A 115,343-nucleotide genomic window follows, 5' to 3' on the forward strand; every position below is an offset into this window, starting at 1 on the left:
GTAAAAATAGTAAAGCTAAACAATTCATCGATCTTTGGTATTCTCCTCAACTCAGTAAACAGCAAGCATATATTAAGGGTAACTTTTACTATAGTGCTGCTGAGCTAACTAAAAATAACCACCTTGGTGTTATGTATCGTTTAGCCAAAAAAGCGAAAAAAAAAGTTATTTCGGCCAGTAATCCCTTACTGAGTCAGACCCCTTTAGTACCGTTTCAACATCCTGATTACATAAATCATTTTGAAAGTGCTGAAGTTAGTTATAAACAGTTAATTGACTCTCACAATGTAGGTGCAAATAGAAATGCGAATGGCGTTTTTATTGATAATATCGATCAGTTAATACTTCAGCAAATTTCTACTGAAAAGCAGCAGCCACAAGCAAAACTAATAAACCATGAGTTTGAATTAATAAAAAGCTGGGTTGATTATCAAAAACAATTTACTGCTTTTCCAAACATCAAAGATAAAAATCAAGATGGCATAAACGATACTTGGGCATTATCACCCCAAAAAAATGCAAAAAACATTTACAGATATTTAAATTCATTAACCAAATAAAATCTATAAATGCCAAAAAGATAGACGTTCTTCGCCTGTTACTCTAGCTCAAAAAAACTAATGAATTAACGTAGAAATATAGTTTAGCCTCTGAATAGGATTTTTAATTTCAGATAGTGTATTCACTAAATTTAGCAGCACTAGTAGTCAATGAATTTTAGGGTTACAAAACTCTAGTATTAATAATAAAACAGTGAAAGAATAAAGATTGATTTACTTGCTATGCATTGAAATAAGCCTATAGCTAAATGTTTATAAACGATTAAATAAAAAGGAATAACATTGTTAAAAAGAAGTATTTTTTTCCCGATTTTACTTTTGTTACTTATGTCTTGCGGTGAGTCATCTACATCTAAAGATTTACCTTTAGCTGAACTAATCTCGCATAGAGGACTTAATGAAAATAAACTCGACGGCTTTGACGCTGCTATAGTTTATGGTTATCGTTTACTAGAGGCTGATGTACGGATAAGGAACGGTATCCCTGTATTACTTCATGATGATATTGAATGTTTAGATTGTACAGCTTTAGTTGATTTGCTTGAACTAGCAGAACAAGAAGAGGTAACTTTATTTTTAGAGTTCAAAGAATTTAAAGCAATTGACGCATCACTCGCTTTGATAAGTCAATTTAATGTTGATGTGGTACTTATTTCAAATAATGCTAACGATCTTATTTATATTAACTCTGTTTCAAATTATAGTTTAGGGTACATAACATTAAGTGATTATGATTTAGCCAGTTTACCAAGTATTGATTATCTATTAATTGACCACCAAAAGGTAAATAAATGCATAGACGGAATTCAATGTGTTGCATGGACGGTAACGAAAAGGAAGCAATTCGATAAAATAAAGCACAAAGTAGATTATGTTATAGCAGACCTATTTTAACGCTAATTATAATTAGGTTTTACTCTACTCGTATCATATTTCTCAGTTTGCTCTGACTTGTAGCCTTATTATCTTGCTTTGGCTAAGTAGAATATTCGCGAGTAACCGCTTCATTGCGGTTTTTTATTGCCTAAAACCTTTAAATTCTGACTACTGTATAAGGTTCCGGATAGGTTCCGTGATTTTAAAAATACGGAAAACAAAAAAGGCCAGTATCGCTACAGGCCTTATTCTATATAGTTGGTGCAGATGGAGAGACTCGAACTCTCACGCCCTAAGGCACCACCCCCTCAAGGTGGCGCGTCTACCAATTCCGCCACATCTGCATTTTAAAATTGTTTATTAATCTGGGATATCGCTGTTATCAGCTGTTTTCTTTTCAGCGGCAGCAGGCACGTCAGCATTTTCAGAAGTAACAGGTTCTGCACTTTCTTGAATAGGTGCATCATTACCAGGAATGGTTTGTTCTACTGGTGCTGCTAACTCGTTCCACTCATCGCTTGACTTCACGCGGTTTGCAGTTAAGTTACCCAATACTAAACTGATAACAAAAAATGCAATGGCTAACCAAGTCGTCGCCTTAGTTAAAAAGTTACCTGAGCCACTTGAGCCAAATATAGTTGCTGAAGAGCCAGCACCAAATGAAGCGCCCATATCAGCACCTTTACCTTGCTGAATTAACACTAAACCTATTAAGCAAACTGCTACAATAAGGTAAATTACTATTAAACTTTGATACAACATATTTTACTATCCTTTCGCAGCCGAACAAATAACTTTAAATTCGTCGACTTTTAAACTAGCACCGCCAATCAACCCACCATCGATATCTGGTTGCGCAAATAATGTTTCGCAGTTAGAAGCATTAACACTTCCACCGTAAAGTAATGGCACTTTGTTCGCGACTTCAGCATTACTCAGAGCAAGAAACTCTCGAATAAACTGATGCGTTTGTTGTGCCATTTCAGGTGATGCTGTTTTTCCTGTACCTATTGCCCAAACAGGCTCGTACGCAATAACAACATCATCAAATTTTTCAATACCAATATTGTCAATCACCGACTGTAATTGTGCCGATAATACAACATTAGTTTGCTCGTTTTCTCGCTCTGACTCACTTTCACCGATACATAATATAGGTGTTAAGCCCGCATTAAGTACACAAGCCACTTTTTCAGCAACTAACGTGGATGATTCTTGATAAATATCACGTCTTTCTGAATGCCCTACAATAACATATTGTACAGCGCATTCCTTCAACATATCGACAGATATTTCACCCGTATATGCACCACTTTGATGTTCACTGACATTTTGACTACCTAAGTGAATACTTTTTTGTAAGCTTTCACGTCGCGCTATATCAGTAAATGAAGCAAGGTAAGGAAAGCTTGGACATACTACCACATCGACATTTTCAGCCAATTCTATTGCATTCAATCCTGTAATCATTTCATTGATTAGCGATAAGTTGCCATTCATTTTCCAGTTGGCAGCAACAATTGAGCGTCTTTTCATTTGTCTTTCCTAAATCAAAGCGGCGAGATATTAACGAACCTACTCACAAGATACAAGTATTTCACATAATAACTTGTTCATTTGCTCAATATTCAACCGGTTAACAAGCTTTTTTAACAGCTTCAGCAATTTCGTTCGCCAATGCAGTCACTTCATTAAGTTCTGGCCCTTCAACCATAACGCGAATTAATGGCTCTGTTCCTGACTTTCTTAATAACACTCGACCACGCCCAGTAAGCTTTTCATTGACTTTATGAACCGAAGAAACCACTGAGTCTGCTTGTAATGGATCGTTATCACCAGAGAAGCGAACATTCACTAGCACTTGCGGGAGTTTGGTCATACCTTGACGTAACTCAAATAAACTTTGTCCAGACGAGCAAACGGCCGTTAAAACATTTAACGCGGCAATAATACCATCGCCTGTTGAGGTATGTCTTAAGTTTATAACATGACCTGAGTTTTCAGCGCCTAATTGCCAACCATTTTGCTTAAGCATTTCCATCACATAACGATCGCCTACTTTACTTCGCGCAAAAGGTACTCCCATGTCCGCTAACGCTAATTCAAGTCCCATATTACTCATTAGCGTGCCAACAACCCCGCGAATACTACCAGACTTTAAATCATGACTGGCTATGACATAAACACATTCATCACCATCAACAACATAACCTGTGTGATCAACCATCATTAAACGGTCACCATCACCGTCTAAGGCAATACCTAAATCAGCTTGATGCTCAACTACCGCAGCACTTATGGCATCCATTGAGGTTGCACCACAACCATCATTGATATTTTTACCATTGGGTGAAGTACCAATTTCAATGACCTCAGCCCCTAATTCTCTAAAAACGTTAGGTGCAATATGATAAGTTGCGCCATGGGCACAATCGACAACTATTTTCATACCCGACAAAGAATATTCACTTGGGAAGTTACTCTTACAAAATTCGATGTAGCGCCCAGCTGCATCATCAATTCTGTTGGCGCGACCCAAATTTGCGGAATCAACACATCCCATGTCTTTATCTAGTTCAGCTTCAATGGCAAGTTCTACTTCATCAGGTAACTTTTGACCATCTTGTGAGAAAAACTTGATACCGTTATCGTAAAATGGGTTATGAGAGGCACTGATCACAATTCCTGCTTCAGCACGAAATGTTTTAGTTAAATAAGCTATAGCAGGAGTTGGCATTGGACCTAATAAGCCGATATCGATACCTGCGGCAGAAAAACCAGCTTCAAGCGCTGACTCAAACATGTAGCCAGAAATACGCGTGTCTTTGCCAATTAATACCTTTTTGGTGCCTTTAGCGGCTAAAACTTTGCCCGCGGCATAACCAAGTTTCATCACAAATTGAGGAGTAATAGGATACTGCCCTACTAATCCTCTCACGCCATCAGTACCGAAATATCTTCTTTCAGACATTTTTATTCCTTAATTTCAAAGTGTCACGCGCAGGTGGTTTTATGCGTAATTGCTAATATTTTTATTGCATCCATGGTTTCTTTAACATCATGAACTCGTACTATAGTTGCGCCATTTTGAATGGCTAATAGAGCCGTAGTGATACTACCCACTAAACGCTCTGATACTTCTCTATTTAATAAATTGCCTATCATAGATTTACGAGAAGTTCCTGACAAGAGGGGTAAACCTAATGATTTAAATGCAGCTAATTGAGACAACAATTGATAATTTTGCTCAAGTGTTTTACCAAAACCAAAACCTGGGTCTAAAATTATCCGATTTCTGTTTATACCAGCGTCTTCACATACTGCAATACGTTGTTTAAAAAAGGCAGAAATATCGTCAATTAAATCGTCGTAATGAGGATTCTGTTGCATGGTTCTAGGTTTGCCTTGCATATGCATTAAACAAACCGGCACAGAAGATTGTGCAACAACCTCTACACAATGAGCATTTTGTAATGCACGCACATCATTAATCAAATCTGCGCCATATTCTATCGCCTGAGCCATTACGTTTGATTTACTGGTATCAATTGATACCGCAACATCAAAACGCGCTTTAATCGCTTTTAATACAGGAATAATTCGAGAGATTTCATCAGATTCCGCAACATCAACAGCGCCCGGTCTTGTTGACTCACCACCTATATCGATGATACTTGCGCCCTCGTTGATCATAATCTCAACTTGGTGAAGAGCATTATCTATTTGAGTAAATTGGCCACCATCAGAAAAAGAATCAGGGGTAACGTTTAAAATGCCCATAATTTGAATATCGTTTTGATTAAAAGATATGGCTGCGGGGCTAGTTAAAATATTCAAACAAGTCTCTTATTTTTATAAATATCAAAATTAAATAAAATAAAGCCCCGATTCACTAAGTTTAAATCGAGGCTTATATTCAATAGAACAGCGAATTTATTTTGCCGGAATATCGGACGGCTTATCTAAATCAGCTTCAACTTTTTTTTCTTCATCTTTCACGTCAGTTTTAGCCGCGCCAGATTTTGGTGGTTCATTTTTATCAATGTTATCACCATGAAAGTCTGATGGTGGACGCACTTCTCTGCGCGCCATTAAATCATCAATTTGTAACGCATCTATCGTTTCATAATGCATTAACGCATCTTTCATCGAGTGCAAGATATCGATATTATCTTTTAATATTTTCTCTGCACGTTGATAGTTACGACTAACAAACTCTTTAATTTCAGCATCAATGGCTTGTGCGGTTTCATCCGACATATTTAACGATTTTGCAGAAGTACGGCCTAAAAACACTTCACCTTCTTCTTCAGCAAATAGCATAGGGCCCATTTTTTCCGATAAACCCCATTGGGTAACCATTTTACGTGCTAGTTGTGTAGCACGCTCAATATCGTTAGAAGCACCGGTTGAAACTTTATCAGCTCCATAAATCATTTCTTCGGCAATTCGACCACCGTAAAGCGATGAAATATTGCTTTCTAAATGCTGTTTAGAGTGACTAAATCTGTCTTGCTCTGGTAAGTACATAGTGACACCTAGGGCACGACCACGTGGAATAATACTCACTTTATAAACCGGGTCATGATCAGGAACTAAACGACCAACAATAGCGTGACCAGCTTCATGGTATGCAGTCATCTCTTTTTCAGACTCAGTCATTACCATTGATTTACGCTCTGAACCCATCAAGATTTTATCTTTCGCTTTTTCAAACTCTTCCATTGAAACAACACGACGAGTACAACGCGCAGCAAATAATGCCGCTTCATTCACTAAGTTCGCTAAATCAGCACCAGAAAAACCTGGCGTACCACGGGCAATTACTGATGCTTTAACATCATCACCAAGTGGCACTTTACGCATATGCACTTTTAAAATTTGTTCACGACCACGAATATCAGGTAAGCCAACAGTTACTTGACGGTCAAAACGACCAGGACGTAATAATGCAGGATCTAACACATCTGGACGGTTTGTTGCGGCAATGACAATAACGCCTTCATTACCTTCAAAACCATCCATTTCAACTAGCATTTGGTTTAGTGTTTGTTCACGTTCATCGTGACCACCACCCATACCTGCGCCACGTTGGCGACCAACGGCATCAATCTCATCAATAAAGATAATACAAGGTGCTGACTTTTTCGCTTGTTCAAACATGTCGCGTACACGTGATGCACCAACACCGACAAACATTTCAACAAAGTCTGAGCCAGAGATAGTAAAGAAAGGCACTTTTGCTTCACCAGCAATCGCTTTGGCTAATAAGGTTTTACCTGTACCAGGTTGACCAACCATAAGAACACCTGATGGGATTCTGCCACCAAGTTTTTGGAATTTTGAAGGGTCCTTTAAATAATCGACTAATTCAGAAACTTCTTCTTTCGCTTCATCACAACCGGCAACGTCAGCAAACGTTGTTTTAATTTGGTCTTCGCTCAGTAAACGAGCTTTTGATTTACCAAAAGACATGGCACCTTTTCCGCCACCGCCTTGCATTTGACGCATGAAGAAAATCCATACACCAATCAATAAAATCATTGGAAACCAAGAAACAAATATAGTCGTTAAAAAGCTTGTTTCTTCAGGTAATTCACCCGAAGCATTGACGCCTTGCTTAACAAGATCATTAATTAAGTCGCGATCGTAACCGCCAGGGATAACAGCAACAAAAGTTTCACCGCTACGTTTTACACCTTTAATGACACCATTTCGATCAACATTTGCTTCTCTAACTTGTCCTTGACGAACATCTTGAATAAAGCGCGTATAATCGACTTGCTGTTCATTAGCATTATTTGGCGTAAAACTCTGAAATACTGACATCAACACAACAGCTATTACTAACCACAAAATAAGATTTTTTGCCATATCGCTCAACTTAATGACCTCTTGATAAATTTAACACCCAACAAATATTGTTCAAAAAACAAACTCGATAAAGTGTCTTAAAATAATTATGTTTAATTTACTACAATTTAAAGCCTGTCGCTACTAGATAAACCTCTCTTGATCTCGCACGAGACGATTGAGGCTTTCGAGTTTTAACCGTTTTAAATACTTGTCGGGTTTCTTTCATAAATTGTTCAAAGCCCTCGCCTTGAAAAACTTTCACTACAAATGCACCATTTTTTTTCAAAACCTGATGACACATATCTAATGCTAACTCTACTAAATACATGCTTCGTGCAGAATCTGCGCTGTCATTGCCGGTAAAATTTGCTGCCATATCCGACATCACTACATCAATATTTTTACCATTAATGCGAGTAAGTAAGGCATCAAGAACGGCTTCTTCTCTAAAATCACCTTGCAAAAAATCGACCCCCGCAATCGGATCCATTCCTAAAATATCACAGGCAACCACTTGACCACTATCACCCACAGCTTTTACGGCATATTCAGACCAGCCACCCGGCGCAGCGCCTAAATCAACGACCTTCATTCCAGGTTTGATCAGCTTGTCTTTTTTATTGATTTCTTCAATTTTAAAAACTGCTCGAGAACGTAAGCCTAACTTCTTGGCTTTTTTTACATACTCGTCTTCAAAATGTTCCTGCATCCATTTTTGGCTGCTATTTGATAATTTACTTTTACTCATTTAGCTAACTTTTCACTTCGGTCGAATAAAAATCAAACAAAGCTTTACACGTTTTATTAGTATTACAAACAAGATGAGGGTAAAATAGCGTTAATTCAAGCTAACTTGTAACGAAAATTGTTAATGAGCCTAAATAAAAAACAAATCCAGCATTTAAAAGGGCTGGCACATTCATTAAAACCGGTTGTTTTACTAGGAAATAATGGATTAACTGAAGCGGTAGTTGCCGAAATCGATTTCGCTTTAAATCATCATGAGTTAATTAAAGTAAAAATCCCTACCGATGATAGAGAAACCAAAGGATTGATTGTTGACGCTATTTGTCGTGAAACACAATCAACGAAAGTACAAGTGATAGGTAAAACATTAGTGATTTACCGCCAATCACCTGAACAAAAAATTCGTATACCTAAATTATAACGTTTAATTTAAGCCGTTATACATTAGGGGCCGTTTAAAAATTAACAAAAAAGCCAAGTAGTTTAATCACTACTTGGCTTTTTCATTATTAGTCACTTAATTCAAAGTTATTTATTAATTATTGAGTATTGTAACAAGCGGATTAACGAGAAATGTTTCTTGAAAAATCACCACCTTGGCCGGTTTCTACAAGTTCACCATTAACAAAATACAGATAAGTACACTCATCACGTGTTGTTAAACCATCTTTATGAATGCGATTAGTACGATAAAATAAAACGCGAACAGTATCGCCCTCTTTTTCATAGGTTTCATTAAAATCTGCAACACCTAAACGGTTTGTGACATCGACAATGCTAGATTTTAAAGCAATACGACTAATTTTTTTTCTATTAGTGTATTCACGATTTTCAAAATCACTTGTCATATTATGACCATCGTCACCACCCACTGAAACAACACAACCAGTCAATGATAAGGCTAACGGAGCTGCAATAATTAACGCTAAAATAGATTTTTTCATGTTTTTTACTCTTGTGATCAAATTGTTATTTTAAATAACACTTAGCAAAACTCTCTCCAAAACTTACAACTTATTGATTCAAAATAGTTTTATCAAAATAGTTAGTAAATTAGCTAACACCTAAGCTAATATTTTCGCTAAAATATAGTTTTTTTCACGAAGACAAAGTTATCAATATGACCATCAATGATGAGATTTTAGCCATTGCTAATCGGCTTGCAAACCAAGGTAAGAAACCAACGGTGGCTTTAATAAAAACAAAGCTCTCTCAACCCGTTCCTTTACCTCAATTAATTTCTACGTTAAAAACTTGGCAACATGAGCCAAGTTTTACTGAAGTTAGCCCTGTAGAAATCGAAGAAACAAGTGAAGTTCCTATGAATAATGAAGCAATAAATGAAATCGTTAATCAAGCTATTGCTCCGTTAAAAGATGAAATTAAGACGTTAAAATTACAGATTGAACAATTAATGAATAAAAGTTAATCCGTTTCAGCAGCAATATAAATATCAGGTTGTAAAGTCGCCATAAATTCAGTTAATGAGTCCGCGATTTTTTTGTGGGGTTTGCAACCAACCCTTTCTGCCCATACTTCTCCAGTGTCATTTTCAACAGTAAGCATAATATTTTCATCATCGGTTACCGCAAAAAATAACGTGACAGCTTGTTTTAGTTTTTGCTTCATTAGTACGTGGCCGATGAGATTTTCTTGCAATCGAGCAAAGTCATCTTCACTCCAAGCAAATAATAATTGCAAATGTCCTTCTGAGCAGCTTGCTGGAATATTTTCACTAAAAATAGTGGTGAAATAGGTAATAATCGAAGGGTGAATCACTAAGTCTAGGGCACTTTCTAAATTTTCAAACGACAAAGCGGGTTTCATTTCAACCGGTCGCCAACACATTAAGTCTTGATCAAACTTGTTTTGTAAACATGGCGATGGCCACTGTTCATCATCTTCAACCAAAGGTAAATGCTGTAGTTTTTCTTGATATTGTTCAACATAGCGCTGACTAAAGGTAAGTATATTCGCTGTTAATTGTGTGTCAGTTGTTTTCATCTAACAAATAATTCCTATAAAATAATATAATGCAGCGAAAATTACTTAGCGAACCATCACTACCATGAGCCATTATAACAACGCATCAGAGTTAGATAAATTAACTTTAGGCAAAACTACACAGTACATTAGTGAATATCAACCGTCATTATTACAAAGTGTTCCTAGAAGCCTAAATAGAACAGAATTAAATCTAACCGCTGAAAATTTACCTTTTAAGGGTGAAGATATTTGGTACGGCTATGAATTATCTTGGCTTAATAATAAAGGTAAACCGGTTGTCGCGGTTGCAGAATTTTCATTTCCTTGCACTAGCCCTAATATCGTTGAATCAAAATCTTTCAAACTGTATTTAAACAGTTTTAATCAAACAAAGTTTACCGATATACATGCTGTACAAACAATACTTTGCCAAGATTTAACGAAAACTTGTGGTGCGCAAGCAAAGGTTACGCTATTTAACGTTGAGGAGTGCCCAGCGTTAAATATCAAGCAAATACCGTCTACTTGTATTGATGAACTAGATATTGAAGTTGAAGAGTATCACTTACAACCAGAGCTCTTATCTTTAGAAAATGACGAAGAAAACACCGATGAATTACTGGTATCACATTTATTAAAGTCAAATTGTTTGATCACCAATCAACCAGATTGGGCAAGTATTTATATCGATTATTCTGGAAATAAAATCAATCATAAATCGTTGTTAAAATATCTAATTTCTTTTAGGCAACATAATGAATTTCATGAACAATGTGTCGAACGCATTTTTTGCGATATTCAGCGTTATTGCCAACCAGAAAAATTAACTGTCTATGCCAGATATACACGCCGTGGTGGTTTAGATATTAACCCCTTTAGAACGACAGAAAACAATAAGCCGTTTTTCGCGCGAACAATAAGACAATAATATTCTTGTTTATAGTAATGAATTAACTAAAATTTATAATTAATTCACAGTTATTCATATACTAATGCTGACTTTTATTAAATCAGCGTATAATATTAATAAATAATTGATTATTTTATCACTTATCTATTTTACATTTTCATTAATGAATACCAACAGATAAATAATTTATTCAAGAAAACACAAGGAATTTGACTTTTCATGAGCGGTAATTCAACAGTCGATAGAGAAATAGCAGCACTAAAACGAAAGCTTGATATAGCTATTGAATCACGTAGTGCTATCGATGATGAATTTAAATTTCAAACAACGTTATTTACCGAGTTTATTATTAAGCTCAGTCAAGCGAGTAAAGGCACAGATTTATCTTTAGATAATAAATTAGCGAAATTGCGATTACTATTCACTAAATCAGCTCCAATTGCTGAAGTGCAAAAGTTAGTGAAAGAAATCACCTTGCTGCTACAAAAATTTTCCCTTAAAAAAGAACAAGAAATCATTAATTTACAAAGTGAATTCAATTTAGCCGGACAAGCACTCCAAAAAATTAAAGGTTTACCTGAAGACTTAAGACGACAATTGCGCACACTGTTAAAGGATAATGAAGAAACAAAAGAAGCGTTGGCGCAATATATTCCTTTATTGACTCAATTAGTGAATTTTTATCAAATTGCATTAAAAAAAGATAATGTAGCAAGCAGTACTGGGGGCTTATTAAACCAACCAAAAACGCCAACTGCCGCAAATATAGTGTCAGTGCCAGATCAAAAAATCATTAAGCGTTTTACGGAATTTTTAACCAAAATTAATGTTTCACGTCAGTATCAAAATCAACTACTAAAAATAAAAGCTGAACTGAATGAAAATATGCCCAATGAGAAACTACTCAATAGTTTTTTAGCGGCCTTCGATGTGATTAGTCATGATTTAGTTCATGAAAGAAATACCGCAAAAGTGTTTTTATCGACATTAAGTGAAACACTCTCGACCATTCAAACAGCGGTAAAAAGCACAATTACCACCCAAGAAAAGTGTCATAAGAAAAATCAAAAATTAAACACTCAGCTACAAAACCAAATAAACAATATGGCACATGGCTTAGATCAGGCAAATTCACTTGTTGATATTAAAGTCGATATTAGCGGTAAATTAGAAGCAATAGTTAACACCCTTGATGAAAAGGCATTATTAGAGAACACCCTACAGTTAGAATTAGAAAAAAAGCTTGTCGACATGCAAGCGAAAATAGAAAAACTTGAAGAACAAAGCATAACATTTGAAAAACGAATTCAAGAACAACAAGCAAAAAGCTTACAAGATGCACTTACCAAGCTAAATAACAGAGCCGCTTTCGATGAGTATTTCGCTAAAGAAACCGTTAGATACCAACACAATGGCGGTTTATTATCAATTGCAATTGCTGATCTAGATAACTTTAAAAGAATTAATGATACTTATGGACACACCGCCGGAGACAAAACGCTACAAGTGCTAGCAAGTACATTCAAAAAGCATTTAGAAAACGATGCTTTTATTGCACGATACGGCGGCGAAGAATTTATCTTTATTTTCAGAGATAAAAGTAAGAGTGAAGTCAACGAAATACTAAACTCTTTAAGAGCTAACATAGCTAAACTGCCTTTTAAATTTAAAGATAATAAAGTATCAATGACGCTATCAATTGGTGTTACTCATATAAAAACCGATGACAATGTCCACATAGCTTTTGAAAGAGCGGATACTGCACTTTATAAAGCCAAAGAAGAAGGAAAAAATAGAGTTATCTATATTGAATAAATCAATTTGGAAACCATCAATTTGATTAGTTAAAAGGAGCAATACATGCATACACACTTAGACCCTGTTGGGAATATGAAGTTACTTTCTCCTATTGAAGTTGCTCAACTACAACAATCTGCCTCAAGTAAGTTATATAACCTTTATCGAAATTGTTCATTAGCGGTATTAAATTCTGGTAGCCATACTGATAATGCAGAAGCTATTTACCAAAAATTTCAAGACTTTAACATTCAAGTATTACGTCGCGAACGCGGTGCAAAAATCTCCCTCGAAAACCCTCCTGAACATGCTTTTGTCGATGGAAAAGTCATTCTTGGTATTCAAGAACATTTGTCCGCGGTGTTAAGAGATATTTTATTTACCAGTCAACGTTACAAAAACATTTCAGGTGAAAATGAAAATATCACTCATATCACCTTTGATATTCTAAGAAATGCCAATGTCATCATTCCCGATAGTGAGCCGAATATGATCACTTGTTGGGGAGGACATTCAATTAACCAACAAGAATATCAATATACCAAAGAAGTTGGTTATCAATTAGGGCTACGTGGTTTTAATATCTGCACCGGCTGTGGCCCTGGAGCCATGAAAGGCCCGATGAAAGGCGCTACAATTGGTCATGCAAAACAACGAAACAACCATGGTAGGTATATTGGCTTAACTGAACCAAGCATTATTGCTGCTGAGCCACCAAACCCTATCGTTAATGAATTAGTGATAATGCCTGATATTGAAAAACGCCTCGAAGCTTTTGTGCGTGTTTCTCACGGCATTATTATATTTCCTGGCGGTGCAGGAACGGCTGAAGAGTTACTTTATATTTTAGGTATTATGCTAAATCCTAAAAACCAAGAACAAAAATTACCGATTATTTTAACCGGACCTGCATCAAGTGCCGCCTACTTTGAAAAAATAGACGCATTTATTGGTGCTACCTTAGGGGAAAAAGCACAAAATCTGTATCAAATTATTGTTGATGACGCAGAAAGTGTCGCCAAAAGCATGAAATCAGGTTTAGCTGAGGTATTATCCTATCGTAAACAAACCGGTGACGCTTATCACTTTAACTGGTCTTTGGTGATAGAACATGATTTTCAGCAACCTTTTGAGCCAACACATCAGAATATGGCTAAAAATAAAATCAGTTTTGATTTAGACATTGCAACGTTGGCGGCAAATTTACGACGAGTTTTCTCAGGAATTGTTGCCGGCAACGTAAAGTCAGAAGGTATTAAAGAAATTCGAGATCATGGTCCTTTCCAAATTACCGGAGATAGTCGTATTATGTCGCTGATGGATGAGCTCCTCACTTCCTTTGTAGAACAGCAACGTATGAAACTGCCCGGTACTGAATATATACCGTGCTACCAAGTCATTAGGGAAAAATAGATGTCAGTGCATGTAGTATTAATTGACGCTTTAAATTTAATTCGACGTATTTACGCAGTTCAAGAACGACCTTTTTTATTGAATAATGAATTAGCAGACAATACCAAAAAACAAGTGTTGTTTAATACTCAGCAAGCCTGTAGCCAAGCTTTACAAAAGATAATTGACTTACAACAACCCACCCATGCTCTTGCAATATTTGACAGTATAAAGCCCTGTTGGCGATATGCTATTTACCCTGATTATAAAAAGGGTAGAAAAAAAATGCCTGAGCACTTAGCTGACAAATTAATTGATATACAAGATGCCTTTATGGAACAAAACGTTGATTCGTTGATTTCTGAAGAAGATGAAGCTGATGATTTAATTGCAACTTTAGCAATTAAAGTTGCGTTACGCGGTCAAAAAGTCACGATTATCTCAACAGATAAATGCTTTCTTTCGTTATTAAATCAAAATATAGAAGTATACGATTACTTTAATCGTCGATACTTAGATCATCACTACGTAAAAGAAAAGTTTGATGTTAAAGCGGATCAATTACTAGATTTATGGACGCTAACGGGAGATTCAACGAATAAAATCCCAGGTGTTGCGGGGATAGGTCAAGTCACTGCATCTACGTTATTAAATCAATATGGTTCATTGAATGCCCTTTTAGTTGCCAACGACTTAAAAAGCAGCATCAATGAAAAACTTAAACAACATACCGAACAAATTGAATTAAGCAAAAAGCTGCTGCAATTAAAGCAAGATATCCCGCTTGGGTTTAATTTAAAGGATATTAGATTAATAGATACCACTCATAATTAACTTTAGTTAATAAATAAGTACAAAATAATACGAGTAATTATCAGGTTTAGTCGTTAAAAACTTCCAATCATTTTCGCATATCGTTATGCTATACAAAAATTTTACATTAAATCCTCTCGTTTAAAGGTTAACATGAACAAAAAAGTCATTTCGCGTATCTTATTAGCTTTAGCTGCATACGGCATTTTCGTTGTACTTGTAGTGAGTTTTTATGATGACAGCCCAGCGAACATGCAATGGGAAGATAGAGAAGCCTACAATAGACAGTTTATTAGCACACTAAAATTAGGTGAATTCACCTTTGATCAAGCCATTGAAAAACTTGGCAGCCCTGATATTACTGAAGCTAAGAAGTCGAAAGATACAAACTATCAAGTGCTATTTTATCGAACACAACATGTAAAGTCTGATGGCATTACAACTCAAGATGAATGTACGTACCTTTTATTTGTTAATGATCAACTTGCAGAATATGCCAAAGCAGAACATTACAAAGGTTTAGACGACGTTATTACTGAATACTCAATTAAGCACTCGTTAGAAAGCCAAGTAAAACACTTAGACAGTATTGCAAACTAGTGTATTTAACATTGGCTGTGTTTTAAGCTAACTTAACAAAGCAAAAAAGAGCAATTGATTGCTCTTTTTTTATTGGCTGAAATCACCAAAAATCTGAGTAATTTGCTTACCTTTGATTATCTCGGTGCACTTTATATTTCACTAACACAGTAATTTCATCGCGATCATAATACAAATGTTTGGCTTCGTAATAACAATTAGGCAAAGCTGCTTTTAATTTTTCCAGTAGTTCTTTGACGGTATCGTATTTTTTCGCCATCGGTAGTTTTAAATTAACAATAGCTTCGCGACAATAGCCCTCTGTAAACCAACGAATAATCAAATCAACCACGCGCTGTGGTTTTTCAATCATATCGCAAACCAACCAATCAACGGGTGTTTGATCGGGAATATTCACTTTTTCGCGCTTTTTAGTTTCACGTACTAACCAATAAATCTCATGTTTAATCGGCTCATATTTAAAACCGTCCACCATGCGATGTTTCACTTGTCCGGTTTCCATCAATGATTCTGCCATCGGGCCATTATCAATAGACGTTACCATCATGCCTCGGCGCACAAGTTGATATGTCCAACCACCAGGTGCAGCTCCTAAATCAACAGCTTTCATACCAGAGCTTAATCGATTCTCTCTTTCTTCTTTAGGAATGAAATACAAAAATGCTTCATCTAATTTTAATGTTGAGCGACTTGGCGAAGCGCTCGGGAATTTCAATCTAGGGATCCCCATCACATGAGGAGAAGTATTATTGCCTAACGAATACCCTAATATTACTTCAGTACCGCTGAAAAAAAGTGCATGTAAAACAGCACCTTCATGTTGATTTTTTTCCGTGAGAATCTTTTTCTTTCTAAGCGCTTGTCTTAACGGAACGGCTAATTTTCGACAAAATTTTGATAAGGCTTTACCGTCATTCGTATCAGGCGTTTCCATTCTTAAATCAGCATACTGCCATTCGCTACCTAGCTCCTCAACTATAGCTTCAACCCGATTATAATCAGGAAGCTCAATTTTATCTGTTAAGGTAACAAACCACTGACGCGTAAAAACAAGGCGCTTTAGTGGTAACTTTTCCATGATTTTTTCACCATCTTCTGGATTATTAAGATGATAAAAAACAATACCTTCGTTTTTAGTTATCTGTAAATAACCAAAGGCTTCAAGCCAAGCCGCTTTTTCTTGAATTTCAGCACCACATTCTTTTTCAAAGCCGGGTCTGCAATATAAAACTATTGATGTCATGATTTTTCTTTACCTAAAAAAGCTAAACTTAACCAACCTAGCGCTAATGTTATACCGCCAAGGGGAGCAAACCCACCGAGACTTAACATGCCAGTATAGGTTTTCAAATATAAACTGCCACTAAAGAGTATTATCCCTACAATAAATAAAATCGCCGAAATACATAAAGTCCGTAATTGACTATGTCGATAAGCTAAACTGACAACCAGTAATGCAAGTGTATGAATAACTTGATATTGATGTGCAGTTATTAAACGAACCTTATCTATTTCATTGATATGTTGGCCAGCATGGGCTAACCAAGCGCCGAATAATACAGAAAAACATCCACTAAGGGCAGTAAATACTATAAATACTTTGACAAAGACCTGCTTGCTTTTCATTTGATTAACTCTTTTTCATTTTTGATCAACGTTAATAAATTAACGCCTTGCTAAAACTAGCTGTGGTGACTGATATATTCTGTTATTAATTGTACAGCGGATTGCATATGTTGTTGATGCGTGAAGCCTGACTTTACTCGTGGCTTTAAATCATGATCACCGTCGGCTAAAAAAGCAACCTGACAAAGTGAAGATAAGCGATACTGCTCTATTTCCTGTTTATTACCTAATGCATCTCTCTCACCTTGCACAATTAAAATGGGTGTAGTGGTATTTTGTAATGGTGTTAAACGTAAATTTTCCGTTTTTTTTTGTGGGTGAAAAGGGTAACCTAAACAAACTACCCCTTTTACTTTCGCTATTTTATTTTCGACTAAGGTTGCAGCAACCCTGCCTCCCATAGACTTTCCGGCAAGAAATAGCGGCAAAGAGGTTTCAAGATTAGATAACACCGTTTTAAAGCAATTTAACAATGTTGGCATTCTCTCTGGTGGATAACGTTTGTTATCTTTAATGCGCTTATCCATATAGCCAAAATTAAACCGCAGCACATTAATTTTTTGGGCATTTAATAATTCAGCTATGGTTTGCATAAAATCAGAGGACTTATCAGCACCAGCGCCATGAGCAAAAACAAGCAAGGCAATAGCATCGTCTACGGTATTTTCAATCATTGAAATATCCGGTAAGTTTTCTGCCGATAAATTTACCAAGCTTTTTTCTATATTATTCATCATTTAATTGTTCTTCTGCAGCAACCGTTTCAAGCACCCATTCTCTAAAGGCAGCTATTTTTCCTACATCAACCTGATGTTCACGGCAAACAAGATAAAACGAATCTTTGCTAATTAGTGTGTGCGAAACGGGCTTAACTAGTCGTCCAGCATCAAGGTCAGGTTTCGCTAAAACACTTTGCGCTAATGCTATACCTTGCCCATAAACAGCTGCTTGCACCACCATCGCTGAATGACTAAAAATAGGGCCATGGTTTACATTGGTACCTTTTACGCCCACATCTTTAAACCACCGCTTCCAATCTCGCCGAGAGGTATCATGTAATAATGTATGATTGGTCAAATCATGAACAGTATTTAATGGTTTAGTCCCTTCTAATAATAACGGCGAACAAACCGGCACTAAATATTCAGTATGGAGTTTATCAATGTGAACGCCTTGCCAGCGTCCTCGCCCATGAAATATAGCTATATCAACATCTTCTGTTAATGAATTCTCTGCTTGGTCAACGGCTTTGATCCTCACATCGACATCAGGGTTTAATAAATTAAAAGCATTTAATCGAGGAACTAACCATTGAATCGCGAAACTTGGTTGCAAACTTACCGTAATTGCACCTTTTGCTCCACGCGCTAATAGTTTTTCAGTCGCTTCATGTAGTAAATTGAAAACATTTTTTATATCAGAATAATACGATTGACCTTCTTCTGTTAGCAAAAGCGCACGATTTTTTCGCATAAATAACTTTAAGGCTAAATGTTCTTCTAAAGATTTTATTTGATGACTTATTGCTGCTTGAGTAACAAACAATTCTTCTGCAGCACGAGTAAAACTCAAATGTCTAGCAGACGCCTCAAATGCTCTTAATGCATTAAGTGGTGGTAAACGTACAGCCAATGTAACACCTATTATATTATTTAATTATGACAGTTTTTTGAATAAAAACTCTAATCAAAAACCCAAAAACAAATCGCATTAGTTTTTCTAATGAAAAGCATTATAAAATGTCATTTTATTTATTACCAGTATTACCTTATGATTTACCCATAGATGAAGGACACCATCTTTACCCTACCATGACATATCAAGTAGATGTGCAAAAGTAGCTGGGCAAGAATGTTTACCTAAAGAAAACATTAGACCACGAGAGAAAAGGTCCTAAAACATCTATAAGGATATTTGACGTTTTATACAGGTGACTATAATGAAATTACTTACACAACTCTCTACCGTTTTAACCCTAGCATTAGTCAGCACACTTGCTAATGCAAACACAACCAAAGTAACTACTACTGAATTAGCTAAAGCACAGCCAATAAATGCTGCCGAATTAGTTAACGCCGTAGAGTTAAATCTTGTTCAATCTATGGAACAATTAAAAGTTACTTTTGTGAATGAGGCAATTAATAATCAAAAGTTCTTAATTACTCAAACAAACTCTGCTCGCACTAATAAAGATTTTTCAATCAAGCTTTCATTAGCGGCAGAATAAAGCCAGATTAATAATTTTAGGTATAAATTCATTCCCAACTGAATTTAACCTTAGTTAAGCGTTAAAAGCTTCTCTAGGGCGATTGACGTGATAAACCACATAAGGTTCTTTGGTTTGATGGCTTAATAATCTTTTATGGTTAAAATAAATGCTCGCGCATAAATATTTAAGGGTGCTGATGCACCCTTTTCTTTAACTGAATCTTGATAACAAAACGCTATTCGGTGATCAAAGCAGGAAAGCTTTTAACCAGTTCGTCTACCGCTTTCATTTGCTCTAAATACGGGGCTAATTTATCTAAGGGTAACGCACAAGGACCGTCGCATTTTGCAACACTAGGGTCTGGATGAGCTTCTATAAACAAACCGGCAATGCCTAATGCCATACCGCTTCTTGCCAATTGCGCTGCTTGTGCACGACGACCATCAGCAGAATCTGCACGACCGCCAGGTTTTTGCAACGCATGCGTGGCATCAAAAATTACCGGTGCATATGATTTCATCTCTTCCATGGCTAACATATCAACCACTAAGTTGTTGTAACCAAAACAGCTGCCTCGTTCACATAAAATAATTTTTTCATTACCCGCTTCAGCAAACTTTTTAATAATATGACGCATTTCATGAGCCGCTAAAAACTGAGGTTTTTTCACATTAATAATGGCATTGGTTTTCGCCATTGCGACAACTAAATCAGTTTGACGAGCAAGAAATGCGGGCAATTGAATAACATCAACAACATCGGCAACTGGCTGAGCTTGATACGGTTCATGTACATCCGTTATTACAGGCACATTAAAAGTTGCTTTTATTTCTTCAAAAATCTTTAAACCTTCATCTAGCCCAGGGCCTCGATACGAATGAACAGAAGATCGATTCGCCTTATCAAAAGAGGCTTTAAAAACATAAGGAATGTTTAACTTTTCAGTGACTTCAACATAATGCTCAGCAATTTTCATCGCTAAATCACGAGATTCTAAAACATTCATGCCACCAAAAAGTGTAAAAGGTTGCTCATTGCCAATGGCAATATCACCTAACTTGATCTGAGAAATACTCATTGTCTTTCCTAACTATTAGTTCTTTAAATTGATTAGCCAATCGCCTGTAAAATTTGACCACATAACCATGCCATATAAGTACCAATGGTATAGCCTAACACCGCTAACAACACACCTACTGGCGCTAAAGATGGATGGAACGCAGATGCAACGATTGGCGCAGAGGCGGCACCACCGACGTTCGCTTGGCTTCCAACCGCCATATAAAATAAAGGAGCTTTAATTATTTTAGCGACAATTAACATTAATGAAGCATGAATAATCATCCAGATGGCGCCAATGATAAAATATATCGGTGCATCAAGGATCATAGTGACATCCATTTTCATTCCGATTGTTGCAATAAGAATATATAAAAATGCCGAACCTACTTTAGATGCGCCTACCCCTTCAAGTTCACGCGCTTTAGTAAATGACAATGCAATACCAACAGTACTAGCAAAGACGATCATCCAAAAGAACTTACTATGAAAACTAAATTTCGCTAACCCTGGAAAGTTTTCAATAAAATACGGCGTAATATTATCGGCAAACAAATGAGCAAAGCCGGTAACACCTAAACCCACAGCCACAATAATCATGATGTCAGAAAGTGTTGCAATTCGACCATGTTTGGCGTGAAACTGTTCAACTTTTTCTTTTAAGTCAACGATCGCACTTGTGTCTGCACCGGTTTTCTTATCAATATTACTGGCATTCGCCGACATAACCAGTAACACAGCCATCCATAAGTTAGCGACAATCACATCAACGGTTACCATGGCAGAGAAAATTTGATCACCTGCGCCATAAATTTCTTTCATTGCTGCTTGGTTCGCACTGCCGCCAATCCAACTTCCTGCAACCGTTGTCATACCGCGCCAAACCGCTTCGGGCCCAGAAACACCTAATAATTCAGGAGCAATACTTGAGACGATTAATAAAGCGATAGGCCCCCCAACAACAATACCTATGGTACCGGTTAAAAAGAGAATAACGGCTTTATTGCCTAATCGGGCTATCGCTTTTAAATCAACACTAATGGTTAATAAAACCAGACAAGCCGGTAGTAAGTAACGTGAAGCGACATAATAAAGTTGAGAGGATTCTCCATCAATAACACCAAAAGTATTTAATAATGAAGGAAGGAAATAACATAATAAAACGGCAGGGACAAAACGATAAAAATTCTTCCAAAAAGTTACTTTACTTTGAGCGGTATAAAAAACCAAACCAAGCATAATAGCGATAATACCGAGCACGGTAGCATCATTTGTTAAAAGTGGCGTTTGTTCAACCACTTCTGGTGTTGTCGATAATGCAAACATACTTTCTCCCAAAACTGTTTGTCTAATTATTATATGATTGTTTTAATTATAATTTTTATAAATCTAAAGGTAATAATTTAAATTTTTTAGCCTCTGTATTGACAATATCGTTAGTGTAACACGGTATCAGCAATAGTAATTTTATCTAATTGCAACTTCAATAATTGCGCTGCGGGATCTTGTGGACATTCTTTAACAAAAAATTGGTAGTCATCATACGCCACTTTGAAACAATCTAATTGATGAAGTAAAAAGCCACGGTCTCTTCGTTCAAATGGATCATCCGGTCTAAGTGCTAACAACAAATCTACACACTTTAACGCTTTATCAAATTGCACTTCTCTTATTAATGAGTTTTTTAGTGAGGTTAAATACTCCACTAAAATACTTTTCACTTCCATTGGAGCTAAAAATGCTTGCGTTGGATCTCCGTCTAAATCACCTAAGCGAGCATCTAACTGTTGCCAATTTAACGATTCACCACTGACAGGTTCAAAAATAATTGAATAAATATCATCACAAATAATGCGAACCATCACTTTTTCTGGAACAAAGACGATCTCAGCTTCCATATCACAAGCATTAACAATTGTTTGCACTATCGCCGCTTTAAGCACAGGCGCCATCAACTTATATTCAACTGCCGATGCAATTTTTTGCGAAACAACCGGCCAAACCTGACGCTCGTTATCAAGAAAAAGTTGGCTAACATAAAGCTCATTGATTAAACATTCAGCTTTTTCCATGGGTTCTTCAATATCGATAATCGCTAAGCGACAAGCTTCGATAACCTCATGTAACCTATTCTCAAAGCTTGGTGTTTCTGAAAAAATATATTCTTCAACCAAGGCAAATGACGATAATAAATTTCTTTGTTCTGAGTTGATCTCAGACATCAACAAATCATTCATTTATAACTACTAAAACCTTATTGCTCTGTTTATTCTAAGATATGGGGTAAAAATAATTTTTAAAGTCAGCTTTTTTAAAACTGACTCAATCATATGCTTAGAAGAATACTGTTTCTTTTGACATGGCAAGTCTTGCCACCAATAAAATCCACCCCATCGCTCCTAAATATCCAACAACTTGCATCATTTTATTTCTAGCAAGTTTTAACGTGTAATACCCAGTAAATATATAGGCGATAACGGCAATTAGTTTTTCGCCAAGCCATAATTGCTCAAATGGGTTTAATGCTAATTTTATCATCATTGCAACGCCTAAACCTAATAGCACAGTGTCAATAATGTGCGGCGCTATTTTTACCCATTTTTTATCTAACTGCGCAGAGCCAGCTAATGTCCAATAAAAGCGTAATGTAAATAACAGCACACTTATTAAAGCAATTGTCATATGTAAATGTTTCATGTTTTATCCTTTTATTTATTATTATTGTTTAGTTTATTAATGATGACGTTTATAACATGCGTATGTCACGCGATCGTTACCGTTATAATCTTTTACCGTTTGTATTTCACTAAAACCATGTTGCGAAAATAATGCGTGTATTTTCTTCGCTTGCTCAAAGCCATGCTCAAAATACAACCATGCATTATCGTTTAAATATGCAGTTGAAGTTTTGATGATATGTTCAATATCAGCAAAGCCTTGCTGTTTAGCAACAAGCGCACTTTTTGGTTCAAATCTTACATCACCTTGCTCAAGATGTTCATCTAATTCGTCAATATAAGGTGGATTACTAACGACAATATCAAAGGTTTTACCACTACTTATGCTATTAAACCAATCACTTCGATAAATTGAAACTTTGGAAAATCCTAAGCGTTGTGCGTTAGATTGAGCTAATTCTACCGCTTCAAGTTGAAAATCTACCGCATCTATTTGCCAATTTGACTGTTCTGATGCTAAAGCAAGTGCTATTGCACCAGTTCCTGTGCCTAAATCTAAACAGTTAACCATCGAATTGGTGTGATTATTTAGGACAGTCTCTACTATAACTTCAGTATCAGGACGAGGAATGAGTGTTGATGAAGAAACCTGTAATTTGAGTGACCAAAATTCTTTGTAACCCAAGATATAAGCAATAGGCTTACCTGCTTTACGCTGCTTGAATAACATGACGAATTGTTGAAATTCTTGCTGTGTTAATTGTTTTTCCGGCCAAGTAAGTAAATAACTTAATGGTTTATCAATAACAAAACTTATCAACAATCTAACATCCAGTTTGGCACTATCAGATAATGGCGCTAAAACTTTAGCGCCATTATTGATTAAAACAGCAACGGGATCGGAAGCAGAAAAAGGCATATCCATAAAATTAATTAAACTAAATTAATTTTGTTCAGCTAATGCCGCTAATAAATCAGCCTGATTTTCTTGTAAAATTGGCTCTAAAACCAGCTGTAAATTACCTTCCACTACTTCGTTTAAACGGTATAGTGTTAAATTAATACGATGATCTGTCATACGACCTTGCGGATAATTATATGTTCGAATACGTTCTGAACGATCACCACTTGCCACTAAGTTACGACGAGAAGACTCTTCTTCACTACGGCGTTTTTCATCTTCAGCTTGTTGTAAACGTGCTTGTAAAACTGACATCGCTTGAGCACGGTTTTTATGCTGTGAACGCTGATCTTGACACTCAACAACCACACCCGTAGGAATATGGGTAATACGAATAGCAGAGTCGGTTTTGTTAACATGCTGTCCACCAGCACCTGAGGCGCGGAAGGTATCTACTTTAAGATCGGCTTTGTTAATTTCAATCGCTTCTGATTCTGGAATTTCAGGCATAACAACCACAGTACATGCTGAGGTATGCACACGTCCTTGAGACTCAGTTTCTGGCACACGTTGTACACGATGACCACCAGATTCAAATTTCATTTGGCCGTAAACCCCTTCACCGATAATTTTAAAGATAACTTCTTTAAAGCCACCTTGTTCACTATCGCTTAAGTTCATTACTTCAATTTTCCAGCCTTGTTTTTCACAATAACGAGTATACATGCGATACAAATCACCGGTAAAAATAGCCGCTTCATCACCACCTGCTCCAGCACGTATTTCAACGAAACAGTTATTATCATCATTGGGATCACGAGGTAATAAAAGAATTTGTAATTGGTCTGATATTTCTTCAACCGCCTTTTTCGCTTCTTTAAACTCTTCTTGCGCCATTTCACGCATATCAGGATCGTCATCTTTAAGCATTTCTTCTGCCGTGGCAAAATCATTTTCTGCTTCTTGATATTGATTAAAAACACTTGTCACTTCTTCTAAGCGTTTAAATTCTTTAGAAAGCGCTAAGAATTTTTCTTGATTGGCAATAGTTTCTGGATCTGATAACAACGCTTGAACCTCTTCAAAGCGTTCAACTAAACCTTCAAGCTTTTGATAAACTGATTTATTCATTAAATATTCTTTTATTTGCTATAAATGAGTGAAATTCCATTCGAAAGTATAACTGATAGTAATCGATAAGAGTTAACAAGAATGATTTATTTTAGATTGCGGGCAGTGTAAAGATTTCAACAACGACTTTCAATAATTGCTACTTATCTATTTGTAAAACGTCTCTTAAATAAACAATTTTATCTAATTCTCCCCCTTGGGCTGCCGTTTGAATGGCATTGGTAGGGGCATGCATTAATTTATTGGTTAATTTTGTCGCTAATTCAGCAATGACGGCTTCTGGTGCTTTATCACTTTGTAATTGTTGCAGTGCTTTTTCGAGGAGTACATCTCGCTCTGATAAACACTGCTTACGATAACTAACCACCGTATCTTGTGTGTTTAACCCTCTTAACCAAGACATAAAACCACTGGTTTGATGATTAACAATCGCTTCTGCTTCAACGGCAGCTTTACGGCGGTTTTCCATATTTTGTGCAATAATGCTTTGTAGATCGTCAACGGTATATAGAAACACATCTTCTAGATCAGAGACTTGTTCTTCAATATCACGAGGTACAGCTAAATCAACCATAAACACAGGACGGTGTTTACGCTTCGCTAAAGCTTGCTCAACCATTCCTTTGCCTATTAAAGGTAACGTACTACCTGTAGAGCTTATCACAATATCAGCATCTGCCATATGCTGTGGAATTTGCGCCAAAGTGATCACATCAGCACCCACTTGTTTCGCCATATCCTCTGCACGATTTAACGTTCTATTCGCTACCGTAATATGGCCAACTTTATTTTCATAAAGATGTTTCGCCACAAGTTCTATTGTTTCACCCGCACCAACTAGCAACACTTTCGCTTTTTCTAAACTCGCAAAAATATGCTTCGCTAAATTAACCGCTGCAAAAGCTACGGATACAGCACTTGAGCCAATTTCAGTTTCTGTTCTTACTTGTTTTGCCACACCAAAAGTACGCTGAAACAAGCGATCCATCACTAATGCCATAGAACCTGCAGCTTTCGCTTGACTATATGCTTGCTTCATTTGACCTAAAATTTGTGGTTCACCTAAAACAAGGGAATCAAGCCCACAAGCAACTCGCATCATATGATTTACTGCTTGTTGGTCACTGTGCCAATATAAGCTTGGAATAATAGTAGACGCAGGTACGTTATGATGATGTTCAAGCCAAGCAATCACTTTTTCTTGAGTAATATCGTATTTTTCAGAAGCAACTAAATATAATTCTGTTCTATTACACGTGGATAGTATCGCCGCTTCTTTACATTGTACGAGTGAAAGCATCTCTTGCAGCGCCACAGACAATTTATCGGGATTGAAAGAAATTTTCTCCCTGACAGCGACGGGCGCAGTTATATGATTGATACCAACGGCAACTATGGACATACGTTAACTATTAAACCTGCTTAAAAGTAATTTATTAAAAACTTACTTTTATTTAGAAAGAATTAAATTAAATATCTATGATAATAAGGTATTATGCCTGTAGGTTTTCACATACAACCTGATCTATCACAAACTATTGTGTTAATTTTACGAAAGATTGGCGGTGATTGAAAGCAATCACCTCGATAAAACTTAAAAGTATCATTAAAAGAATGTTCATGACTAAAAACATCATCGCGCTACTTTGTCTATTACTTCTCCTACATGGTTGCGCCAGCAATAAAATTATTGAGCGTTCATCAACGAGCTTGCATGATACAAAAGAAGCTCGACTTGAAAAACTAAAGCACATTCAACAATGGCAAATAAAAGGTAAAATTGCTTTCCTTCAGAAAAACAAACGAGAAAGCGCTTCATTGTTTTGGCAATACCATCAAGATACCGGACAACAAACGCTCAAACTCACGACATATTTAGGTATCAATGTTTTAACGCTTCACACGGATAATGGTCAACACAGAGTTGAAATAGATGGCGAAAACTATCAAAGTGACAATTTAGAACAATTAATATATTCACTAACCGGTTTAATACTACCAACAAACGCGCTAAATTATTGGCTAAAAGGTCAAGTATATTCGGCTGCCGATACAATTTCTTATGATAAACAGTCTGAATTACCCAATAAACTTACTAGTTATTATCAGGGAAACATTTGGCAGATCAGCTATAAAAAGTATCAACAAGTTAATGATGTTTCACTCGCTCATCAATTATCCATTAAGCAAAATGACTTAACCATCAAAATTATGATCAATCAATGGAAGCTATAACTATGCCTGTTAGTTTACCTACAACTGACTCCCCTTTTTACCAATTTCCATCACCCGCGAAACTAAATCTATTTCTCCATATTGTGGGCAGAAGAGCGGATGGTTACCATGAACTTGAAACTGTTTTTCAGTTTTTAACATTGGGCGATAGCATCTCAATAAAGCGTACAATAACCCCAAGCATTACCTTATTAACTCCGATAGATGGCGTTCACAATGACGACAATTTAATTGTCAAAGCCGCGAAATTATTACAAGAAAAAGCACCTTCTCCCTTTGGTGCTGAAATAAAAATAACTAAATTACTGCCCATGGGCGGTGGTTTAGGGGGTGGTTCTTCAAATGCCGCTACCGTATTATTAGCACTAAATCTGTTATGGCAATGTAAGTTAACTTTTCAACAACTTGCTGAGTTAGGGTTACAACTAGGAGCCGATGTTCCGATATTTATTCATGGATTTGCTGCATTTGCACAAGGCATTGGCGAAAAATTGTCGCCCGTTTATCCTGAAGAGTCTTTTTATTTAATTAGTAAACCTAATTGTAGTATTTCTACGCAACAAGTGTTCACGGCAAAAGATCTGACTCGTAACACCCCAAAGCTTGATAGCAAAGCATTTGATAATAAAACATACACCGAAGGCTATTATAATGATTGTCAAAATTTAGTAATAAATCACTATCCTGAGGTTGCCAAGTTGCTTGCTTGGTTGATAGAATACGCGCCGTCTCGAATGACAGGTACAGGCGCTTGTATTTTCTCTCGCTTTAGTTCTGAACAAGAAGCTAAACGAGTACAAAAATTACTTCCTAATACCGTTACTTCATTTGTTACTAAAGGTATTAATACCTCTTCTCTACATAGTGTTTTGCAGCAATTAGAGTCTGAGATTTGTACTTAATTTTTTTGAAAAAAAGCCTTAAAAATTGGCTTTTTTAAAATAATGTGCTGATAATTAACACCATGTTTTATTCAGCATTCTACTTATAATGTCAAAAGTTTCTGAGGAACTGCTAGTGCCTGACATGAAGATCTTTGCGGGTAATGCCACCCCTGAATTGGCCAAACAAATTGCTAACCGTCTTTACATTACGCCAGGTGAGGCCAAAGTAGGAAGCTTTAGTGATGGCGAAATTAGCGTTGAAATTACTGAAAATGTTCGCGGTGCTGACGTTTTTATCATCCAATCAACGTGTGCCCCAACTAACGATAATTTAATGGAACTTATCGTAATGATTGACGCGCTTCGTCGTGCATCTGCTGGTCGTATTACTGCTGTTATGCCTTACTTTGGTTACGCTCGTCAAGACCGTCGTGTACGCAGTGCTCGTGTACCTATTACCGCGAAAGTAGTGGCAGACTTTTTATCAAGCGTTGGTGTTGATCGTGTTTTAACGGTTGATTTACACGCTGAGCAAATTCAAGGTTTCTTCGATGTACCAGTTGATAACGTTTTCGGTACTCCGATTCTTTTAGATGATATGAAAGAAAAGAATTTAGAAAACCCAGTCGTTGTTTCTCCTGATATTGGCGGTGTAGTTCGTGCACGTGCAGTGGCCAAATTATTAGATGATGCTGATCTTGCCATTATTGATAAACGTCGTCCTAAAGCAAATGTTGCTCAAGTTATGCATATCATTGGTGACGTTGCAGGACGTGATTGTATTATCGTTGATGATATGATTGATACAGGTGGCACATTAGCTAAAGCGGCTGAAGCGTTAAAAGATCATGGAGCAAAACGTGTATTTGCTTACGCAACACACCCAGTATTATCTGGTAATGCTGCTGAAAACCTTAAAAACTCTGTGATAGATGAAGTTATTGTTACTGACTCTATTCCGTTGTCGCCAGCAATTAAAAAGCTTGGTAATGTTCGCCAATTAACGTTAAGTGGCATGTTATCTGAAGCCATTCGTCGCGTTTGTAATGAAGAATCAATTTCTGCGATGTTTGATAGCTAAGCAACTCAGAAAATACTTTATTTTTCAAAAGCACCTTAGGGTGCTTTTTTTGTGGCGGAAATATTCTACTTTTTTGTCTACACTTAACCTATGTTCAACAGCACCAGCTAAGGCGTCGATGAAGGTATTTAATAAAACAATAACGTTTGTTGTTCTTTTATTTTCGATAAGTGCGTCTGCCTCTATTCAAAAAACACTGTTCATTAATGATATAAACTGGCCACCCTTTTTCTTCCAAGAAATAACAGGTAACAATATTGGTATTGGCAAAGAAATTATTGATCACTGTTTAAGTCAACAAGACTTTAAGTGGCAATACAAAAATCTTCCCATCAAAAGAACGCATCAACATATGGCATCAGGTGAACTTGATATCAGCGTCTATTCTTATCAAAAAGCAAGAGAGGATTTTATTATTTATGGCACTGAGCCTATTTTCTATTCACAATATGGTTTCGCATCAAATCGCCAAGACAATGTCAAAATCAATAATTTAGATGACATAAAACAATATCAAATAGGACATTTAGCTGGCTTAGCGCATACACAAGATTTGATGAAAATAATTGAAGAAAAAAAACAACTTGATCAAGTCACCATTGGTTATAGTATTGATGCTATGCTCAAACAACTAATTGCTAGCCCACAGAGATTTCAAATACTGCCTAATTCCATAGAAACACTGTCATGGCGGGCAAAACAATTACACATTGAAAACAATATACGTATTCATAATTTTATTTTGAAACAAAAAGCTTATTACGTCACGGTATCGAAAGCGAGTGAAAAGATAACTGAGCCGAGTATATTTTTAAATAAAATGGACTCATGTATTAAAACGTTAAAGGCATCTGGTAACTACCTCAAAATAATCGAAAAGTATGGCCTTACAACACAATAAAGTTCTTCTTTATTAATAATAAATATAGTAAACATTTAACCGATTAAAAATCTTACCCTTTACAGTAAAACATGTGAGTTACTCATTTAACGAGCCACTGAACCTATAATTCCTTTACTTAATTTTAGGACGTGTTGATCTTTCGCGATGATTTTTGCAACAGTATTTTTAATCAATCATAGATAAATTACAGTAATCATTTGGTTTTCAAGTCATCCAATGTTATTATGCCGCGCCTTTTTTATCTGTTGATAAATAATTCTTAAGGTAAAAAGTGGCAATGCGTTATTTTTGGTCGCAAAAAATAACAAAATTTAATTTAAAATTAAGGTATTAAACCATGACTGATTTATTTACTTTGGATGCTGAAGTACGTACAGACTTAGGGAAAGGTGCGAGCCGCCGCCTACGTCACGCGAACAAAGTTCCAGCTATCCTTTACGGTGAAGGCAAAGAGCCTGTTTCTTTAACATTGGCGCACAACAAAGTATTTCGTGCACAACAAGAAGAAGCTTTCTACTCTCACGTTTTAACATTAAACGTTGATGGTAAGCCTGTTGAATGTTTAATTAAAGACATGCAACGTCACCCTTTCAAGCAAATCATTATGCACATGGATTTCATGCGTATTGATGCTACTCATGCTGTTCACGTTAATGCTCCTGTTCACTTCATCAATGAAGATGTTGCAGAGAAAAAAGGTGGCAAAATTGCTCATCACATTAACGAGATCGCAGTTAGCTGTTTACCTGCTAACATTCCAGAATTCATCGAAGTTGATGTTGCTGGTTTAGAAGTTGGTCAAACGTTACATTTATCAGACATCACTTTACCTAAAGGTGTAACTTCTGATGAATTAGCTAAAGGTGAAAGCCATGACCAAGCTGTTGCTTCATTAAATGCACCGAAAGGTTCAAGCGATGAAGAAGCTGGCGATGAAGCTGCAGAAGAAACAGCTACTGAAGAATAATCCAAAGGACACTATCCTTTAGATGACTATTCAACTAGTTGTGGGCCTGGGTAATCCAGGCCCTGAATATACAAAAACCCGCCACAATGCTGGAGTTTGGTTCGTAGAAGAACTCGCTTCACGCTATAACATTTCGTTAAGACCCGAAAAAAAATACTTTGGATTATACGGCAAAGGCCAAATTGGAAATGAAGTCATTCATTTACTTATTCCAACAACGTTTATGAATAAAAGTGGTCAATCGGTTGCCCCACTGGCAAATTTTTTTCGCATCCATGTAGAAAATATTTTAGTCGCACATGATGAACTAGATATGGAACCAGGCGTTTGTAAAATTAAAAAAGGTGGTGGTCATGGCGGACATAATGGCTTGCGTGACATTATTGCACGTATGGCAAATAACAAAGAATTTTATAGGTTACGCATAGGTATTGGCCACCCAGGCCATCGAGATCGCGTGACTGGCCATGTACTTGGCAAAGCTCCAGCAATTGAGCAAGAAAAAATAGATCAAGCCATTGATGAAGCATCTCGCTGCATGGATATTTGGCTTAAGGATGATTTAAAAAAAGCACAAAATCGTCTGCATTCATTTAAAGCGTTATAATACAAATCGTTAATCGCTTAACATATTAAGGTAATATCATGGGATTCAAATGCGGTATTGTTGGCTTGCCCAACGTTGGTAAATCTACACTTTTCAATGCATTAACAAAAGCAGGCATTGAAGCAGCAAACTTTCCTTTTTGTACGATAGAGCCAAATACTGGCGTAGTACCTGTGCCTGATCCTCGTTTAGATGCATTAGCAAAAATTGTCAATCCTGAAAGAGTCTTAGCGACTACCATGGAGTTTGTCGATATTGCAGGTTTAGTTGCTGGCGCTTCAAAAGGTGAAGGCTTAGGAAATAAATTTCTGGCCAATATTCGTGAAACAGATGCCATCGGCCATGTAGTACGTTGTTTTGAAAACGATAACATCATCCATGTTGCTAATAAAATTGACCCTGCCGCAGATATTGACGTGATCAACACTGAATTAGCTTTAGCTGATATGGATACTGCTGAACGTGCCATTACCCGTCAAGCAAAACGTGCCAAAGGTGGCGATAAAGACGCAAAATTTGAAATTCCTGTTTTAGAAAAAATATTAAAACATGTAGAAGAAGGTGAAATGGTTCGCTCTTTAGAATTAACTAAGGAAGAAAAAGCAGCCGTTGCCTATCTTAACTTTTTAACGATTAAACCAACCATGTATATTGCCAATGTCAATGACGATGGTTTTGAAAACAACCCTTATTTAGATGTTGTTCAAGCAATAGCTGACAAAGAAGGCGCGGTAGTCGTTGCAGTTTGTGCTGAAATTGAAGGTGAATTGTCTGAAATGGACGATGAAGACCGTAAAGAATTTATGGCAGAAATGGGCTTAGAAGAGCCGGGCCTAAATCGTGTGATCAACTCAGGTTATGGTTTATTGCATTTACAAACTTATTTCACGGCCGGAGTCAAAGAAGTGCGAGCATGGACAGTTAAACAAAATGCCACAGCCCCACAAGCAGCGGGTGTTATTCATACCGATTTTGAAAAAGGCTTTATTCGTGCCGAAGTGGTTGCCTATGATGACTTTATTGAATTTAACGGTGAGTCTGGTGCTAAAGAAGCCGGAAAATGGCGCTTAGAAGGGAAAGACTACCTCGTTAAAGATGGTGATGTTGTTCACTTTAGATTCAATGTGTAATAGTTAGCTATTTTTACTATTTACTTTTTATTTTAAGCGAGCGAAAGCTCGCTTTTTTATTGTAAATTATTTATCAAAGCGCGATCAACTCAGCAAAATACTATCTAATTAATCTAGCTTTATAGAAAATACACCAAAATTAACCGCCAATAAACTAACGTTTCCTTTCACGGTTCGACGCTAATTATCTCATTTCGAATATTTTCATTTCAAAACATGTCTCATATGCATACTAGGGGCTGTTGAACTTTCGAGATTGTTTTTGCCGCATTTTCTTGGGTATTTATACAAGGCAGAGCCTTTGTAAGAGGGTTGTTCCACATAAAAAGGCGATAAAGACTTTATGCTCCTGCAAAGTCACCTTACCCCACATCCTTGTGGGGCAACGCCATTAAAAATGACCAACAAACGCTGTCCGAAGGATTCGGCTAAAATCGTTTTACGCTTTGTTGACTAGTATTTGCTTAGAATGACTAGGCTACACACTACTTGCCGCGATTAAAACGATTTTATCTCGAACAAAATTTAACCGCGAAAGATCAACAGCCCCTAATTCAAACATTTAAATATTTTTCTTTACATATGAAATTTTACATATACACTATTTCACATGTTAAAAAATAGTGAAACTATATGAACACGTCAACTGAATTTCAAGCAAGTCAACAAGTATCAATAACAAAGCAGAAAGTGCTTTTTTTATGTACGGGGAATTCTGCGAGATCACAGATGGCAGAAGCACTGTTAAAGCATAAAGCAAGCGATAAATTTGACGTGTTTAGCGCAGGTACTTCACCAGAAGCAGTTGATGTACGCGCTATTGAAGCGTTAAGTAAATTTGGAGTAAACGCGCAAAACCTTAAATCTAAAAATATTAAAGAATTTGACGGTGTAAATTTTGATTATGTGATCACTCTTTGCGACAAAGCGAATACTGAATGTCGAAACTACCCTCAAGCAGAAACGCAATTAGCATGGGATTTTCCTGATCCTAAAACTCGTACTGGTAATAATCCTTTTTCAGCCACACTGAGCGAGCTGAACAATCGCCTATCAATGTTTTTATTAGTAGAAGAAAAAAAATGCCATGCGGTTCACGAGGAAGAAAATAACAATTCATTAAAAAATGTTGACCCTATCACATTTTATAAAAGTCTTACTGACGATATTCGTTTAAAAACATTAATGTTAACTCACTACCATGGCGAACTGTGTGTATGTGAATTAATGGCAGCATTAGACGAAGACAGCCAACCAAAAGTTTCTCGCAATTTAGCGGTACTAAAAAAAGCAAACATACTCACCGATAGAAAGCATGGCCAATGGGTATTCTACCGTATTACACCTGAGTTACCGCTTTGGGCAAAGTCTGTAATAGCGCAAACAACCGAAAATAACGTGTCATTAATCGCGGCTGAATTACAACGTTTAAACGCAATGAATAACAGACCCAATAAAACTAATTTTTGCCAATAACAGTTTGTGAACTGAAAAATATTAAAGGATCATAATGGGAATTTTTGAACGCTATTTATCACTTTGGGTTGCCTTATGTATTGCTCTAGGGGTAATACTGGGTTTATGGCAACCGGAAATTTTTCAGGCTATCGCTACCTTTGAAATAGCTCATGTGAACATTGCCGTTGCAATATTTATTTGGGTAATGATTTATCCAATGATGGTGCAAATTGATTTTTCATCCATCAAAGATGTTAGTAAAAACCCAAAAGGCTTGATACTTACAATTGTTATTAATTGGCTTATCAAACCATTTTCAATGGCGGCATTAGGTTGGTTATTTTTCAATGGTTTATTTGCCGATTTAGTCGAGCCTGCTTCTGCACAAGAATATATTGCTGGTATGATTTTACTCGGTGTAGCCCCTTGTACGGCGATGGTATTTGTTTGGTCACAGTTAACAAAAGGCGATGCTAATTACACCTTAGTACAAGTATCTGTCAATGATGTGATCATGGTATTCGCGTTTGCGCCCATTTCCGCATTATTACTCGGCGTCAGTGATATACAGGTGCCATGGCAAACATTACTTATTTCGGTAGTGTTATACGTTTTATTACCTTTAATTGCCGGTATTATCACTCGAAAAATATTAAATAACCGTCAAGGCGAAGCCTCACTTAATCAGTTATTAACGACCTTAAAACCTTGGTCGATTATGGGCTTACTCGCTACCGTCATTTTACTATTCGGCTTTCAAGCGAACACGATTATTTCAGAGCCCCAAACTATCGGTTTAATTGCCATACCATTAATGATCCAAACCTATGGTATTTTCATTATCGCCTATCTTGCAGCGAAATGGTTAAAACTGCCGCATAATATCGCTGCACCAGCCTGTTTAATTGGTACTTCAAACTTTTTTGAATTAGCGGTTGCTGTCGCCATATCACTTTTTGGCCTTCACTCTGGCGCAGCACTAGCGACTGTAGTTGGTGTGCTCGTTGAAGTACCTGTGATGTTGTCATTGGTTTACATCATTAACCGTACGCAACATTGGTTTAAGTAATATTCGCTCAAATAATATGAATAATTGGAAAACTCAATATGCTCACTCACCCTTTTGATATTTTGACGCTAGAAAATGGCGCAAAGCTTATTTTTACGCCATGTCCAGGCACCAAAGAAGCAAAGTTAGTTGATGCTGTTAGTACATTAAAACAAGCTGGCACAACGATGTTACTAACCCTTATGTTTGATGAAGAAATGGAAAAACTTTCGGCCACAACATTACCGGAAGTATGTAAAAGCAATGACATTATTTGGCTGCAACTGCCTATATCAGATGATGCAGCGCCAAATCAAGCATTTGAAGACCAATGGCAAGCACATAAAGAAAGCATCTTAGCGAACATTCAAAATAAAGGCACAATTGCAGTGCATTGCAAAGGCGGCTCTGGTCGCACCGGTTTAGTGATTGGTCTGATCTTATTAGCGTTTGGTTACCCGAGTAATAAGATTATAGAAATCGTACAAAAAATTAGACCAAACTCGCTAAAAAATCCCACTCAGTTAGATTATTTTAACGCAAAACTTTAAGGCAATACTATGACAATTAAAATAGGAATCAATGGCTTTGGCCGTATGGGACGTTTAACAATGCGAGCGGCATTTGATTGGGATAATATTGAAATTGTTCACATTAATGATCCTGCTGGCGGTGCTGAAACATTAGCTCATCTATTAAATTTCGACTCTGTACAAGGTCGTTGGCATCATGAAGCACAAGCCAGCAGTACAAGTGATGGCGAGGTTATGCTGATCAACAATCACAGTATCACTTGCACGCAAAATATTGCAACGCAAGATACTGATTGGTCACAATGTGATCTAGTTATTGAAGCCTCAGGAAAAATAAAAACCAAAGCCTTGTTGCAAGCATACTTAGACCAAGGGGTTAAACGTGTGGTGGTTACAGCTCCGGTGAAAGAAGACGGTATTTTAAATGTTGTGATGGGCGTCAACGATGATTTATACGATAAATCGCTTCACCCTATTGTCACTGCAGCCTCATGTACAACTAACTGTATAGCGCCTGTAGTAAAAGTTATTCATGAAAACATTGGTATTAAGCATGGTTCAATCACCACCATTCATAACATTACCAACACGCAAACCATTATTGATGCTCCGCATAAAGATCTGCGTCGTGCTCGTTCATGTGGTACCAGTTTAATTCCAACCACAACAGGCTCGGCTACGGCTATCACACATATCTTTCCAGAATTAAAAGGTAAGTTAAATGGTCATGCGATTCGAGTGCCACTAACAAATGCATCAATTACTGATTGCGTTTTTGAAGTAGAAAAAAACACCACGGTTGAAGAAGTAAATCAGTTACTTAAAGCTGCTGCTGATAATGAATTGAAAGGCATTCTAGGTTATGAAGAGCGTCCACTTGTCTCGATAGATTATAAAGGTGACCCACGATCGAGCATTGTTGATTCGCTTTCAACTATGGTAGTGAATGATACTCAAGTGAAGCTATACGTTTGGTACGACAATGAATGGGGTTACGCCAATAGAACGGCAGAATTAGCCCTTAAAGTCGGCTTATCTGTTGTATAAAAATGTTACATACATGAGGAATAACCTTCTATGAGTCTTTTAACCTTAAAGACATTATCACCACAAATTAAACAATACTTGGTGATCACAGGTAATTATTGGGCTTTTACGTTAACTGACGGTGCCTTACGCATGTTAGTTGTGCTGTACTTTCATCAATTAGGCTACAGCCCGTTAAACATAGCAATGTTATTTCTATTTTATGAGATTTTTGGCGTGATCACTAATCTTGTCGGCGGTTGGCTTGGCGCGCGCCTTGGCTTGAATAAAACCATGAATATCGGCTTGGCGTTTCAGATTATTGCACTTGCTATGCTAGCGGTACCTGCTGAAATGCTGACAGTTATATATGTCATGGCCGCGCAAGCATTATCTGGCATCGCTAAAGATTTAAATAAAATGAGTGCGAAAAGCTCGATAAAATTATTAGTGCCTCAAAATACGAATCATAATGATAAACAGGAGCTAAAACACGAAAGCGAAGCAACACTATATAAATGGATAGCTATTTTAACTGGCTCTAAAAATGCTTTAAAAGGCGTCGGCTTTTTTCTTGGTGGACTGTTGCTTACCTTACTTGAATTCAAAGGTGCGGTAATATTAATGGCGACTGTGTTAACTATCGTTTGGCTATTAAGTTTACTCATGTTGAAAGCTGATTTAGGTAAAGCGAAGAACAAACCTAAATTTAATGAGATTTTCTCAAAGAGTGCAGATATTAATATTCTATCCACTGCTCGCATGTTTTTATTTGGCGCTCGTGACGTATGGTTTGTTGTCGCATTACCAGTATTTTTAGCAGTAACATTTAACTGGGATCATTGGTGGGTTGGTGGTTTTATGGCAAGTTGGGTGATTGGTTACGGTATCGTTCAATCATTTGCGCCACTGATTACGGGAAAAAAATCAGGGAAACCTCCTTCGGGTAAAGCAGCTTTCATTTGGGCAAGTTACCTAACAATAATTCCCGCAATTATCGCACTAACGCTACAATTCAACTTTTATATACAAGTATCACTTATTGCTGGTTTATTGATTTTTGGTGCTGTATTTGCGGTAAATTCTTCATTACACAGCTATTTAATTGTTAGTTATGCAGGCAAAGACGGTGTGTCTCTCGACGTTGGTTTTTACTATATGGCTAATGCTATGGGCAGGTTAATTGGTACGCTACTATCCGGCTGGGTTTACCAAGAGCATGGTTTACAAGCCTGTTTATGGATATCAACGCTGTTTTTAGCAACCGCAAGCTTATTATCTATCAAACTAAAACGAGATTAATATCATCTTTATTTGAACTTTTATTTTTTAAATTCAAGGTATTTTGATAAATTCTTCCATCGCTAATGTTCTCTAGCATGGCTGCTGTAGGTAAGCAGTCATCGTCAACATAATCAACAAAGTCACCAGCGGGATCAAACACTAAAATATCTAATGCTAATCGATCTAAACCATATAACCCTCTATGAATCATATCCGCAGAAAATACCAATAAATCCCCGGCTGATAGCTTAATTTTTTTGCCCAACGACAATGGCTCGTTACTTGTTCGACCATTTTCTTCTTGCCGTACATTATGCTCTTCTTCATTGTCCCAGCGTTTATGCGTTTCAGGCACAAGTTCCATACCTAATTCATCAAATAATGGCACCCGTAAATGCACTACTTGAGTTTCTTGAATCGCCAGTTTTTGTCCTTCAATATCATGATCATATTGGCAATCACGATGCCAAAAGTCTTTTAGCTGTGGATTAACTGGATTAAAAAATAACTGAGTATTCATAAACGATGGCGAATCTGGAATGAGCAAATCGATAATTTTCATTAACTTTTTTGAGCTAATAAAGTTAAACAACTTAAGTCGATCAGTGGTTGATAAGTATTGACTGCCGGTAATTAACGAAGAGTTAAAGGCTTCTTCTCGATAAAAAGTCGCGTGATCTTTTTTCCAAGCGTGATGAAAGGTTAAAATGACTTTCCTTAATGCGGCGATTTCATTTTCTGAAAAGTAATCTCGAATAACGAAATAGCCCTGTTCATCATATTGCTGAGCTAACTTTTCATGGAACTGATGATTTTCGTTTAACATTTACGCCTATTTACCCTCAACTAACTGTTCGCTCATTATCGCTTATTAATGAAGGTTTCAACATAACTATTCACTTTCTATGGACGATATTTAATGTCTTCATTGTGACAATTGAAACTGCCAAATATTACTAGTGTTCACCTCTACTTTATCACAAGCAAATTCTTGGTGGTTAAATGACATATCACAGCTAAACGGTACTTTTTTATCAAAATTATGTACGGTTTCTTCTACTCTTAAGTTCACATCGAAGACACGATATTCCTTATTCAATAAATAATAAATCTTGTCATCTCTTAATTGCCAGTGACGCCAGCCAGAAATTGGTAAAGATTGAATAACCCGTGATTCTTGCTGAGTTTCTAAATTTATTTGAAATAAACCAGGTTGGGTAAATTTAGTGAAATAAACAAACTTATCATTGCCTTGTACACTATAGCCACCTTTGCTCGTTATTTGTTTGGTGTGAAAATCAACTAAACTTAATTGCCAGATATTCCACATATTATTGATTTCAGCACTAAACATAATGGTTTTGTTAACAAAAGCAACATGATGAATTTTATTAAATGAAACTGCTAGTTGTTGCCAAGTTTTCTCTGTCACAGAATAAAGATATAAGCCATTGTTCATGCTAACAATTAATTGCTGATCATTGGCTGACCATGACATTGCGCTAACATATTCAATCGTGTCATCAAATTCGAGTGCATAAGGCTCTTGCTCCTCTTGTTTGATGTAAATAGACAACTGACCATTTCTGTCGGATACAAAAGCGAAAATATTCGATTGATTACCAAACTTAGCGCGTTGGCTAATACCACTGCTTTGGGTTAACGCTTGAGGCGGCACATCATTTTTTGAATAGTTAAAGATATTTACCGTTGATTGACCACGTTCACTAAAAATATATCCACTTTCTTCATCCTGCATCAAACGACTAAAACGGTCACTTTTTTCTACTGATGTTAATGCGAGGTTTTCATGATCAAATCGATATAAACCGGTATTATTTGACACCAAAAATTGATTATCATCCTGCCAAATCAAACCATACACATTATTAATAAAAGGGTCATTGGCTCGTACTTTATTGCTGTTAAGATCAAGCAACTTCAGTTTGTCAGTGCCTTCCCCATCATACTCCACCACTGCTAAAGTCAAACTATCTTTAGAGAGTGCAAATACGTAATCGCCTAAATTATTGCCTAATTGAGTAGGATGAGTCAGTTGTGTTTTTCTTCCTGTATCTATTTGATAGGAATACACGGCATAAGGTTCAGAAATACTATTTCTAAATCGATATATTAAGCGGTTTTTTCGGTCATCATGTTCGATAGGGGTGAAGACGTTTTTTCCGCAATCAATCAGTTGACGAAACTGCTGACTGTTTTCATCAAACACAACAATTTCACAAGACCTTTCTTCAAGGTTATTCAATCGTGTAGCATAAATGCTGCCATCGTTCGCAACAATCACATCGGTATAATAAAAATTATCCTGAGTGAGTCGTTGCGCTGTCATATTCGCTTGTTGAAAATACACTTGAGCGTTAGTTAATTGCTCCGAGCGATGCAAGTAATACAACGTTTTAGTAGCACTTGCGTAGAATGGATTAAAGGCACTGCCCATGGTTGAAGTAACAGGTTGACGTTCAATAATTTTTACATGAGAAACCGTTTTAACACCATTAAAAGCAAAATAAAAAATTATCGCTAATATCAGGATAAAACTAAGCAGCCAATAGCTTTTGATGCTCGGCAATTGAACCCATTGTTTTATCTTGAGATCAGGGTATTCATTATTACTACCGTTATCAGAAGTGGCGATTAAACTTGGCTTTACGGTGAATCGATAGCCAACTTTACTGACGGTTTTTATCCATTGTGGCTTAGCGGGTTCATCTTCAATTAATTTTCTTAATTCTCCAACCGCTCTATTCACTGCCGCATCACTAACAATTCGTCCATGCCACACTTCGTTTACTAAAACATCTCGAGGAATAGCATCTAAGGGATGTTGGCAAAAAAAGATTAATAGTTCAAAAACACGCGGCTCACACTCTATTGCCTCACCGTGCTTTGTGACGATTATTTGTTCAGAGTCTACAACAATATTGCCAAAAGCAAAGTGCATTCAGTAACCTATTTGTTAATCATTATCATTTCATTATCTATTCATTGTCACCTCTTTATTGAGTTGAATCAATAAGCTGACAAACTAAAGCGCATAAAAACAAACTGGTTAAACTAACATCAAGGAATAAAAAATGCGTTTAATTATTTACACCTTATCCGTGCTTCTACTTTTGTCTGCCTGTTCAAGTGACTCAAAAAGCGCTAAAAATTCAACGGTAAAAAAAGATGAAACAGTGGTTGAAGTTGAGTTATCTTCGTCAAACTTACCTATACCTGATCATCGCTTTTCGAATCATTATCAAATTTTAATTTTTGGCAATAGTCATACTGCGGGGCTAGATCCACTGATAAAACTACTTATCAGCTCTGGTAATGAAAATCTAACCGTTGAGGTTGTTAATGCCGGTGGAGGCTTTCTTGATAATTCAAGCAGTAAGCAAAGAAGGTTAACACTCTTAGAAAGCCAACCATGGACACATGTTATTTTACAAGGTCAAAAATATTCACAATCTGGAGCATATGATTACTCAACCGCGGCAACTAAGGCGTGGATACATACGGCGAAGTCATTAAATATTACGCCAATTTTGTTTCCTGAACATCCTCAAAGAGGTAACTCAGAAGAAGGAAAACGTATTCATACACTTCATTCAAGCATTGCCGCCACACAAAAAGCCTGTGTAGCACCTGTAGGACTAACTTGGGATAAGGTGATAATGACTGAGCCAACCATTAGTTTGCATCATGACGATGGCAACCATGCCTCATTCACAGGAAGATTATTAACCGCATATATTTTCTATGAAGTGATCACCGGCCAACCGGCAGATTTGCTACCGTTACTTAATTCAACGAAGGTCGACGACGCAACTCAGCAATTTTTAAAGCAACTTGCTTCAGCAACCATTCAAGTCAATCTTCCTTGTAAATTTAAGGACGAATAAATCTCTTATCCATTTTTTCGTCATTTACTGTCACTAATTAGCTGTTGATAGCGAATAGTTAGAAACAATAAATGGCGATTAAATACGAAGATTCAGTCATTTTCTCATGAGATAATGTAGTGAAAAAGTTTAATTAAGGTATAGTTAAATTAACCATGATAAATAGCCATAGAAAAGAGTTAAAAAATTAATCCTCCTACCTCATTGTTAGTCCCCAAAATTAGTCACACTGAATTAAAAGTCGCGACTTTCAATTTATTTAATTACCTTGAACCGCCGAACGCTTACTATGAATTTGAGCGAATTTATAGCCTTGAACAATGGCAAAAAAAGCAACACTGGATAGTTAGCTATCTCAATAAATATCAACCAGACATTATTGGTTTTCAAGAAGTATTTAGTATTGAATCATTAAAAACATTAGTCAGAAAACAAGGTTATTGCCACTTTGCTGTGGTGGACGAACCGCAAATTGAAGGTGACTTTATTTATTCTAAACCTGTAGTCGCCATTGCCTCTAAATACCCAATCATTAAAACCATATCAGTAAAGGTGAATAGGGAATTAGCGGCTCTTATAGGTTTAACGGATCAATTTTCTTTCAGCCGCAACATATTAAGAGCGACTATTGATATTCCTCATTTAGGTCATACCGACTGCTATGTTGTTCATCTCAAATCTAAACGTTCGATGATCGAATTTGAAGAGAAAAGTGCAAAGCATTCACCAGAAAAAACCATCATTGAGTCTCTAAAAGCACAAATTGCCGGCAGTTGGGGTTCAACAATACAACGTGGTAGTGAAGCCACATTATTAATGATAGAAATGATCAGTCGTCGTGAACACTCAAACCATCCCATTATATTAATGGGCGATTTTAATAACACCTTAGACGATGGAGTATTAAGTCAATTATTAACGAATACTTTACGATTTGCTTCAACAACAGATATCGATAATTACCTAACAAAATATTGTTTAAATGATGCTTGGCAGTTAAGTCAAAATGTTGCACTCAATAATAGCCTTTCCCAAGATGAAATTAATGAAAAAGCACGTACCCCTACTCATTATTTTGCAGGTAAAGGCTCAGTGTTAGATTACATATTATTATCGTGTGAATTTGATGCCAGTTACCACGACAGTCTTTATCAAGTAAGTGACCATCACACTTATGATAAGCATTTGATCAACCCTATCTTTGACTACGATGGTGAAAGTACTGACCATGGCATTGTTTTAATCACGTTAACATTAAGGTCATAATGTTAACGTCTTAATGCTAACGCTTAAACCATATTAACACTTACTTAATTTCACTTTCAGTGCTACTGTTAAGGTAAAGGCGAAAAGGATTGAGTCAGACCTATTAGCCATTCCTGCTAATGATTTACTCTTCGAATATTACCAAATATCAACAAAGTAAGAGTGAATATGAAACTTAACATAAAGCAGTTTTTCATTAGCTTAGTGACTTTAGTGGTTATGAGTTTGTCACCTCTTAGCCATGCCAATCAACTCACTTTTGTTGCGGAAGATCTACCTCCTTTCCACTTTAAAGACCAAAATAATAAACCAACTGGCGCTTTGGTTGACATGATTGATGCCGTGATGCAGCATGCAAAACTCCCTTATAAAATTGAATTAATGCCATTTGCTCGTATTTATAATTCAACGATTAAGCAAGAAAATATAGTGATGCTTTCATTAATGAAAAGTGATGACAGAGCAGAAAAATTTAAATGGATAGGTAAAAGTTATAAAAGCCAAGCCTTTTTAGTTGGTTTAAAAAGTCGTGCCGATATAAATATAAAAAATCTCGAACAAGCAAAGCAATATGTAGTTGGCACTATTCGTGGTTATCATTCCGCTCAATACTTACAAGATGCGGGGTTTACTGTGAAAAAAAACCTGCACTTATCTGTAAACTATAAGCATATGTGGCGCATGCTATTTGAGAAACATATTGATTTTATTTTAACTAACTTTGTGGCTATTGAACGTGAAATGAACAGTGTTGGCTTTGATCAAAATAAAATTAAGCCGGTTATTGAATTAACGGATTTTCCCGGTGATTTATTTCTTGCCACCGGTTTATCTACACCCGACGATACCGTTATCAAACTTTCAAAAGCATTAGTTCACATTAAAGAAAACGGGACTTATGATAAAATAATGACTAAGTGGGGATTATAAAATAAATAACCTGAACTCGGTTTTAGAGATTCTTAATTCATTGAAATATATAACTTATATTTCTAGTTTATCTCTAGCTTGATAGTTTTTGCTCAATTCAAGGAAAATACACGCGTCAATAGCTAGTCTATTGCAAGTGTATTTAACGCTGAAGTTAGTAAAAATAGCTGCTAGAGAAGGATTTATTAAGCCGAGCTCGTGTTAAATAGCATTGCTGCTATGCCACTTGAACTTATAGCTAACTTAAAACGTTAACTTCTACGCCATTTTAACTTTATCTGCTTTTATCAGCATATCGCCATAACCTTCTACCTTGCAATCTAAAGGATGATCGCCCGCTAATAACCGCTTTATTGTGGCTTTACTGCCAATTTTAAGCACGATAGAACTTCCCTTTACTCTTAAATCTTTTACTAAGGTTAACTTATCGCCAACCGATAATTGATTTCCATGGATATCTTTCACAATTATTTCGTCTTCATCTGGCTCAGATGGATCCCATTCATAATGACATTCAGGACAAATTAAAAGAGATTGATCTTGATAAATATACTCTGAAGAGCAATTTGGGCAATTAGGCAAAGTTTCGCTCATGGTTCACGGTAAAAGGCTGATTTAACACTACTATTATTTTATCAAGGTAACGTCATTTTTGAAAAGTAAAAATGAGGACAATTAATTGGTTTTAACGTGTAACTTTTTCTTATTATCGTTAAAATAAATAAAATACTTCTGTCGATTTTACTTAAGGTACACCTGTGTTCAAAAATATATTATTTAGTATGGTTTTGGTTTTCATATTTTTTACAACAATGCCATTAAATGCCGCCAATACCAAAGGACAATATATTCAACCAGATAATTTATCACCAAAAGTGCGAATTGATACCTCTATGGGCAGCATAGTAATAGAGCTAGATAGATTAAGAGCAAAAATTACCGTAGATAACTTTTTAGGTTATGTGATCCGAGGCCAATATGACCAAACACTTATTCATCGCGTAGAAGAAGGTTATTTAATTCAAGGTGGCGGCTTTATGACAAACTACGCAGAAGTAGAACCGGATGAGCCCATCTTTAATGAATCAGGCAATGGATTAAAAAATAAGGAAGGCACCATTGCTATGGCAAAACAATTGAGTGACGCTCATTCTGCCACTAATCAATTCTTTATAAATTTAAACGACAACTCTAACTTAGATCCAGGAAATTCATGGGGTTATGCGGTATTCGGCGAAGTTATTGAAGGTTACGAAGTTTTAGAAGCCATATCTGCAGTAGAAGTGGGTTACAGCGAGCACTTAGGCTACCCGACAGTGCCTAAGAAAATGATCAAAATTTTAAGAGTAGTTGTACTTGAAGAAGAGGAAATTGATTGAGCATTTATTCGCTAGCTAAAGTTAATTGAATTTGCTTCATTTTATTTTCCTTTCTCCTGCTTCAATAGCTGATATTGGTAATTAAAGAGGTCTTATACGATCTTTAATACAATACGTCCGAAAATAAACATCAGGCATATTAATTCAAAAGTATCATCACATAATAGGATCGTTCAACTTTCTAATGTTTATCTATACTTGGCAGCCAGCGCATTTGATATTCTAATTGTGTTTCGTTCTCTATTTGAAATCCTTGTCGTTGATACAGTTTTAACGCTGGATTTGCCAAGAGCACATTTAAAGTAATAGCAAGATTTCTCTCTTGAGCTTTTTTCTTTAATAAAGATAAAACTCGCGTACCTATGCCACAATTATGAAACGCTGGCAGTATCTGAAATTGCCGTATATGTAACCTATCATCCAATAAGGCAAATTTTACTAGTCCTATCTGCTCATTATCTTTATAAATGATATGAGAATCAGTAAAAAACTCATCGATACGTTGAAAATGCTGTTCATCATTCAGCACAAGGCCAGCTTTTTCCAAGTGTTCTGTCATTGATGCTTTTCTTAGGACAAGCAAAAACGGCTTATCAATTTGACTCGCTCTTTTAAAAGAAATAGTTGTTTTCATAACAGCAGTTTTTCAAATAAATAATAGTAAATTATACCTTTCTCATCACTATAGACGAGCTTTGTTTTTTGAGAATTTGATCCGTTTTACCATAGTTGAACTGACTTTAGTGCTCCATTGAAAGCAACTCAAACCTGCTACAACGAAGGCGGCACCTATCACCAAGTTGAATGATACATGCTCATTGTTTAATAACGCACCCAGCGACAAAGCCAAAACAGGTGTGATCATAGTAATCAACGCAACTGTACTAGCCGTTAATTTTTGTAGTACGTAAAAATAGGCAATAAAGCCAATCAAAGAACCAAATACTCCTAAGTAAATAATGGCAAGAATCGAACGTAGATGCCATTGCTGATAATTTAACGAACCATCAAAAATTAACCAAACAATTAGAAATAAAGGTGTACAAAACAATAACGCTCCTATGGTCGTTGATAACGGATGAATGGTAATTGTAATACTTTTAACTAACACACCGCTTAAGCTAAAAAATAACACGGCAAAAAGCACCAAAATAATGCCAATATAGCCGTCTTGCGATAGCAACAAATTATCTATACATACGATGAACAACCCCGTTAAGGCAACCACTAAGGCTATTTTTTTCGTTAAAGTAAATTTAGGCTCATTGATTAATTTTTGTGCCAACACCCCTGATAAAATAGGGGCTAAGCCAAAAATGAGCGAAATCAAACCTGAAGAAATATATTGAGCGGCATAATACGAAAGTAACATGCCACCGAAAATACCAAGAGCAGAGAACAGATATAATTTAACGGCATCGCGATGCCACGGTAACTTAATACGATTAATTTTTAATAACACTAATCCTAATATTAACGCGATCAACATACGTAATAATACTGCTAACGTTGGATGAACGGATTCACTACTCCAAACAATCCCCAATGGTGTTGTCGACCAAATTAATACCACGGCAATATAGGCTGTGGAAACATTCATTGCATTCTCCTTGTTCTCATTGCTGAGTTAACGTAATACCAAGGTTAAAAACTTTGGTAAAAGTGCAATTGATACTGAAGTATTCGCCTAAAAAACAAAAACCGCAGTATACAAACTGCGGTTTTAAAATGTTTAACGTAATAGTTACACTTTAGCCCACAGTAAATTCCCACCAGCGCATGACATTATTCGTCATACCTTTTTGGCGACAATTGACTGAAATGAGGGTTAAAATATTGTTCATTTAAATTAATTCAATTTAGCTAAAATTTGTTTTATTTCAAAATTGAGCAAAGAAGTGAAGCTCAATACGTTATATTTTGATAATGACTGCCATCAAGTTTTAAGTCAATATTTATAAAGTGTTTTTCAAGTAAGTTTAGCTAATTTACGCTTTTTTCAAATAAGCAGCAACCAACACAATACGAGTACCATTTACTTTACCTTCAATATGCTCAGGGTTATCCGTTAAAGTAATACCACGTACTAAAGTGCCTTGTTTTGCCGTAAAGTTTGCGCCTTTTACTTTTAAGTCTTTAATCAGAGTTACATCATCACCGTCATTAAGCTCTGCACCATTACTATCGCGTGTTGGTCCTTCTCGCTCTGCTGCTGCAATCCCCTGCTCGGCCCAGGTTTTTACGTCATCTTCCATATAAATCATATCTAAGGCATCTTGCGCCCAACTTTCCGCAGAAAGTTTATGTAGCATGCGATATGACATTACTTGTACCGCAGGCTCTTGATTCCACATACTATCGTTTAAACAACGCCAATGATTGATATCTAATTCGCTTTTACCATCGATTTGGCTAATACAGTTTTCACACAAATATACACTTTGTTGAGCGCTCAAATCACTCGTAGGAGGTACAGGATACACAGATAAGTTATTGGTTGATGTGCAAAACTCACAACTACTATTACTACGATTTTTTAATGCTTGCTCAGTAGGCATAATAAGGCTCCTATAAAATTTGCCGCTATTATGCCTTTTATGATGATCTTCTGCGATCACTTTATAGCGTATACGGTAATTAAATATGCAAAATGCAATTTTTGTAAAATCAATAATAATAAAAAGGCCGCAAAAGCGACCTTATTCATTAGGGTGATATAGTTAATATAAGTTAACTGTTTATTTCTTTTGCAGGCTTTGTTACTTCCAGGCCGTCTTCACCGGCAAACTTATCAACCCATAATGCGATAGCGCCATCGCCAGTAACATTACAAGCAGTACCAAAACTATCTTGCGCTAAATAAAGAGCAATCATTAATGCTAAAGCAGCATCGGTAAAACCTAGCATGCTCCCTAATAATCCTAAAGCTGACATTACCGCTCCACCAGGTGCTCCAGGTGCGGCAATCATAGTAACGCCAAGCATTAAAATAAAGCCCATCATAGTAGCAATACTCGGAACAGATAATTCAGGCGTCATTAACATTACAGCGGTTGCACAGGTGATAATAGTAATCGTAGATCCACTTAAATGAATAGAGGCACATAAAGGCACAGTAAAGTTAGCAACGCCATCGCTAACATCATTAGACTTATTCGCTTTTAAAGAAACGGGAATCGTCGCAGCACTCGACATCGTTCCTAAAGCGGTAAAATAAGCTGGCATCATATTTTTCAATAATTTAACTGGTGATTTACCTGTTGCTGCGCCCGTGGCCACATATAAAACCGTGATCCAAACCCAATGCATAATAAGCGCTAATACCAATACTACGCCAAAAGTTTTTAGTGTACTAAACACGGTACCGTCTACTGTCATTTCGGCAAAAACACCGGCAATATAAAACGGTAACGCCGGAATAATCACTTTACTTAAAAGCATTTCGATAATGTCTTTTGCTTCATTTAAAGTGGTACGTAACGAGTTTGCATTGGTTGCACTGATACCGATACCAAATATAAAGGCGATGGCAAGTGCCGTCATTACATCAAATAAAGGTGTAATAGAAATATCAATAAAACCTTTTAGTTTTTCACCTTCTACCGCTTCCACAAGGTGTCCGGCAGTTAACCCCGGTAATACATTACTGGCAACGATAAATGCTAAGAATCCTGCAATTATCGTTGAACCATAAGCAAGACCGACCGTTTTTCCTAACAATGATCCCGAACCTTGTGGCAATGAAGCAATGCCGCTTGCGATATAAAACAAGATGATCAAAGGAATAGTGAATTTAATTAACTGACCAATGAGGTTTTGAATCGTAAAAGTAAATTGAACGAGCACATCTGGCGCGTATAAACCAATTAACATACCAGCAACAATACCAGCAATTAACTTTAAAACTAAATTCATAAAATCTCCGATTATTATAATAATTGTACGGTTATAGAGTAGGAACACTCTGATAGTTTCATTCTAACCTGACTCTTTCTGCCAGTGAACCATAATTTTCTGTTGATGTTTATTTTCACTAAATGGCTGACAAACAAAATAGCCCACCACGGCAGCTAATTCATTATTGATAAATAACAACGGAAGACGTTTGCGCTGCCAAGGCGGAATGGTTAATTCTTGTAGCACTTTTTTTAATGGTCGACTTTGTTGCCGATAATCAGGTAAGCACTTAGGATTGTCATGCTCAAAGGCAATTGACAAGGAATGAATTGTTTCAGGTAATGATAGGGTTAATGCCTTTTCTTGCTTTTCATTAATATGTTTTTCATTCGAAGTAACAAAAACACAGCCTAAATTGTCTGGCATTGTTATCACATAATCGCCATCAATAAGGGCGAGATCACAATCATATCGCCAATCTGTAACAGAGTGGTAATCTTGGGTTAAATACAGTTTATCTTGAAAGCGCCTTAACCAAATATCCCCCAACTTCACGGCAGGATTTTTATCTTTTCCTGCTTCAGTTAATTGTTGATAAAGTTGTAGCAATTGTTGCTGACTTGGCATTAAGGCTTGATGTTGTTGAATAAAATACCGAATTACCTGATTAAATCTAGCTTGTGATAACAATAATAACGCGGCAATCGATAACACGCGTTGCTCAACTAAACACTGAGTTAAATCTTGCGCGGCAACTTCATCTAGAATACGTTGCGCCTCTTGGCAGTGTTGTGCGCTTCGCGTCACAGTGTCATTAAAATTAGGCCAGCGTGCTTTTAACTGCGGCAATATCTCTTTGCGTAAAAAATTACGATCAAAACGAGTATCAGCATTGGATTCATCTTCAAGCCATGCTAACTGATGTTCTTGAGCATATTGAACAATGTTTTCTCTAGAAATTGGTAATAGCGGTCTTAATAGTTTCTGCTCTGAATTGGCAAGTTTCGATTCACTAGCCATCGCTGACAACCCTTTTAAACCAGAGCCTCGTTTTAAAGCGAGAAAAAAGGTTTCCACTTGATCGTCTTGATGATGTCCCGTCACAATCACGGCATTATTTGGGCTCAAGTCAGCTAAGGCTTGATAACGTTCATCCCGTGCTTGGGCTTCTAAGCTTGTTCGTGGTTTGTCAATAATATTGACGTTTATGGTTTTGAAATCAATTTTGAATAACTGACATTGCTGTTTCGCGAATTGCTGCCAAAGCTCTGCCGACTGACTTAAGCCATGGTTCACGTGAATAGCTATGACCTTTTGTTTCAGCACATTATTTTGTTTTAACTGAGCAACGGCGTGTAACAATACTTGCGAGTCAACACCACCGCTATAGGCGATAACTATAGGAGCATCAGGGTATTGATTAAAAAAGGCTGTCAGTGTAGATAAAATCATAACGTTGCAGGTCAAGTAACCATTCGAGAAGATGTTGCTAATCGAACATTTGCTTGACCTACATTTAAACGGTTAATAATGCAAAAATTAACAATAGCCAAACGACATTAAACGTTCATAACGTTTTTCAATTAATTCGTCTTTTGATAAACCTTCAAGCTCCGATAAGTCTTTTTTGATCGCTTGCTTTAAAAAGGCTGCCATTTCATCCATATCACGATGAGCGCCACCTAACGGTTCTTCAACGATATTGTTAATAAGATCTAACTCTTTAATACGAGCAGCAGTAATACCCATCGCTTCAGCAGCAGTTGATGCTTTTTCAGCTGTTTTCCATAAAATGGATGCACAACCTTCAGGAGAAATAACCGAATAAGTCGAGTATTGTAGCATATTCACGCGATCACCTACGCCAATGGCTAAGGCACCACCAGAACCACCTTCACCAATGACCGTACAAATAATCGGTACATTCAAACGCGCCATCACTTTTAAATTAGTCGCGATCGCTTCACTTTGACCACGCTCTTCTGCTCCAATACCTGGATATGCACCTGGCGTGTCAATAAAGGTAATGATTGGCATATTAAAACGTTCGGCCATTTCCATTAAACGAAGCGCTTTACGATAACCTTCAGGGCGAGGCATACCAAAATTACGTTTTACTTTTTCAGACGTAGAACGACCTTTTTGATGACCAATAACCATGACCGGTTTGCCATCTAATCGCGCTGTACCACCAATAATGGCATTATCATTTGCATAAGCACGATCACCACATAATTCGTCAAAGTCGGTAAAAATTCGCGGTAAATAATCAAGTGTATAAGGACGCTGAGGATGACGAGCCACGCGCGCTGTTTGCCACGGATCTAAACTCGCAAAGATTTTTTGTGTTTGAATTTTATTTTTTTCACGTAATTGCGTAATTTGTTCTTCAAGATCAAGGTTTAACTCCTGACCATTGTTCACCAATTGCAATTCTTCAATTTTGGCTTCAAGTTCCGCAATTGGTTGCTCAAAGTCTAAAAAATTTAATGACATATGTTTTACTTACCTATGTTCTGTTGTACTTATATTTTACGCTAACAATGCTAAATTTTTAAAAGCTTAGCACTATCTATTTAAATTTTAAGGCAATATTATCTTCACCCAACAAAATATTTAATTGATGCAATAAGGCATCTGCTGGGGTAACTCGCCATTGTACGCCCAATTCTAGCATAGCTTGTGCTTCATCTCTTTGATAAAAAACACGTACCGGACAAGTTCCATCTTTATAAGGCGTTAGCACTTGCGTTAATGCTTCAATAAAGTTGTCTGAAATAGCATTTCGATCAACCTGTAAATCTAACGAAGTTACATAATTTTCACGGGCATCGGCAATTGTCATGATATCTCGGCCGGTCATTGTAAGGCCTCCGGAGTAATCATCAAAGCTGACCTGTCCACTACAGACTAAAATTGCATCAGAAACGAGTAAATCTGCAAAAGTATCATAATCATCAGGGAACAACCTAACGTCCATGCGAGCACTTTTATCATCAAGCGTTACTAAGGCCCAACGACGCCCTCGTTTGTTTACTAATACTCTAACGCCAAGTACTAAACCAACCGCTGTAGCCGTTCTATCCTTGCCCGTTGGTTGCATGCCAACCAATCTGGCAGAAGCATATTTTTTAATTTCAGTTAAATAACGATTTATCGGATGACCTGTTAGATATAAACCGAGGGTTTCTTTTTCGCCATCAAGCCACACTTCTTCTTGCCACATAGGCACATCTTTAAAGGCTTGTCGTGTATCTTCTGGCTCTTCATTAATCAAGCCAAATAAATCGTCTTGCCCTAACGATTGTGCTTTAGCGTGTTGTTCAGCAGCTTTAATGGCGTCAGGTAAAGTTTCAAATAACGCCGCACGATGCGGGCCTTCTTTACCATTTGGGTTCACTTTAGGGCCTAGCGCGTCCATCGCTCCTGATTTAATTAATCGTTCTAACACGCGCTTATTGGTTTTCTTTAAATCAAGTCGCGCACAAAAATCAAATAAATCAACAAAATCACCACCGGCTTCTCGTGCAGCAATAATGGCTTCAATAGGACCTTCACCAACCCCTTTTACCGCACCAATCCCATAAACGATTTGATTATCATCATTGACAGTAAATTTATACTGACCGCTATTCACATCTGGCGGCAGTAAATCAATGCCCATGTTTTTACATTCATCAACCAAAGTGACAATTTTATCGGTATTATCCATATCGGCAGACATAACCGCCGCCATAAATGGTGCAGGATAATGCGCTTTCATCCACAATGTTTGATATGACACTAAAGCATATGCGGCTGAGTGAGATTTGTTAAAACCGTAACCTGCAAACTTTTCTACTAAATCGAAAATTTTCATTGCAAGTTCGCCATCAACACCACGATTGATAGCACCTTGTTCAAAACCCGCACGCTGCTTAGCCATTTCTTCGGGTTTTTTCTTACCCATGGCACGACGTAACATATCTGCACCGCCAAGCGTATAACCAGCGAGTACCTGAGCAATTTGCATGACTTGCTCTTGATATAAAATAATGCCGTAAGTGGGTTCTAATATGGGTTTTAAATCTTCGTGTTGCCAGGTTGAATCAGGATAACTCACCTCTTCACGACCATGTTTACGTTCGATAAAGTTATCAACCATCCCTGATTGTAATGGACCAGGGCGAAACAGTGCTACTAAGGCGATAATATCTTCAAAACAATCGGGTTTAAGCTTATCAATGAGTGACTTCATGCCACTTGATTCAAGCTGGAAAACGGCTGTAGTTTCCGATTTTAATAACAATGAAAATGACTTTTTATCATCAAGTGGAATAGAGGCAATATCGATTGGCTCTTTGCCGGCTTTTAACAGTTTGCTATCAGCCATTTCGATGGCCCATTGCAAAATAGTTAAGGTACGTAAACCTAGAAAATCGAATTTAACTAAGCCGGCATCTTCAACATCATTTTTATCAAATTGAGTAACGGGGTTTTTGCCTTCATCGTCACAATATAAAGGCGCAAAATCAGTAATTGTGGTTGGAGAAATGACCACACCACCAGCATGTTTACCGGCATTTCTGGTTGTGCCTTCAAGAATGCGGCACATATCAATTAAATCTTTTACTTCGCTGTCTTGTGCATATGCTTCAGGCAGTTTTGGCTCTGCTTCAAAAGCCTTCGCTAATGTCATACCGGGATCAGGCGGTACTAATTTTGAAATACGATCGACAAAACCATAAGGATGACCTAACACACGACCCACATCTCGAATAACCGCTTTTGCAGCCATGGTGCCAAAAGTGATGATTTGAGATACCGCATCTCGGCCATAAAGCTCGGCGGTATGATCGATAACTTCATCTCGTCGATCCATACAAAAGTCAACGTCGAAATCAGGCATTGATACCCGTTCAGGATTCAAAAAGCGTTCGAAAAGTAAGTCATATTCAAGTGGATCTAAATCGGTAATTTTTTGCGCGTAAGCAACTAAAGATCCAGCACCTGAACCACGGCCTGGGCCTACTGGAATATTATTGTCTTTACTCCATTGGATAAATTCCATTACGATCAAGAAATATCCCGGAAACCCCATATTATTGATAACATCTAATTCTATTTTTAAACGTTCATCATAAGGTTTTCTTTTTTCTGCAAAATCAGGTGAATCTTTATCAAATAAAAACTCAAGGCGCTCTTGTAAACCTTCTTCAGAAACTTTAACTAAGTAATCTTCTATCGATAAGCCTTCGGTTGGAAAGTCAGGTAAAACATATTCGCCAAGCGTGACTGTAACGTTGCAGCGTTTAGCAATTTCAATGGTGTTTTCAATAGCTTCTGGAATATCTTGAAACTGCTCAATCATTTCCTCTTCTGTGCGAAGGTATTGCTCAGGACTATATTTTTTAGGTCGGCGTTTATCATCTAAAGTGAAACCATCATGAATGGCAACTCGGATCTCATGGGCGTCAAATAAATCAGCAGAAAGAAACACTACTTCATTCGTTGCCACCACAGGTAATTGTTTATTCTGTGCAAGTTCAACCGCTAAATGCAGGTAATTTTCTTCATTTTCGCGCCCGGTTCTAATTAATTCTAAATAAAAATGATCCGGAAAGTATTGCTGATAAAAAGCGACCATTTTATTAACCAGATCATGATTACCTTTCAATAGCGCAAGACCGATATCCCCTTCTCGGCCGCCAGATAATAAAATTAAGCCTTCGGCGTATTCAATTAACCAGTTTTTGTCAATGACCGCTTTACCTTGGATATGTCCTCGTAAATACGCTTTCGACATGATTTCTGTTAAATTTTTATAGCCTTTATTATTGGTAGCTATTAGCACTAAACGGGATAATTCATCGCCAAGTTCGTCACTTTTCACCCAAAAATCACTACCAATAATTGGTTTCAAACCGGCGCCATGTGCAGCATGGTAAAACTTAACCAGACCACACATATTCGTTTGATCAGTTAATGCGATGGCTGGCATTTTATGTTCTGCCGCTTTTGCAACGATTGGCTTAACTTTATTTAGCCCATCACACATCGAAAAATCGCTGTGCACACGAAGATGAACAAACTTAGGAGCTTGCTCGATGATAGTTTCTTCGGACTCTACAGACTGGTTTTCTAATTCGGACATTTTATGATTCTACGGCGCTATATTTTTATTAGGAATTATTAGCGATAACGGCAGCTACGGGTTTAAAACTTTTTCGATAACAGTCTAACACACCAAATTCAATAATCTTCTCTAAATGTGCTTTTGTTGGGTAACCTTTATGTTGGGCAAACCCATACTGGGGATAACACTTATCTAGCGCTATCATTTCGTCATCTCGGGCAACTTTCGCGATAATCGATGCGGCACTGATCTCTGCTACTCTCGCATCGCCTTTGATCACAGACTGACTAGCAATTTGGCCATTGTCATGATGAAAACTTGGCGAACGATTACCATCAACTAACACATAATCAGGTTCTATTGATAATCCTTGTACCGCACGTTGCATCGCTAACATAGTGGCATGTAAAATATTTAAGGTATCAATTTCTTCAGGTGTTGCTCGTGCAATAGACCAAGCAAGGGCTTTTTCTTTGATTTCTGTTGATAACGCTTGGCGTTTTTTTTCTGACAGTTTCTTAGAATCCATTAAGCCATCAATAGGATTATCGGGATCGAGAATAACCGCAGCCGTTACAACATCCCCCACTAACGGCCCTCTACCTACTTCATCTACACCAGCAATGCAGTAGGCAATTGGATATTCAAAAGGTGCAAATTCAGTTTTTACTTTAGTCATTGACCGTTACTCGGTAACTTTTTGTATAACAGGAGAGAAATTTTCAGGTAGCAAGCGAATAACAGCATCAGCAGATTCTTCACTGGCATTTTGCTTTAAGCTTTGATGAATAGTCATAAAAGCTTGATCAAGGGCTGATTGATCTTGATATAACCTTTCTTTCACTAAAGGTAAGATTTTTTCAACACAAACATCTTGTTGTAATAACTCAGGAACAAGCGTTTTATTCGCTAACAAATTAGGTAATGAGAACCACTGTAGCTTGACCATTAATTTGGCAATGATATAGGTGATAACGTTAAATTTATAACAGATAATCATCGGCCGTTTTATTAATGCCGCTTCAAGAGTAACCGTTCCAGAAGCAGTTAATAAACAATCACTCGCCGCCATGACTTGTTGGGTTTTATTTATGATCACTTGGACAGGTAAATCTGGAGCAATTTCACGTTTAAGTTGATTAAACTGCGCGGCTCTTTTATCACTGATCATAGGTGCCACGAAAATCAGTGAATCATCTTCAGTAAATAATTGCTGCGCCGTTTGTAAAAAAGGGGCGACTAATCGCGATAGTTCACCACCTCGACTTCCCGGCATCAAAGCAAGTATTTTACTTTTTTGTGGAAGTGACAGTTCAGTTCTTGCAGTAGTTTTATCGGATATTAGTGGAATATCATCCGCTAACGGATGCCCAACAAACGTACAAGGTACCTTGTGCTGATCATAAAAGCTTTTTTCAAACGGTAGTAACGACAGCACCATATTCGTGGCTTTGGCTATATTGAAGATGCGTTTTTGTCGCCATGCCCAAACGCTTGGACTGACATAATGAACGGTTTTGATCCCTTGCACTTTTAATGGTAACTCTACACGTAAATTAAAATCGGGTGCATCAATACCAATAAAGACATCAGGCCGGTTGGCAGAGAAATGTTCTACAAGAGTATCTTTAACATGAAAGAGGCGTCTTAAACGTCCTAATACTTCAAAGATCCCCATCACGGAGAGCTCTTCCATATCAAACAAACTTTCAAAACCAAGTGCCAACATTTTCGGTCCGCCAATGCCAATAAACTTAGCATCAGGGAATCTTTTTAAAAGGGAGGTCATCAGACCTGCGCCTAAGGTATCACCAGAGTGTTCGCCTACAACAATGGCAAACACAGGTGATTGAGCAACAGGTGCTTTTTTTGCAATGTCTGAATTCATCATTCAGACGCTTAACGGATTATTCCGCGCTGCGAAGATGCAATGAAGTCGGTGAATAATTGCAGCTCTTGACTAGTTTCCAGCCCTTCTTTTATCTCTTTCAGTGCTGCTTCAACCGTTAAACCTTGACGATAAACTTTACGATAGGCTTGTTTAATACTGCGAATAGTTTCAGGGGTAAAGCCTCTGCGTTTTAAACCTTCAGCATTTAAGCCAAAAGGTTTTGCTGCATTACCAGAAGCCATAACGTAGGGTGGCACATCTTTTAATATCAATGAGGTAGCAGCAACAAAGCTGTGAGCTCCAATATGACAAAACTGATGTACACCAGACATACCACCTAATATTGCAAAATCACCAACATGGACATGTCCTGCGATAGAAGCATTATTGGCTAAGATACAATTATTACCCACCATACAATCATGAGCTACATGCGTGTATGCCATGAACAAATTATTATTGCCTATTTGGGTAATACCTTGATCTTGTATTGTGCCTCGGTGAATCGTACAAGATTCACGAAAAACATTATTATCACCAATAATTAATTCTGTAGGTTCACCTGCATATTTTAAATCTTGGCAATCTTCACCAATAGAAGCGAACTGAAAAATGCGATTACCTTTGCCTATTCGAGTCGGGCCGTTAATTACCACATTAGCGCTAATATGGCAGTCGTCACCTATCACCACATTTTTACTAATATATGTCCAAGGCCCGATAGTTGCATTGTTGCCAATGACCGCACCTTCTTCAATGATTGCTTGTTCATGAATCAAATGAATTTGCTCCTATAAAGCGATTACAACTTACGACGCGCGCACATTAAATCAGCTGAGCAAACAACTTTGCCATCAACTTTTGCTTCACCGTAAAATTTCCACATGCCTCGACGTTCTTTAATAAATTCAACATGTAAATGCATGGTGTCACCCGGTACAACAGGCTGTTTAAACTTGGCATTATCGATTGACGCAAATAAATACATTTCATCTTCTTCACGGCCTTCAGTAGTTTTAAAGCCGAGAACACCCGTTGCTTGCGCTAACGCTTCAAGAATTAAAACACCTGGAAAAATAGCGAGCTCAGGGAAGTGCCCCGTAAAAACAGGTTCGTTAAATGTGACATTTTTAATCGCGTGTAACCATTTACCGGCTTCGTAATCTAATACACGATCGACAAGTAACATCGGATAACGATGAGGGATTAATGTTTGAATTTCTTGTACATCAATAACGTTTTTTTGCGATTCCAAATCACTGTCCTTCTTATTGACTAAGTAGTAACGAAAGTTAACTGCGTATTCAATTTACGACTAACTTTCGCCTTTTAATTGAGATATTTCTTTTTCTAATGCTTTTATTTTTTTATTAGTGGAGTCTAGTTTACGAATTCTCGCGTTAGTTTTTTGCCACTCTTTATTAGGTTGTGCTGGTAAACCAGATGAGTATACCCCACTTTCGGTAATATTTTTAGTCACCATTGCAAAGCCAGTGAAAACACAACCATCCGTAATATTAATATGGCCATTTACGCCAACCATTCCTGCTAAAGTACAATTTTTTCCAACCACTGTACTGCCGGCAATCACACTACATGCGGCCATAGCAGTATTTTCACCAATAACGACATTATGGGCAATTTGTATTTGGTTATCTAGAATCACACCATCTTTAATAATGGTATCGTCAAGTGCACCCCGATCAATTGTGGTACTTGCGCCTATTTCAACGTTATTACCAATAATAACTGAGCCTAACTGCGGTATTTTAACCCAATTACCTTGATGATTAGCATAACCAAAACCGTCAGAGCCAATAACCGTATTCGCTTGAATTAAGCAGTTATCACCTATTTCAACGCGGTGATAAACAGAGACATTCGCCCAAAGCGAGGTTTGTTTACCTATTTTCGCCGCTTTGCCAATAAAACAACCAGCACCTATCGATACACCTTCGGCTAATTCAACATCAGATTCAATCACTGCATTTGCGCCAATTGAAACATTCGATCCTATAATTGCACTTGCATCGACTACCGCTGTTGGATGAATATTATTAGCGGTTGGTGGCGTTGTATCTAATAATTGCGCGAGTAAGGCATACCCCATATAGGGATTTTTCATCACTAAGGCATTGGTTTGACAATCAGCTAAGCAATCTTCGGTAATGATAACTGCGCTAGCTTTCGTTTGACTTAATTGCTGTTGATATTTCACATTCGACAAAAAGGCGATTTGCCCATCTTTAGCATTCAATAACGTAGCAATACTTTCAATTAAGCAATTTTCATTACCGTGAACACTAGCGCCTATTTTATCGGCGAGTTCTTTAAGTGTATAACTCATCTATAGCGTATTCTTCATTAAGGGATAGGGGCGAACTATAACTAGTTTAAGCTATTAATTATTGAAAAAGAAATAAAAAGATACGTTACCTTAGAAAAGTAACGTATCTCTATCAAATAAACTTTTAGCTTAAATAATCAACCTAACATTGAGTAGATTAATTGTTATTTAATTTTGCTTACTTGCTCAACAACTTGCTCAGTAATACTCGTATCAGGTTTTGCAAATACCACTGCTTTTTGCTCAAGAACTAAATCATAGTTACCTTTTGCTGCAATACCATCAATCGCTTGACGAACTAAAGCAACAATTTTGTTTGTTTCTTCATTTTGACGCGCGCCAGCTTTTTGCTGTAAATCTTTACCTTTAATTTGGTAGTCTTGGTAAAAAGTCGCAATTTTTTTATCTAACTCTTCAATTTCTTTTGCGCTCATCAAAGAAGAATCACGTGTTTTCTTTTCTTGATAATATTTAATATCTTTTTCAAGTTGAGCAAGTTCAGCTTTAGCATCTTTAAACTCTGCTTCTAAGCTTTGCATAACTGCAGCAGTTTGTGGGATTTTCCCCATCACTTCTTGGAAATTAACTACAGCAATTTTTTGATCCGCTGCCATTGCTGCACTTGATAATAACGCCCCTGATGCCACTGTTGCTAGCGCAATTGATTTAAATAGTTTTTTCAATTTCTTCTCCTAACTTAAAGATATTCTTTACACATTTTTAATTATATTGGGATCGATTTTCCGTTTAAAAGGTTTGACCGATATTAAAGTTAAAGAATTTGGTGTCATCACCCTCTTCTTCTTTTAGCGTCTTAGCAAAACTAAAGATCATTGGTCCCATAGGGGATAACCACTGTACCGATAAACCGGCAGAAGCACGATATCGACCTACGTCAGAATAATCATCAATTTTAGCAAATTCTTTTGGTGCTAAGTCGCGATAATCGTCCATATTAAATTCAGTGTCCCAGACATTACCCGCATCAACAAAGAAACTCGTACGAACACTATTTGAGAACCCTTCATCTAAGAATGGCGTTGGTACAATTAATTCAATACCCGCTAACGCAATTGCATTCCCCCCTACTGAACGTTGAGAGCTATTCACAACATCATGATCAGGTCCTAAACAACAACCGCCGCTGCCAAGAGCATCTGGTGTTCCAGGAATTGATGTCGGGTAACGGTAAATAGCACGAGGGCCGACAATATTGGTTTCAAAGCCACGTAAGGTGTCTGAACCACCACCGGCTCTAAAGTTTTCCCAAAATGGTAAGACTTGATCATTACCATTGATACTATCATAACCATTACCATAACCTAATTGTAAGCTTGTTTTAAAGCTCCAACCTCTCGCGATAGGGAAATACCATTTAGTATCTAAATTAATTTTAAAGTAATTGGTATCTGAATTAGGTGTCGTCATCTTATAAGATAAGCTTTGCTGCGAACCTGCCGTTGGGAAAGTACCACGGTTTAAGGTACTACGTGAAATAGCGGCAGTAATATCAAAGTTATCAAATTTTAAGCCTGCATCAGGATCATTCGGATCTGAATACAATTCATAAAAGCTTTGAATTTGCTCATAAGTTTGTAAACGAGTAATACCATTACTCTTATAACCTACGCCAAAATTCAAGCGTACATATTCATTGATAGGAAAACCAAAGTTTAAGCCAATACCATAAGTTTTATTATTATATTCAACTAAGTTTGCACTACCCGCGTCAAACTCATTGTAGAAAATAGACCCACCTAAAGAAATCGCATCAACCGTAAAGTAAGGGTCGGTATAAGACATATTAATACTACGAGAATAACTTACTGTATTAATATTTACCGCTAAGCGATTACCTGTACCTAAAAAGTTATTCTGTTGAATACCTGCATTCAAACTTAATTTAGTCGTAGAACCGTAACCAATACCCGCGGTAAAAGAACCAGAAGGCTGCTCTTTTACTGTATATTCGATATCAACTAGATCATCTTCTTCTGGTAATTGAATCGTCTCAAATTCAACTTCTTCCATATAAGGTAAACGTTGTAACCAAGCTTTTGAGCCTTCAACTAAGCTATTTGATAACCAAGCGCCTTCCATTTGTCGCATTTCACGGCGAAGTACGCGATCGGCTGTTACATGGTTACCCTTGAAATTAATACGGTTAACATAAATGCGTTTACCAGGATCAACCGAAATACTTAATTTTACTGTTTTGTCTTCTTCATTGATTTCAGGAATAGTTGTCACTTTTGGATAAGCATAACCAAATCTTCCTAAAAATTTACTGATGGTTTCTTCGGTATAAGTGACTTCTGCACCGTTATATAACTTATCAGCACGTAATGGGTTAATCGCTCTAATAGTACGTTCAAAGCCCGCCATATCACCAACAAAGTCAACTTCGCTAACCGTGTATTGTTCACCCTCAGTAACGTTTAACGTAATGTAAACCGCTTTTTTATCCGGTGTCATTGAAACTTGTGTCGAATCAACTTTATATTGTAAATAACCACGATCTAAATAGTAACTCTCGATCGTTTCCATATCACCTTGCAACGTTTGCTTTTGATAGCGATCTTGCGCCATAAAATCCCACCAAGGAGAATCAAACGTTAATTCGGCTTTATCTAATAATGTTTCATCGGAAAAAATTTCATTGCCAACAATGTTAATTTGTTGAATAGAGGCTGCATCACCTTCTGTAAAAACAAACTTAAGATTGACACGGTTACGAGGAAGATGAGTGATTTCAGCTTTTACATCAGCATTGTATTTACCAACGCTGTGATAAAAATCTTCAAGGCCTACTTCTAAGCCAGTGATAACAGTTTTATCTAAGGTTTCACCAACACGAATATCTGAACCATCAAGACTTTCAATTAACTGCTCATCTTTAAGATCACTATTACCTTCAAAGGTAATTTCACTGATAGTTTCACGTTCTCTTACTTTAAAAATTACACGCTGACCATCTCTAAAAACGGCTATATCGTTAAAGTGACCTGATTTATATAAAGCTTTAATTGACTGAGAAATACGAAAATCGTTAAGTGTATCTCCGACATTAAAAGGTATATGAGTTAATGCGGCACCTAATGCGACACGTTGGAGACCTTTAACTTGAATATCTTCTACTTGAAATTCTTCTGCAGCTTGAGCTGTTGTACCTAAAGTACCTAACAGAACCGCTAGGGCAATTTTTTTAATCATCATAAAATATAAACTTAACTACTTCTTCTTATTTATAATCGCGATAAATCGTTAAACAATGCGATACTCATTAACCCTAATAACGCTAGTGTACCAAATTTAAATCCAATTTCTTGAATTTTTTCTGGTACGGGTCTACCGGTAAAAAGCTCTATAAAGTAATAAACTAAATGCCCGCCATCAAGTACTGGCACAGGTAAAAGGTTTATTATCCCTAAATTAATACTAATTAAGGCTAAAAAGCCCAAAAAATATACCAAACCGTAACCCGCATGATCACCAGCACCTTGCGCTATTGATATCGGGCCACTTAAATTTTTCACTGAAACATCGCCTGTGATCAGCTTACCAATCATTTGAAAACTCAAGGTAATTAATTGCCATGTTTTATCTAAACTTTGAGAAAAAGCTTCAAGTGGTCCATAAGACAATTCAAACTGATACTCTTTAGGGTAAGGGTCAGACTTTGACGCTAAACCTAAATAACCAACCACTTGCTCATTTCTTTCGATACTATCTGGAATAGCCGTTAACGTATTAATTCGACCATCGCGTTCAACATCAATTACAACTTCTTGATTCGGAAATTGCTTAATTTGCTCAGAAAATTTCTGCCATTGATTATTTACAAGCACTCCGTTTACCGATACTGGCTTATCTCCAACTTTTAATCCAGCACGTTCTGCAGGGCTATCTTTGGCAATCACTACAATTTCATTGTGAACTTTTGGTCGAAAAGGCGTTAAACCAATACTTTCGATAGCGGAAGTTTTTTCCGGTGAAAACTGCCATTCTCTCGTATCAAGTTGATAACTTATTGCTGATACACTGCCTTTGTTTACCGTTTTAATCACTAAACTTGGTTCACCAATATTGGCGACTAAGGCTAAATTTACATCTTGCCAATCTCGTGTTGATTGTCCTGCAATTTCGATAATTTCACTATTCTCTGGCAGATTAGCATTTGCCGCAATCGATTGTGGTGCTACTTCACCAACAATTGGTTTTACGCTTGGCATACCTAAAAGAAACATTAAGTAAAAAGCAAAAATAGCAAAAATAAAGTTTGCTAATGGTCCCGCAGCAACGATAGCAATACGCTGATAAACAGTTTTGCAGTTAAAGGTTTTATCTTTATCTTCATCAGCAACATCGTCAACTCGCTCATCGAGCATTTTAACGTAACCACCCAAGGGGATTAAGGCAACCACAAATTCTGTGCCGTGCTTATCTGTTCTGCGCCAAATGGCTTTACCAAAACCGATTGAGAAACGTTCAACTTTAACTTTATTTCGTCGAGCCACCCAAAAGTGGCCATATTCATGCACGGTTATTAGGATACCTAATGCAATGACAAATGAAGATAAATTCCAAATAAAATCAATCACTAAACTATATTACCTTATCTTCATTTTTACGGTTTTTATCCGTTAATTGTTTGACAACTTCTTGAGCAAACTCTCTTGCAGACATATCTAAAGAAAACACTTCATCAATATTTACTACCCTTTCTGAGACAAATTTTTTCACAGAAGTTTCATTTATTTTATAAATATCGGTAAATTTAATCTGATTGTTCAAAAAGGCATCAACCGCAACTTCATTAGCCGCATTTAACGCAGTACATGCACCTTGCCCCTGCTTACAGGCTTCGATGGCAAGCTTTAAATTAGGATAACGTTCAAAATCTGGTTGCTCAAAATCAAAGGAAGGCGTATTAAAAAAATCTAATGGTTCCACACCTGCTTCAATACGTTCAGGAAAAGCCAGTGCATGAGCTATGGGGGTTCGCATATCAGGATTGCCCATTTGTGCGATAACCGAGCCATCTTTATATTGCACCATTGAATGAATGGTACTTTGGGGATGAAGTACTACTTGAATATCATCAGCTTCAACATTAAAAAGCCATTTCGCTTCAATAAACTCCAAGCCTTTATTCATCATAGTGGCAGAATCAACTGAAATTTTTCGGCCCATTTCCCAGTTCGGATGTGCACAAGCTTGATCAGGTGTAACAGCAGCTAATTCACTCAGTGCTTTGGTTCTAAAAGGTCCACCTGAACCTGTTAATAAAATTTTACTAACGCCATTATCAGTTAATTGACAGGTACCTACATTTTGCTGCGCCATACTTGGCAAACTTTGAAAAATAGCATTATGCTCACTGTCGATAGGTAATAACTCAGCGCCTGACACCTTAACCGCATCAATAAATATTTGCCCTGAAGTCACTAACGCTTCTTTATTGGCCAACAGAACTCGTTTGCCTTTTTTTACCGCAGCAAGGGTTGGCATTAAGCCCGAAGCACCTACAATAGCAGCCATTACTGTATCAACCTTGCCAGACTCGGCAATACTCGTTAAGGCATCAGCCCCCGAGAGAACTTGTATTTTTTCAAGCCCTGCAGCTAATAACCCTTGAGCTAGTTTTTCTGCCGATGCTTCACACACCATAACGGCAATTGTCGGTTGAAACTCACGACACTGTGCCAAAAGCAATTCAACATTTTTGTTGGCAGAAAGAGAATAAATAGAAAATTTTTCAGGGTGAAGTCTAACGACATCTAAGGTATTAACACCAATAGAGCCTGTCGAGCCTAAAATACAAAGATTACGCATTGTCATGAATAATAAAACCTACCAACCAAGGTATGCATAACATAACGCATAAACAGGGGCTGTAGCGGTTAAACTGTCAATTCTATCTAATATACCACCATGACCAGGTAATATAGTACCACTGTCTTTAATGCCGGCTTGGCGTTTAAACATACTTTCATTTAAATCGCCTAAAACAGAAATGGTGGTGATAACAACGGTGACGCCAAGCACTAAAATAAACTGTTGTTGCGTCCAACCTAAATTAGCACCTGCTACCGCGACTAAAATACACGCAAAAATGACTCCACCAATAAAACCTTCCATTGTTTTACCTGGGCTGACATTAGGCATTAATTTATGTTTACCAATTGATTTACCAACAAAATAAGCGCCAACATCAGCACTCCAAACCATGAGAAATAAAAACATGATCAGTTGTGCACCTTGGTAGGGGTCAACGTCATAATCATTCGCACGTAACACAACAAACGCTAACCAGGTTGGTACGAGTGTTAACCAACCGAAAACGCCACGAATAGAACGATGACTCGCCCAAAACGAACTGTAGCGAGGGTATAAAAACGTTAAAGCTGCTGATAACAGCCACCATGCTACGGCTAGCCATAAAATAGATTGAATCGTTACTTGAAGCTGAGCTTGCTCGTTCCAAAATGACATTAAGGGAAAGTAATACCATATACCACTGATCAAAATAATAGTGGTAAGCACAAACGCTATCCGACGGCGTTTATTTTCAAAGCCCATTAATGGCCCCCATTCCCATGCCCCAATTGCCATTACGGCGGCAATAAAGATAGAAAAGTTTTCAAGCGACATATAAAAAATTGCCGCAATAGCCAATGGGGCTAATAATAATGCTGTAATAATACGTTGTTTTAACAAACGAAACCCTTTTATAAATTTTAGTTATTAGATTTTATTTTTATTTTTGCTCTTTTACTTGCTCGCCTGTTTGACCAAAACGTCTTTCTCGTTGGTCAAAACAGCCCATCGCTTTCAGAAATTCTTCTTCTTTAAAGTCAGGCCATAATACTTCGGTAAAGTAAAACTCGGCATAAGCCGCTTGCCAAAGTAAAAAATTGCTAATGCGGTAATCACCACCCGTTCTGATCAATAAATCAAGCTCAGGTAACCCCGCTAAACTTGTGTGTTGATCAAATGATTGCTCAGTAATATCATCAACTGACAATTCGCCTTCGCTTACTTTTTGTGCAAGTTGCTTAGCTGCATGGGTAATATCCCAACGGCCACCATAGTTAGCAGCGATAGACAGTACCATATCATTGTTGTTTTTTGTTAATTTTTCTGCGTCGTTAATTTTTTTAATCAGCTTATCGGAAAATCGACTGATATCACCAATCACTTGAAATCGAATATTGTTTTTATGTAGTTTTTTGACTTCACGAGTCAAGACAAACATAAAAAGATCCATTAAAACACTGACTTCTTGCTCTGGTCTTTGCCAATTTTCGCTGCTAAACGCAAACAAAGTTAAAGCTTTTACACCTTGCTTTCTTGCGGTAGAAACTACAGCTCTAACAGATTCAACACCATTTTTATGACCCACTACGCGTGTCTTGCCGCGTTGTTGTGCCCAACGCCCATTACCATCCATAATAATGGCAACATGTTGTGGAATAACTGTGTTATTCGTTTCTTTTAGTTGTTGCTCAATCACGTAAACTCCACTCAACAATCTCTATTTTTGTGTGAAATAAAAACGTCGTATTAATGTTGAACTTAATACGACGTTATCAAATGATGTGGAGAATTAAATTTCCATTAATTCAGCTTCTTTATCCGCTAAAATAGCATCAACTTGTTTGATATAAGTATCGGTGATCTTTTGAATTTCATCTTCTACTTGATGCATTTCATCATCACTGATTTCTTTTTCTTTATTCAATGACTTCACATCTGAATTCGCGTCACGACGAATATTACGAATGGCAATTTTACTGTTTTCGCCTTCACCTTTTACCACTTTCACTAAATCGCGACGACGCTCTTCCGTCAATGGAGGTAAAGGAATACGAATCAATGTACCTTGCGACATAGGGTTTAATCCTAAATCAGAAGACATAATGGCTTTTTCTACCGCACTAATCATCGATTTATCAAACACGGTTACAGCAATTGTACGAGCATCAGGAATAGATATGTTGCCCACTTGGTTTAACGGAGTATCAGAGCCGTAATATTCAATGGTAATATTATCAAGTAATGACGCATGCGCTCGACCCGTTCTTACTTTATTTAAATTGGTTTTAAACGCTTCAATACTTTTACCCATTCTTTCTTGAGCATCTTGTTTTATTTCATTTAACACTTTGATAATCCTTAAAACTAATTACTTAAAAATATTAGGAACTGTTGACCATTCAGTTTAACTAAAATGAAAAGTCTTCATTCCTTAATCTAAATTTTTAGCATGATCGATGATTGTGCCTTCATCTTCACCCATAATAACGGCTTTTAAAGCACCAGGCTTATTCATATTAAAAACACGAATCGGCATATTGTGATCACGTGCTAAAGTAAAGGCTGCTAAGTCCATTACTTTCAATTCTTTTTCTAACACTTCTTGATAAGTTAGATGACTGTATAATTCCGCGCTTGGGTCTTTTACTGGATCTGCTGAATAAATGCCATCAACTTTTGTCGCTTTTAAAACAACATCAGCTTCAATTTCAATGCCACGTAAACAAGCGGCAGAGTCGGTAGTAAAAAACGGGTTACCCGTACCGGCGCTGAAAATTACGACACGACCAGATTTTAATAAACTGATACCTTCAGCCCAGTTATATCTATCACAAACGCCAGCTAAATCAATGGCCGACATTAAACGAGCATTCACAAAAGCACGATGTAATGCATCACGCATAGCCAAGCCATTCATCACAGTAGCTAACATGCCCATTTGGTCACCAACCACTCGGTTCATGCCCGCTTCAGCAAGTCCTGCACCTCTGAATAAGTTACCACCACCTATCACTAAACCAACTTGAATACCCATTTCAATAAGCTCTTTAATTTCTTGAGCCATACGGTCTAAGATTTTCGGATCGATACCGAAACCTTCATCACCCATCAGGGCTTCACCACTAAGTTTTAAAAGAATTCGACGATAAGTAGGTTTTGGGTTGATGCTCATAGAGTATACATTCCTGATCTGAATTATAGATATAAAAAAGCCGCGGTCGAAATTAACCGCGGCTATTTTAATACGTTTATCGCACTATCGAAAGTCAAAAGTGCAAAAACTCGCTTTTATTATTCTTTACCAACAAAAAACGCCTACTTAGTAGACGTTTTTTATTCAAGATGTACGGTGCAATATTATTGATACTGCTCGCAAATCAAATAAGAAAGGCTTAAGCTTTAGCAGCTGCAATTTGCGCTTCTACTTCAGCAGCAAAATCTTCTTCTTTCTTCTCGATACCTTCACCAACTTCTAAACGAACGAAGCTAGAAACAGTTACGCCTTTCTCTTTTAATACATCACCAACAGTACGCTTAGGTTCCATAATGAAAGCTTGACCCGTTAAAGAAACTTCACCTGTGAATTTCTTCATACGACCAGTAACCATTTTCTCAGCGATTTCAGCAGGTTTACCTTCATTCATCGCCATTTCAATTTGGATACGCTTTTCATTAGCAACAACATCAGCAGGTACGTCATCTGGCGTTAAAAATTCTGGCTTGCTTGCAGCAACGTGCATTGCAATGTGCTTAAGTGACTCAGCATCACCTTCACCAGCAACAACCACACCGATAGTAGCACCGTGTTTGTATGAAGCTAAAGTAGTACCTTCAACATAAGCTACACGACGAACATTGATGTTTTCACCAATTTTTGTCACTAACGCAATACGCTCTTCTTCGAACTGTGCTTGAAGTTCTTCGATTGTTGCTTTTGAAGCAGCTGCAGCATCAGCAACTTTGTTAGCAAACGCTAAAAAGTTAGCATCTTTTGCTACGAAGTCTGTTTGACAGTTAACTTCAACTAATGCGCCATCTTTAATGATGATTTGACCTTCAGCAGCGATGTTACCTGCTTTTTTAGCCGCTTTCGCTTGGCCAGACTTACGCATGTTTTCAATCGCAAGTTCCATATCGCCGTCAGCTTCTTGTAATGCTTTTTTACAATCCATCATGCCCGCAGCTGTGCGTTCACGAAGTTCTTTAACCATTGCAGCAGTAATTGCCATGAGTTAATTCCTCAATTCTGTTACCCCTAATCTTTTATTTAAAAAGTTTAGGCATAAGTATTAAATAAGTTGCCACAAAAGCAGAAAGCGAAAAACGCGTGCTTAAGTGGCAAATGCAAAATAAAACGATGTTTTACGTATTAACTGAAATTATTCAGCTTCAACAAAACCGTCTTTTTCAGCTTGTACAACGATGTCTTTTTCACGACCTTCGATTACAGCATTTGCTGCAGAGTCAGTGTATAAAGTAATTGCGCGGATCGCATCATCATTACCAGGAACGATGTAATCAACACCATCTGGGTTTGAGTTTGTATCAACTACAGATATTACTGGAATACCTAAGTTGTTAGCTTCTTTAATAGAAATGTGCTCGTGATCAGCATCAATGATAAATAAAGCATCAGGTAAACCACCCATGTTTTTAATACCACCAAGACTTTTATCAAGCTTTTCCATTTCGCGAGTACGCATTAACGCTTCTTTTTTAGTAAGCGCTTCAAAAGTACCGTCAGAGCTTTGAGCTTCTAAATCTTTTAAACGTTTGATTGATTGACGAACTGTTTTCCAGTTAGTCAACATACCACCTAACCAACGGTGATTAACGTAGAATTGATCACATTTGATTGCAGCATCTTTGATTGCGTCGCTAGCAGCACGTTTAGTACCTACGAATAAAACTTTACCTTTTTTAGATGAAACACCTGATAAAAAGGCTAAAGCATCATTAAACATAGGAACAGTTTGCTCTAAGTTAATGATATGAACTTTGTCACGAGCACCAAAAATGTAAGTTTTCATTTTTGGATTCCAGTAACGAGTTTTGTGACCGAAGTGAACACCTGCTTTAAGCATGTCGCGCATTGAAACGTTTGGCATAATATTTTCCTTTGGGGTTAAGCGTTCATATACCCAATATATTCGACCCAAAGCACTGTAATATAACAGTAAACCAGAGCACCCCGATATATCTTCTACAGGTATATGTGAATTTATAGTACGTACCAATATTTGGCACAGTTAGTCGTTCAACTTAAGCAGCGAAATAAATAATTCTTTAAAATAAGAAATATAGATCCCTCTAACTTAAATTTAGCGGCGCACTTTATATCATAAAGCACAAGAATTAACCACAGTTTTTACTAAAATTTTGAAATATAAGGCTAGGTTTATTGCGAGAGAGGCGTTAAAATTCACTGGTCTTTTATTTTTACAGGTTTATATATATGTCTAGTGAGTTATTTTTCATTTACGATTCTCATTGTCCGTGGAGTTATGCGGCTACGCCTTTAGTGAAAAATATCGCATCTGCTTATCCTAAAATGCCTATTCATTTAATGCACTGCGCTTACTATGATGGTGACAATAAAGTAGATTTATCAACCGTAAAGGCAGTAAAAGAATTAAGCGGCGTTCCTTTTGGGCAAGATTATCTAAACTCTTTATCTGATAATAAAGATTCTACATTAGCCGCTAATTTATTAACTTGGGTTCAACATAAATCAAATAAGCACGCTTTAGATTTATTGATAGCAATGCAAAAAGCCCATTTTGAATCAGCAAACGATTTAACTGACAAAGATGATGTGCAACCACTGATAGATAGTTTAAAACTTTCACCACCAGCAAAAGCACTAAAAATTGAAAAACTCACCAAAGACGCTGAGTTTACTTTTCATGATATTAGTGAATTACAAGAAGTCATAGGAACGAATGCAATTCCAGCTTTGTTATTAGCCCATAATGACACGTTAATTTTGCTTAACCACAATTTATATTTAGAAAACCCTGAAAAAATTGTCGAAGCCATTAATACTGAACTTAAGTCACACTAAATAATTAGCATGGCTTAAGCTCAGCCATTCACTCATTGTCTCATATGGGAATTAATGGTTACTGAAACACTAATTCCCCATTTTCAACAATTAAGTGAATTGTTGAATTTGTTGAAAACTCATTTGACAGTATTTTATTAGCCAATGGGTTTTCAATGAGTTGTTGAATAGAACGTTTTAACGGTCTAGCACCAAATAATGGATCAAACCCCGCCTCTGAAACTAGCGCGAGCGCTTCTTCAGAAACTTTCAACTCAAGTCCTTTATCGGCAATACGTTTCGCCAAGGATGAAATTTGAATACCAGCAATTTCTTGTATTTGCTCTGATAGTAAGGGATGAAATACCACCGACTCATCAATACGATTAATAAATTCTGGTTTAAAATGATTACTCACTTCTAACATAACTTGTGCTTTCATCGCTTGATATTGGCTATCATCAGTAAAACTTTGAATGATTTCCGAGCCAATGTTTGATGTCATAATGACAACGGTATTTCTAAAGTCTACGGTTCGACCTTGACCATCCGTTAATCGACCATCATCAAGCACTTGCAGCAATATATTAAAAACATCAGAATGTGCTTTTTCAATTTCATCTAATAAGATCACAGAATAAGGTTTACGTCTAACCGCTTCAGTTAAATACCCTCCTTCTTCATAACCTACATAGCCTGGAGGCGCACCAACTAAACGAGCAACAGAATGTTTTTCCATAAATTCTGACATATCAACACGAATCAAAGCGTCTTCACTATCAAACATAAAATGGGCTAACGCTTTGGTTAATTCAGTTTTACCAACCCCAGTTGGTCCTAAAAATAAAAAGGAACCTATCGGCTGATTTGGATCAGAAAGTCCAGCTCGAGAACGTCTTATCGCATTTGAAATAGACACTACAGCTTCGGATTGTCCGATAACTCGTTTGTGTAAGTCTTCTTCCATTCTAAGCAACTTATCGCGCTCACCTTCCAGCATTTTTGACACAGGAATACCAGTGGAACGACTTAATACATCAGCAATTTCGACATCGGTAACTTTATTTCTTAGTAAGCTCATCTCATGCATTTCGGCTTGAGTGGCTAAGTCGAGTTGCTTTTCTAACTCAGGAATACGACTATATTGCAATTCCGCCATTCGATTTAAATCACCGTTTCGACGTGCTGCATCTAGCTCTAACCGAGCGTGTTCAAGATCGGTTTTGATCGCTTGCGTACCATGTATCGCCGCCTTTTCTGACGTCCAAACTTCATCGAGCTCATGATACTCTTTTTCTAACTCAGATAATTGATTTGTGATCAGTGCAGAGCGCTGTAACGACGAATCATCGGCATCATCTTCTAACGATTTTTGTTCTAATTTTAACTGAATTATTTTCCTGTCGAGTTTGTCTAATACTTCAGGTTTAGAGTCCATTTGCAAACGAATACTTGAGGCAGACTCGTCAATTAAATCAATTGCTTTATCAGGAAGTTGACGATCGCTGATATAACGATGAGACAAAGTAGCAGCGGCGACAATAGCCGGATCGGTAATCTCTACTTTATGGTGCAGCTCATAACGCTCTTTTAAGCCACGTAAAATTGCGATGGTATCTTCAACACTTGGCTCATCTACTAATACTTTTTGAAAGCGACGCTCAAGAGCAGCATCTTTTTCAATGTATTGACGATATTCATCTAAGGTAGTAGCACCCACGCAATGTAAATCACCTCGAGCTAAGGCTGGTTTTAACATATTACCGGCATCCATAGCGCCATCGGTTTTACCCGCGCCAACCATGGTATGTAATTCATCGATAAATAAAATGACTCGGCCTTCTTCCTTAGCAAGTTCATTAAGCACCGCTTTTAAACGCTCTTCAAATTCACCTCGGTATTTTGCCCCCGCAACTAATGCGCCCATATCGAGCGACAATACGCGTTTGTTTTTCAAACCTTCTGGTACTTCATGATCAACAATTCGCTGTGCTAATCCTTCTGCAATAGCGGTTTTCCCAACCCCAGGTTGACCAATTAACACCGGATTATTTTTAGTGCGACGTTGTAACACTTGAATAGTTCGACGAATTTCATCATCGCGACCGATCACAGGGTCTAATTTCCCCTGCTCAGCACGTTCGGTTAAATCAACCGTGAATTTATCTAAAGCTTGGCGAACATCTTCAGCATTTTGATCGTCAACCTTTTGCCCGCCACGCACATGCTCAATGGCATCTTTAATGCGTTGTTCGGAGGCGCCGAGTGTTTTTAAAATTTGTCCAAGCTTGCCTTTATCTTCTAGTGCCGCTAATAAAAATATTTCAGAAGATATATATTTATCACCTAGCTTTTGCGCAAATTTATCGCAAAGATTCAGTAAATTTCCCATGGCAGCAGATAACTGAACATCTCCACCTGCACCTGATACTTGAGCTAAATCATTGATCACTTTTTCAACTTGGCTTCTTAATGAAAAAACATCAACACCTGCACTTTTTAAAAGCGGAAGTGTACTGCCATTATTTTGATTTAAAAGCGCTAACATTAAATGTACAGGCTCAATAAATTGATGGTCTTTACCTAATGCAATCGATTGCGCATCAGAAATTGCCACTTGAAAAGTTTGAGTAAAACGGTCTAAACGCATAAATATTCCTTACAGCCATATCACTGGACTTACGATTAATCTTAATTAAAATTTATGGGCGTTTAATAATATTTCAAGCACTTAACTACGTTTAAAATTACGCCTTTGATTTAAATCAAGTTATCAAGGTTAGGTATAAAATAATGATGATGGGTTATTTTATACAAATAATTGCAGCCATTCTGCCGGTCTTTTGTTCTTTACGATATGAATAATAGCGCTCATTTTCAGCATAAGTACAATGAGAATTAACAGAAAACTGGTTAACCCCTAATTCAATAAATTGTATTTGCGCTATTTTTGATAAATCAGCAAGCCACTTATTCGCTTCAAGGCTGTGGCTATTTTCAATAAATGCCGATGAAAATTGAGTATTCATCTGTTCAAATTGTTTTTTTACCTCAACACCCACTTCGAAATTTTTTTGGCTGATGCAAGGACCAAACCACGCGTATATATCACGATTATCGCTGTGCATTTTAGCTAAAGTTTGCTGAATGATCCCACTGGCTAAAGACCGCCAACCTGCATGTATGGCAGCAATTTCTGTACCTTGTTTATTTGCTAATAAAATAGGTAAACAATCAGCAGTCATAATGGCTAACGCCAGTTTTGGCGTACGCGTGATCACAGCATCAGCTTCAATAAACGAACTAAGTTTTTCTACAGTGAACACATGATTACCATGCACTTGATCTAGCCACTGAATTTCTGTATTTTTCGGTAAATAAGCGAGTAATGCTTGTCTATTTTCTTCTACCTTTTTGGCATTATCAGCAACATGTAAACCTAAATTAAATTGCTCAAACGCCGTAGGAGCCATTTTTTCAACGGAAGATGACAATGACGCGTGATCAAAGCTTGTTTGTAAATGACCAGTTGGTTTTATAAAAGGTGTTGGGTGTAAACGTGTCGTTTGAAATGCCTGAATATGTTCAACAGGCATTTCAACGTTATCAAAGGCGATATTATTTTTAGGGTTTAGATTAAAAATCGGGGGTTTCATTCAACTGCGTATCTTCACGAAGAATATTGGTTAAAGCGACCATATCATGCGGAATTTCTGCATGCCATGTCATTTGTTCCCCTGTAATAGGATGAAATAACGATAGCATTGCCGCATGTAAGGCTTGGCGTTTGAATCCTTTTAATACTTCTCTTAATTCAGGCGTCGCATTTTTAGGAGGACGAGGACGACCACCATAAACCGGATCCCCCACCAAAGGATGAGTAATATGCGCCATATGCACACGAATTTGGTGAGTTCGGCCTGTTTCGAGGCGTAAGCGTAAACGAGTATGCAAACGAAATTTTTCCATTACACGATAATGTGTAACGGAAGGACGACCTGAAATAGTCACCGCCATATGGGTACGTTTAGTTGAATGACGACCAATAGGTTCATCAACAATACCTCCAGCGGTCATAATACCACTGGCAATAGCTTCATACTCACGGGTAATTTCTCTGGCTTGAAGTGATTCAACTAAATTAGTTTGCGCAGCAATCGTTTTAGCCACCACCATTAAACCGGTAGTGTCTTTATCGAGTCGGTGAACAATACCTGCTCGTGGCACAACATCAACCTGTGGACAATGATGCAATAACGCATTTAAAACAGTACCGTCTGGATTACCCGCTCCAGGGTGAACAACTAAACCTGCAGGTTTATTGATCACTAAAATATCATCATCTTCGTAAACAATATTTAAGGGAATGTTCTGTGATTTAAAACGTTCTTCAGCTTCAACCTGAGTTTCAATACTGATCGTTTCACCACCATACATTTTTTCTCGCGCTTTGGTTAATACTTCACCATTAACTTGAACGTGACCGGCTAAGATCCATTCTTTTAATCGTGAACGCGAATATTCAGGGAACATTTCCGCAATGGTTTGGTCGAATCGTTTACCTAAACATGATTCAGGAACGATATCTTTGTGTTGAATTATTTCAGCCATTAAAATCTCTATTAATTAGCACTGTGCAAGGTTTGATTGCTAGGTTAGAATGCCAGTGCTTATTTTACCTGTTTGATAAATCAATTACACCAAATAATTACGTTGGGTAACTGAAACAAGTAAACATTTTATTTTAACGAACATACTAACGAGTAAGTGAAGTTAGTATTTTAACGTAGTGATACCAAGGTCTATGGACAAACTGATAATTAAAACAATTTTTTTAGTACTAATTTTAACTTTAGTGGGCTGTTCTTCATCTGAAGATACTGAAATCGATAAAGTACCAGACAAATCAGCACAAGCATTATTTACTGATGCACGGGAAGCTTTAGATAGCGGCTTATACAAAAAAGCAATACAAATACTGTCAGCCATTGATTCACGTTTTCCTTATGGACCAATTTCTCATCAAGTTCAGTTAGATTTGATTTACGGTTACTATAAAAGTGGCGATTCGGCCCAAGGTATTGCATTGGCTGAACGTTTTCTTAAACTAAATCCAAACCATGCGAATGTTGACTATGTCTATTACATGCGTGCGTTAATCAACCTTTCTACCGAAGACAATTTATTTCAAGACTTAGCTGGGATTGATCGCTCTGATCGAGATCCTACCGCGGCACGTGAAGCGTTTAATGACTTTAAAACGATTTTAACTGACTTCCCGCAAAGTAAATACGCGACAGATGCAAGACAACGTATGATTGCGATTAAATCACGCTTAGCTAAATATGAACTTTCAGTAGCTCGTTTTTACTTGAAACGTGAAGCTTATGCATCTGCGGCCAATAGAGGACGTTTTATCGTTGAGCATTATTCAACAAGCCCTGAAGTGGAAGCAGCCTTAGAAATTATGATCGAGTGCTATCAAGCAATGGGGTTAAGTGATTTAGAAAGCAATGCAAAACAAGTGTTAGCAGCGAATTATCCAAGTAATCAAAACGCTGATGAATCAAATGATTAACCTTTAATTTAAAATTGAAAATAAAAATGGCGACTATAATTAGTCGCCATTTTTTTAATTATTGCTAGAAGCATAGATTACAAGAGATAACTTATCTAAAAATGCAATTAAATCGCTTCACCATCTTCTTCACCGGTTCGAATGCGGATCACTCGTTCAACATCAGTGACAAATATTTTACCGTCACCAATTTTTCCTGTTTGTGCAGAATCCATAATTGCTTTAATGCATCGCTCAACAGAATCATCTTGAACCACAATATCAACTTTCGCTTTAGGTAAAAAATCAACCATATATTCTGCGCCTCGATAAAGCTCAGTATGACCTTTTTGACGGCCAAAACCTTTGACTTCAGAAACTGTCATACCTGTTACGCCAATTTCACCTAAGGCTTCGCGTACATCATCTAATTTAAATGGTTTAATAATCGCTTCAATTTTTTTCATAGATTAACTCGTTGATAATAAATAAACGGCAGATATTACTATTGTACACAATTGATTATAGAAATAAATTTTAAGTTCTAACAATAAAACCCATCACATATTTTTTAGAGTTTGGTACACTAAGTATTAAGCGCTTTTTGACTTTATTCACGCACATAGGAAAACAGATGAACCCGCAAGATATCATTGACGAAATGAAAGTTTTACCCTCAATTGATGTAGATTTTGAAATTGAACGCCGTATTCAGTTTATCAAGTCACAGTTAAAAAGTTCTGGTTTAACCAATCTTGTCTTAGGTATTAGTGGCGGTGTGGACTCTTCAACCTGTGGCAAACTTGCACAACTTGCCATCGATGAATTAAACCAAGAAGCAGCGGAAAATTCTGATAAGCATTATCAATTTATTGCCGTTCGTTTACCTTATAACGTACAAGCCGATGAAGTTGACGCACAATTAGCTGTCGATTTTATTCAACCTTCTCATTGCTTAACCACTAACGTACTTGCTGGCGTAGAAGGAGTACATAACGAAGCGGTTCAAGCGCTAGAAAACAACAATCTCCTAACTATGGGAGACGCTCAAATTGATTTTTCAAAAGGCAATGTAAAAGCAAGAACAAGAATGGTGATGCAATACCATATCGCAGGAATGATAGGCGGGCTCGTTATTGGCACGGATCATTCGGCCGAAAACATCACTGGTTTTTTCACAAAGTGGGGAGACGGTGCATGTGATTTAGCGCCTTTATTTGGTTTATCTAAACGTCAAGTAAAGCAAGTTGCTAAAAAATTAGGTGCACCAAGTATACTAATTGATAAAGCGCCAACGGCAGATTTAGAAGAATTATCGCCCAGTAAAAAAGATGAAGATGCTTTAGGCATGAGTTACGATCAACTTGATGACTTTTTAGAAGGTAAACAAGTTGATAGCCAAACCTTAGCAACCATTCTTGCTATTTATCAACGTACTCAACACAAACGTTCTCCTATTCCAACAATTTATGATGTTTAATCACTAAAAAATCGATAACCTGACTGGAAAATAATTAGTTTACCCTCTATACCTATTTTACGTTTAATTCTTCATGGATGATGAATAAAATGAATAGGTATATTGGTTTTACGTTAATTGAAGTGTTAGTTGCATTAGCTATATTAGTTTCACTCACGGCCATAGGTGTGCCCAGTCTTATCGATTTCACCGTCAAGTTAAAAGTAGATAATGAAATATCACACCTTTATCGCTTATTGCTCTCTGCCAGAAATGCAGCAATAAATACCGGAAAATCCACCACAGTTTGTCCATTAAATGATGCCAATTATTGTACTAACGATTGGGCTCGATCTATTTATGTGTTTACCGACAGTAACGATAATAAACGCTTTGAACCTAACAACAATGAGCACATTATTGTAATGAAAGGTGCAATTGATGAACAAGATAAACTGCAATACGGTAAAAATAGAGTCGGAGTAACTTACGCTGCTACCGGTTATTTATCGAAATGGGGACAAAATGGCACATTTAAGTACTGCCCTAAAAACCATGCAAATCACTCTAGAGGCATCATAGTAGCAACGTCCGGTAGGCTATATAAATCTTACCAAAGCCAAACAGGTAAGCATCAAGGTAAAGACAAAAACAGAAGTGGAAAAATAATCCTTTGTGATTAATTCACTGTATCACTAAACAGTAAGCAATCAAGTTTGAGGAATTAATCTGCTGACGAATTTACATTGGCTGAAAAAGTCATTAAATGATATAACTTACTTAGACGGTTTAAAGTTTAAGTTGTATTTATCATGAAAAGTCGTAGAAAAACGATAAAATTAGCTTCGATGCAACAAGGTTTTACGCTAATAGAACTATTGGTTAGTGTTTCTATTCTTGGTGTATTAATGATGATTGCCTTACCTAATTTAAATAGTTATTTAGTTGAGTCGCGAGTTGATAATGAAATTTCAGAGTTACATCGTCTTATCTTAACTGCCCGAAATGCGGCGATAAATAGTGGCAAGAATGTAACTTTATGTCCGCTGTCAGCCTCAAACGTTTGCGGAACTGATTGGAAAAAAGAGTTAACTGTTTTTAATAATACCGCTGATAACACAAAGTTTAATTCAGCAAACGAACAAGTGATTAAAGTTAAATCACAAATAAAAACTAACGATTCTTTAACGCTCAATCAAACATCTTTAGTGTACGCCCCAACAGGTCGACTAATTAGTGGCAACAACAGTGTTTTCACTTATTGCCCAAAAGATTATCCTGAACTTGCAAGAGGCATCAATATTTCATTATCAGGGCGAGTTTACGCTAGCCAAGACACCGATAACGATGATAAAGATGAAGATAGAAGCGGCAATGAATTTACTTGTAGTTAACTAACTAAGTAACTAAGTAACTAAGTAACTCACGATAAGTAAAGTTGATAAAAAATTATTGGTAATAGCTAAAGTGCTATTGCTTTATTATCGCTTAAAAGTCGTCATGTTATATAACGATGACGACTTAGTACAAAGTATTAATCTTCGACCAATACGCCCCACACGTCATGTTCATCGGCGTGGATAATTTGCACCCAAACTTGATCGCCAGGCTCCACATCATATTCATCAGATAAATACACTTTACCATCAACTTCTGGCGCATCCATGTATGAACGCCCAACTGCACCAAGCTCGGTTACTTCATCAATTAAAATTAAATATTCTTGTCCAATACGAGCTTGTAATTTTTCACTACTAATTTTCGCTTGCACCGCCATAAAACGTTGTAAACGATCTTCCATCACTTCTTCTGAAACATGATCAGGTAAGTCGTTTGCGGTAGCACCTTCTACTGGCGAATATTTAAAACATCCCACCCGGTCTAATTGTGCTTCTTCTAAAAAGGCTAATAGTTCTTCAAATTCTTCTTCTGTTTCCCCTGGAAAACCGACAATGAAAGTAGAACGAATCACGAGTTCAGGACAAATTTCTCGCCATTTTTTAATGCGTTCTAATACACGATCTGAGCTACCAGGGCGTTTCATCAATTTCAAAATGCGTTTATTAGCGTGTTGAAAGGGAATATCTAAATATGGGAGAATTTTACCTTCGGCCATTAATGGGATGATGTTATCTACATGCGGATAAGGATAAACATAATGTAATCGCACCCAAACGCCCTGCTTGGCTAATTCTTCACAAAGCTGTTGCATATGCGTTTTTACCGGCATGCCTTCGTAAAAATCAAGTTTATGTTTTACATCTACGCCGTACGCTGAAGTGTCTTGCGAAATCACCAATAACTCTTTTACACCGGCATTCACTAAACGTTTGGCTTCACCTATAACATCACCAACAGGACGTGAGTCTAAATCACCACGCATTGAAGGAATAATGCAGAAAGTACAACGGTGATTACAGCCTTCAGATATTTTTAAATAAGCGTAATGTTTCGGGGTAAGCTTCACACCGTGATCAGGTACTAAATCAATTAACGGATTGTGTTTTGGCTTTTCAACATGCTCATGAACTTGTGCTAACACTTCATCGTAAGCATGAGGACCTGTAACACCAAGCACGTTAGGATGAAGCTCAACAATTTCATCTTTTTTTGCTCCTAAGCACCCAGTTACAAGTACTTTTCCGTTTTCTTTAAGCGCTTCGCCAATAGTATCAAGTGACTCCTGCACCGCAGAATCGATAAAACCACAGGTATTTACTATCACCATTTCTGCATCGTCATATGAATTGACAACGTCATAACCTTCGGTGCGTAGTTGAGTCAAGATTCGCTCAGAATCTACTAAGTTTTTCGGGCAGCCGAGACTCACAAAGCCTACTTTTGCAGCGCGTTCTGATTCTTTCTTGGAGCTAACAACTTCGTTATGTTGCTCTTCAATCATTTTTGAAGGAATGTCTAACGTGGTTGTTTGACTTTCGTTCGAATTACTGCTGCTTGGATCAAATTGTTTTACGGTCATAGGTTTCTCAACAGACTCTTTTCGTATAACTGGTGTTTTTACTAATTTCTTATAAAGAGAAGAGTAACGTCATTAATATTTGTTTAGCTGCCAATATTACAAATTAAATCCATAAATTATGGCAGTTGTTTAATGAGCGAGATTATACAGGAATGTTTAATTGGGTGGTAATAATTGCAGTTGTTTAATAAATGTAAGGAAAACGGGTGGTTATGATTGTATATGTGTCTAATAAATTTACACTTTTGAGCATAAAAACCCACCCAACACTCCTACACCATTGAAAATAAATAGGTTTTATATCTTGGTGCAGTTTGTGCTTTTTAACAATAAACAATTAATATCACTCTACAACTAGGAATGTAGAACAAGGGAAAATATGATTAATATAAAAATGTTAAAAGCTACTTTGGCTGGTTTAATTTTATCTTTAAGTGGTTATGCTAGTGCAGGAATAATTACATTTAATGATAGAATTACTTTCGAAAACTATCTTTCATCTTTTCAAACTGATGGTTTTGACAACTTTGTAACTGGCACCACGCAAATTTCTTTAGTTCGTAACGATTTCACGATCAATAGCTCAAACACTACGTATCAAGCGGATGAAAACTATTGTAATGGATATAATGATTCTCTTTCATTTACATGTAACAACGATTATTTGTGGAATTATGCTACAAGTTCAAGCTCTACAATTTTATTAAATAATTCATTCAACGCTATAGGGTTTGACTTCACCCAAGTTCATTATTCAAGTACTATTCAAAATTTGAACGTAATATACGAAGGGGTAACATACTTAAATACCGCCGCTTCAGAGCAATGGGGATTTTTTGGAATTGTTGATACATCAAAAGACATTGCTAGCTTACAGTTTAACCATAACCCAACTTATATGGGGATGGATAATGTAACTACAGGCGCTTATTCACAAGTTCCAGAGCCCTCTACCCTTGCTATTTTCGCATTAGGTATTATCGGCTTAGCATCAAGAAGGTTTAAGAAACAGTAAACTAATCTGTTCATAGTTAAACAAAGCACCACTTTTCTTTCATAAGAAGCTGGTGCTTTTTTATTGCCTGTATTTATCAATACGTTTAAATGTTGAGATGAAATTTAACAATTAAAACAAATGAAGGGACAGACTCGTTACTGTCGATTACAACTTAATTATGTTGCTCTTCAATCATCTTAGAAGGTATATTTAACGTGGTGGTTTGGCTTTCGTTCAAATTACTCCTGCTTAGATCAAATTGTTTTACGGTCATAGGTTTCGCAATATTCATTAATGTAACTCAATTAAGTTGCTATTAACTTTATTAAAACGATCAAATATCACCGACACAGATTTATCTAAAACAATGTCAGTAACAAAAATATCGCTTGGTAATACTAAGTGAACTTGCAACGTTTTATCTTTAAATGAATAGTATTTTAATTGTGACGTTCGACCTTCTGACGAAAAATAATAAAATCCCTCATCACTCACTTTTAGTCTATGGGGCATAATACTTTTTAAATCACTAGCAGGTATTTTAAACATAACGTCTACTTCACCTAAAGGCGATTTTCGCATCAATTGTCCATTTAACATATCACCATAATATAAATGACTACCATCTTGGCTTTCTTGCGCAATAGCGCCGGCATTGAGTAGAATTTTTTCTGATGCTGAGGTTTGTAGATTCAATTTATAAATATTGTATTGCCCTGCTTCAAAAGCACTGAAATAAATAAACTGCTGATCGTTTGACCAAGAAAGCAAAAAAACTTTTTTAGGTAAGATAATTTTTGATATTTCAGAGTTATCTTTAAGATCGAACACCGTCATTTCTGTATTAGTTTTTGCTCTCGTAACAAATGCTATTTTATTTTCTTGCAAATTAATAATCGGTCGTTCAATCATACTAGCTTGAATATTGGTTACTTTCTCAAGACCATGGTTGCTATATCGCCAAAGTTCATATAAACCACTACGATTTGATGAAAAATATAATGTCTTAGTGTTAGGCGCAAAAGCAGCGTTCATATCGATCATCGAGCTATTTGCTTTTGATAAATTGTTTAATGCAAACTCCCCTGCGCTTTCTATATTGATTGTTTTAGTTCTATTTTCATAAATTAGATTGTCAGTCTGCACATGACTAGAAATTTGTGATGGCGTATGACCAGGAAGAGAGTTAAACGCAGGGGTTATTTTTTTATTGATTGTATTAAAGTACCAAATACCTAGTTGCCCAGCCAATTGGCCAGATAACCATAGTGTTTTATCATCTTTCAGTGAAAGTCCTCTAATGCGACTAAATTGATCATTGATGAGAGTAGATGCTTGACTCGCTATGTCATATTGATAAAGGTGAGATGAGCCACCTATTACGGTGGAAACATAATATAATGATTTATTGTCATGGCTAAACGTCGGGAATGAATTATTCTCTTCAGGAGTATTGATAAAGCGTACTTCTCTATTAATTTCTCCTCTATTAAATTCTCCTCTGTTAACTCCCCCTAAGTTAACTTCTGCTAATTGTTGACGATTATCAGCCAATAAAGCCAAAAAAAGTCGCTTACTGTTATCTGAAAGAGCGAAGTCAACTAGCGGATATTTTACTTGATGGAGGCTTACTTCTTTAGCTGAACTAATTTCATGCTGAATAACTTCGCAAGTGGTTTTCGTCTGACACTTAATGTAATACCAAAAATTATTATCTTTTGACCATTTAGGTTTTCTGTAGTCTAAGCCGTCATCAATGACTGTTCGTTTTTGTGTTGCTATATCAAGAAGTACTAATTGGTTATTAGTTGCTTTAAAATTATTTTTTTTAATAAATAGAACTTGTGAGCCGTCAGGTGAAATAGCAGGCGAATTTGCGTAAATTTCAGTATCAGTTAATAACCTGATCTCTAAATGGGAGGGAGATCCTTGGTTAGATTCATTGATGAACCATAGAATTATGCTAACAAATAAAAACCCAGCAATTAAAACTAAAATCAAATGGTTACGACTTTTCGATTGGCTTATTTTATTTTTTAAATTAGGCATATCTTCAAGAGTATGCTCTCCGATTTGAGGCATTTCATAAATAAAGCAATAGCCTTTTCTGGCAATAGTTTCAATATAAACTGGCTTTTTAGGATCGTCTTTTAAAATTTTTCTCAGCTCGAAAATAGCACGGGTAACAACTTCTAGACCAATCACAGAATCGGGCCATATCTCCTCAGCAATTTTATCTCTGCTGACAACCTCTTTTTTATGTGAGATTAAGTAGCATAAAACCTGCATAATTTTAGGCTCAACTTTGTACTCTTCACCATTCAAAACCAATTTATTATGTTGAGGAAGCACTAAATACTCACCTAAACGAAAACTATTACCGCCTAATCCACCCATGTAACCAACTGATTTTAAATGTGAATAAATACATAATAATTAAATTATAACAATTATATCGTTTGAAATCTCAAACATATTATAAAGAAATTAATTTTAATCACTGAAGAATATTTTATGAAAAAATTGAATGTTTTATTTTCAATGGCAACGTCATTATTGTTATCAATGCCTCAAGCAGCAAAAGCAACAAATATTACTATTACGCTTGAAGGAAAAGGCGAAGTAAACGCCAAAGAAGCGGATATAAAATGTAGTCAAAACTGTACTATAACCAATACATTATCTAAGAATACTTTAGTACCAACAGCAAACTCTGGTTGGTTATTTGACGGTTGGTCAGGTCAACAATGTGATTCAGGTTCACAAGTATTAACCAGCGAAATTTACACCCGAATAGGAGGAGATTCAGGTGGTGCGAAAACATTAAGAACCGCTGATCTCAATGGTGACCATTTAGATGATTTAGTCTCTATTGGCTTATTTACAGGAAATATTTCTTTTCGGAGTAATGAAGGTGATGGCAAATTTAATGCAACTTTAATTGACTCTGATTTACATTACCCAACAGCACTTGATTTATTTGATTGGGACGGTGATAGCGACTTAGACTTATTTGTTGCAGAATTTGGTCAAAGTAAAATAAAAATTTATTTAAATGATGGACTTGGAAATTTTAGTTTTTCTCAACATATAAAAATAGCAGGGATTAGCCCTTACTCATTTAAAATAATCGATAAAAATAACGATGGACAACATGACATCGTAATATCCTCATTTTCAGCCGATATCTCAGGTGATTTATTAGTATTAGTCGATAGTATCACCAAGGCTAAAACACAGTGGTATATTAATGATAACGGCAGTTTTATTGCAGAAGAGCTGTTATCTTCATCAGCATCAATGACGATAGATGCCTATCAAAAAGATGACATTGTTTCCGTCGTTACCGCGGAGATAATTAATGGTGAGGTCGCACAATATCGTTCAGGTTCAAGAACCATTGTCGATACTGGTATTGGAACATACGGCGCGGCTTATGGTGATATTGACAAAGACGGTATCATGGATGTATTGACAGCCCATTATAGACCTTCAAAATTAAATTTAGTTTATGGTACAGGGCATAGCAGTTTTAGTGCTGCACAATTAATTGCAGAGCCTGACGAAGGTGTTACTGCAACATCATTTGGTGATTATAACGATGACGGTTACTTAGATGTCGCTACGGGAGAGTTTAATAGAAAAATGTTTTACTACTTTACAACAGAAAGTTATAAAGACTGTGTGGTATCAACAGAAGCTGATATTTCTCTAACAGCAACTTTTATGGAATCAGCTGATGAAAATGTCAATAACCCAGAGAATCCCCCAACAACACAAGCTAAAAGTGAGAGTTCAGGCGGCAGTTTTTATTACTCACTTTTATTACTGAGTTTATTGTTACGACTGAAAAGAAAGTAACGCTAGTACAGCTTATGTCTTTATCATGAAGTGAATATAACTGCCTATCATTAATGCACATAAAGGTTTTAGGGTAGGCAGACTATAAAGAAGTAAGCACTTGAAACATATGCAAAACAAGTCACTATTTCAATTTAAATAAAATTTCACATATACCTTGCATGAACAATCCAACAGCATTAATTACCGCTTAGATTTTAACCTTACCCTTTTTCCAGAACAAGACGGCTTTAAAACTCTTCATTTATATTAAACGTTCAAATTTGCTCGTATGAAATTAATTTTTTGTACTTTTCGCTTTCTCATCAAAATTTTGAATGGCTTTCATCGGTTCAATATTGATAATTTTAGAGCGGTTAATGGTTATTTTGAAACGCTGAATATACTCTTCACTTTTCTTATTACCTTGTACTAACACCAATGTCATTTGGTAGCGGCGTTCAACCCCTTGGTTTGAGATTTTACTGCCGTCAAAAGAATATAAACGCCCTTCACCTTTTTTAAGGTAGCGAACAAATGGGGTTAAATTAAACAGTATTTGATTCTGTATTTCATCAAAGCCCGGCAAAAACTCTTTGGATAAAACTTTTGAAACACAACGAAAATGCAGCAGTTGCGCAGATTGTTTATTTTGCTGCCGTCGCTTTTGTAACTGTTGTAAAACCTTTTTAGGTAAATGTTTTTTGCTAATGTATTCAAGCCAAATTGTTTGCGAACACACTTTAGTTTGGCTTACGCTATTACTGAATATATGCTGCCATTTGGCTCGTCCCTGTTGGATCTTACGCCAGATAATACGTGTTATGTCTTCTTTAAAGGTTTCTCTTAACCCGTAAATAAAACCAAGTAACGCGATTAATACAACCGATACCTCGGTAAATGCCGAACGAGCGTTCAAAATAATGGTCATAACAAACGCCATAATTATCGCCGTAACCGTACCACGTACAACCCGTTTTAAATTTGTGTTTAAATGATACGTTTTCTTTTGAAAAACAACGCCATATTCACTTAAACGCTGTAATAAACGCATTTTATTCGTGATGCGGTTTGGATCATCCATTGTCACTTGTGAGTTATATTTGAGTTCAATACGATAAGCGTTTTCTTGTCGGCACAATTCAAATAAACTTTCACGTTCTTTAGATTTTTCACTACTTTTAGGGCCATTTGCCAACAAAGTTAAAAATGACTGTTCAACATACCAACTTAAATAGTTATCAACATTATCAAAATATGAACTGAGTTTAGGATCAGACGGGGTGTAGCGGCGCAATTTTTTCAACAAGGATTGAGTTTGCTCGGCTAATTCGATGGCGCTTTGATAAAAATCATCAGCCGACTCAATTTGTAATGTCTGCTTTAAATCCGTATCTAAGGCCATTCTTAATTGGTAAGAAAATAAATTTAAATTGCTACGGTAATCACTTTGCTCACCTTTTTGTTTACTGATAAAACGACTTCGCACCAAGGGCAAGTGTATTTGATCTGAATAATAAGCACTATGCGCTTTAATACTGCTATAAAAGTAACTTTCTTCAGTCAGCGTACTGGCATTTATGCCCATTTCATCAGGAATTGAAAAGTAGAGATCTAAGCATTGATATTCTTGCGGTAATAACTGATAGCTTAATTTAAATGATAAGTTTTCATCTTGTAATAATGATGTTTTTTTCAACGTAAAAATATTCTCCTTTAATGTTGAGTTGCCCTGTCTAATTGATGAATTATCAATTTATTAAAAGTGATTTTCAGGTAGTGAAATTTCAATAGTAATTAAAATAAAAACTACCTTTAATGTTACTTAAGTATCTGTCAATTTTAGCAATTTTGCTAATTTAATTTAAGTTTTTATTGCTGTAGTAGTGTTATTTTTACCGGTATTAATTAATCTAAAGGATTTCACCACTATTACACTATTCCCCAAGTAGCATCATTTACTAAACAGTTTCCATTAATGATGAATATCTCAATTATTCATAAGCTTTCGCCACCTTTGTCAAATAGTGGTAATGTATCGCTTGTTCACTACAAATCTCTTATCTTATCAATGACCTAACCTTTGGTGATGACACAAAAAAATATAACTATAAATAACTCTGACCATAAATACTTATGAAGTAATTTTAGGATTATTGTCTAATATTTTTACACAATAAATACATTCAAATAAAAAAAGCTTAACTTTCATAAACTTAAATACTGGCACTAGTATTGCTTTGAGCATATTGCTCTATTGTGCAATTTCAAAGGAAAATAAAGGAATAATTATGAAATATAGTTTAAAACAATTAATGGCCGTGGTTGTGTGCTCTGCTGCATTTATCTCGACTAATGCCTCAGCCACATTAGTTTCAGCTGGTGAATGTACTACCGACAGCGTGACATTAGATCATGTTTCTGTTGTTGGAGATAATACGAATACCAATTTACTTGCTAATGGTCATGATGCTACTAGCTGTATCGGTACTTATTGGGGTCAAGATTTTATTGGAGGGGGTTCTTATACTGAAAATAACATCGGTGAATTAAATGATGGATTTTTAAACGGCCAATGGGGCGTTTTAACCGGTAACGAATTTCTTGATGGCCCAGAAGATTTACAAGATTTAGACGGTGACGGTAACGCAACGGATCCCGGGTGGATTCATTTAGGTGATGTTTGGAAAAAACAAAGAACTCAAGGATTTAACAACTTTTACGATGAAGTAGGAAGTCAAGAAAGTATCACTTTACAAGTGAATGATTTATTAACCTTAACATTTGGTTGTCGTGAATATAATGCTGGCTTTTTTACTACTAATTATAACTGTCACAATAATTCTGGCTATTGGGAATTAAGTACTAAATTAAATGTTATTGAAGATGTGCAAAGTTTATTAGGTAAGGCTACTTTTGATCACTTAGCTTTCTCAATTAACTCAGCGACACGCTTTGCTGTTTATGACTTTAATTTCAAAGATATTTTTGCAGCAGAAAACAATGCTGCTTTAAACTTTAGTACGCCTTATATGTTAAGCGGTAGTTTTAATATGAATGATTTCCCTGTATTTAATAATGATGCACAACCATTACATATCAATGTATGGGCTAGAGATCCTGCTGAAGTACCTGAGCCTTCAACTATTTTCCTTGCTAGTTTAGGTTTAGTAGGTTTAATGTTAAACCGCAGAAAAGTTAATCGTTAATCGTTTAACGTTTGAAAAATTACAAAAGCTAGGCATTTGCCTAGCTTTTTTTATGCCTAATTTAATTCATGAAAATATAATAATTACAGAGTATTGAGCCTGCTTTAACTCTTATCTTATTTATATTGTGAATAATGTCTATTTCAGGTTCGCTTCTAAATAATTTTGATATTGTGCAACATGAGGCTTTTCAAACAACAATTTACTTTGAGGATCAATAATTATTAGATCAGTAGCTAAAACTTTAAGTGTATGGGGTTGATCCATTGTAAAAATTCTAGTTTCGCCGTTTATTGATACTTCTAAAGGCATAGGAAACGCCATATCGTTAGGTGTTTTCCATTGTATGGTTAAGCTGTTTTCTGTTCTCTTTTGAATGACTTTAGGTAAATCTGCTTGATAAAAGTAAATATCAAAAAACCATTGATAATTCTCACCTGTTAATCGATTAACGATACGAAGGAAGTCATCTGTATCTGCTAACACGGGATCGAATGTCCCAGGTTTCGGATCTTGTATGCCATACACAAGTTCAGTCGTGGCATTAAAAAAGGTTTTATCTCCTATGAGGTAACGTAAGGTATGTAATACCCAAGGTGCTTTAGCGTAAATATCAGCACCTGGGCCACCTTTTTCTTCTTGATAAACTCCTTCAACGGTTAACAACTCTTTGCTAACAATAGGAGCTTTGTTACGAATTTTTAAACGCATATCGTACATATGTGACATATAGCCAGCTTGGCCATGCAAGTATTGCTCATATAGCGGATGCATATAGGCACCAAAACCTTCATGAAGCCACATCGCATTGGCATTTTTATTCGTCAATTGATTAGCAAACCATTCATGAGCAAATTCATGAAACATTAACCAATCGAACCCATATTTGTCGGCTTTATATTGGTTTCCATAAGCATTAATTGTTTGGTGCTCCATACCTAAATGTGGGGTTTCAACGATACCAATTTTATCTTGAGCAAACGGGTATGGCCCAATTAAGCGTTCAAAAAATTGAGTAATGTCTATTAATTCTTGCGTTAATTTTTCAGCTTTTGCTTTATTTTCGGGTAAATGATAAAACTCAACCGGAATCGCATTACCATATTGGCTGTTAAAGGTGGTTTTAATCACATCATAAGGCCCGACATTTATTGCTACACCGTAGGTATTAAGTTGCGATAAACTTTGCCAATGATAAGTGCTAGTAGTGTCATTTTCGGTTACGGAAGTTAATGTTCCATTAGCTGCCGCCACTAAGCCTTTAGGCACTGTGATGTGAAGATTGGTGGTTTTCGGCTCACCTATTGGATTATCAATACAAGGCCAAAATAAATCGCAACCTTCACCTTGAACGGCAGTGGCAATCCAGTCTTGATTATCATTCGTTTTAGACCAAACAAAACCGCCATCCCAAGGAGCTTTCACGGCTTCTCTGGGTTTACCATGATAATGAATATCAAGGGTAAACCGCCCTTTGATAGGTTTAGATAAATTAATTAACAACAAGCCTTCAGGGTTACTATAATGTGTTTTGTCTATCACAGTCCCATTTACACTAACTTGTTCAATAGTAAACAAATTATCTAAATTAATCCCTACTTGATTTCTAGCATTTTTACTAATGAATGTTAAAACTCCTCGTCCATCAATAGCCTTATTTTGAGGAAAAATACTAAAATGTAGATCAGCGTGATCCAGTCGTAAACCTTGTTGTGATAATTGTAATGGGCCATCACTATCCATCGTATATTGACTACGTTTGACTGATTTTGCATCAACCGTAATAATTAACATGCATAATAAAAAACACGTTACTATTCGCTTCATGGCTATTTCCTCATGAGAAAGTTAAAAAGACATTATAAATATCAGGTTAGCGATTAAAGTATGATAATAAAAGTTAAATGCGGTTAACGCAGTATACGGCACCACGAATAACCTAAATGATAACTTACCGAGAAAGGTAAAATTATTTTGATGACTTGTTTGCTATTACCAAATTTTACTTAGCGCGGACTTGAGACGATCCATTTTGTTAATTTTTCTAAAACTTTATGAGGCTCTATCGGTTTTGTTAGATAATCATCCATGCCTGCATCTAGACATTTTTGCTTATCGCCTTGCATTGCATTCGCTGTCATCGCGATTATCGGTATAGCAATATTTTCAGAACCAGCTTCTCCTGCTCTTATTTTACGCGTTGCTTGATAACCGTCCATTTCAGGCATTTGACAATCCATAATAATCACAGAATACGGTTTTTCTTTGGTAGCTTCTTGAATACGTTTTAAGGCGTCAATACCATTTACGGCGACATCGGCTTGTAAACCAATGTTTTTTAATACACTTAAAGCAACCATTTGATTAACACGGTTGTCTTCTACCAGTAAAAGTCGAGTGTCTTCAGGCCATTGTTTATTCGCTTCAACGGGGTTTTCGTGCTCGTTTGATAGGTCAAGAGCATTTTCACCTTGTTGCTTACTAAACGGGCTGAGTATTGGATAATCATCATCTTGAATAACCGTTAATGCATGCATTAAATCATTAATGGTCATTGGCTTTGAAAACCAAGTATTAATACCTATTTTCGCATAATAGCTTTCATCTACTTGCTCATCTATCGAGGTCATCATGACCAGTTTCATTGAGCGATACTTTGCTTCTGCTCTAATATACTTAGCTAAATGCTCTCCTTTCATCGTTGGCATATCACAATCAAGAAAAGCAATATCAAAACATTGTCCTTGAGTAGTAGAAAACCTTTCTTGGCATAGACTTAGTGCTTCTTCGTTATCAGCTGCAACAGAAACCGTTATTCCCCAAGCGTGCAATTGTCGTCTTAATGCTTCACGTGATGATTGATTATCATCTACTATTAACGCGTGTAATGAGGTATTAGCAAATGACGGTGAACTTAACGGTGCTTGTTCACTTTTCTCCACTAAACAACTGATTTCAAAACAACTTCCAAGCCCATGCTCACTTGAAACTTTTACATCACCTTTTAGTAAGTTACATAGCTCTTTGGTGATACTAAGCCCTAAACCTGTGCCGCCATATTTTCTTGTGGTAGAAGCATCAGCTTGATTAAAAGCGTCAAATAAGTATGGTATTTTTTCAGTGGGTATGCCTATACCCGTGTCTTTAATCTTACAATTAAACTGAAGTTCATCAATAGTTTCAGTCGGTGATAACGTCGCTGTTATGACTATTTCACCTTGCTCTGTAAACTTAATTGCATTACTTAAAAGGTTAGTAATTATTTGTCGAATTCTGTTCGGATCCGATTTAATTAAACTTATTTGAACTTCGCTCAAATCAAGTACGATTTCGATATTTTTTTTCTGAGCGGCAAGTGCAATAGATTCGGCAAGCTTTCCGAGTAAATTTCGAACATCAAAATCAATTATTTCTAATTCTAACTTCCCTGCTTCAATTTTTGAAAAATCAAGAATATCGTTGATAAGTACCAATAATGATTTTGCACTAGAGTGGGCAATACTCAACCGATGAGCTTGTTCTTGGGTAAGTTGGCTATCTTTTAATAAACCAAGCATACCTAACACGCCATTCATCGGAGTTCTAATTTCATGACTCATATTCGCTAAAAATTCAGATTTAAGCTTAGTTGCCTCTTCGGCTTTGTTTAGTGCTTCCGTTAAATCTTGCGCTTGCGCTTCTAGTGAAGCTGTTTTATCACTCACTTGTTCTTCAAGCTTTTGAACAAAATATTTTTGCCTTGAAATTTCAGCATATTGAATGCGTGTTCTTAAATAAATAATGATAAAAATAGTTAATAACAACACAGATAAATAAATCAAATAGGCCCACCAAGTCGTCCAAGGTGGTTGAGATATCGTTAAATTTATTGATAATAAGTTCTCGCTCCATTTACCTTCTTTGTTCGCGGCTTTCACTAAAAAGGTATATTTACCGCCGTCAAGATTGGTAAATGCGGCAATATTTCTATTTTCTATGTTAATCCAATTATCATCATAACCTTCTAGCTTATAAGCGTACTGGTTTTGATTAGGTGAAATAAAATCTAATGCTGCAAATTCAAATGAAAAAAAGTAATCACGATAAGATAGATTGATATCAGTAACATAAGAATAAGGAGTTGCTAGTTGAAAAGCTTTGCCCATTTTACTAAAGCCGGTTAAGACAATATTAAATTCACTGTTTTTTGTATCTATAGAAGCAGTACTAAAAAATTCAATGCCTCTTTGACTACTGGTGAATAACGTTTCATTTCTTCCTTTTTCAAGACTATTAGGATAATAATTACTACCGATTAAACCATTATTACTATCATAATTTGTAACTTGTTCCGTGACGGGATCTAACTTCGAAATACCTTTATTGGTGGTCAACCATATATGATTGTTTTCATCATCAGCCACTCCACGAATTAAAGAAGTAGGTAAGCCATTTTTGCGACTAAAATGCTTAAAATCATTCGTTTCAGGTCTAAATAAGTTCAGCCCGGCTTGAGTAGCAACCCAAATCCCCCCATTTCGGCACTGATGCACATCTTGAATAATACTGCCAAGTAAACTGTTTTCTTGTTCAGGATTTTCATTAAATGAAGTAAACCCTTGATTGACTTCATCCCATAAGTTCAAGCCATCTCCTGTACCAACCCAAATATTCTGATCTTTATCTTTAAAAATCTCTGATATTTCTGGGTGCGACAAACCTGAAGCATCATCCATATGGTGAAAACTTTGCATCACAGGATCATATTGATAAATGCCGCTTTTATATGTCCCAATCCAAAGTATGCCATTTTTGTCCATATTTAATGCACGTAATTCTCTGAATTCTTTATGTTTAGCATGAGTATTGGGGATAGTAATTAATGCTAATTGTTTGGTCGTTAAATTAAATTTAGCTAACCCTTCATCTTGGGCAATCCAAATATTTTTATTTTCGTCTTGAAAGACAATAGGTTTTTCTATCAACCTATCCCCTTGATAACCATTTTCATCACTAAAAATAGCAGAAGTTAACTTTTCTAATTTCTGCGTTTCGACATGCCATTTAAATAATTGAGAAGTTGACGATACAATGAATAAATCTCCCTTTGAATCAACTGTTATTCCATTTGGAGGAACTAAGCCTGAATTATTAATAGGCTTAAATTTTTGATGAGGAACTAATTTATATATACCTTGGGTTTCGTTGGTAACCCATATTGTTCTACTGCTATCTTCAAAAACAATACGAAGCCCACTGTTCGTATCAAGTTCAAACTGTTCTATTTCATTGCTTATATTTGATTGCCGAAATAATCCTTTACTGGTAACAAACCAAATGTATCCGTTTTGATCTTCAATCATAGAATTAACTTGATCGAGTATGTTTCTTTGTTGAAATTTCAATCGAGTAAAAACATGACTTTTGGGATCAAAAAGAAAAGGCCCTTTTTGAGTGCCTATATAAATTTTGTTAGTAGATGTTTTCAGGATGTTACGAATTTCGTTAGCGCCAGTTGGGCTGTTATTATCCGGTTCGGGTAAATAATTACGAAAAGAGTGAGTAGTTTTATCGAATAGGTTTAATCCGAAACTCGTTGCAACCCACAAACTATTTTTATCATTATCTTCAATGTCCCAAATTCTATTATGAGACAGACTCTTATTATCGCCCTTTATTTTTTGAATATGCTCAAAACGATTGTTGCCTAAATATTTGTTCAGGCCTTTATCATAAGTACCAAACCAAAAAGTATTTTCTTGATCATGAAAAAGCGATTGCACACGAGTAGATGAAATAGAGTCGATACTTTGGGGGTTATGCAAAAAGTTTTCGAAAATTCCTATTTGCGGATCATAACGATTTGCCCCTCCTCCCCAGGTTCCTATCCATATTTTTCCCTGATGATCTAGCATAAGATTACCGGCGTCATTATGCGATAAACTATTTTCACTCGTGCTATCGTATTCGAATAACGTAACTTTGCGGCCATCGTAGCGCATCACACCATTTTCAGCGGTACCAAACCACAGAAAACCTTGATGATCTTGGATAATTGAATAAATTTCTGAGGAAACAAAACCATCTTCAGCGGTGAGTTTTTCAACAGAATACTCGTTTACAAGTTTCGTTGATTGCTGATAACTATTTGCTGATACATTAATTGTTACTATCAAAATAATTGAAAAGAGTAAGCGATGAATCAATTGTTTATAAATCATAGGCTTCTTAGTTTTATCATTTCAACCAAATAGATAGTAAGGCTCAAATATGACATTAGTTCATTAGATGAATAATTTCTCATAAATAGCCATGTAAATTAAGCATTAGATGGCTATCTTTGAAAAGTAATCTTGCTCGCTAAAAGAGCGTTGATACTTTCAACATAGCAATACAGAAAAATTTCTTATCAAATTAATAAATTAAGCAATATTTATGGTGTTAAGTTAAAACTAGAATATACTAAAATTATCATCAAATAACAGAGTCATTATGATAAAAGTATTTTTTATTTTGTATTACATAATACTTATTGCTTGTAGTTATCCATTTCTAGTGAACGGGCAAGACATCGATTCCCTTGAAATCATTGAGGTAACTGCACAAAAACGTACGCAATCGGTACAAGATGTCCCAATTTCAATTGCGGCTATTTCCTATCAATCATTATCTTCAGCCAAAATAAATCAAGCAATGGAAGTTACCACGTTAGTTCCTAACGTGAATGCGACACGTTCTATCAGTGGTTTAAGTAATTACTACATTCGTGGCGTAGGTATGGATGGTTTTAACTTATCTTCAATTCCGGCTGTTGGACTGTATGTTGACGATGTTGCTATTCAAAGCCCTGCCCTAGCAAATTTTGCGCTATTTGATTTGAATAAAGTGGAAGTTTTAAAAGGGCCACAAAATACCCTCTTTGGTAAAAATACGACAGGTGGCGCACTCAATTTTTTTACCAATGAAGCTAATAACGAAGACGAAATAACTGGCTTTGCTGAAATAAGTATAGGCAACTATCATCTTATTAAAACTGAAGGAGCACTTAGTTTTCCGCTTTCCGATAAAGCCAGTGTAAGGCTGTCTGGTTATTCACACCAACGAGATGGCACAGTTACCAGTAATATTACCAACAACCCTACTGAGTATAACGATGTAAATCGTTTTGGAGCCCGCTTAAAACTGTTATATAGTTTTGACGAAGATAGACAATTATCAATCAGTTTATACGGTGGTCAACAAGCTCAAATTGCTGAAGTAAAAACAGCAATGAGCCCCGTTAATGATGAGTTATTGATTAACATTAATGATCAAGACCTAACAAGTAATCACTCTTCCATGATTAACCCTCCTAATGATGTAGAGGCATTTGGTGGTTACTTAAAGTTTACAACAACCCACAATAATTTTATTTTTAATGCCATTTCTTCTTTTGAAAATGTGTTATCTAAACGCATGGATGATTGGGGAGGACAACATTTAGCATCTAGTGTTTATCAATCAGCAATTTATAACTCAACAAATACCGAAGCTATCTCACAAGAATTTCAATGGCAATCAAAATCAGAAAGTAACATTCATTGGATAATTGGTTTGCTTTATAACCTTGAATACGGCGATATCTTTCAAGCGGCATTAATTGATCCTGGCGGACCTGGTAGACCTGACGACAGTATTGATGATGCAGGTATCGGCCCTATGTTTGATAGAGGCGCTTGGCTTGATCATAAAAGCCAAACACTATCAGCATATGGGCAATTTACATATCCGATAACGCCAAAACTTAATATTACTACGGGTTATCGTTGGACGACTCAAAAGCTTCAACCAACAGTTCATTCTGCCGGTATGATGATGGATCTACCAGGACAAGAGTATCCATTAGGGAGTTTAGGTTGGTATAGTTTAGGGAACAATGATTTTGATCGTTTTTCTGATTTTATGGGTTTTAAAAGAGCTGAGCGATTTATTAACGCCAACGGTGGATTTCCCGCTTCTGAAAAAATAGATGAAAAGTTCAATGAGTGGGGAGGGAAAATTTCATTAGATTACCACCTCCATAAAAACATGATGCTTTACGGTGCTGTATCTCGTGGTTTTAAAATGGGAGCGGTAAACTCTAATCCTACCGTTACCGCATATAACAGCTTACTCAATAAAACGGTAAAACCTGAAAGTTTAGTGACAACAGAATTAGGCTTCAAAACAGATTTATACGATAACACGCTGCGTTTTAATGGTGCGATTTTTAAGAATACATGGCGTGATTATCAATTTTTTCTCGTCTATAACCCCGGTAATCCCGCCAATTTATTTGCTTCATTGGTTAATTTACCAACAGCAGAATCAACAGGGGCTGAAATTGAATTGAATTGGAAAGCCTCTGCTAGTCTTCGTTTTAACATCGGCATGGGATGGTTAAATTCTAAAGTTACGGATGGTCAATTGAACACTTCAGGTATTTCACCACTTATTGTCGACGGTTTTCAAAACCAAGTAGTTACTGGTAATGAGCTCACCAATGCTCCTAAGTTTAGTTATAGTATTTCTGCACTAAAAACGGTTGAGTTTAATGACAGTGATCTTGAACTAAGTCTGCATTATACTTTTTTAGACAAACATACTCATCAATTAGCCGGTACACATAATAATATTTGGCGTGAAAACTTTTCTGAAGGTATGTTAGGCTTATTAACATTAAATAGTAGCTTTTATTTTGGCTTAAATAGAGAATATCTAGTATCACTATGGGTAAAAAACACAACCAATGAAAAGTATTGCACAGAGCGGGCTATAGCACCTGGTACCTCTCCTGATACAGCAAGATTATGTGCACAAGGTGATCCAAGATCAGTGGGACTAACATTTAAAAGGACTTTTTAGTTTAGTATGATGACATTCTCTACCAAGAAATTATTTGAAAAACCGGCTCTATATGCTTTATCCGTGCTCATGATTGGCATGACTGGATTGATCGTTTTATTTAATTTTTCGTTAGAAAATGAAAAAAAAGCAGCGTATGACAAATATCAACAACGTGCTGAATTAAAATCGAAAGATATTGAAGCTGAAATTAAACGGTCATTTTTTCAAGTGGCTTCCATTGCTAACCTGTATTCATCGTCGGGCTGGGTAAGTCACTCAGAATATGCTCAATTTGTCACACGAGTTTTTCCAAACTTTCCAAAAGGAAGAAGGATCAGTGTCATTCATCATGTCCCTTCATCCTCACTAGAAAGCTATTTAAATAATATTTCTCAAAATGTTGAGTCTGTTTTTTCACAGTTTGAGGTATTTAATTTTACTTCGCCAAACATACGGAGCAAAGCAACGACCACTGATAATTTTTATAATATTGTTAGTTATACTTACCCTGAAATAAATAGAGCTGACTTTATTGGCCGTTCCATTATTAAATCATCACCTATTGCGCCTTTGATTTTTCCCGCGATAGAAAATAAAACCCCTATCATTTCTGATTTATCACCAAAACTAAGAAATATAAGAAAAGAGCCTTTTCTTATTTACGTCTACCCTTTTTTCTCAACTGATTCTATTCATAATGATGCAAGCGAAGTCAGTGGCCTAATTGTTTCAAGCCAATATATTTCTGATTTTTTCATCAATAATTTAATCAATACACCAATGGATAATTTTAGTTATATTTTAATTGATAGTAAAAATAACGAATTTCATTTTCCAAATAATAAGGTAGTTTCGAACTCAGAAGGAGCAACGAGCAAACTACCAAAAATAACGTTTAATTTTTCCATCAACTTAGTTAACAACCGTTTCGACTTGATTGTTATCCCTAATGTTCAACAATTAACTCAACCTAATCGTTTACTTGTTACTTTATTCATTGTCGGCAGTATTTTAATTGTAGCGATAGCCTTTATTACTTATTCATTGCTTTCTCGCCAAGGTCTGTTAACTCGAGAAGTGAAACGAAAAACCTTAGCAATTTATCAACAAAGAAATCAATTATCAGACCAAAATCAGCGACTCATAAAAGCCGTTGAAGCGGCAAAATCATCAGCCAATGCTAAAACAGAATTTTTAGCTAACATGAGTCATGAAATCAGAACTCCGTTAAATGGGGTGATTGGCTTAACTGAGCTATTAAATAGAACAAAACTCGATACTGATCAACGGGAGTATGTTGAAAAACTCACCTATTCAGGGAGGCACTTATTATCTGTTATTAATGACATTTTAGATTTTTCCAAAGTGGAAGCTGGAAAAGTGGATTTAGAAATCGCGGCATTTTCTATTTATAGTATTATCGATAATTTGTATAACTCTTTTGAAGAAATTGCTAAAGCAAGAGGGATAAACTTTACCATATCTATTGACGGCTACGTACATCCTGACTTAATGAGCGATGTATTTAGAATCAACCAAGTTTTAATGAATTTATGCTCAAACGCTATTAAGTTTACTGAAAAAGGAAGTGTTGATATTGTGATTTCGATGAATAAAGTAAATCATGAAGAAGATATTTTTATCCTTAGATTTCAGGTAAAGGATTCAGGTATTGGCATGGACGAGAAAGATATTGCCACTTTATTCAATAAATTTAGTCAAGCAGACACTTCTACCACAAGAAAATATGGCGGTACGGGTTTAGGTTTATCAATTAGTCAGAAACTTTGCCAGGCGATGGATGGCGACATTAGCGTTACGAGTGAAAAAAACAAAGGAAGTTGCTTTACTGCTTTTATGAAAATACGGTTGAATACTGATATTCTTATCGATGATCATAAAACTCAACAACAAAGTGAAACCTTACTAAAAGAAAATATTGAGATTCTTATTGTTGATGATAACCCTATCGCATTAAATATTATTAGTAACTACCTTGAAAGTATCGCGATTAAACCGATTACTGCACAATCGGCTGAAGAGGGGTTAGAAGTATTAAGAGATTCAGAAAGCGATATAAAACTGATAATATCTGATTGGAAAATGCCACATACCGATGGCTCTGGATTCATTCAAGAAATATTAATGCTAGGTCTAGCTGTTGTACCAAAAGTGATTATTTTATCCGCTTATGAAACGTCTTCCATAGAAAAAGCCCGCGAAGCACTACCTATAATAAAAGCGGTATTGCAAAAGCCTTGTCCTACTGAAGTATTACACCAAGCGATTATGTCTGTGTTAAAAAATAAAACACCGATAAAAGAAACAGTGATTATACAAAAACGATTAGTAGGCATTAATATTCTTGTCGCAGAAGATAATAATATTAATCAATTAGTCATTAATAAAATACTCAGCTCCGAAGGTGCTAAGGTAACTATGGCGAATAATGGTGTTGAGGCGATTAAATTAGTTAATACACCCAATAATATAGATATTATTTTAATGGATATTCATATGCCGATTATGGATGGGGTTGAAACAACTGAAATCATCCGCTCAAATAAAGATATAAACATTGCAGAACTGCCAATTATCGCACTAACCGCAAATGTAATAGAAAGTGATGTTGCAAGCTATTTAGAAGCCGGTATGAATGCTCATGAGTCTAAACCAATTATTAAGGAAAGCTTAATTACTACGATTCTTAAGCTAGTTAAATGAAAGCTCAATATTAAGTTTTCTATATAACGTTTAGGGCAAAGACACTTAATCATAACCAGAGCAGCCATTTTAATGTTAGCTTTTTATATTTTAGCAATATTGGAAATGCATGCTATTTAACCTTAATCATAATAAGTCGCTCTTAAATCGCTACTATTTAACGTGATAAAAAAGCCAACGGTTAATGTTGGCTTTTTATTATTTGATTGACCCGTCCTAACTATTTACATATTCGGATAATTCGGGCCGCCTGTTCCTTCAGGTGTTACCCAAGTAATGTTTTGGCTTGGATCTTTAATATCACAGGTTTTACAATGGATACAGTTTTGTGAGTTGATGACAAACTTTTCACCCTCTTCGCTTTGCTCCACTTCATAAACACCTGCCGGACAATAACGTTGCGCAGGCTCAGCATATTTCGGCATATTCACCGTTAATGGGATCAATGCATCGGCCAATTTTAAATGACAAGGTTGCTCTTCTTCATGATTGGTATTGGATAAAAACACTGAAGATAACTTATCAAAACTTAACTTATTATCAGGTTTTGGATAATTGATCACAATCGACTCAGACGCAGGCTTTAATTGCTCATGATCTAACGAATCATCTTTAAAGTTAAACGGTAATTTTCCGCCAAAAATATTTTGATCTAGTGTGTTGTATGCACCGCCAAGAAAAGTACCAAACTTATGCATTGCAGGACCAAAATTACGCGTATTGTAAAGTTCTTCATATAACCAAGAGTTTTGATATGCTTCGGTAAAATCCGTTAAATCTTTGCCGCCTGAGTTTTCAGTTGAAGCGTCAGATGATAAATCAGCAAAAATAGCTTCAGCCGCTAACATGCCTGATTTCATCGCGGTGTGATTTCCTTTAATTTTGGCAAAATTAATCGTGCCCGCATCACAGCCCACTAATAAACCACCCGGCATGGTCATTTTAGGTAAAGAATTATAACCACCTTTTGCCATGGCTCTTGCACCATAAGAAACGCGTTTACCGCCCGATAAATATTGAGCAATTTTAGGATGATGCTTATATCGCTGAAATTCATCAAATGGGCTTAAATGTGGATTGCTGTAATTTAAATCAACAATTAAGCCAACAAACACTTGGTTATTTTCCGCGTGATATAAATAACCACCACCGTTGGTGTCTTTATCTAAAGGCCAACCTGCCGTATGAACAACCAAGCCTTCTTGATGTTTTTCAGGATCAATATCCCAAATTTCTTTAAAGCCTAGTCCATAATGTTGAGGCGATTTATCCGCATCTAAATTAAACTTTTTAATTAATTCTTTACCAAGATGTCCTCGACAACCTTCAGCAAAAACCGTGTATTTGGCCCGTAACTCCATACCTGGTACGAACGAATCTTTAGGATTACCTTCAACATCTAATCCCATATCACCGGTTAGCACGCCAGCTACGCTACCATCGTCATTATAAAGAACTTCTTGCGCAGGAAAGCCTGGGAAAATCTCAACACCAAGTTGTTCAGCTTGCTCAGCCAACCAACGACACATATTGCCCATACTAGCAATATAGTTGCCCTCATTATGCATAGTTTTTGGCACGCTAAAATTAGGTAGTTTTATCGCGCTTTCTTCACTGTTGAATAAATATATATCATCACCAGTGACTTTAGTTGTTAACGGTGCGCCCTTTTCTTGCCAATCGGGAAACAACTCATTAAGTGCTCTAGGTTCAAAGACAGCCCCCGAAAGAATATGCGCGCCAACTTCTGAGCCTTTTTCAACAACGCACACCATTAATTCTTGTTCTTTTTCTTGTGCTAATTGCATAAGACGACATGCCGTTGATAATCCTGATGGCCCAGCACCAACGATTACCACGTCAAATTCCATTGATTCACGTTCCATAATTTCTCCCAAAATTGTTTCACTATTGAATTTCAAACGCACGTTTGATTTTCAAACACCTGTTTGATAATATCATACCTATAGAATTTTCGTCAGTAAATACTATGCTGTAAAAGAGTATTTACTGATATAAAACATATTTGCTCATTTTGAGATAAAGTTACGTTGACGTTGACGGAATCTAAAAGTAACCTTTGAGCCAATAAAACTAAGTCTAGTTCATTATTCTTATTGCGATAAAAACTAGGCAAAAAAAACCAACAAGCATAATTAGAGGCAACGATGAAAGTATTAGTCCCCATCAAACGTGTCATCGACTATAACGTTAAAGTTCGCGTAAAAGCAGACAACACTAATGTTGATTTGGCCAATGTAAAAATGGCTATTAACCCATTTTGTGAAATCGCAGTTGAAGAAGCCGTTCGATTAAAAGAAGCCGGTACAGCAACAGAAGTTATTGCTGTATCAATTGGCGATAAAGCGTGCCAAGAACAGTTGCGTACCGCCCTAGCATTAGGCGCTGACCGTGCTATACAAATTGAAACTGACCAAAATTTAGATTCATTAAATGTTGCTAAGTTATTACAAAAAGTTGTTGAAGAAGAGCAACCTCAATTGGTGATTTTAGGTAAACAATCTATTGATAGTGACAACAATCAAACAGGTCAAATGCTTGCTGCATTAACAGGTTTAGCGCAAGGTACTTTCGCTTCTGAAGTAAAAGTTGACGGTGATAAAGTCAATGTGACTCGTGAAGTAGATGGCGGTTTACAAACGGTTGCACTTAACTTACCCGCAATTGTAACTACTGATTTACGTTTAAATGAACCTCGTTATGCCTCATTACCTAATATTATGAAAGCTAAACGTAAACCATTAGATGTAAAAGCTGCAGCAGATTTTGGAATCGACTTATCACCACGTTCAACACTTTTAAAAGTTACGCCTCCTTCAGAGCGTCAAGCAGGAATTGTGGTTGAAACAGTGGATGAGTTAGTAGAAAAGTTAAAAAATGAAGCGAAGGTGATCTCATGAGTATTTTAGTTTTTGCAGAGCACGATAATAACGAATTAAAAGCCGATACTTTAAAAACAGTAGCGGCAGCACAAGCCATTGGTGGCGACATTCACTTATTAGTAGCAGGCGCTAACTGTGCTTCAGTAGCTGAGCAAGCAGCGAAAGTAAATGGTGTCAGTAAAGTACTTGTGGCAGACAATGCCGCTTATGAGCACCAATTAGCTGAAAACATCAGTTTATTAGTGACCGAATTAGCTGCTGACTACGAACATATTATCGCAACCGCATTAACCACAGGCAAAAACTTTATGCCACGTGTAGCGGCATTGTTAGATGTTGCTCAAATCTCTGACATTATTGGTGTTGAATCAGCAGATACCTTTGTTCGCCCTATTTATGCAGGTAACGCTATTGCTACCGTACAAAGCTTAGATAGCAAAAAAGTGATCACCGTTCGTTCAACCGGATTTGATGCTGTTGCAACCGATGGTAATGCCGAAGTCGTTAATATTGACAAAGCAACTGATGCGGGTACGTCAAGTCATGTGAGTGATGAACTTACCGTTTCAGAACGACCTGATTTAGGCGCAGCAAGTGTCGTTATTTCTGGTGGTCGAGGCATGCAAAATGGTGATAACTTCAAGTTATTAGAAGGGATTGCAGATAAATTAGGTGCTGCTATTGGTGCTTCTCGTGCTGCTGTTGATGCAGGTTTTGTTGCCAATGATATGCAAGTGGGTCAAACCGGTAAAATTGTTGCTCCAGACTTATACATTGCTGTAGGTATTTCAGGGGCAATTCAACATTTAGCCGGTATGAAGGACTCGAAAGTAATTGTTGCTATCAATAAAGATGCTGAAGCGCCAATTTTCCAAGTTGCCGACTACGGTATTGTTGGTGATTTATTTGACGTTTTACCAGAACTTGAAGCAAAACTTTAAATAAACTTTAATCTTTAAAACGTAAAAAAGCCAATTAGCAACACTGATTGGCTTTTTTGATGCATAAATTTTATTTACTAAAATATTAACGGTTCATTTCTTTACTTAAAATAAACTTCTAATGCTTCATTGCCGCCAATTAACTTACCGTCAATAAAGACCTGAGGCACGGTCTCTGCATTTGCCACGGCTTTTAAGGTGGATAAACTAATATCTTTGCCAACCTCTAACGCTTCAAAAGATAAACCTTTTTCATTCAATAACTGCTTTGCTTTTTGACAGAATGGGCAATCAGGTTTACTAAACACGGTAACCGTCTGTTTCTGTATAGCGTTTGGGTTTATATAATTAAGCATGGTATCAGCATCAGAAACTTCAAACGGGTCACCTTCAACTTCTGGCTCTATAAACATTTTTTCGATAACGCCATTTTTAACTAACATCGCATAGCGCCAGCTACGTTTACCAAAGCCTATATCGCCTTTATCAACTAACATCCCCATTGCTTGTGAAAAATCGCCGTTACCATCGGGAATAAAGCTAATTTTTTCTGCATGCTGGTTTTCCGCCCAAGCGTTCATTACAAAAGTATCATTGACTGATAAACACACAATTTCATCAACACCATTGGCAAAAAAGGTTTCAGCCAATTCATTATATCTAGGCAGATGTGTTGAAGAACAGGTAGGAGTAAAAGCACCGGGTAAGGCAAATACAATGACAGTTTTGTTATCAAAAATATTCTCTGTCGTTCGTTTTGTCCATGCACCATTGTCAATGATAGAAAAGCTCAATGATGGAATTTTTTGTCCTTCGATATTTTTTAACATAATACTCTCTTGTGTTGTTTATTTAATAAGTTGAATTAGGGGCTGTTGATCTTTCGAGATTGTTTTTTAACCGCGAAAGATCAACTGCCTTAATTATCGGTTAATTTCAGTAATAAATATAATATATTAATTTTATGATATTAATCTATTTAATCTATCATATTAAAAAGATTGTTCTTTCTCTGTGATAATGCTCGTGCTAATTTTAGATCAAAATCAACAAAATTCATTATTCATCACATACGTCGTATTTTTTTTCGTTGAGTTTTACTATAATTTAGCTAAGTTCCCTTAAGAGTATTATTTATGTCTTGGCAAGACCAATTATCCGATCTTGTGTATTCAACCGATAAAGGCAAAATTAAACCCGAAAAAGTAAAAACCATCACCCCTAGCGATGGGTTTGCTAAAGTTAGAAGAGAAACAAAAGGTAGAAAAGGTAAAGGCGTGATGGTGATCAGCGGCTTAGGTTTAGATGCCAAAGCGTTAAAAGACTTAGCCAGTAAACTCAAAAAAAGCTGTGGTACAGGCGGCAGTGTCGTAGATGAAACAATAGAAATACAAGGTGACAAGCGTGAGGCTATTCAGAAAATTTTAGAAAAATCAGGCTATAAAGTTAAATTTATTGGTGGTTAATCACTAAAAACTCTCCATCATTTTATATGAGATAATAATGACAACGATACAACCAAGCGAGTTATCAATTTTACTAATTGAACCTTCAGATACTCAAAGTAAATACATCATAAATCAGCTGAAAGCCCAAGGTATTAATAAAATAACTTTGGCGAAAAGTTTAACTCAAGCGCGAGAAATACTGACTCGCCAACATTATGATTTAATTGCCAGCGCCATGTATTTCGATAACGGTACCGCATTAGATTTACTCAAAGAAATCAAACACTCTGAACGTAATCAAGACTCTGCATTTATGCTAGTTTCAAGCGAATGTAAGCGCGATAACCTAGAAGAATATAAACAGTCAGGTGTTGTAGCTATTTTACCAAAACCTTTTACTTCTGAGCATTTGCATGCAGCGATTAATAATACGATTGATTTACTAACGGCTGACGAAATGGAGTTAGAATACTTTGATGTTCATGAAATCCGCGTTTTATTAGTTGATGACAGTAAATTAGCCCGAAACCATATTAGACGTGTTTTAAATAACTTAGGTTTACTTAAAGTTACCGAAGCAGTTGATGGCAAAGAAGCGATAAACTTACTCAATGATAATATGTACGATTTAATTGTTACTGACTACAACATGCCAGAAGTTGATGGCAGAGAATTAACTCGTTATGTAAGAGAGCAAAGTCAACAATCTCACCTACCTATTTTAATGGTAACCAGTGAAAGTAACGATACTCATCTTGCCAATATTGAACAAGATGGCGTAAATGCATTATGCGATAAACCGTTTGAGCCTGAATTTGTCAAACAAATACTTTTTAGATTACTAGAGCATTAATAGAACTTTAACCGATTTAATAGTGCTTATCATATTGATTAAGCTTTAATTTGATAAGCACGTAGTTTCATAGCTATTTTATTATGGGAAACGTTTAATCTTTCGGCTAACTTTCTCGTTGTAGGATATAAAGGATAAAGCGCAGTTAACAATTTACGTTCAAAGTTCGCTTGCGCTTCAGCCCAATCAGTTATGCCTTCTTCGATAATGTCTTCTTTGATAATGCCTTCCTCGATAATTGAACTACTTTGAATACCATCATTTGATTCAAACAAAACACTTCTGACATTTTCCACTGAAATATTATCGTTTTCGCTAAGTGCGACGAGTCTAAAGATAACATTTTCCAATTGACGAATATTCCCCGGCCAATGGAAAGCCTTTAACATTAATAACGCCTCTTCCGTTATATAAGGGACGCGCTGATTGACTTGACTGGCGGCATTTAAGACAAAATGATTCACCAACAATTGAATGTCTTCGGTTCTATGCCTTAAAGCAGGTAATTCTAACCTCAGCACGTTTAATCGATAATAAAGATCTTCGCGAAACTGTTGTTTCTCGATTAATTCGGCAAAGTTTTGATGACTCGCACTGATCACTTTAACATCCGCAGTAAATTCTTTAGTACCGCCCACTTTTCGATATTTGTAATCTTGTAAAAAACGTAATAATTTAGCTTGCAGATAATTCGACATTTCTGCTATTTCATCAAGAAAAATGGTGCCGCCATGCGCAAGTTCAAATAATCCTGGTTTTCCCCCTTTACTGGCTCCAGTAAACGCTCCACTTTCATAGCCAAACAATTCACTTTCTAATAATTGCTCTGGTAAAGCCGCACAATTAATCGTTAAAAAAGGCTTCTGTTTTCGCTCACTTAATTGATGTAAAGCTCGAGCAATTAATTCTTTGCCTGTACCGGTATCACCGGAAATTAGCACAGGTAAGTCTAACTCAGCAAAGCGTTTTACTTGCGCGAGTACCAAACGAATTTTTTCAGAAACACCAATAATTGACTTTAAAGCGTCATCCGTAGAAGACTGCATAAGAGCGAGTTGTCGTCCTACTTTATCCATAGACTTTAAGCTGATCACAGCACCTGTTATTTTGTTCGCAGAAACAACAGGATTAACATCGGCAATAAAAGGTTGTTGCAGAAAATTTATCGATAAACTTACTTCATTTGAAGTTAAAAAATGTTTAAGGGGTACATCTATCAGCTGAGTAATATTGCTATTAACCAATGGACGTACTTTACGGCTATCGACAATTAATTGATTGGCGGCAGCATTACTCGCCAAAATAACACCTTGTGTATCAATATCAATAATAGGATCTGATATCCTACTCAATAATGTCTGTAAGTGATTTTCTCTAAGCTCAGCAGGCATTTGGTCTATTTCTTCACAACCAATAATACCGGATACTTTTTTTAATGAACGCTCAATCTCTGCAAACGATAATTTGCTGCTATCAAGATGTACAAAAGTAAGATGCGTTTGCACTTCAATACTTTTTACATTCCAAGATTTAAGAGAAAATATCGATAAAATCTCTTGGCTAATACCAATTCTGTCGGATGATTTAATTTTAACGCGCATACTGTATTATATTTATTACAACGTAATAATTATATTACACTCAAAATACCAATAAATTCAATATAACCAGTGAAATTAACCATGTATTTCTTGCCCTTAACAAATTCTGTAATATATTTATTACGCCATTATTAAGCGCCACACAAAAATAAACATAAGCCACTGATATTACAGATTTTTATATAGTTGGATTCGTTATTGCTTTAACAATAGCTAAAACTAATTAAATAACGATTAGTTTTAACTTTCCCATGAAAACAATAATTAGAGAGCAATATGCATCACAGTAAGTTTATCGAGACCCAAGCAATTCATTCAGGCCGAATTAATGATGAGCAATTCGGTTCATTAGCGACGCCTTTATATCAAACTTCGACATTTATTTTTGATAACGCAGAACAAGGTGCTGAGCGTTTTGCAGGCGAATCAGAAGGGTTTATTTATACCCGCCTTGGCAATCCAACCACTAGACAGTTAGAAATGCGTGTCGCGGCAATGGAAGGCATGGAAGATGCAGCAGCAACAGCAACTGGTATGGCGGCGGTATCAGGTGCTTTATTAGCCAATCTTTCTGCGGGTGATCACATTATTTCATCTAAAGCCGTTTATGGCTGCACATTTGCGCTTATCAGCCATATGTTGACAAAGTTTGGGATTGAGGTGAGTTTCGTCGATATGTCTCAACCAAATAATATTATCGCAGAGATAAAAGAAAATACTAAAGTGTTGTTTTTAGAAAGCCCGGTAAACCCCAATCTAGAAGTTTTAGATTTAGCCAGTATTCTTTCAATCACTCAAAAGCATAATATTATTTCAGTCATTGATAATACTTTCATGACACCGGTTTTACAGCAACCTGCTAAAATGGGTGCGGATATTATTATTCATAGCGCAACTAAATACTTAAATGGTCATGGTGATGTTGTCGCAGGTATTATTTGTGGTTCATCTGAAATGATCAATCATATAAAGCTGACCGCGTTAAAAGATATCGGTGCAACGATGAGTCCTCACGATGCTTGGTTAATACTTAGAGGATTAAAAACCCTGCATTTGCGGGTTGAACGTCATTGTCAAAATGCTCAATTACTGGCAGAGTTTTTAGAGTCACACCCCAATGTAGCCACAGTTTATTACCCTGGTCTACCCTCTCATTCAGGGCATAAATTTATTGGCAATCAAATGAAAGCCGCCGGTGGAGTTATTGCTTTTGAGTTACATACTAATTTAAAAGGCGGAACAGCGTTTATCAACCGAATGAAATTATTTTCAATCGCAGTAAGTTTAGGTGACGCTGAATCATTGATTCAACACCCTGCTTCAATGACCCATTCACCTTATACAGATGAAGAACGTAGAGAAGCAGGAATCAGCGATAGCTTAATTAGGATTTCTGCGGGGTTAGAAAATGTGACTGACTTAATTGAGGATTTACAACAATCGCTTGATGCCATTGAAAACACTTGTCAAAACGTCGCTTAAATTCTCCAAAGCAACTATTGAAAATGACTCAGCGTTATTCATTCAAGCATTGGATAATATCGCTGAGGCTAACGATTAATAAAACAATTAAGCGCTAGCCTCAAATAAATATCAGATTTATCTGCCTTTTTTGGGCTTATTCTTTCTACCTCTGCCACGCGCTTGTTTTTTCGCTTCGCGCTCTGCAATTTTATCTTCTTGTAATTTAGCGAAATGTAAATTCTCTTGTTCGACCATTTCGGGCATTTCAAAAGTTAAACCGCCTAATGTTTTATCTCTAATTTCATTAATTAAAATTGCAGAGGCTTTATGGAAGTCGACTCGACCGCCACTTTTTACACAGCCTCTAATACGGCCAATATTTTCAATCAATTCAACTTCAGTTTGAGGTAAATCTTCGAGTTTATATCTTTCTTTTAAACGCTGAGGGTAAACTTGTAGTAAATACTCACCGGCAAAACAGGCAATATCGTCATGATCGAAAGCGGTATCTTTTACTGCACTGGTAATTGCTAAGCGATAACCACTATTTTCATTAACAATTTTTGGCCAAAGCATACCTGGGGTATCGTAAAGATATAAGCCTTCTTCAAGCCTAATTCGTTGTTGACCTTTAGTAACCGCAGGCTCATTCCCTACTTTGGCTTTGGCTTTACCCACTAATGTATTTAACAAGGTAGATTTACCTACATTAGGAATGCCCATAATAACAACGTTTATTTGCTTCCCCGCTTCATCTTTATTAGGCACTAACTTCTTTATTAATGATGGGATAGTTTTCGCGACAGCAGAATTATCAGTTGTCATCGCGATTGCTTTAACATTTTGTTGTGACTCTAAATATTCAAGCCATTGCTTAGTTTTATCTGGATCAGCTAAATCACTTTTATTTAAAATTTTAATTAATGGTTTGTCCCCTCTGATCTCAGTGATCATCGGGTTTTCACTACTAAATGGTAGGCGTGCGTCACACACTTCTATAACGACGTCAATTTGCGGAAGAATTTCTTTAATTTCTTTTTGAGCCTTATGCATATGCCCAGGAAACCAGTTAATAGCCATAATGAATCTTTAATAAAATAAATAAGATTTTATCATCGATGAAAACGAAAAGCTCTCAAACCAAGATAATATTAAAAGCTTGTTTGAATAAATTGCTATTTTATTTGTTTGATTAAAAATGAATGGCTGATGAAATTACAACTATCGGTTACTAAATCGAACTAAATGAAGAATTTTTATAAAAAGCCTTTTTAAATAAGGTATTAACGATTACTATTTAATCGACTAAAGGTATAATTATCGTTAGTATGGAACTAATTAAACATTATTAATTATCTCGGTTAAATCAGTGAAGATAAAAAATTTACACCTTTTATTTATCCTTCCATTGCTCGGCTTTTACATGAAAGTAGCTGCTGAAGAATTAACTGTGGTTTACCCAGAAGTAAACGCTCCATACGATCAAATATTTCAACAAATAACGCGTGGCATTCAAAGTGAATTTAAAGGCAAAGTTCACCATTTAAAACTTCCCCGAACTTTCGACGCCGAGAAACAAGCAAACATGATTACCACGCACAAAGTTATCGCTTTAGGCAAACGAGGCATGCGTATAGCGAAACAACTTTATAATGATAAGCCAGTGGTTGTAGGCGCTTTACCTATCAAACCCAATGGTATTTCAGGGGTTAGTTTAATGGCTGATCCAAATGTTCTATTTGATTCTTTGCACGAATTAGCGCCAGAAATAACGGCGATAACAGTTTTATATAGTCCGGCCTCTGAGTGGATAATTTCAGATGCGCAAACCAAAGCTCTCGCAAAAGGCCTCAAATTACACCCTATTGCCGTAGATGATATTAAGGCTGCCGTCATTGCATATAACAAAATATTTGAAGGTTCTAATCTTGAAAAAATGGCTATATGGTTACCACTTGATCCAGTTACGGCGAATGAAAAGATTATTGTACCTACTATTTTAGAAAAGGCTTGGGAAAATAAAATGGTGGTATTTTCAAGTAAACCGACTCATGCAAAACGAGGAGCATTATTTTCTGCGTTACCTGATAATGAGCTACTTGGTCAACAATTATCTCGTCTCATTAATAGTGTAAATTATAAATCTAGACCATCTACCGTCAAAACATTAGAAAAAATTAAACTCGCCGTAAACTTAAGAACTGCCGCCCACTTAGGTTTTGATTATAATTCAAATGAGCGTTCAGGATTTGCGCTTACTTTCCCTAATTAACGTTATTATTGTGTCTTTAACTTTTCTTCAAAAATCAAATAAAAGTATTAAAAACCAAGTTATCCGTTTTATGATCCTTGGCATTACTTTGATGACTATCATTATCAGTGTTGTCACTACACTAGGCGTAAACTTTCAATCTCAACAAATGATGCTAAATAATGCTTATCAAATAACGGAAGGTTTAGCAAAACAAACTGTTTTTTCACTTTTATCAGGGGCGAATCAAAATGCTCAAGAAGCTATGGAGCAAGTGCAAGGGTTTCAGTCTGTGGTTGCCGCTAGGCTATCACTTGAAGATCACAGTGACTTTCTGCTTAGCGGTAATTATCCTGAAGAAGTTAACCGAAGTAACGCCAACATAATATCCACTCATGTGATCCAAGAAACCGCTGATTATTGGTTAATTAAAACTCCAATAAAAGAACTTACACAATCTAGTCCCAGTGAAGAAGATGAGTTTGAACTTGATTCAGAAATAACTGAAGAAAAAATAATTGGTTACGCTGAAGTTATTTATAGTAAAGATAAACTTCACGAAGCGCAGCGTCAGGTTGCAACACTTATTGCTATTGTTGGTATTTTATCTGTGACTATTTTGAGTATCGTGCTTCGTTTGGGACTATTAAAATTATTCCAGCCGCTAGCCATGATCGCGAACATTATGAAAAAATCACAGCAATCTGGAGAGCATTTACTGGCCAAAGTAAATGGGGCGAAAGAAATTCAAGATATTGCGAGTGCATACAACAATATGATGGCTGTTTTAAAGCAACAGGAGTACGACTTAATCATTCATCGAGATCAATTGGAAGTGGAAGTTGATATTCGAACCAAAGAACTTGTAGAGGCGCGAGACACAGCATTAATAGCCAGCCAACATAAATCTGAATTTATGGCAAACATGAGTCATGAATTACGCACGCCTATTCAATCAATTATTGGTTATGGTGAATTAGTTATTGAAGAACTCGAATTAGAAGGTAATTTTGAGCTTATCGAGGATATGGATAAAATCGCAAAGAACTCTCAGCGTTTATTAAACATGATAAATAGTTTGTTAGATCTGGCTAAAATTGAAGCCGGAAAACTCGACATTACCCTCACTGAAATTGTTATCGATGAATTGGTAGTTAACTTACTTGATACAATCGGTCCACTAGCTCAAAAATCTCATAATACCTTTAAAATTAATCAACAATGTTCTTTAACAAGAATCACCAATGACAAAGATAAATTAGAACAATTATTGCTCAATTTATTAAGTAACGCATGTAAGTTTACCAGCGATGGTCAAATAACATTAACCATAAACAATGACGATACTTATATATATTTTGAAGTTCAAGATACAGGTATAGGTTTATCTCAAGAACAACAAAGCTATATCTTTGATGAGTTTCGTCAAGTCGATTCTAGTCAATCTCGTAAATTCAGTGGCACAGGTTTAGGGTTAGCTATTTCTTTGCGCTTTGTCGAATTAATGCAAGGAAAAATAACCGTAGAAAGTGAATTAGATAAAGGCGCTAAATTTACCGTCATTTTACCTTTTAACTCTTAAGGTAGCTCATATGGTTTAGCTCACATTATGATTCAAAGGGTATGACTATTTAAATTCGACGTATTGCCTTACCGGTATATTCAACATCAACACATTTTAACGGTAGAAAAGAATTAGCGGAGGAAGTTGCTAAATTACGATGACATGCAACAGCACCGCTAGCCACGGCATACGCTTTAATATTATACCCCTCTTCTGGCGTGAAACCTTGATCTAATAAAAAGGCTGATGCATAGCCGCCACTGTTGATTGTTAATGAATAATGATTATCTAAATATTCACTTAACGCTTTAGCAAATTTGAGATATTTGCCTAAGGCAATACCTAGTTCTTTTTGCATTAATTCATAAGGTTGTAATCGTTCATCATCTTTATCAATGGGGCGAGCAAAACCAACAATAATAGGTTTGCCATTTTTAGTCCTTTGATCTGAAATAATACTTGATAACGTTTCACCATTTTTATATCGACGATAGGAATTATCTAAAAACGTCATACATGAAAAAGTCGTTTGACTACCTCCATAAGCCCTAGAATCTGTAGACAATATAGCGGCACTAACTGCTGCAACACATGTTGAGTTAGTGTCAGCCGCATAGGCGCTGATTTGATTACACCAGATTCGACTATCAGGGTAACTTAACCCCATAAAGTTAATTTCTATCCAGTTTGCGATATTTTTATCAACATGCTTGCCTGTTGCATTTAAAATATGAACTTGCATTAACGTGGCGTTTTTCATCAAATCATTCATAAGAGAATAATGATGAAGATTAACGTCAACACCACCTTGCCA

The 115,343-nt window shown here is 36.5% G+C and carries 101 protein-coding genes, 1 tRNA gene and 1 pseudogene (2 of these 103 cut by a window edge); 43 read left to right on the forward strand and 60 right to left on the reverse strand.

Annotation, left to right across the window (positions count from 1 at the left end):
* Window positions 1-560, forward strand: partial view of a polysaccharide lyase family 1 protein gene (locus tag Q4493_RS11600; RefSeq protein WP_303452767.1) — the end only. 829 nt of this gene lie to the left of the window's left edge; the window shows 560 of its 1,389 coding nt (coding positions 830-1,389); its start codon lies off the left edge, out of view; it ends in the stop codon at window positions 558-560.
* Between the two features lie 282 nt (window positions 561-842).
* Window positions 843-1,454 (forward strand): glycerophosphodiester phosphodiesterase, encoded by a 612-nt coding sequence (locus Q4493_RS11605; RefSeq protein ID WP_303452769.1) that lies wholly within the window; start codon window positions 843-845, stop codon window positions 1,452-1,454.
* A gap of 241 nt (window positions 1,455-1,695) precedes the next feature.
* On the opposite strand, the gene Q4493_RS11610 is transcribed toward Q4493_RS11605, so the two are convergent.
* From Q4493_RS11610 to rlmE, 7 genes are all read right to left on the reverse strand, one after another.
* A tRNA-Leu gene (locus Q4493_RS11610) sits at window positions 1,696-1,780 on the reverse strand.
* 16 nt (window positions 1,781-1,796) lie between these two features.
* On the reverse strand, window positions 1,797-2,195 hold the full coding sequence (gene secG, locus Q4493_RS11615; protein WP_303452936.1) for a preprotein translocase subunit SecG: 399 nt from the start codon (window positions 2,193-2,195) through the stop codon (window positions 1,797-1,799).
* A gap of 9 nt (window positions 2,196-2,204) precedes the next feature.
* The gene (gene tpiA, locus Q4493_RS11620; protein ID WP_303452771.1) at window positions 2,205-2,972 is read right to left on the reverse strand and encodes a triose-phosphate isomerase; all 768 of its coding nucleotides are present in this window, start codon (window positions 2,970-2,972) and stop codon (window positions 2,205-2,207) included.
* 100 nt (window positions 2,973-3,072) lie between these two features.
* Window positions 3,073-4,407: a phosphoglucosamine mutase gene (gene glmM, locus Q4493_RS11625; RefSeq protein WP_303452773.1), complete on the reverse strand. Its 1,335-nt coding sequence runs from the start codon at window positions 4,405-4,407 to the stop codon at window positions 3,073-3,075.
* A gap of 23 nt (window positions 4,408-4,430) precedes the next feature.
* Entirely contained in the window at window positions 4,431-5,216 is a 786-nt protein-coding gene (folP, locus tag Q4493_RS11630; protein WP_303452938.1) for a dihydropteroate synthase, read from the reverse strand.
* Between the two features lie 153 nt (window positions 5,217-5,369).
* Window positions 5,370-7,319 carry an ATP-dependent zinc metalloprotease FtsH gene (gene ftsH / locus Q4493_RS11635; protein ID WP_303452775.1) on the reverse strand — a complete coding sequence of 650 codons (1,950 nt, stop codon included), beginning with the start codon at window positions 7,317-7,319 and terminating at the stop codon, window positions 5,370-5,372.
* A gap of 91 nt (window positions 7,320-7,410) precedes the next feature.
* Window positions 7,411-8,040, reverse strand: coding sequence for a 23S rRNA (uridine(2552)-2'-O)-methyltransferase RlmE (gene rlmE, locus Q4493_RS11640; RefSeq protein WP_303452777.1), 630 nt, complete (start codon window positions 8,038-8,040; stop codon window positions 7,411-7,413).
* 123 nt (window positions 8,041-8,163) lie between these two features.
* On the opposite strand from rlmE, the gene yhbY reads away from it, so the two are divergent.
* Window positions 8,164-8,460, forward strand: coding sequence for a ribosome assembly RNA-binding protein YhbY (yhbY, locus tag Q4493_RS11645; RefSeq protein ID WP_303452779.1), 297 nt, complete (start codon window positions 8,164-8,166; stop codon window positions 8,458-8,460).
* Window positions 8,461-8,602: 142 nt separating this feature from the next.
* Here yhbY and Q4493_RS11650 read toward each other — a convergent pair whose 3' ends face one another.
* Window positions 8,603-8,983: a DUF3192 domain-containing protein gene (locus tag Q4493_RS11650; RefSeq protein ID WP_303452781.1), complete on the reverse strand. Its 381-nt coding sequence runs from the start codon at window positions 8,981-8,983 to the stop codon at window positions 8,603-8,605.
* Between the two features lie 176 nt (window positions 8,984-9,159).
* Between Q4493_RS11650 and Q4493_RS11655 the strand changes: the two genes are divergently transcribed.
* Complete coding sequence (locus Q4493_RS11655) at window positions 9,160-9,468, forward strand: hypothetical protein (RefSeq protein ID WP_303452783.1); 309 nt, start codon at window positions 9,160-9,162, stop codon at window positions 9,466-9,468.
* Here the strand turns inward: Q4493_RS11655 and syd are convergent.
* The gene (gene syd / locus Q4493_RS11660) at window positions 9,465-10,043 is read right to left on the reverse strand and encodes a SecY-interacting protein (protein ID WP_303452785.1); all 579 of its coding nucleotides are present in this window, start codon (window positions 10,041-10,043) and stop codon (window positions 9,465-9,467) included. The two genes, Q4493_RS11655 and syd, sit on opposite strands and share 4 nt — an antisense overlap.
* A gap of 64 nt (window positions 10,044-10,107) precedes the next feature.
* Between syd and queF the strand changes: the two genes are divergently transcribed.
* The 5 genes from queF (at window position 10,108) to Q4493_RS11685 (ending at window position 15,537) form a co-directional block, all read left to right on the forward strand.
* Window positions 10,108-10,953 carry an NADPH-dependent 7-cyano-7-deazaguanine reductase QueF gene (gene queF / locus Q4493_RS11665; protein WP_303452787.1) on the forward strand — a complete coding sequence of 282 codons (846 nt, stop codon included), beginning with the start codon at window positions 10,108-10,110 and terminating at the stop codon, window positions 10,951-10,953.
* A gap of 201 nt (window positions 10,954-11,154) precedes the next feature.
* A complete protein-coding gene (locus Q4493_RS11670) occupies window positions 11,155-12,750 on the forward strand; it encodes a GGDEF domain-containing protein (RefSeq protein ID WP_303452789.1) in 1,596 nt (531 codons plus the stop codon).
* Window positions 12,751-12,795: 45 nt separating this feature from the next.
* Window positions 12,796-14,145 carry a nucleotide 5'-monophosphate nucleosidase PpnN gene (ppnN, locus tag Q4493_RS11675; protein WP_303452791.1) on the forward strand — a complete coding sequence of 450 codons (1,350 nt, stop codon included), beginning with the start codon at window positions 12,796-12,798 and terminating at the stop codon, window positions 14,143-14,145.
* Complete coding sequence (gene xni / locus Q4493_RS11680) at window positions 14,146-14,958, forward strand: flap endonuclease Xni (protein WP_303452793.1); 813 nt, start codon at window positions 14,146-14,148, stop codon at window positions 14,956-14,958.
* A gap of 132 nt (window positions 14,959-15,090) precedes the next feature.
* Window positions 15,091-15,537, forward strand: coding sequence for a DUF3192 domain-containing protein (locus tag Q4493_RS11685; protein ID WP_303452796.1), 447 nt, complete (start codon window positions 15,091-15,093; stop codon window positions 15,535-15,537).
* Between the two features lie 106 nt (window positions 15,538-15,643).
* Here Q4493_RS11685 and rlmM read toward each other — a convergent pair whose 3' ends face one another.
* From rlmM to Q4493_RS11705, 4 genes are read right to left on the reverse strand one after another with little or no spacing between them, the layout of a single operon-like run.
* Window positions 15,644-16,780: a 23S rRNA (cytidine(2498)-2'-O)-methyltransferase RlmM gene (gene rlmM / locus Q4493_RS11690; protein WP_303452798.1), complete on the reverse strand. Its 1,137-nt coding sequence runs from the start codon at window positions 16,778-16,780 to the stop codon at window positions 15,644-15,646.
* Window positions 16,777-17,163, reverse strand: a complete 387-nt coding sequence (locus tag Q4493_RS11695) for a DUF423 domain-containing protein (protein ID WP_303452800.1) — start codon at window positions 17,161-17,163, stop codon at window positions 16,777-16,779. Before Q4493_RS11695 ends, rlmM begins: the two co-directional genes overlap by 4 nt.
* A 56-nt stretch (window positions 17,164-17,219) precedes the next feature.
* Window positions 17,220-17,900 (reverse strand): alpha/beta family hydrolase, encoded by a 681-nt coding sequence (locus tag Q4493_RS11700; RefSeq protein ID WP_303452802.1) that lies wholly within the window; start codon window positions 17,898-17,900, stop codon window positions 17,220-17,222.
* Window positions 17,890-18,795: a transcriptional regulator GcvA gene (locus Q4493_RS11705; RefSeq protein WP_303452804.1), complete on the reverse strand. Its 906-nt coding sequence runs from the start codon at window positions 18,793-18,795 to the stop codon at window positions 17,890-17,892. The genes Q4493_RS11700 and Q4493_RS11705 overlap by 11 nt, the downstream gene beginning before the upstream one ends.
* Before the next feature lie 307 nt (window positions 18,796-19,102).
* Here Q4493_RS11705 and Q4493_RS11710 point away from each other — a divergent pair, with 307 nt between their 5' ends.
* On the forward strand, window positions 19,103-19,390 hold the full coding sequence (locus Q4493_RS11710) for a hypothetical protein (RefSeq protein ID WP_303452807.1): 288 nt from the start codon (window positions 19,103-19,105) through the stop codon (window positions 19,388-19,390).
* Between the two features lie 217 nt (window positions 19,391-19,607).
* Here Q4493_RS11710 and kdsA read toward each other — a convergent pair whose 3' ends face one another.
* The 7 genes from kdsA to hemA all read right to left on the reverse strand — a co-directional run bounded on the left by kdsA (window position 19,608) and on the right by hemA (window position 26,543).
* A complete protein-coding gene (gene kdsA / locus Q4493_RS11715) occupies window positions 19,608-20,450 on the reverse strand; it encodes a 3-deoxy-8-phosphooctulonate synthase (protein ID WP_303452809.1) in 843 nt (280 codons plus the stop codon).
* A gap of 32 nt (window positions 20,451-20,482) precedes the next feature.
* Window positions 20,483-21,757 carry a DUF819 domain-containing protein gene (locus Q4493_RS11720; protein WP_303452811.1) on the reverse strand — a complete coding sequence of 425 codons (1,275 nt, stop codon included), beginning with the start codon at window positions 21,755-21,757 and terminating at the stop codon, window positions 20,483-20,485.
* 110 nt (window positions 21,758-21,867) lie between these two features.
* Window positions 21,868-22,653 (reverse strand): tetratricopeptide repeat protein, encoded by a 786-nt coding sequence (locus tag Q4493_RS11725; RefSeq protein WP_303452813.1) that lies wholly within the window; start codon window positions 22,651-22,653, stop codon window positions 21,868-21,870.
* 112 nt (window positions 22,654-22,765) lie between these two features.
* A complete protein-coding gene (locus Q4493_RS11730) occupies window positions 22,766-23,128 on the reverse strand; it encodes a SirB2 family protein (RefSeq protein WP_303452814.1) in 363 nt (120 codons plus the stop codon).
* 36 nt (window positions 23,129-23,164) lie between these two features.
* The gene (gene prmC / locus Q4493_RS11735) at window positions 23,165-24,028 is read right to left on the reverse strand and encodes a peptide chain release factor N(5)-glutamine methyltransferase (protein ID WP_303452940.1); all 864 of its coding nucleotides are present in this window, start codon (window positions 24,026-24,028) and stop codon (window positions 23,165-23,167) included.
* Between the two features lie 24 nt (window positions 24,029-24,052).
* Window positions 24,053-25,141 (reverse strand): peptide chain release factor 1, encoded by a 1,089-nt coding sequence (prfA, locus tag Q4493_RS11740; RefSeq protein ID WP_303452816.1) that lies wholly within the window; start codon window positions 25,139-25,141, stop codon window positions 24,053-24,055.
* Window positions 25,142-25,280: 139 nt separating this feature from the next.
* Entirely contained in the window at window positions 25,281-26,543 is a 1,263-nt protein-coding gene (gene hemA / locus Q4493_RS11745) for a glutamyl-tRNA reductase (RefSeq protein ID WP_303452819.1), read from the reverse strand.
* A gap of 218 nt (window positions 26,544-26,761) precedes the next feature.
* Between hemA and lolB the strand changes: the two genes are divergently transcribed.
* The 7 genes from lolB to ychF all read left to right on the forward strand — a co-directional run bounded on the left by lolB (window position 26,762) and on the right by ychF (window position 32,949).
* Window positions 26,762-27,376: a lipoprotein insertase outer membrane protein LolB gene (gene lolB / locus Q4493_RS11750; RefSeq protein ID WP_303452821.1), complete on the forward strand. Its 615-nt coding sequence runs from the start codon at window positions 26,762-26,764 to the stop codon at window positions 27,374-27,376.
* Window positions 27,364-28,278: a 4-(cytidine 5'-diphospho)-2-C-methyl-D-erythritol kinase gene (gene ispE, locus Q4493_RS11755; protein ID WP_303452823.1), complete on the forward strand. Its 915-nt coding sequence runs from the start codon at window positions 27,364-27,366 to the stop codon at window positions 28,276-28,278. The genes lolB and ispE overlap by 13 nt, the downstream gene beginning before the upstream one ends.
* A 115-nt stretch (window positions 28,279-28,393) precedes the next feature.
* Window positions 28,394-29,341: a ribose-phosphate pyrophosphokinase gene (locus tag Q4493_RS11760; protein WP_303452825.1), complete on the forward strand. Its 948-nt coding sequence runs from the start codon at window positions 28,394-28,396 to the stop codon at window positions 29,339-29,341.
* 118 nt (window positions 29,342-29,459) lie between these two features.
* The gene (locus Q4493_RS11765; RefSeq protein WP_303452827.1) at window positions 29,460-30,242 is read left to right on the forward strand and encodes an ABC transporter substrate-binding protein; all 783 of its coding nucleotides are present in this window, start codon (window positions 29,460-29,462) and stop codon (window positions 30,240-30,242) included.
* Window positions 30,243-30,582: 340 nt separating this feature from the next.
* Window positions 30,583-31,212: a 50S ribosomal protein L25/general stress protein Ctc gene (locus tag Q4493_RS11770; RefSeq protein ID WP_303452829.1), complete on the forward strand. Its 630-nt coding sequence runs from the start codon at window positions 30,583-30,585 to the stop codon at window positions 31,210-31,212.
* Window positions 31,213-31,234: 22 nt separating this feature from the next.
* The gene (gene pth, locus Q4493_RS11775; RefSeq protein ID WP_303452831.1) at window positions 31,235-31,819 is read left to right on the forward strand and encodes an aminoacyl-tRNA hydrolase; all 585 of its coding nucleotides are present in this window, start codon (window positions 31,235-31,237) and stop codon (window positions 31,817-31,819) included.
* A 38-nt stretch (window positions 31,820-31,857) separates the two neighbouring features.
* Window positions 31,858-32,949, forward strand: coding sequence for a redox-regulated ATPase YchF (gene ychF / locus Q4493_RS11780; protein WP_303452832.1), 1,092 nt, complete (start codon window positions 31,858-31,860; stop codon window positions 32,947-32,949).
* A gap of 204 nt (window positions 32,950-33,153) precedes the next feature.
* Here the strand turns inward: ychF and Q4493_RS11785 are convergent.
* A pseudogene (locus Q4493_RS11785) lies at window positions 33,154-33,384 on the reverse strand (hypothetical protein).
* 198 nt (window positions 33,385-33,582) lie between these two features.
* Between Q4493_RS11785 and Q4493_RS11790 the strand changes: the two are divergent.
* The 5 genes from Q4493_RS11790 to arsJ are packed head-to-tail and all read left to right on the forward strand — an operon-like array spanning window position 33,583 to window position 38,316.
* Window positions 33,583-34,425: a metalloregulator ArsR/SmtB family transcription factor gene (locus tag Q4493_RS11790; RefSeq protein WP_303452834.1), complete on the forward strand. Its 843-nt coding sequence runs from the start codon at window positions 33,583-33,585 to the stop codon at window positions 34,423-34,425.
* Between the two features lie 34 nt (window positions 34,426-34,459).
* On the forward strand, window positions 34,460-35,476 hold the full coding sequence (gene arsB, locus Q4493_RS11795; protein WP_303452836.1) for an ACR3 family arsenite efflux transporter: 1,017 nt from the start codon (window positions 34,460-34,462) through the stop codon (window positions 35,474-35,476).
* Between the two features lie 38 nt (window positions 35,477-35,514).
* On the forward strand, window positions 35,515-36,006 hold the full coding sequence (locus Q4493_RS11800) for a tyrosine-protein phosphatase (protein ID WP_303452838.1): 492 nt from the start codon (window positions 35,515-35,517) through the stop codon (window positions 36,004-36,006).
* A gap of 9 nt (window positions 36,007-36,015) precedes the next feature.
* A complete protein-coding gene (locus Q4493_RS11805; RefSeq protein WP_303452839.1) occupies window positions 36,016-37,035 on the forward strand; it encodes an ArsJ-associated glyceraldehyde-3-phosphate dehydrogenase in 1,020 nt (339 codons plus the stop codon).
* A 30-nt stretch (window positions 37,036-37,065) separates the two neighbouring features.
* Entirely contained in the window at window positions 37,066-38,316 is a 1,251-nt protein-coding gene (gene arsJ / locus Q4493_RS11810) for an organoarsenical effux MFS transporter ArsJ (protein ID WP_303452841.1), read from the forward strand.
* Here the strand turns inward: arsJ and Q4493_RS11815 are convergent.
* On the reverse strand, window positions 38,297-39,124 hold the full coding sequence (locus tag Q4493_RS11815; RefSeq protein WP_303452843.1) for a phytanoyl-CoA dioxygenase family protein: 828 nt from the start codon (window positions 39,122-39,124) through the stop codon (window positions 38,297-38,299). The two genes, arsJ and Q4493_RS11815, sit on opposite strands and share 20 nt — an antisense overlap.
* A 99-nt stretch (window positions 39,125-39,223) precedes the next feature.
* Window positions 39,224-41,260 carry a winged helix-turn-helix domain-containing protein gene (locus Q4493_RS11820; RefSeq protein WP_303452845.1) on the reverse strand — a complete coding sequence of 679 codons (2,037 nt, stop codon included), beginning with the start codon at window positions 41,258-41,260 and terminating at the stop codon, window positions 39,224-39,226.
* 133 nt (window positions 41,261-41,393) lie between these two features.
* Between Q4493_RS11820 and Q4493_RS11825 the strand changes: the two genes are divergently transcribed.
* The 3 genes from Q4493_RS11825 to Q4493_RS11835 all read left to right on the forward strand — a co-directional run bounded on the left by Q4493_RS11825 (window position 41,394) and on the right by Q4493_RS11835 (window position 44,402).
* Complete coding sequence (locus Q4493_RS11825) at window positions 41,394-42,206, forward strand: hypothetical protein (protein ID WP_303452847.1); 813 nt, start codon at window positions 41,394-41,396, stop codon at window positions 42,204-42,206.
* 204 nt (window positions 42,207-42,410) lie between these two features.
* The gene (locus Q4493_RS11830; protein WP_303452849.1) at window positions 42,411-43,472 is read left to right on the forward strand and encodes an endonuclease/exonuclease/phosphatase family protein; all 1,062 of its coding nucleotides are present in this window, start codon (window positions 42,411-42,413) and stop codon (window positions 43,470-43,472) included.
* 168 nt (window positions 43,473-43,640) lie between these two features.
* Entirely contained in the window at window positions 43,641-44,402 is a 762-nt protein-coding gene (locus tag Q4493_RS11835; RefSeq protein WP_303452851.1) for an ABC transporter substrate-binding protein, read from the forward strand.
* Between the two features lie 258 nt (window positions 44,403-44,660).
* Here Q4493_RS11835 and Q4493_RS11840 read toward each other — a convergent pair whose 3' ends face one another.
* Window positions 44,661-44,996: a zinc ribbon domain-containing protein YjdM gene (locus Q4493_RS11840; RefSeq protein WP_303452853.1), complete on the reverse strand. Its 336-nt coding sequence runs from the start codon at window positions 44,994-44,996 to the stop codon at window positions 44,661-44,663.
* Between the two features lie 164 nt (window positions 44,997-45,160).
* Here Q4493_RS11840 and Q4493_RS11845 point away from each other — a divergent pair, with 164 nt between their 5' ends.
* A complete protein-coding gene (locus Q4493_RS11845; RefSeq protein ID WP_303452855.1) occupies window positions 45,161-45,781 on the forward strand; it encodes a peptidylprolyl isomerase in 621 nt (206 codons plus the stop codon).
* A gap of 181 nt (window positions 45,782-45,962) precedes the next feature.
* Here the strand turns inward: Q4493_RS11845 and Q4493_RS11850 are convergent, their stop codons facing one another.
* The 22 genes from Q4493_RS11850 to rpsB form a co-directional block, all read right to left on the reverse strand.
* The gene (locus Q4493_RS11850) at window positions 45,963-46,415 is read right to left on the reverse strand and encodes an N-acetyltransferase (protein WP_303452857.1); all 453 of its coding nucleotides are present in this window, start codon (window positions 46,413-46,415) and stop codon (window positions 45,963-45,965) included.
* A gap of 48 nt (window positions 46,416-46,463) precedes the next feature.
* On the reverse strand, window positions 46,464-47,381 hold the full coding sequence (locus Q4493_RS11855) for a DMT family transporter (RefSeq protein WP_303452859.1): 918 nt from the start codon (window positions 47,379-47,381) through the stop codon (window positions 46,464-46,466).
* 388 nt (window positions 47,382-47,769) lie between these two features.
* Entirely contained in the window at window positions 47,770-48,339 is a 570-nt protein-coding gene (locus Q4493_RS11860) for an alkylphosphonate utilization protein (RefSeq protein ID WP_303452861.1), read from the reverse strand.
* A gap of 172 nt (window positions 48,340-48,511) precedes the next feature.
* Window positions 48,512-49,696 carry a dicarboxylate/amino acid:cation symporter gene (locus Q4493_RS11865; RefSeq protein ID WP_303452863.1) on the reverse strand — a complete coding sequence of 395 codons (1,185 nt, stop codon included), beginning with the start codon at window positions 49,694-49,696 and terminating at the stop codon, window positions 48,512-48,514.
* Between the two features lie 63 nt (window positions 49,697-49,759).
* Window positions 49,760-51,130 (reverse strand): tRNA lysidine(34) synthetase TilS, encoded by a 1,371-nt coding sequence (gene tilS, locus Q4493_RS11870; protein WP_303452865.1) that lies wholly within the window; start codon window positions 51,128-51,130, stop codon window positions 49,760-49,762.
* An 87-nt stretch (window positions 51,131-51,217) separates the two neighbouring features.
* Window positions 51,218-52,174 carry an acetyl-CoA carboxylase carboxyl transferase subunit alpha gene (gene accA / locus Q4493_RS11875; protein ID WP_303452867.1) on the reverse strand — a complete coding sequence of 319 codons (957 nt, stop codon included), beginning with the start codon at window positions 52,172-52,174 and terminating at the stop codon, window positions 51,218-51,220.
* Window positions 52,175-52,250: 76 nt separating this feature from the next.
* Window positions 52,251-55,811 carry a DNA polymerase III subunit alpha gene (gene dnaE / locus Q4493_RS11880; protein WP_303452869.1) on the reverse strand — a complete coding sequence of 1,187 codons (3,561 nt, stop codon included), beginning with the start codon at window positions 55,809-55,811 and terminating at the stop codon, window positions 52,251-52,253.
* A 28-nt stretch (window positions 55,812-55,839) separates the two neighbouring features.
* Complete coding sequence (rnhB, locus tag Q4493_RS11885; RefSeq protein WP_303452870.1) at window positions 55,840-56,472, reverse strand: ribonuclease HII; 633 nt, start codon at window positions 56,470-56,472, stop codon at window positions 55,840-55,842.
* A 6-nt stretch (window positions 56,473-56,478) separates the two neighbouring features.
* Window positions 56,479-57,669 (reverse strand): lipid-A-disaccharide synthase, encoded by a 1,191-nt coding sequence (lpxB, locus tag Q4493_RS11890; protein WP_303452942.1) that lies wholly within the window; start codon window positions 57,667-57,669, stop codon window positions 56,479-56,481.
* A gap of 23 nt (window positions 57,670-57,692) precedes the next feature.
* Window positions 57,693-58,463, reverse strand: a complete 771-nt coding sequence (gene lpxA / locus Q4493_RS11895) for an acyl-ACP--UDP-N-acetylglucosamine O-acyltransferase (RefSeq protein ID WP_303452871.1) — start codon at window positions 58,461-58,463, stop codon at window positions 57,693-57,695.
* A gap of 23 nt (window positions 58,464-58,486) precedes the next feature.
* Window positions 58,487-58,939, reverse strand: coding sequence for a 3-hydroxyacyl-ACP dehydratase FabZ (fabZ, locus tag Q4493_RS11900; RefSeq protein ID WP_303452872.1), 453 nt, complete (start codon window positions 58,937-58,939; stop codon window positions 58,487-58,489).
* 60 nt (window positions 58,940-58,999) lie between these two features.
* Window positions 59,000-60,031, reverse strand: a complete 1,032-nt coding sequence (gene lpxD, locus Q4493_RS11905) for a UDP-3-O-(3-hydroxymyristoyl)glucosamine N-acyltransferase (protein WP_303452873.1) — start codon at window positions 60,029-60,031, stop codon at window positions 59,000-59,002.
* Window positions 60,032-60,195: 164 nt separating this feature from the next.
* Window positions 60,196-60,714 carry an OmpH family outer membrane protein gene (locus tag Q4493_RS11910; protein WP_303452874.1) on the reverse strand — a complete coding sequence of 173 codons (519 nt, stop codon included), beginning with the start codon at window positions 60,712-60,714 and terminating at the stop codon, window positions 60,196-60,198.
* A 64-nt stretch (window positions 60,715-60,778) separates the two neighbouring features.
* Window positions 60,779-63,247: an outer membrane protein assembly factor BamA gene (gene bamA / locus Q4493_RS11915; protein ID WP_303452875.1), complete on the reverse strand. Its 2,469-nt coding sequence runs from the start codon at window positions 63,245-63,247 to the stop codon at window positions 60,779-60,781.
* A gap of 29 nt (window positions 63,248-63,276) precedes the next feature.
* A complete protein-coding gene (gene rseP / locus Q4493_RS11920; RefSeq protein WP_303452876.1) occupies window positions 63,277-64,632 on the reverse strand; it encodes a sigma E protease regulator RseP in 1,356 nt (451 codons plus the stop codon).
* 4 nt (window positions 64,633-64,636) lie between these two features.
* On the reverse strand, window positions 64,637-65,866 hold the full coding sequence (ispC, locus tag Q4493_RS11925; protein WP_303452944.1) for a 1-deoxy-D-xylulose-5-phosphate reductoisomerase: 1,230 nt from the start codon (window positions 65,864-65,866) through the stop codon (window positions 64,637-64,639).
* An 18-nt stretch (window positions 65,867-65,884) separates the two neighbouring features.
* A complete protein-coding gene (locus Q4493_RS11930; protein WP_303452877.1) occupies window positions 65,885-66,751 on the reverse strand; it encodes a phosphatidate cytidylyltransferase in 867 nt (288 codons plus the stop codon).
* 40 nt (window positions 66,752-66,791) lie between these two features.
* Window positions 66,792-67,547, reverse strand: a complete 756-nt coding sequence (locus tag Q4493_RS11935; RefSeq protein WP_303452878.1) for an isoprenyl transferase — start codon at window positions 67,545-67,547, stop codon at window positions 66,792-66,794.
* A 93-nt stretch (window positions 67,548-67,640) separates the two neighbouring features.
* The gene (gene frr / locus Q4493_RS11940; protein ID WP_303452879.1) at window positions 67,641-68,198 is read right to left on the reverse strand and encodes a ribosome recycling factor; all 558 of its coding nucleotides are present in this window, start codon (window positions 68,196-68,198) and stop codon (window positions 67,641-67,643) included.
* Between the two features lie 84 nt (window positions 68,199-68,282).
* Complete coding sequence (pyrH, locus tag Q4493_RS11945) at window positions 68,283-69,023, reverse strand: UMP kinase (protein ID WP_303452880.1); 741 nt, start codon at window positions 69,021-69,023, stop codon at window positions 68,283-68,285.
* A gap of 220 nt (window positions 69,024-69,243) precedes the next feature.
* Window positions 69,244-70,080 carry a translation elongation factor Ts gene (gene tsf, locus Q4493_RS11950; RefSeq protein ID WP_303452881.1) on the reverse strand — a complete coding sequence of 279 codons (837 nt, stop codon included), beginning with the start codon at window positions 70,078-70,080 and terminating at the stop codon, window positions 69,244-69,246.
* Between the two features lie 150 nt (window positions 70,081-70,230).
* Complete coding sequence (gene rpsB, locus Q4493_RS11955; protein ID WP_303452882.1) at window positions 70,231-70,959, reverse strand: 30S ribosomal protein S2; 729 nt, start codon at window positions 70,957-70,959, stop codon at window positions 70,231-70,233.
* Window positions 70,960-71,306: 347 nt separating this feature from the next.
* Between rpsB and Q4493_RS11960 the strand changes: the two genes are divergently transcribed.
* A complete protein-coding gene (locus Q4493_RS11960; RefSeq protein WP_303452883.1) occupies window positions 71,307-71,915 on the forward strand; it encodes a hypothetical protein in 609 nt (202 codons plus the stop codon).
* 58 nt (window positions 71,916-71,973) lie between these two features.
* On the opposite strand, the gene clpB is transcribed toward Q4493_RS11960, so the two are convergent.
* From clpB to rluD, 3 genes are all read right to left on the reverse strand, one after another.
* Window positions 71,974-74,544 (reverse strand): ATP-dependent chaperone ClpB, encoded by a 2,571-nt coding sequence (gene clpB, locus Q4493_RS11965; RefSeq protein ID WP_303452884.1) that lies wholly within the window; start codon window positions 74,542-74,544, stop codon window positions 71,974-71,976.
* A gap of 154 nt (window positions 74,545-74,698) precedes the next feature.
* Window positions 74,699-75,550 carry a peptidoglycan editing factor PgeF gene (gene pgeF / locus Q4493_RS11970; protein ID WP_303452885.1) on the reverse strand — a complete coding sequence of 284 codons (852 nt, stop codon included), beginning with the start codon at window positions 75,548-75,550 and terminating at the stop codon, window positions 74,699-74,701.
* On the reverse strand, window positions 75,531-76,505 hold the full coding sequence (rluD, locus tag Q4493_RS11975; RefSeq protein WP_303452886.1) for a 23S rRNA pseudouridine(1911/1915/1917) synthase RluD: 975 nt from the start codon (window positions 76,503-76,505) through the stop codon (window positions 75,531-75,533). The genes pgeF and rluD overlap by 20 nt, the downstream gene beginning before the upstream one ends.
* A 193-nt stretch (window positions 76,506-76,698) precedes the next feature.
* On the opposite strand from rluD, the gene Q4493_RS11980 reads away from it, so the two are divergent.
* Window positions 76,699-77,472, forward strand: a complete 774-nt coding sequence (locus Q4493_RS11980; protein ID WP_303452887.1) for an outer membrane protein assembly factor BamD — start codon at window positions 76,699-76,701, stop codon at window positions 77,470-77,472.
* Window positions 77,473-77,579: 107 nt separating this feature from the next.
* Here the strand turns inward: Q4493_RS11980 and glnB are convergent, their stop codons facing one another.
* Entirely contained in the window at window positions 77,580-77,918 is a 339-nt protein-coding gene (gene glnB, locus Q4493_RS11985) for a nitrogen regulatory protein P-II (RefSeq protein ID WP_303452888.1), read from the reverse strand.
* A gap of 167 nt (window positions 77,919-78,085) precedes the next feature.
* Here glnB and nadE point away from each other — a divergent pair, with 167 nt between their 5' ends.
* From nadE to Q4493_RS12000, 3 genes are all read left to right on the forward strand, one after another.
* Window positions 78,086-78,931, forward strand: a complete 846-nt coding sequence (nadE, locus tag Q4493_RS11990) for an ammonia-dependent NAD(+) synthetase (protein WP_303452889.1) — start codon at window positions 78,086-78,088, stop codon at window positions 78,929-78,931.
* 89 nt (window positions 78,932-79,020) lie between these two features.
* Window positions 79,021-79,593 carry a GspH/FimT family pseudopilin gene (locus Q4493_RS11995; protein ID WP_303452890.1) on the forward strand — a complete coding sequence of 191 codons (573 nt, stop codon included), beginning with the start codon at window positions 79,021-79,023 and terminating at the stop codon, window positions 79,591-79,593.
* A 129-nt stretch (window positions 79,594-79,722) separates the two neighbouring features.
* Window positions 79,723-80,304 (forward strand): GspH/FimT family pseudopilin, encoded by a 582-nt coding sequence (locus tag Q4493_RS12000; RefSeq protein WP_303452891.1) that lies wholly within the window; start codon window positions 79,723-79,725, stop codon window positions 80,302-80,304.
* Between the two features lie 140 nt (window positions 80,305-80,444).
* Here Q4493_RS12000 and rimO read toward each other — a convergent pair whose 3' ends face one another.
* Complete coding sequence (gene rimO, locus Q4493_RS12005) at window positions 80,445-81,890, reverse strand: 30S ribosomal protein S12 methylthiotransferase RimO (protein WP_303452892.1); 1,446 nt, start codon at window positions 81,888-81,890, stop codon at window positions 80,445-80,447.
* 379 nt (window positions 81,891-82,269) lie between these two features.
* Here rimO and Q4493_RS12010 point away from each other — a divergent pair, with 379 nt between their 5' ends.
* Window positions 82,270-82,905: a PEP-CTERM sorting domain-containing protein gene (locus Q4493_RS12010; RefSeq protein WP_303452893.1), complete on the forward strand. Its 636-nt coding sequence runs from the start codon at window positions 82,270-82,272 to the stop codon at window positions 82,903-82,905.
* Window positions 82,906-83,178: 273 nt separating this feature from the next.
* Here the strand turns inward: Q4493_RS12010 and Q4493_RS12015 are convergent, their stop codons facing one another.
* Entirely contained in the window at window positions 83,179-85,284 is a 2,106-nt protein-coding gene (locus Q4493_RS12015) for a winged helix-turn-helix domain-containing protein (RefSeq protein WP_303452894.1), read from the reverse strand.
* Between the two features lie 117 nt (window positions 85,285-85,401).
* Between Q4493_RS12015 and Q4493_RS12020 the strand changes: the two genes are divergently transcribed.
* Window positions 85,402-86,748, forward strand: coding sequence for a VCBS repeat-containing protein (locus Q4493_RS12020; protein ID WP_303452895.1), 1,347 nt, complete (start codon window positions 85,402-85,404; stop codon window positions 86,746-86,748).
* Window positions 86,749-87,025: 277 nt separating this feature from the next.
* Here Q4493_RS12020 and Q4493_RS12025 read toward each other — a convergent pair whose 3' ends face one another.
* Complete coding sequence (locus Q4493_RS12025; RefSeq protein ID WP_303452896.1) at window positions 87,026-88,426, reverse strand: hypothetical protein; 1,401 nt, start codon at window positions 88,424-88,426, stop codon at window positions 87,026-87,028.
* Between the two features lie 592 nt (window positions 88,427-89,018).
* Between Q4493_RS12025 and Q4493_RS12030 the strand changes: the two genes are divergently transcribed.
* Entirely contained in the window at window positions 89,019-89,936 is a 918-nt protein-coding gene (locus tag Q4493_RS12030; protein ID WP_303452897.1) for a PEP-CTERM sorting domain-containing protein, read from the forward strand.
* 138 nt (window positions 89,937-90,074) lie between these two features.
* Here the strand turns inward: Q4493_RS12030 and Q4493_RS12035 are convergent, their stop codons facing one another.
* A complete protein-coding gene (locus Q4493_RS12035) occupies window positions 90,075-91,763 on the reverse strand; it encodes a M1 family metallopeptidase (protein WP_303452898.1) in 1,689 nt (562 codons plus the stop codon).
* 179 nt (window positions 91,764-91,942) lie between these two features.
* Window positions 91,943-96,136 (reverse strand): hybrid sensor histidine kinase/response regulator, encoded by a 4,194-nt coding sequence (locus Q4493_RS12040; protein WP_303452899.1) that lies wholly within the window; start codon window positions 96,134-96,136, stop codon window positions 91,943-91,945.
* A 271-nt stretch (window positions 96,137-96,407) separates the two neighbouring features.
* Between Q4493_RS12040 and Q4493_RS12045 the strand changes: the two genes are divergently transcribed.
* Both Q4493_RS12045 and Q4493_RS12050 read left to right on the forward strand, forming a co-directional pair.
* Window positions 96,408-98,798 carry a TonB-dependent receptor gene (locus Q4493_RS12045; RefSeq protein WP_303452900.1) on the forward strand — a complete coding sequence of 797 codons (2,391 nt, stop codon included), beginning with the start codon at window positions 96,408-96,410 and terminating at the stop codon, window positions 98,796-98,798.
* 6 nt (window positions 98,799-98,804) lie between these two features.
* Window positions 98,805-101,504 (forward strand): response regulator, encoded by a 2,700-nt coding sequence (locus Q4493_RS12050; protein ID WP_303452902.1) that lies wholly within the window; start codon window positions 98,805-98,807, stop codon window positions 101,502-101,504.
* A gap of 224 nt (window positions 101,505-101,728) precedes the next feature.
* Here the strand turns inward: Q4493_RS12050 and Q4493_RS12055 are convergent, their stop codons facing one another.
* Complete coding sequence (locus Q4493_RS12055) at window positions 101,729-103,390, reverse strand: electron transfer flavoprotein-ubiquinone oxidoreductase (RefSeq protein ID WP_303452904.1); 1,662 nt, start codon at window positions 103,388-103,390, stop codon at window positions 101,729-101,731.
* A 282-nt stretch (window positions 103,391-103,672) separates the two neighbouring features.
* Between Q4493_RS12055 and Q4493_RS12060 the strand changes: the two genes are divergently transcribed.
* Both Q4493_RS12060 and Q4493_RS12065 read left to right on the forward strand, forming a co-directional pair.
* The gene (locus tag Q4493_RS12060) at window positions 103,673-104,425 is read left to right on the forward strand and encodes an electron transfer flavoprotein subunit beta/FixA family protein (RefSeq protein WP_303452906.1); all 753 of its coding nucleotides are present in this window, start codon (window positions 103,673-103,675) and stop codon (window positions 104,423-104,425) included.
* Entirely contained in the window at window positions 104,422-105,348 is a 927-nt protein-coding gene (locus Q4493_RS12065) for an electron transfer flavoprotein subunit alpha/FixB family protein (protein WP_303452908.1), read from the forward strand. The genes Q4493_RS12060 and Q4493_RS12065 overlap by 4 nt, the downstream gene beginning before the upstream one ends.
* Window positions 105,349-105,449: 101 nt before the next feature.
* On the opposite strand, the gene Q4493_RS12070 is transcribed toward Q4493_RS12065, so the two are convergent.
* Window positions 105,450-106,178, reverse strand: a complete 729-nt coding sequence (locus Q4493_RS12070; RefSeq protein ID WP_303452910.1) for a glutathione peroxidase — start codon at window positions 106,176-106,178, stop codon at window positions 105,450-105,452.
* 306 nt (window positions 106,179-106,484) lie between these two features.
* Between Q4493_RS12070 and Q4493_RS12075 the strand changes: the two genes are divergently transcribed.
* Together Q4493_RS12075 and Q4493_RS12080 are read left to right on the forward strand one after the other, a co-directional pair.
* On the forward strand, window positions 106,485-106,814 hold the full coding sequence (locus tag Q4493_RS12075) for a stress response translation initiation inhibitor YciH (RefSeq protein WP_303452912.1): 330 nt from the start codon (window positions 106,485-106,487) through the stop codon (window positions 106,812-106,814).
* Between the two features lie 37 nt (window positions 106,815-106,851).
* Complete coding sequence (locus Q4493_RS12080; RefSeq protein ID WP_303452914.1) at window positions 106,852-107,649, forward strand: response regulator; 798 nt, start codon at window positions 106,852-106,854, stop codon at window positions 107,647-107,649.
* Between the two features lie 38 nt (window positions 107,650-107,687).
* Here Q4493_RS12080 and Q4493_RS12085 read toward each other — a convergent pair whose 3' ends face one another.
* Window positions 107,688-109,250: a sigma 54-interacting transcriptional regulator gene (locus tag Q4493_RS12085; RefSeq protein WP_303452916.1), complete on the reverse strand. Its 1,563-nt coding sequence runs from the start codon at window positions 109,248-109,250 to the stop codon at window positions 107,688-107,690.
* 276 nt (window positions 109,251-109,526) lie between these two features.
* On the opposite strand from Q4493_RS12085, the gene megL reads away from it, so the two are divergent.
* Window positions 109,527-110,732: a methionine gamma-lyase gene (gene megL, locus Q4493_RS12090; protein ID WP_303452918.1), complete on the forward strand. Its 1,206-nt coding sequence runs from the start codon at window positions 109,527-109,529 to the stop codon at window positions 110,730-110,732.
* Window positions 110,733-110,849: 117 nt separating this feature from the next.
* Here megL and ylqF read toward each other — a convergent pair whose 3' ends face one another.
* Complete coding sequence (ylqF, locus tag Q4493_RS12095; RefSeq protein ID WP_303452920.1) at window positions 110,850-111,794, reverse strand: ribosome biogenesis GTPase YlqF; 945 nt, start codon at window positions 111,792-111,794, stop codon at window positions 110,850-110,852.
* 343 nt (window positions 111,795-112,137) lie between these two features.
* Between ylqF and Q4493_RS12100 the strand changes: the two genes are divergently transcribed.
* Together Q4493_RS12100 and Q4493_RS12105 are read left to right on the forward strand one after the other, a co-directional pair.
* Window positions 112,138-112,986: an ABC transporter substrate binding protein gene (locus Q4493_RS12100; RefSeq protein ID WP_303452922.1), complete on the forward strand. Its 849-nt coding sequence runs from the start codon at window positions 112,138-112,140 to the stop codon at window positions 112,984-112,986.
* A gap of 10 nt (window positions 112,987-112,996) precedes the next feature.
* The gene (locus Q4493_RS12105; RefSeq protein ID WP_303452924.1) at window positions 112,997-114,547 is read left to right on the forward strand and encodes a HAMP domain-containing sensor histidine kinase; all 1,551 of its coding nucleotides are present in this window, start codon (window positions 112,997-112,999) and stop codon (window positions 114,545-114,547) included.
* A 49-nt stretch (window positions 114,548-114,596) separates the two neighbouring features.
* Here the strand turns inward: Q4493_RS12105 and Q4493_RS12110 are convergent, their stop codons facing one another.
* On the reverse strand, window positions 114,597-115,343 hold the 3' portion of the coding sequence (locus Q4493_RS12110; RefSeq protein WP_303452926.1) for a hypothetical protein. 60 nt of this gene lie beyond the right edge of the window; only the last 747 of its 807 coding nucleotides appear in the window; its start codon lies off the right edge, out of view; its stop codon occupies window positions 114,597-114,599.

Origin of the sequence: Colwellia sp. 1_MG-2023 (assembly GCF_030546755.1) — a bacterium.
GTDB lineage: Bacteria > Pseudomonadota > Gammaproteobacteria > Enterobacterales > Alteromonadaceae > Thalassotalea_H.

Bases quoted from the DNA above. Each gene is read 5' to 3' on its own strand.
- tpiA (WP_303452771.1), bottom strand. From the start codon at position 2,972: ATGAAAAGACGCTCAATTGTTGCTGCCAACTGGAAAATGAATGGCAAC.
- glmM (WP_303452773.1), bottom strand. From the start codon at position 4,407: ATGTCTGAAAGAAGATATTTCGGTACTGATGGCGTGAGAGGATTAGTA.
- folP (WP_303452938.1), bottom strand. From the start codon at position 5,216: ATGGGCATTTTAAACGTTACCCCTGATTCTTTTTCTGATGGTGGCCAA.
- rlmE (WP_303452777.1), bottom strand. From the start codon at position 8,040: ATGAGTAAAAGTAAATTATCAAATAGCAGCCAAAAATGGATGCAGGAA.
- yhbY (WP_303452779.1), top strand. From the start codon at position 8,164: ATGAGCCTAAATAAAAAACAAATCCAGCATTTAAAAGGGCTGGCACAT.
- Q4493_RS11650 (WP_303452781.1), bottom strand. From the start codon at position 8,983: ATGAAAAAATCTATTTTAGCGTTAATTATTGCAGCTCCGTTAGCCTTA.
- Q4493_RS11655 (WP_303452783.1), top strand. From the start codon at position 9,160: ATGACCATCAATGATGAGATTTTAGCCATTGCTAATCGGCTTGCAAAC.
- syd (WP_303452785.1), bottom strand. From the start codon at position 10,043: ATGAAAACAACTGACACACAATTAACAGCGAATATACTTACCTTTAGT.
- queF (WP_303452787.1), top strand. From the start codon at position 10,108: ATGAGCCATTATAACAACGCATCAGAGTTAGATAAATTAACTTTAGGC.
- Q4493_RS11670 (WP_303452789.1), top strand. From the start codon at position 11,155: ATGAGCGGTAATTCAACAGTCGATAGAGAAATAGCAGCACTAAAACGA.
- ppnN (WP_303452791.1), top strand. From the start codon at position 12,796: ATGCATACACACTTAGACCCTGTTGGGAATATGAAGTTACTTTCTCCT.
- xni (WP_303452793.1), top strand. From the start codon at position 14,146: ATGTCAGTGCATGTAGTATTAATTGACGCTTTAAATTTAATTCGACGT.
- Q4493_RS11685 (WP_303452796.1), top strand. From the start codon at position 15,091: ATGAACAAAAAAGTCATTTCGCGTATCTTATTAGCTTTAGCTGCATAC.
- rlmM (WP_303452798.1), bottom strand. From the start codon at position 16,780: ATGACATCAATAGTTTTATATTGCAGACCCGGCTTTGAAAAAGAATGT.
- Q4493_RS11695 (WP_303452800.1), bottom strand. From the start codon at position 17,163: ATGAAAAGCAAGCAGGTCTTTGTCAAAGTATTTATAGTATTTACTGCC.
- Q4493_RS11700 (WP_303452802.1), bottom strand. From the start codon at position 17,900: ATGATGAATAATATAGAAAAAAGCTTGGTAAATTTATCGGCAGAAAAC.
- Q4493_RS11710 (WP_303452807.1), top strand. From the start codon at position 19,103: ATGAAATTACTTACACAACTCTCTACCGTTTTAACCCTAGCATTAGTC.
- kdsA (WP_303452809.1), bottom strand. From the start codon at position 20,450: ATGAGTATTTCTCAGATCAAGTTAGGTGATATTGCCATTGGCAATGAG.
- Q4493_RS11720 (WP_303452811.1), bottom strand. From the start codon at position 21,757: ATGTTTGCATTATCGACAACACCAGAAGTGGTTGAACAAACGCCACTT.
- Q4493_RS11725 (WP_303452813.1), bottom strand. From the start codon at position 22,653: ATGTCTGAGATCAACTCAGAACAAAGAAATTTATTATCGTCATTTGCC.
- Q4493_RS11730 (WP_303452814.1), bottom strand. From the start codon at position 23,128: ATGAAACATTTACATATGACAATTGCTTTAATAAGTGTGCTGTTATTT.
- prmC (WP_303452940.1), bottom strand. From the start codon at position 24,028: ATGCCTTTTTCTGCTTCCGATCCCGTTGCTGTTTTAATCAATAATGGC.
- prfA (WP_303452816.1), bottom strand. From the start codon at position 25,141: ATGAATAAATCAGTTTATCAAAAGCTTGAAGGTTTAGTTGAACGCTTT.
- hemA (WP_303452819.1), bottom strand. From the start codon at position 26,543: ATGTCCATAGTTGCCGTTGGTATCAATCATATAACTGCGCCCGTCGCT.
- lolB (WP_303452821.1), top strand. From the start codon at position 26,762: ATGACTAAAAACATCATCGCGCTACTTTGTCTATTACTTCTCCTACAT.
- ispE (WP_303452823.1), top strand. From the start codon at position 27,364: ATGGAAGCTATAACTATGCCTGTTAGTTTACCTACAACTGACTCCCCT.
- Q4493_RS11765 (WP_303452827.1), top strand. From the start codon at position 29,460: ATGAAGGTATTTAATAAAACAATAACGTTTGTTGTTCTTTTATTTTCG.
- Q4493_RS11770 (WP_303452829.1), top strand. From the start codon at position 30,583: ATGACTGATTTATTTACTTTGGATGCTGAAGTACGTACAGACTTAGGG.
- pth (WP_303452831.1), top strand. From the start codon at position 31,235: ATGACTATTCAACTAGTTGTGGGCCTGGGTAATCCAGGCCCTGAATAT.
- ychF (WP_303452832.1), top strand. From the start codon at position 31,858: ATGGGATTCAAATGCGGTATTGTTGGCTTGCCCAACGTTGGTAAATCT.
- Q4493_RS11790 (WP_303452834.1), top strand. From the start codon at position 33,583: ATGAACACGTCAACTGAATTTCAAGCAAGTCAACAAGTATCAATAACA.
- arsB (WP_303452836.1), top strand. From the start codon at position 34,460: ATGGGAATTTTTGAACGCTATTTATCACTTTGGGTTGCCTTATGTATT.
- Q4493_RS11800 (WP_303452838.1), top strand. From the start codon at position 35,515: ATGCTCACTCACCCTTTTGATATTTTGACGCTAGAAAATGGCGCAAAG.
- Q4493_RS11805 (WP_303452839.1), top strand. From the start codon at position 36,016: ATGACAATTAAAATAGGAATCAATGGCTTTGGCCGTATGGGACGTTTA.
- arsJ (WP_303452841.1), top strand. From the start codon at position 37,066: ATGAGTCTTTTAACCTTAAAGACATTATCACCACAAATTAAACAATAC.
- Q4493_RS11815 (WP_303452843.1), bottom strand. From the start codon at position 39,124: ATGTTAAACGAAAATCATCAGTTCCATGAAAAGTTAGCTCAGCAATAT.
- Q4493_RS11820 (WP_303452845.1), bottom strand. From the start codon at position 41,260: ATGCACTTTGCTTTTGGCAATATTGTTGTAGACTCTGAACAAATAATC.
- Q4493_RS11825 (WP_303452847.1), top strand. From the start codon at position 41,394: ATGCGTTTAATTATTTACACCTTATCCGTGCTTCTACTTTTGTCTGCC.
- Q4493_RS11835 (WP_303452851.1), top strand. From the start codon at position 43,641: ATGAAACTTAACATAAAGCAGTTTTTCATTAGCTTAGTGACTTTAGTG.
- Q4493_RS11840 (WP_303452853.1), bottom strand. From the start codon at position 44,996: ATGAGCGAAACTTTGCCTAATTGCCCAAATTGCTCTTCAGAGTATATT.
- Q4493_RS11850 (WP_303452857.1), bottom strand. From the start codon at position 46,415: ATGAAAACAACTATTTCTTTTAAAAGAGCGAGTCAAATTGATAAGCCG.
- Q4493_RS11855 (WP_303452859.1), bottom strand. From the start codon at position 47,381: ATGAATGTTTCCACAGCCTATATTGCCGTGGTATTAATTTGGTCGACA.
- Q4493_RS11860 (WP_303452861.1), bottom strand. From the start codon at position 48,339: ATGCCTACTGAGCAAGCATTAAAAAATCGTAGTAATAGTAGTTGTGAG.
- Q4493_RS11865 (WP_303452863.1), bottom strand. From the start codon at position 49,696: ATGAATTTAGTTTTAAAGTTAATTGCTGGTATTGTTGCTGGTATGTTA.
- tilS (WP_303452865.1), bottom strand. From the start codon at position 51,130: ATGATTTTATCTACACTGACAGCCTTTTTTAATCAATACCCTGATGCT.
- accA (WP_303452867.1), bottom strand. From the start codon at position 52,174: ATGTCATTAAATTTTTTAGACTTTGAGCAACCAATTGCGGAACTTGAA.
- dnaE (WP_303452869.1), bottom strand. From the start codon at position 55,811: ATGTCCGAATTAGAAAACCAGTCTGTAGAGTCCGAAGAAACTATCATC.
- rnhB (WP_303452870.1), bottom strand. From the start codon at position 56,472: ATGACTAAAGTAAAAACTGAATTTGCACCTTTTGAATATCCAATTGCC.
- lpxD (WP_303452873.1), bottom strand. From the start codon at position 60,031: ATGAGTTATACACTTAAAGAACTCGCCGATAAAATAGGCGCTAGTGTT.
- bamA (WP_303452875.1), bottom strand. From the start codon at position 63,247: ATGATGATTAAAAAAATTGCCCTAGCGGTTCTGTTAGGTACTTTAGGT.
- ispC (WP_303452944.1), bottom strand. From the start codon at position 65,866: ATGCGTAATCTTTGTATTTTAGGCTCGACAGGCTCTATTGGTGTTAAT.
- pyrH (WP_303452880.1), bottom strand. From the start codon at position 69,023: ATGAGCATCAACCCAAAACCTACTTATCGTCGAATTCTTTTAAAACTT.
- tsf (WP_303452881.1), bottom strand. From the start codon at position 70,080: ATGGCAATTACTGCTGCAATGGTTAAAGAACTTCGTGAACGCACAGCT.
- rpsB (WP_303452882.1), bottom strand. From the start codon at position 70,959: ATGCCAAACGTTTCAATGCGCGACATGCTTAAAGCAGGTGTTCACTTC.
- Q4493_RS11960 (WP_303452883.1), top strand. From the start codon at position 71,307: ATGTCTAGTGAGTTATTTTTCATTTACGATTCTCATTGTCCGTGGAGT.
- clpB (WP_303452884.1), bottom strand. From the start codon at position 74,544: ATGCGTTTAGACCGTTTTACTCAAACTTTTCAAGTGGCAATTTCTGAT.
- pgeF (WP_303452885.1), bottom strand. From the start codon at position 75,550: ATGAAACCCCCGATTTTTAATCTAAACCCTAAAAATAATATCGCCTTT.
- rluD (WP_303452886.1), bottom strand. From the start codon at position 76,505: ATGGCTGAAATAATTCAACACAAAGATATCGTTCCTGAATCATGTTTA.
- Q4493_RS11980 (WP_303452887.1), top strand. From the start codon at position 76,699: ATGGACAAACTGATAATTAAAACAATTTTTTTAGTACTAATTTTAACT.
- glnB (WP_303452888.1), bottom strand. From the start codon at position 77,918: ATGAAAAAAATTGAAGCGATTATTAAACCATTTAAATTAGATGATGTA.
- nadE (WP_303452889.1), top strand. From the start codon at position 78,086: ATGAACCCGCAAGATATCATTGACGAAATGAAAGTTTTACCCTCAATT.
- Q4493_RS11995 (WP_303452890.1), top strand. From the start codon at position 79,021: ATGAATAGGTATATTGGTTTTACGTTAATTGAAGTGTTAGTTGCATTA.
- Q4493_RS12000 (WP_303452891.1), top strand. From the start codon at position 79,723: ATGAAAAGTCGTAGAAAAACGATAAAATTAGCTTCGATGCAACAAGGT.
- rimO (WP_303452892.1), bottom strand. From the start codon at position 81,890: ATGACCGTAAAACAATTTGATCCAAGCAGCAGTAATTCGAACGAAAGT.
- Q4493_RS12010 (WP_303452893.1), top strand. From the start codon at position 82,270: ATGATTAATATAAAAATGTTAAAAGCTACTTTGGCTGGTTTAATTTTA.
- Q4493_RS12015 (WP_303452894.1), bottom strand. From the start codon at position 85,284: ATGGGTGGATTAGGCGGTAATAGTTTTCGTTTAGGTGAGTATTTAGTG.
- Q4493_RS12020 (WP_303452895.1), top strand. From the start codon at position 85,402: ATGAAAAAATTGAATGTTTTATTTTCAATGGCAACGTCATTATTGTTA.
- Q4493_RS12030 (WP_303452897.1), top strand. From the start codon at position 89,019: ATGAAATATAGTTTAAAACAATTAATGGCCGTGGTTGTGTGCTCTGCT.
- Q4493_RS12035 (WP_303452898.1), bottom strand. From the start codon at position 91,763: ATGAAGCGAATAGTAACGTGTTTTTTATTATGCATGTTAATTATTACG.
- Q4493_RS12040 (WP_303452899.1), bottom strand. From the start codon at position 96,136: ATGATTTATAAACAATTGATTCATCGCTTACTCTTTTCAATTATTTTG.
- Q4493_RS12045 (WP_303452900.1), top strand. From the start codon at position 96,408: ATGATAAAAGTATTTTTTATTTTGTATTACATAATACTTATTGCTTGT.
- Q4493_RS12050 (WP_303452902.1), top strand. From the start codon at position 98,805: ATGATGACATTCTCTACCAAGAAATTATTTGAAAAACCGGCTCTATAT.
- Q4493_RS12055 (WP_303452904.1), bottom strand. From the start codon at position 103,390: ATGGAACGTGAATCAATGGAATTTGACGTGGTAATCGTTGGTGCTGGG.
- Q4493_RS12060 (WP_303452906.1), top strand. From the start codon at position 103,673: ATGAAAGTATTAGTCCCCATCAAACGTGTCATCGACTATAACGTTAAA.
- Q4493_RS12065 (WP_303452908.1), top strand. From the start codon at position 104,422: ATGAGTATTTTAGTTTTTGCAGAGCACGATAATAACGAATTAAAAGCC.
- Q4493_RS12070 (WP_303452910.1), bottom strand. From the start codon at position 106,178: ATGTTAAAAAATATCGAAGGACAAAAAATTCCATCATTGAGCTTTTCT.
- Q4493_RS12075 (WP_303452912.1), top strand. From the start codon at position 106,485: ATGTCTTGGCAAGACCAATTATCCGATCTTGTGTATTCAACCGATAAA.
- Q4493_RS12080 (WP_303452914.1), top strand. From the start codon at position 106,852: ATGACAACGATACAACCAAGCGAGTTATCAATTTTACTAATTGAACCT.
- Q4493_RS12085 (WP_303452916.1), bottom strand. From the start codon at position 109,250: ATGCGCGTTAAAATTAAATCATCCGACAGAATTGGTATTAGCCAAGAG.
- megL (WP_303452918.1), top strand. From the start codon at position 109,527: ATGCATCACAGTAAGTTTATCGAGACCCAAGCAATTCATTCAGGCCGA.
- ylqF (WP_303452920.1), bottom strand. From the start codon at position 111,794: ATGGCTATTAACTGGTTTCCTGGGCATATGCATAAGGCTCAAAAAGAA.
- Q4493_RS12100 (WP_303452922.1), top strand. From the start codon at position 112,138: ATGAAAGTAGCTGCTGAAGAATTAACTGTGGTTTACCCAGAAGTAAAC.